Source organism: Aldersonia sp. NBC_00410, from assembly GCF_026342035.1.
GTDB lineage: Bacteria > Actinomycetota > Actinomycetes > Mycobacteriales > Mycobacteriaceae > Aldersonia.
The window spans coordinates 115,343-230,685 of sequence record NZ_JAPENM010000003.1 but is presented as its reverse complement, the minus strand read 5'-3'; the positions used below and the strand labels follow the sequence as shown (position 1 = coordinate 230,685).

Sequence of the window (115,343 nt, the reverse complement as noted above, 5' to 3'; positions counted from 1 at the left end):
AACCGACAACCGGATGACGCTGACCTGCCCGTTCCACGGCTGGACGTTCCGCAACGACGGCACGCTGCTCAAGGTGAAAGACCCCGACGGCGCCGGCTACCCGGACACCTTCGACGTCAACGGGTCACACAACCTGACCAAGGTCGCCCGTTTCGAAAACTACCGCGGCTTCCTGTTCGGCAGCCTCAACCCCGACGTCACCACCCTCGCCGAGCACCTCGGCGACACCACCAAGATCATCGACATGCTCGTCGACCAGTCGCCCGAGGGCCTGGAGGTATTGCGCGGATCATCGAGCTACACCTACGACGGCAACTGGAAAGTGCAGGCCGAGAACGGCGCCGACGGCTACCACGTCACCGCGACGCACTGGAACTACGCGGCAACCACGTCCCGGCGCGGCACCGGTGAGTCGAAGAACGAAACCAAGGCGCTCGACGCGGGCGGCTGGGGCAAGTCGGGCGGGGGCTACTGGTCCTACCCGAACGGCCACCTCTGCCTGTGGACCTGGGCGGCCAACCCACAGGACCGTCCACTCTTCGACAAACTCGACCTGCTCAAGGAAAAGTTTGGCGACGCCAAGGGCGACTTCATGGTGCGCGGCTCGCGCAACCTGTGCCTCTACCCGAATGTCTATCTGATGGACCAGTTTTCGACGCAGATCCGGCACTTTCGCCCGATCGCACCGGACAAGACCGAAGTCACCATCTACTGCATCGCACCCAAAGGCGAAAGCGATACGGCACGCGCACACCGGATCCGGCAGTACGAGGACTTCTTCAACGCCTCCGGCATGGCCACACCCGACGACCTGGAGGAATTCCGGTCCTGCCAGTTGACCTTCCGGGCCGAGGCCGCGCCCTGGAACGACATGAGCCGCGGCGCGCAGCACTGGCTGTCCGGGCCGGACGAGGTCGCCGAGTCCCTCGATATGCACGGCGTGATCTCGGCCGGTGTCAAGAACGAGGACGAGGGGCTGTACCCGGTCCAGCACGGGTACTGGCTCGAGACCATGCAACACGCACTGGCCAGCGAAGAAAGCGCCGCCGGCGCAGAGGCAAGGAGCTGAACCGATGACCACCGCACAGCCCACCACGCCCGGCTCGGCCGATACCGTCGGCGGCAAGCTCATCACCCAGAACGTGATCGAGCAGTTTCTCTACCGCGAGGCCCGCTATCTCGACGATCGTGAATTCGAGAAATGGCTCGAGTGTTACGCCGACGACGTCGTCTACTGGATGCCGTCCTGGGACGACAACGACCGCCTCGTCGAGGATCCGCAGCGCGACATCTCGCTGATCTACTACGCCAACAAGGGTGGACTCGAGGACCGGGTGTTCCGTATCCGTACCGAACGCTCTTCGGCGACATCGCTACCCGAGCCCCGGACCAGCCACAACATCGCCAACGTCGAAGTGATCGAGCGCCGCGGCGACATCGTGGATATCCGGTTCAACTGGCACACCATGTATTTCCGCTACAAGACCATCGACCCGTATTACGGGACCTCGTTCTACACCATCGACTTCGCCGGTGACCAGCCGCTGATCCGGCGCAAGACGGTGGTCCTGAAGAACGACTACATCCACCACGTGGTGGATATCTACCACATCTGAGCGGGTGCCACATGACCATCACACACGATTTCGATATCCGTGAAAGCGACTCTGTTAAAACATCTTCCGATGAATCGAGTGGTGCTGCGCCGACGCACCAGATCGCGCTCGGCTTCGAGGACGGCGTCACCCGCTTCATCACCTGTCGTGAGGATCAGACCGTCGCCGACGCGTCCTATCGGCAGCGCATCAACATTCCGCTGGACTGCCGCGACGGTGCCTGCGGCACCTGCAAGGCGTTGTGCGAATCGGGCAGCTTCGACGGCGGCACCTACATCGAGGACGCGCTGTCCGACGACGAGGCCGCGTCCGGATACGTGCTGCCGTGTTCGATGAAGCCGCGTTCGGACCTCGTCCTGCAGATCGCGAGCACATCCGATATCGCCAAGACGCAGGCTGCCACCTGCACCGCCACCATCGTCGAATTGCAGCGCTTGTCCTCGACCACTGTCTCGCTCACGGTGGAGATTCCGAACCGGTCCGAATTGGCTTTCCTGCCCGGCCAGTACGTGAACATCGCGGTGCCCGGCACGGACGTCACCCGTTCGTACTCGTTCAGCAACGCACCCGACGAGCCGCAGCTGTCCTTCCTCGTCAAGCTGACCGAGGGCGGCGCGATGTCGACGTATCTGACCGAGCGCGCGGCGGTCGGCGACACGCTCGAGTTCACCGGTCCGCACGGCTCGTTCTTCCTGCGCGAGGCGGTCCGGCCGATCCTGTTGCTGGCCGGCGGAACGGGGCTCGCACCGATCCTGTCGATTCTGGGCAAGCTGCGCGCCGACGGGATCCGCCGCAAGGTCCATCTCATCTACGGCGTCAGCACCGACGAAGACCTGGTCGGCATCGACCGGATCGAAGAGATCGGCGCCGACCTGCCCGGATTCACCTGGAACCACTGCGTTTCCGACCCGGCGAGCACCGCGGCCAACAAGGGCTACGTGATGAGCCTGCTCGAACCCGGGCAGCTCTACGACGGCGATGTCGCGATCTACCTGTGCGGCCCACCGCCGATGGTGGAGGCCGTCCGCAAGCACGTCGGTGATGCCGGGATCGAACCGGTCGGGTTCTACTACGAGAAATTCGCGCTCGCCGCCGCTCCCGGCAAGCCGGAGCCGACCGAGGTCCCGCCCGCCGCGGACGCCACTCGGGTCCCGGCAGCACAAGCCCCGCCCGCCGAGGCTCCACCTGCCGTGGCCGTCGCCGACGACACCGCGCGGCTCATCGCCGGGCAGCACCTCTGGCCGGTGGACCCGGCGACGGCCGACCTGCCTGCCCGCGCCGTGCTCGACGACGACCTCGAATTGGTGTTCTCCCCCGCCCGGTCCATCGCCGGGCAGGAGCTGTTCGCGGCGGTCGCAGAACCAGCCGCGCCGGAACCCCGCGAGCCGGAAACGACCTCCACGATCGGCTCGCAGGGCTATCAGATCGGCGAGGAGCATCCGGCGATCCACGAGTCCGACGCCCTCTTCGAGGCACGCGCCGCGCTCGAACTCGGCGCGCTGGAGTTGACGCTCGGTCGGCTCAGCACCAGGCAGCTGGCCGGCTACCGACTGCTCGCGGACGCGACGGTCCCCTATGTCGACGGCGACCGCTTCGTCGACGCGGTCGAATACACCGAGACCAACGCCGCTTTCCACGACTATCTGTTCACCCTGACCGGCAACGACCATCTGCTCGAGGCGTACAAGGCGCTCGGGGTGAAGGGTCGCATGACCGATGTGCTGCGCAACGCGACGTGGTGCCATCCGCTGTGCGCCCAGGACCACGTGGACATCGTCACGGCGTTCGAGGCCGGTGACCGCACCGCCGCCCGCGCACTGATCGCCGCGCACGCCGACCGCTCGAAGCAAACCATGCGCCGGGCGATGGCCGATGCGGCGCAAGCGCGGCGACCGATGTTCGTGACGCCGGGCCGGTTCGCCGGCAAGGTCGTCGTCGTCACCGGCGCCGCCCAGGGTATCGGCGAGCGGGCGGCTCGACGGATCAGCGCCGAAGGTGGCCGGCTGGTGCTGGTCGACCGGTCGGATCTGGTGCGCGACTTGTCTTCCGAGCTGGGTGTCGGCGGCCCGGACGCGATCGCCGTGACGGCTGATCTCGAAACCTACAACGGCGCCACGGATGTGGTGCGCGAAGCGTTGTCGAAGTTCGGCCGGATCGACGTGCTGATCAACAACGTCGGTGGCGCGATCAACTTCAAACCGTTCACCGAGTTCACCGACGACCAGATCCGTGCGGAGATCGACCGTTCGCTGATGACCACGCTCTACGCCTGCCGGGCGGCGTTGCCGTCGATGGTGGAACGCGGCGCGGGCGTCATCGTCAACGTCTCGTCCGCCGCCACCCGCGGCATCCACCGGATTCCGTATTCGGCGGCGAAGGGCGGCATCAACGCGATCACCGCGTCGCTCGCCGTCGAGTACGCCGACGCCGGTATCCGGGTGGTCGCGACCGCACCCGGCGGCACCGAGGCGCCCCCACGCCGGATATCCCGTGGCACCCCGGCGCCGGCGAACGAGACCGAACAAGCGTGGTTCCAGGCGCATATCGACCAAACCATCGACTCGTCACTGCTGAAGCGCTACGGCACCCTGGACGAACAGGCCGCCGCGATCTGCTTCCTCGCCTCCGACGAGGCATCCTACATCACCGGGAGCGTCTTGCCGGTGGCCGGCGGCGATCCGGGCTGACGGGTCGATCTCCCGCCCTACCATGAGACGGGTGATCCGCGCGGCAGAGTGTGTGGGACGCGACGCCGAACTGGCCGCGCTCGCGCAGCACTGTGCGGCAGTCACCGACACGGGCGCTGCGTTCGTCATCGTCAGCGGCGACGCGGGGATCGGCAAGAGCGCGGTGGTGCACGCGCTGCTCGAATCGCACCGCAGCCGATACGGGAAGCCGAACGCGATGTGGGCGCGGGCTTTCGAGTGGGAGTCCGACCACGCCGGGGCGGTGCTGACGCAGCTGCTGCAGGGCGAGGTTGGGATCTCCGACGCCGAGGAGACGATCGCTGCTCGGGTGCCGGCCACCGATCCGCTGCTGCTCGTCGTGGACGATGCCGAGTTTGCCGACGACGCCACCCTCCGCGTGCTGATCGGACTCGTCGCGCGCCGGCGGGCGCTGCCGGTGCTGGTGGTGCTCGCCACGCGGACCGGACGCGCTCGCACGGATGTCCCCGCCGTAGCCGAGCTGCGCCTACGCGGCCTCGACACGACCGCGGTGGCGCAACTCGCGCACCACCATGGCCGGGCGCTGCACCCGGCCATGGCCGAACGGCTCGCCGCGCACACCGACGGAAACCCGGCCGCCGTCGTTGCCCTGCTCGACGAACTGCCCGCATCGGTGTGGTCGAACCCGGCGGCCGAACTGACCGCGCCGGCGTACGTCGTTGCCGACGTCCGGGATCGCCTCGACGGTGCCACGCCGGACGCCCGCGCGCTCATCGAGGCGCTCGCCATCCTCGACCAGGATGCGCCCGCCGCACTCATCGAACTGTCCGGTGTCGACGATCTTTTCGCCGCCATCGATCAGGCCGTCGACACGGGAATCGTGGTGCGGCCGGAGGCGGTGTCGCCCGCCGAGGTGCGACCCCGGCTGCGCAATCCAGTGGCGCGGGCGGCGGTGATCGGTCTGATGGGCGTGGCCGCGGCCGGCGCGGCGCACCGGCGCGCGGCCGATATCGTTGTCGACCCGGCACATCGGCTGCATCACCTCGTCGCCGCGACCTCGGCGGACGATCCAGCCCTCGCCGACGAACTCGACCGGCTGGCCCGCGCCCGCGGCGCCGACGGCGAGTGGAGCGAGGCCGCCCGGCTGTTCCGGCAGGCGAGCCGGCTCACGCCTGAAGTGTTGCTGCGCGACGAGCGGCTGACCCGGTCGGTGGACGCCTTGCTCGCCGCCGGGGACTGTGTCGGCGCGGGCGCGCTCGTTCCCGCCATCGAGAGCCTGCGCGAAACACCTTTGCGCAACGCCACTCTTGCCTATCTCGCGATTCTGCGTGGCCGCGCCGCCGAGGCCGGGCTCCGGCTCGACCGCGCGTGGGGCATCGTCAACGTGGAGCGGGATCCGGAGACCGCCGCGCTGATCGCGCAGCGCCTGGTGCTGCACTCCCTGGTCCGCTGCGACGGTGATGTGTTGGTGCACTGGGCCGACCGCGCCGTGGAGTTGGCCGGTTCCAGTTCACCCGCCGGGGTCGAGGCCGCCGCGATCCGTGGCCTGGGCGTGGCCTGGTCGGGACATCCGCGGGAGGCGTCGCGGACGTACGAGACGCTATCCGAGCGGGTCGGGCACGGCGCCCAGGCGCAGCGGTTCACCATGGGCCGCGGCTGGCTCGAACTCGGACTCGACGAGATCGATGCCGCACGAGCCAATTTGGAAGCCGCGATGTCGATGGCGCAGCTGGGCGGATCGGACCGGATCACGCTCTGGGCGTTGGCATGGTTGGCGCGGGTGCAGTTCGTGACCGGGGAATGGGATCGGGCGCTGCAAACGGCGGGCCAGGCGCTCGCTTTGGCCGGCAGACGCGGCATCACGATCGGCACACCGCTATTGGAATGGACGGTTGCACAGGTGCATACGCTGCGCGGCGATTGGACCGCGGCCGAGCGCGCGGTGCGCAGCGCGGACGCCGCGGGTGCCGACTACGCGATCATGGCGATCCCGGCGATGCTGGCCAAGGCGCAACTCGCCGAAGCCTCCGCCGATTACGCGAAGGTGGCCAGGACGCTCACCCCGCTGACCCGGATGGCCGAGCGCACACCGGGATTGGTCGAACCGGGATTCTGGCCGTGGGTGGATGTGCTCGCCAATGCGCTGGTGATCGAGGGGCGACTCGACGACGCCGACGAATTGCTGCGGCCACACGAGCAGCGGGCCGCCGAGCGCGAGCACCGGTCGGCACAAGCTCGCCTTGGCTACGCCAGGGGCCGGTTGCTCGGTGCGGCAGGCGACATTCCCGGTGCCCGCGAGAGTTTCGATGCCGCCATCGAGCTACTGGAAGGGCTGCCATTGCGCTACGACCTGGCCCGGATCAACTTTGCCTATGGGCAGACGTTGCGGCGTGCCGGTAAGCGCCGCGCGGCGGACGAGGTCATCGGCACCGCCCGCGAGCTGTATCTCTCGCTCGGGGCAACCACCTACGTGCAGCGCTGCGAACGCGAACTCAAGGCAGGCGGCATGCACACCCCGCGCGGCAGCAGTGACGACGTGGAACTGACACCCCAGGAGGAGGCTGTCGCCGTGTTGGTGGCCAACGGCATGTCCAACCGCGAGGTAGCCGCTGAGCTCTTCATCTCACCGAAGACCGTGCAGTACCACCTGACCCGGATCTATGCCAAGCTCGGGTTGCGATCGCGGTCGGAACTCGCCGCGGCGCGCCGCTGAGCCTCGCGGCGCCGATCGATCAGGGGTGCACCGGTTTTCGCTTCGACATCGGCGAAATCAACCTCGGGCGCGAGCTCGAGCACATCGAAGCCGGTGCCGTTGACATCGAAGACACCCAGATCGGTGATCACCCGCTGCACCACCGACTTGCCGGTGAGCGGCAGCGTGCACTCGGCGACGAGCTTCGGCTCGCCGCGCTTGTTGGCGTGCTCCATCAGCACAATCACGCTGGCCGCACCGTTCACCAGATCCATTGCGCCGCCGATGCCTTTGACCATGGCACCGGGCACCATCCAGTTCGCCAGGTCGCCGTTGCCCGCGACCTGCATACCGCCGAGGACCGCGACATCGACGTGGCCGCCGCGGATCATCGCGAAACTTGTTGCCGAATCGAAGAACGACGCCCCCGGCAGTACCGAGACGGTCTGCTTGCCCGCGTTGATCAGGTCGGGATCGACCTCGTCGTCGTAGGGGTAGGGTCCCACGCCGAGGATGCCGTTCTCGGCGTGCAGCGTGATGCCGGAGTCGGCCGTCAGGTAATCCGGGATCAGGGTGGGCAATCCGATGCCCAGGTTCACATAATCCCCGGCTCGCAGTTCCAGCGCCGCCCGCGCGGCCATCTCGTTCCGTGTCCAGCTCATGGTGGGGCTCCCTCTACTGGTGTGCGAGTTGTTCGGGACGCGCCCGTACGGTGCGCTGTTCGATTTCCTTGCGGGCGGCCTGCTCCGGGGTGAGCCCGACGATGCTCTTGACGAAGATGCCCGAGAGGTGGATCTCGTCGGGGGCCAATTCGCCGACCTCCACGACCTTCTCGGCCTCGACGATGGTCATCCGACCCGACATCGCCGCCGGTGGGTTGAAATTCTGTGCGGCGGCATGGAACTTGCAATTGCCCGCCTTGTCCACGACCGCTGCCCGGATCAGCGCGAAGTCGGTGACGATCGCCTCCTCGAGCACCATCTCCTTGCCGAAGAAGCGGCGGACCTCCTTCGGCGGTGAGGCGAGCGCGACGGTCCCGTCGGAGTTGTACCGCCATGGCAACCCACCCTCTGCGACCACCGTGCCCACTCCGGTAGGTGTGTAGAACGCACCGATGCCGCTGCCACCGGCGCGAAGTCGTTCGGCGAGCGTGCCCTGCGGGGTGAGCTCCACGGTCACCTCGCCGGCCAGAAACTGGCGGCCGAATTCCTTGTTCTCGCCGATGTAGGAGGCAATGACCTTGCGAATCTTGCGGGCCTCCAACAGCAGTCCGAGGCCGGCACCGTCGACACCGCAGTTGTTGGAGACGATGGTGAGATCACCGGCGCCCTGCTCGAGCAGCGCTTCGATGAGGAACCACGGGATACCGGCGAGACCGAATCCGCCGACCGCGAGGCTTGCGCCATCCGGGATCGCCGCCACCGCCGCGGCGGGCGAGGCGACGAGTTTGTCGACAGTCATTGCTGCTCCAGGTGAGTGCGGATCGCGGGGGTGATCGTCTGTGGCTGTTCGGCATTGGCCAGATGCCCGGAGTGCGGAACGACGAGCAGCCGGCCATTGACCACCGTGTCGGCGATCTCGGCGAGTTTTGCCGGCGGTGTCGCCACGTCGTCGGCGCCGGCGATCGCGAGCGTCGGCGCCTTGATGGTCGGCAGGTCGGGGCGCAGGTCCATGTCGGCGATCACAGCGCAGCACGAGGCGTATCCCTCCGGCGGTGTGGCGGCGACCATCTGTTCGTAGTACCGCTTACGATCCGGCTGTGCGGCAAGGTATTCCGCGGTGAACCAGCGCCCGACGACCGCTTCGGCGACCGCGGAGGTGCCGTGCGCGCGGACCGTGTCGGCCCGGTCGGTCCAGGCCGAAGACGGCGGCAACTGCGCACCCGTGCACAGCAGGACCATGCGGTTCACCCGGTGCGGATAGCAGGCGGCGGCCCGCATCGCCGTCATGCCGCCAAGCGAGAGACCAACGAGATGTGCGGACTCGATGCCGAGCCGGTCGAGCAGGGCGATCAGGTCGTCGGCGAGATCGTCGATCGAGTACGGGCCCGTCGGTACCGGCGACGCGCCGTGGCCGCGGGTGTCGTAGCGGACGACACGGAAACGTTCCTCCAGCGCTTCGAGCTGCGCGTCCCACATCCGGTGCGTCGAGCCGAGCGAATTGGACAGCACGACAACGGGTCCGTCGGCGCGGCCGGTGACGACCGCCGCGACGTCGACCGCGCTCATCGCACCGCCTCGAAGACCGCGGCGAGGCCCTGACCGCCGCCGATGCACATCGTCTCCAGCACGTATCGCGCATCACGGCGGCGCGCTTCGTAGGCTGCGGTCGCGAGGATGCGCGCACCGGTCGCACCGATCGGATGGCCGAGCGAGATGCCGGAACCATTGGGGTTAAGTCGATCATCGGCGGCGTCGAGTTTCCACTCGGCGAGCACCGCGAGCACCTGTGCTGCGAACGCCTCATTCAGCTCGATCAGGTCGATGTCGTCGAGCGTGAGTCCCGCGCGTTCGAGCGCCGCGGCCGTGGAGCCCACCGGCCCGAGTCCCATCGTGGCCGGGTCGCAACCCGATACGGCCCAGGAGCGCAGGGCCAGCAGCGGCGTCAGGCCGCGCCGCTCCGCCTCGTCGAGCGTGGTGACCACGCACATTGCCGCGCCGTCGTTCTGCCCTGAGGCGTTACCCGCAGTGACCGTCGCTTCCGGATCGAGTTTCTGCCGAACCGGCCGCAGCCCGTTCAGCTTGGCCAGGGTGAGGTCGGCGCGCGGATGTTCGTCGCGATCCACGGTGACATCGGGGCGTCCGCGCCGGCCGGGCACGGTCACCGGGACGAGTTCGTCGGCGAAGCGACCGGCCTCCTGGGCCGCGAGGGCGCGCCGATGCGATTCCAGCGCGAGTTCGTCCTGTTCGGCGCGGCTGATTCCGTAGCGGACGCGCAGGTTTTCGGCGGTCTCGATCATCCCGCCGGTGACCGGATGCGACGCACCGCCCGCAGTGGCCCGCGCTCGGTCCAGGCGGTCCATCAGTTCGATGCCACCCTGCTTCACCCCGGTGCGCAGCCCGAGGGCGTAGTGCTCGACGTTGGACATCGAGTCCGCGCCGCCTGCGATGACGAGCCGCGCGCCGCCCGTCGCGACGGCGGCGGCACCGATGAGCACCGCCTGCAACCCGGAGCCGCAGCGGCGGTCCACCTGCATGCCGGGCACGCCGGTACCGAGACCGGCATCGAGGGCGGCGATCCGGCCGAGCGCCGGCGATTCCCCGCTCGGGTAGCCCTGGCCGAGGATCACGTCGTCGACGTCGCCCTCGCGCAGGCCGGTGCGGTCGACGAGTTCGCGCAGCAGCGCGGTGGCGAGATCGGTGACCGTCAGCGATGCGAGCGCTCCCCCCATGCGCCCGACGGGGGTGCGCAGCGGTGTGCAGATGACAACAGGCGCGGAGGTGGTCATGCCTCCACGATATGAATGTGCAGCGATATTGAGAAGTATCCATTTGCCGCCTATTGATATGTACGTAATATCAATCCGCATGGAGCTCAGGCATCTGCGGTACTTCCGCGCGGTCGCCGAGGAACTTCATTTCGGCCGCGCCGCGGAGCGGCTGCACATTGCCCAGCCGCCGCTCTCCCAGCAGATTCGGCAGCTCGAGGGCGAACTTGGCATCGCCCTGCTCACCCGATCCACGCGACGAGTCGAGCTGACCCCTGCCGGCGAGGCCTATCTGTCGCGGACGGTGGCCATTCTCGACGCGGTGGATGCGGCCGGTGAGCAGGCACAGCGGATCGCCGAGGGACGACGTGGCCACCTCGCCATCGGGTGCGTCGGGTCGGCGACCTACTCGCTGCTGCCGACGCTCGTCCGCGCGCTGCGCGACGAGCTGCCCGACCTCGACGTGAGCGTGCGCGGCGAGATGCTCGCACCCGCACAGGTCGCGGCGCTCCGGTCCGGCGAGATCGGCCTTGCGCTGCTTCGACCGCCGCTGGCAACGACGGACCTGCGGATCGAATCGCTACGCCGGGACCGGCTGATCGTCGCGCTCCCCGACGGGCACCCCGGCGCCGCGGGGAAGACGATCGATATTGCCGCGCTGCGCGAGGCCGACTTCATTTCCTATGCGGGCCACGGTAGATCGGTGATGAACGGCGTGCTCGCCTCGGTATGCTCCCGCGCCGGTTTCGTCCCGCAGGTGCGCCACGAAGTCGAGGAAACCTCCACACTCGTCACGCTGGTCGCCGCCGGGCTCGGCGTCGCCGTGGTACCGGAACCCACCGCATCGCTCGGGATCGCGGGTGTGACCTACCTGCCGCTGCGCGGCGACACCCTGGACGTGGAGTTGGCCGCGGCATCGTTGGCCGCCGACGCTGCACCCGTCATCGAGCCGGTGCTCGACGTGCTGCGCCGGGTCGCGCGATCGGACGCCGACTGACCACCGTGCTCACTGCGCGGCAGCCGTCTCGGCAAGTGGCGCAACGGCTGCCGCGAACGCATCGAGCACCGCTGCGACCGCGAGCCGACGCTCGGCATGCGGGCGGGTGGCGAGCTCGTAGACCCGGCCGGCCCGCACGTCGGCCAGCGGAAGCACCACCAGTCGCGAGTCGGTGACCGCCCAGCGCGGCATCAGCGCGACCCCGCGGTTCGCCGCAACCAGACTCTCGATGACGCGGAAGTCATTGAGTCGTTGGGTGATCCGCGGCTGTACGCCGGTCACCGTGGCGATCGACAGCAGCACGTCGTCCACCGGGAACCCGCCGCGCACGCTGATCCAGTCCTCGTCGGCCAGTTCGGCAGGATGCACGGCCGCGTTGCCTGCGAGGCGATGCTGCGCGCCGACCACGACGTCGATCGGTTCGCGCAACAGGGTGCGCACCACGACGCGCGGATCGGGCCGTAACGGCGTGCGATCGTCGCGATGGGTGAGCACGACGTCGTAATCCGCGAGCAATTGCGACACCGCGGTGGGTGGGAGATCCTCATCGCTGGCCTGCACGCGTACCCGTGTTCCGTCGAGTGCGGACCGGTCCAGCGCGGCGAGCACATCGGGCAGCAGCAGAGCGGCCCCCGAGGGGAACAACGCGATGCGAACGACCCCGTGCGGGGCGTCGCGGTACAGCGCCATCTCCGCGTCGGCGCGGTCGAGCGCGGCCAGCACCTCGTCGGCACGCAGCACCAGCGCACGACCCGCGTCGGTGAGCCGGACCCGCCGCCCGTCGGGTTCGAGCAGTGCGACTCCGGCTTCCTTGGCGAGCACCTTGAGTTGCTGCGATACCGCCGAGGGTGTCATCGCCAGCGCCGATGCCGTCGCGGCGACCGTGCCGCGATCGGCGAGTTCATGCAGGACACGAAGCCGCTGAAGGTCGAACATTAAGTAATGCTACATATCGTGTGCAAAATTATTCGATTGTGCTCATCAATGAAGTGCCCGCACGATTGGCGGCGTGACCACTCGAGACCGGAACCTCGCCCTGCTCGTCGTGCTGCTCTGGGGACTGAATTTCCTGGCCATCCGCGCCGGGCTCGATCAGTTCCCCCCGTTCTTCTTCGCGGCACTGCGGTTTCTGGTCATCGCGATCCCGGTGGTCATCTTCGTGCCGCGCCCGCAGGTGCCGATGCGCTGGCTGATCCTCTACGGCGCGGGCTTCGGCGTCCTGCAGTTCGGGTTCCTGTTCGGCGCCATGAACGCGGGGATGCCGACCGGACTCGCCTCGCTCGTGCTGCAATCCTCGGCGCCGTTCACGGTGGCACTCGGGGCACTGCTGCTCGGCGAGCGGATCACCCCGACGCAACTGCTCGGTCTCGCCGTGGCCATCGCGGGCATGGCACTGATCGGCTGGGACCGTGCCGAGCACGCGACCCTGCTTCCCGTCGCGCTGACCCTGCTCGGCGGACTGGGCTGGGCGTTCGGCAACATCGGCTCCCGCCTGGCCGCCGCACCCAATCCGCTGCACCTCACGCTGTGGATGACCGTCGTGGCACCGCTGCCCATGCTCGCGCTCTCCGCCTCGACAGAGGGTCCGACCACCGGATGGCGCGCGCTCGCCGACGCGTTCGGGCCACACGGGTGGCCGGCGCTCGTCGGCCTGGCCTACATCGTGGTGTTCGGCACGATCGCGGGTTCGGGGATCTGGTGCGCACTGCTGAGCCGCTATCCTACCGGTCGGGTGGCGCCGTACTCGCTGCTCGTCCCGGTGGTCGGGATTACGGTGTCATGGCTGGTGCTGCACGAGAAGCCCAGTGTGACAACCATTCTTGGCGGTCTCGTCGTCATCGTCGGCGCGGCCGCGGCGACCGGGGTCCGGCTAATCCCCGCCCATCAGCAGCTCGAGCCGGTCGACGCCGATCTGCGTGAGATCGAATTCCTCGCTCGCGAACATGCGGTTCAGACGAATGAGCGGCATCGCCAGTAGCAATGTTGCCGTGAGGTCGTGAAAGTGCATGTTGCGCAACCGATACCCCATGCGCTCGGCGTAGCGGTCCAGGGTCTCGTCGCGACTCGGCGTCCCCGGTGTCGGCGCACGATCCGGGAACGGGCTGCTCACCCAGTCGGTGAGAAACATCCACGCCAGATCGCCGCCGGGGTCGCCGAGATAGGCGACCTCCCAGTCCAGCGCGGCCACCGGGGCGAGGTCGGCCGAGTACAGGACGTTCGACATTCGGCTGTCGCCCCAGCACACCGTCACCCGTTCGGGCACATAGAGATTACGTCGCAGCCAGTCGATCGCCCGGCCGAACGCGGGCGGCAGCGCTGCGCCGTCGCTTGCCCACGTGACTCCGTATTCCAGAAAGTTGACGAGACGCTCGGGCGGCGTCGTGCCGAACGCGCCGAGGTCGAGGAAGCCGAGCCGGTAGGCCGCCGGATCGAGCGCGTGCAGCGTGGTGACCAGGTCGACGCAGCCGTTCCACAGCGTGGCCCGGCCGGCCTCGTCGGCGTCGGCGAAGATCCCGGCCTGATGGTAGGGCGGCACGTCACTGACGCAGACGATGTCCTCGATGCGGCGCATCACGAAGTAGGGCGTGCCGAGCGGGGCCGGGTCGGTGTCGATCCAGAGCACCTCCGGCACCGGCATCGGCGAGGGCGCCAACCGTTGCATCGTGAGGAACTGGCGGCGCAGGTCGAAGTCCGGCAGCACGGCATGCTCGGGTGGCCGTCGAAACACCAGTGGCAGAGTTGTCGATCCGTCCGGGCCGGCAATACCCTCGACGTCGAAGAGGAATGTCTCGGTCGAGAACCCTTGCGGCGCAGGACGCCAGGCGGCGATCCGGGCGCTCTGGGCGCCGGGGATCCGGGTGCGTACGATCGGCTCCAGCGCAGCCGGCAGATCTGCGACAGCTACTCGACCGACGGCGGGCGGCACCTCGCTCACCACCCCGTGTAGCCGTAGCGCGGATATGCGCCCATGAACACCATTTCGACCAGGCCATGCCCCACCTTGCCGTCCATCCGCACCTCGCACAGGGTCTCGCTGAGGAAGGACACCGGCCGGATCGCGTCGAGATCGGTGGTGTCGATGCCGAATCCGTCGAGAAATGTCGGTCCGCGCCAGTAGCCGGAGGCGTAGCCGTTGAACTCTTGATACCCGGCCAGTCCCGGCCAGAAATCACAGAGCGGTGTGACCTCGATGGTGCTGCGGCTACGGTCGCCGCGCAGGATCGTAAAGCTGCCGCCGCTGATCACGCGCTGCTCGGCGCGGAATTTCAGGTCGTGCTCCACGTCGATGATCGTGCCGTGCGCGCGACCGGTGTCCGTGGGGTAGAGCAACTCGCCCTCGAATTGCCAACGCTCACCGTTGCTGTGCTCGCGCTGCGCGAAATGCACCAGTTCGTCGTCGAATTCGAAGATGCCCATGTAGTAGAGAACGCCGTCCGGTATCTCGGACGGCTGCATCTCGGTGCCCTCGGGCAGGCTCCCGCCGCCCGGACCGTTGCGGATACCCCAGGAGTGATCCCTACCGAACCACCAACGGTCCGAATCGATTTCGATGCGTTCGCCGTCGATCTCGAGCCAGCCCTCGAGCACCCCATTCTGATAGAACCGGCGTGCGTCCTCACTGACCCGGCCGCGGCTGCGATGGAACGCCGGGGTCTGCTCGTAAGTGGGGAACCGGCCGCGTAGCCGCAGGTCCAAGCTCAGTCCCTGCTCGTTCGGTTCGAGGACGGCGCGTACGGTCTGCAGCGGCTCCTCGATGGAGTAGGTGTACGGGCCCACCGTATAGGCGCCGAGCGGTCCGGCGGACGCGTCGAGTTCGGTCGACATCCGTACCACCCTGGTCGCACCGCTGCGTTTGGTGACCATGACGTAGGCATCCATCACGTTGCGGTTCGGGAACCGGGCGAGTCCGGTCATCACGTTGATCTCGCCGGACTTGTCGAAGCCGTACATGACGATGCGCTCGACCCAACGCAGATCGCTCTGCGACACGTGGTCGAACGTCGTCGGTAGCTGGTGGCTGAGCAATTCGTCGTGGGGTGTGAGCATACTTTCGTTATATGGTGAAACGTAACTAAAGGCAAGAGTTGTGAGAGGTTGATTGCCGTGACCACAACGGCGAGCCCGATCGGCCGGCCTCGCGACCCCGCGAAGGACGCCGCCGTGCTCGCCGCCGCTCGTGAGCTCCTGGTCGAGGCCGGTTTCGCGGGAACGACGGTGGTTGCCGTCGCCCGCCGTGCGCGGGTCGGGGCCCCGACGATCTATCGCCGCTGGGCAACCAGGGAAGCCCTCATCGAGGACGCCGCATTCGGTCATCCGCAGCCGGCGGCCATGCCCGAGCCGACCGGTGACCTGCATAACGACCTGCTTGGCTGGACGCGGGCGTTCCTCGGCTGGCTGGCCGATCCGGTCACCCGGGCTGCCCTGCCCGGCTTGCTCGCCGCCTATCACCGCGACGACGAGCTCTACGAACGCCTGGTGCTGCGGTCCGAGCAGGACGTGCGAGCGCTGCTCACGGGCGTACTCGCGCGTGCCCTACCCGGCCTCGCGCCGCCCGAACTCCAGCGCCGCTCAACCGCCGTCTTCGACTTCCTCGTCGCCTCCACCGCCGTCCGCGCCATGACCCGTGGACTCACCGACGCCGAAAGCTATTGTGCAACAACGACTCGGTCGCTGACAGTGCTGGCCGTGGGGGCGTGGGACTGACGCAGGTCACGGCGGATCGTCCCCGGAATCTCCGACGAGAATCTCGCTGGGGTGGTGGAACCTGTTGATACGTGGGCGTTGTCGCGGATCCACGTGGCACGGCGGGGTCCACGCGGTCCTGCCGCGGCGGCTCTCGTGGGAATGCCACCGGTCTGCGCCTGGGCCGGCGAGTTTGTGGTGTTCGGGGCAGACGAGGGTTAGGTTGTCGATGTCGGTCGCGCCACCGTGTGCCCATTCGCGGACGTGGTGGGCCTCGGCCAGGTAGCCCGGCACGTTGCAGCCGGGGAACGAGCAACCGACGTCGCGGGCGTGCAGCACGATCCGCTGATCCGGCGATGCGATCCGCTTGGACCGCGCCAGGTGCACCATGCGGCCCTCGACATCGAAGGCCACCAGATAGTGAAAAGCGTGGGCGGCCATGCGGATCAGATCCCGAATCGGGACCATCGATCCGCCCGCCGTCGCGGCCGGCCCGGCAAGATCGGTCAGCTCACCCAAAGTCGTCGAGACGATCGCAGTGACCGGCAGTCCGCGATGCTGACCCAGTTCACCGGACGCCAGGAGGGCGCGGCACATGGCCTTCAGGGCGTCGTGCTGCCGCTGCCCCATCGAGCGGGTATCACGCTTGGCGTCATCCTCGTTCGGCTCACCGTCGACCACTGGCGACGCGTCCGCCGGATTGCACATCCCGGGCGCTGCGAGTTTGGCCAGGATCGGTTCCAGGTACGCCCGCGTCTCCGGATCGATCCACCCCGTCAGGTTGCTCATCAGATCCGCGCCCTGCTTGCCCAGCCAGATCCCGCGCTTGCGGGCGCGATCCTCGTCGGAGAACTCCCCATCCGGGTTCAGGTAGGCCGCGAGCCGCTCGGCGACCTTCTTCAACTCGTCGGGTCGCATCGTGGCGGCGAACGCGGCGAGCTGGGCTTCGGCCTGCTCCCTCGTTCCCGCATCGACCGCCACCGGCAGGTGTTGCAGAAACGACCGGATCACCTGCACATGCCCGTCACCGAGCACGCCCTCCCGTACGGCGGCGGCAGTGGCGGGTAGCTCCGGTTCCAGCGGCTCGCCGGTGAAGGAGGACCGAGTCGCGAGCTGTTCAGCAGTATTGAACCGCCGCTTCGCCTCAGTCCGGTTGATCCGCAACGCATCCGCCACCACCTGATGCGAATGCTCGCCACCGAAATCGTCGGGGATTCGCTGCTCCCGCAAGCGGCACAGCACCTCGTGGCCCACACCCGACTGCTTTCGGGCCACCGACTCCAGCCGCCGTAGCACCTCCAGCAGCTCCGGACTCGACATGGCCCCGAAGTCCAGATCCGAAGCGGCGGACACCGCAGAATCGAGCGCGTCCAGCACGCCTGCGGTAGCCACCCCTGAATGCATGTTCAAACGCTATCGCGGCCCACCGACAAACTTCGGTCCTCGTTTAGCCGTTCGACGACCGAGCCACCGAAGTAGGCTCAAGCAGAGGAGCCGATGCCGTGGACTGGTTCTCCGACCCCGGATACTGGCCGAGCCGCTGGGTGTTCCAGCGCGGGCTCGGCCTGGTGTACCTGGTCGCCTTCCTCACTGCGGCAAACCAATTCCGCGCGCTGATCGGCGAGCACGGACTCACTCCGGCGCCGCGATTCCTGCGCGGCCGCACGTTGCGGCAGGTGCCCAGCCTATTCACGCTGCGCTATTCCGACCGGCGTTTCGCGATCGTGGCGTGGTTCGGCGTCGCGCTGTCGCTCGGTGCGCTCGTCGGTCTGTGGGATCGGCTCCCGCTACCCGTCTGTATGGCGATGTGGGCGCTGCTGTGGGTGCTGTATCTGTCCATCGTCAACATCGGGCAGATCTGGTACGGCTTCGGCTGGGAGTCCCTGCTCCTCGAAGTCGGTTTCCTGGCAATATTTCTCGGGCCCGCCGCCACCGAGCCGCCGGTGCTGGTGTTGTGGCTGCTGCGTTGGGTGCTGTTCCGCGTCGAGTTCGGTGCCGGCCTGATCAAGATCCGCGGCGACCCGTGCTGGCGCAATCTGACCTGCCTGTATTACCACCACGAAACCCAGCCGATGCCGAATCCGCTCAGCTGGTATTTCCACCATCTGCCCAAGCCGCTGCACCGGGTCGAGGCGGCGGGCAACCATGTCGTGCAACTCGTCGTGCCGTTCGGTCTGTTCGCGCCGCAACCGGTGGCCGGTGTCGCCGCGGCGCTGATGGTGGCGACCCAACTGTGGCTGTGCGTGAGCGGAAACTTCGCGTGGCTCAACGCAATCACCATCGTGCTCGGCTTGTCGGTGATCCCGGGTTCCTGGTATGCAGCCCTACCCGTGTCCGCGCCGGACCTCGGCGCGCCGCCGCACTGGTTCATCGCACTGACCGTCGCGCTCACCGCGTTCGTCGCGGTGCTCAGCTACCGACCCGTGCGCAACCTGCTGTCGTCACATCAGGCGATGAACGCCAGTTTCGACAAGCTGCACCTGGTCAACACCTACGGCGCGTTCGGCCGGGTCACTCGCACCCGATTCGAGGTGGTGATCGAGGGCTGCTACGACGGCACGCACGGCACCGAACCGGAGTGGAAACAGTACCCGTTCAAGGGAAAACCTGTCGACCCGCAGCGCCGGCCGCGCCAGTTCGCGCCCTATCACCTGCGCCTGGACTGGCTGATGTGGTTCGCCGCCCTGTCACCGGAGTATGCGCGGGGCTGGCTGCCGATCCTGGCGGACCGGCTGCTCGATAACGACAAGACCACGCTGAAACTATTGCGTGGCAACCCGTTTCCGGGCCGGCCGCCCGACCGGGTCCGCGCCGTGCTCTACGAGTACCACTTCACGGACCGGGCCGAGCGCCGCCGCACCGGCGCGTGGTGGACCCGCGAACGCATCGGGATCTACCTGATGCCGCGGCGCGCATCTAGGTGAGTGGGGTCGACTCGCTCGGCCCCTGCCGGTACCTCGTCATCGTGAGCCGCTGTTCGTGGTCGTTGTATTCCGGGATCGGCAGCGGGAACCAGTAACTGCCGTCCAGCCACATCTGACCCATCAGCGGCAGCGGCTGCTGTCCGATGTCGATTCCCTTGCCCGCCGGTGGGTTCCGGAACGCACCGACGTTCTGCCCGTCGACGAAGAAGTCGACGTACTCATCGCCGAGCTTCACCGCGTAGGCGTGGTCGCCGGCCAGCAGTGCCGGATCGAGCAGCTTGACTTGCGGATACAACTGACCGGCGCGCTTGACCATGAGGAAGAACCCACGCGGCAACTCGGTGCCGAGCACATTGAAGATCGGGCGGGTCAGTTCGCTGGCCGCACCGACGAGGCCGTGCGAGCCGTTGTACATGAACCAGGCGACCTCGAGTGAAACCGGGTCGATGGTGCGATTGGAAATGCCCCAGCCGGCAGTGCCGTTGTGCCCGACCATATCCGGCGCGCCCTTGATGTCGTAGGTCATCGTCATGCCGGGTACGAAACCGGGTTTCGGCAGAATCTCCGCGTTGTTGTACGGGAAGAGCCCGTCCACTGTCGGCGGATTGATCTGGGTGACCCCGCCCGGTCCGTACTGCGTGGTCGAGTAGCCGACGTTCGTATTGCACCAGTCACCCGACCGCGGCGCCGCGAAGTCCTCGTCCATCGCGCGCGGCGGCTGCGCGTCACCGGTGCCGATGTACCCGGCGAACGCATGCAGGTTGAGCACCGCACAGTTCGGCAGGCCGTCGTCGACGCCGGGTATCTGAATATTCGGGTCCGCGCCGGCGACGCCTACCGATGTCGATGCCGCGATGACGAGCGCCGCGAACCCGCTCCCGATCGCTGTTGCCCGCTTGGATTTCATCGAACCTCCCGTTGGTTTCATGGCCCCGTTCGATATCCCCGGTCGCGCAATAAGTTAGTCATGATTCTCATGCCGAGTTCATAGACAGAGGTGTCTATCAGGACCGCTGGTCCATAAGTTACGTCACGATGTGGTCAATCGGCCCAGCATGCGAAGCGCTAGCGAACCACCTGCATGGCCCGCGAGACCTTGCTCACACGCACGCGCGCCTCCGGTTCGACACCTGCCCGAAGCGGATGACAGACTCGCCGGGTGCAGTGGCGTGCAAACGGCGGATATCCGACGCGGACCGAGGCGATCACCCGGCGGGGCCGGATCGCGCTGCGCGCGGCGAAGGCCGCATCGTGGGCATCGCAAAAAGCCGGGCGCGGCAAGGGGTCGATGATCGGAGGCCTGATCGCGCTCAAGATCGATCCGACGCTGATGAGCCAGCTCGGTCGGGGGCGCCGCACCGTGCTGATCACGGGCACCAACGGCAAATCGACCACCACCCGAATGACCGCGGCCGCGCTGGCCACACTCGGCCCGGTGGCGACCCAGGCCGACGGCGCCAACATGGATGCCGGCATCGTCGCGGCGCTCAGCGTGCATCCCGAGGCCGACCTCGCGGCCATCGAGGTCGACGAGCTGCATCTGCCGCATGTGTCCGACGCCGTTGCGCCCGAGTCGATCGTGTTGCTCAACCTCAGCCGCGATCAGCTCGATCGAGTCGGTGAAATCAACATGATCGAGCGCAGGCTGCGCGCCGGCCTGGCACGGCACCCCGATGCCGTCGTCGTGGCGAACTGCGACGACGTGCTGATGACCTCGGCTGCCTACGACTCGACCAACGTCGTGTGGGTGGCGGCGGGGAGCGGCTGGGGGTTGGACGCGACGAGTTGCCCGCGCAGCGGCGAGCCGATCGCCTGGGAGAACCGCACCGACGAACACGGCACCGCATACCAGCACTGGTACAGCACCGGCACCGACTTCGCCCGGCCGACGCCGCACTGGTGGGTGGACGAGGAGACCCTGTACGGCCCCGAGGGATTGGTCCTCCCGATGAAACTGACGCTGCCGGGCAGAGCGAATCGGGGCAACGCGGCGCAGGCCGTCGCCGCCGCCGTCGCACTCGGCGCCGACCCCGGCGCGGCAGTCGCTGCCGCATCAACTGTCGACGAGGTCGCCGGCCGCTACCGCACCACGCAGGTCGGTCCGCACTCGATTCGTATGCTGCTGGCCAAGAACCCCGCCGGCTGGCAGGAAGCGCTGTCGATGATCGATCCCACCGTCGACGGCCTTGTGATCGCGGTGAACGGGCAGGTGCCCGACGGTGAGGATCTGTCCTGGCTGTGGGATGTGCGCTTCGAGCATTTCGAGGGCGTGCAGGTGGTCGCGGCGGGCGAACGCGGCACCGACCTCGGCGTGCGGCTCACCTACGCGGGCGTCGAACACACGCTCGTCAAGGATCCGGTGCGCGCGATTGCCACCTGCCCGCCCGGCCGCGTCGAGGTGCTGGCCAACTACACCGCCTTCCGAGATCTCAACCGCGCGTTGGAGACCGGCGCCGGCTGACCGCTACGGCAGCGCGTCGAGATCGGTGCGGACGAGCATGACGTTGTAGCCCTCCCACAACGACAGCGTGAAATAGAGCCAGTTGCCCGCCGATGCCGGATGAATGAACGGCGCATAGAAGGCACCCGGCAGGTCCACTGCGTTGAACAGCACCTTGTCGCGCGTCCACGGACCCTGCGGTGCGTCGGCGGACCACAGTTCGACCTGTGCGGTGGGTTCATTCCTGAACAGCGCGACGTACTTGTTCAGATATGGACTCCACGACGCGGACATTTCCCCGACCGGCGCTCCGATCACATCGACCGCGTTGCCGGCGCCGACGACCCAATCCGACCCGTTCCAGTACCGATACGCACCGAGGTCGCGGATCTGGGTCTCGGGAACGCGCGAGACGCGCGGGGCACCGAAACGACCGTTGGGGGTGCCAAAGCCGTAAACGAACCCGTCCTTGCGCAGATAGGCCTGCAGCTGGAAGTTGTCATTACCAGGGGCGATCTGCTGGAAGCCGGTCAGCGCGCCAACGGGCACGTTGACGCGGACGGTGGCGGGGTCGGTCGTCCATGTCTCACCGTTGTCGATCGAGTAGGCGATTGCGGAAAAGTTCGTCGTCCAGTGCCCGGGAGCGCCCCACTCCCGCACGGAGGTGTAGCTGATGTATTGCGTGTCTCCGACCGCGATACCAGCGGTCGGAATCACCGTGACCTCGAACGGCGCAAATCCGAGGCTGGCGACGATCTGTCGCGCGAAATCAGGGCGCTGCGCGGACACCGGACTGCCGCCGATGGGGTTGCCATACTGTGGATTCGGGATGTCGATCCCGTCGGAGAGTTCGACGTCGGCGCTACGCAACAGCACATTGCTGCGCCATTCGCCGCCGGGCGCGACGCAGTTACCGACGGTGTCCCCGAACGCCATGAGAATTTGGTGCTGTGCGCCGCTCGCTCCGTTATCCCACGAGATGCCTAGATCGGTGCCGGTGATCCCGAACCGTTCCGCCGTGTTGTTCGGACTGGCCGGGCCGGTGACCCAAGCCACCGTCTCGGTAGCACCGCGCAGCACGGGTAGCGGGCCTTGATCGTTCGGGTTCGGGTTCGAGTGGTTGGAACTCCCGAACGAGCCGGCACTGCCGGGCAACCAATTGACCGAATCCGCACTCAGCCCGCTACCGCTGTATCCGCTGCCGCTGGATCCAATCGAGCTACCGCTGGATCCACTGTCGTTGGATCCACTGCTGTTTGACCCACTGCCACTTCTACTGCCATTGGATCCGCTGCCATTGCCGCTGTCGCTGGATCCACCGCTACCCCAACCATTGCTGCCACTGCCGGCAGGACAACCGCCTTGCGCAACCGCGTGCGACGCGAGCGGCACCGCGCCCGCGCAAACAACGAGAATCACCATTCCCCCGCGCACCAGCGAACTCATCGCGCCCATGTGAAGCACAGTAATGCGCTTTCGAGCAATCCGTGAGCAATCGGGTTTCGACTAGCGCAACGCATCCAGGTCCGTGCGCACCAGCATCACGTTGTAGTCGGACCAGCGCGACAAGGTGAAGTACAGCCAGTTGCCGTCGGACCAGGGGTGAATGAACGGCGCGTAGAAACCGCCGAGCATCTGCGCACCGTTGAACAGGACCCGCCCGAAGCTCCACGGTCCCTCGGGCGCCGACGAGGTCCACATCTCGACCTGTGCGGCCGGTTCGTTGACGAACAACGCGACGTAGCGCCCGAGGTACTGGCTCCACGCCGCCGACATCTCACTCACCGGTGCGCCGATGACGTCGACGGCGTTGAGCACGTCCGGCACCCACGCCGAACCGTTCCAGTATGTGTAGGCGTTGAGGTCGAGTATCTGCGCCTCCGGCACGCGCGAGACGCGCGCGGCACCGAATCTGCCGTTCGGCGTGCCGAATCCGTAGACGAACCCGTCACGACGCAGATACGCCTGCATCTGGAAATTCTCATTGCCCGGCGAGGTCTGTTGGAATGCGGCAAGCACGTCCAACGGTTCATTCACCCGGATGGTGCCGGGCTCGGTTGTCCACGTCTCGCCGTTGTCGGGCGACGTTGCAATCGCAGAGAAGTTGGTTGTCCACCGGCCGGGTGTATCCCAGGTTCGGACCGACATGTAGTTGATGTACTGCGTGGTGCCCACCGAAACTCCGGCGGTCGGGATGATGGTGGTCTCGGGGTACAGGTTGAGGCTCGCGATGATCTGGCGGGAGAAGTTCGGCCGGTCCGCCTCGACCGGGCTACCGGCATAAGGGTTTCCGTACTGCGGGTCGAGAATGTCGATGCCGTCGGCGAGATTCTCATCGGTGCTGCGCAGCAGCACATTGTTGCGCCACTCCTGCGTCTCGGTACCGCAATCGCCGAAGCTGTCGCCGAAGGCGAGCAGGACTTGCCGCTGCGCGCCCACACCGCCGTTGTCCCAGGCGATCCCGAGGTCGGTCCCCGAGATGCCGAATCGGGTGTCGGTGTGATTCGGGCTGCGCGGGCCGGTCACCCATTCGATCGTCTGAGTGTTTCCATTCAGGACGGGCAGCGGACCTTGATCCCTGGCCTGCCCGCGCCCGTGTCCCGGCGCGCCCGCCGAGCCAGCCGACCCGGTGCTGAGGTCCGATCCGGAGCCGATGTCGGTGCTGCCGCTCGATCCTGCGCTGAGCCCGCTGCCGGACGACCCGGAACTACCGGAACCCGCCGCGCATGGCTGTGCCTGGGCGGGACCCGCAAGGGGAATCGCGAGGCCGCCGACGAGGGCGAGAATCGACAGGGTCGTCACCAGCGTGCGTTGCGGCATGGTCGGCTACCTCCGTAGCGAGTCAGCCGGGCTTGGAAAGGACGGCGACCCCAAAGTCACAGATTAGGGTCTGCGAACGCCGCCGATCACCGATACGGTCTCGATTCCGTCACGAGTCGCGGCCCGTCGTAGACTCGCCGAATGCTTCGCGAGGGTGCGCATGTCTGAGTCCACGTTCCGGATCGGGCTCGTGTTGCCCGACGTGATGGGCACCTACGGCGACGGCGGCAACGCACTCGTGCTGCGCCAACGCATGCGGATGCGCGGCTACGACGCCGAGATCGTGGAGATCACCCTGAACGATCCGGTCCCCGATTCGCTCGACATCTACACCCTCGGCGGCGCGGAGGACTACGCCCAGCGCCTCGCCACCCGGCACCTGCAGCGGTATCCCGGCCTACAGCGGGCGGCAGAACGCGGTGCGCCGGTGCTGGCCATCTGTGCGGCGATCCAGGTGCTCGGGCACTGGTACGAGACCTCGGCGGGCGAACGCGTGGACGGCGTGTCGATGTTCGACGTGACCACTGCGCCGCAGGCCACCCGCTCGATCGGCGAGGTGCTCACCACCCCGCTGCTCGACGGCTTGAGCTCGCCGCTCACCGGGTTCGAAAATCACCGGGGCGGAACGACTCTCGGACCGGATGCGAGCGCACTGGGTCGTGTTTCCCGCGGTGTCGGCAACGGTGTCGGCGACGGGCATGAGGGCGTTGTGCAGGGCTCGGTCATCGGCACGTACATGCACGGCCCCGCGCTGGCGCGCAACCCGGAACTCGCCGATCTCCTGCTGGCCCGCGCCGTCGGCATCGAGGAACTCGCGCCCCTCGAGATCGCCGAGGTGGCCCAGCTGCGCACCGAACGTATCGGACGAAAGTAGCTGCGCAACAGGTTATTTTCCGTTACGCAGCTACTCGCCGGATCAACCTACACGGTGAATTCTTCGGCGATCCCCGCCGCCTGGGTCGCGGTGATCACCTCGTGCACGAACCGCATCTTCTCCAGGACCGGCTCGGGGAGGACGAACGGGTAGAGGTCGTGGTGGCCCATCGACCGATTCACCATGTTCAGCGACCAGGACAGCGGCAGCCACAGCTCGATGATCTTGTCGAAGCCCGCCGGGCCCGGTGCCGGCCGGTCGAAGGTCGCACCCGCGGGCGCGAGACCGAAAGCTGCTGCAGTGTCGAGGGTGTCGCGGATATGCAGATAGTGCGCGAACGTCTCGGCCCAGTCCTCGGCGGCGTGCATGGTGGCATACGAGGAGACATACTTCTCCTCCCAGCCCTCCGGGGCACCTTCGCTGTAATGCCGGTCGAGCGCGTCCTGATAGCTGGCGTCGGGATCGCCGAACAGCTGCTCGAAGCGGGCGCGATTCCCGTCCGAGTCGATCAGCACCGTGAAGTAGTAGTGACCGACCTCATGGCGGAAATGCCCGAGCAGCGTCCGGTACGGCTCGGCCATCGACACCCGCAACTGTTCGCGGTGCACGTCGTCGCCCTCGGCGAGGTCGAGGGTGATGACACCGTCCGCGTGCCCGGTGATCACGTTCTCGTCCCGGCTGGACAGCAGGTCGAACGCCAGCCCCGTCTCGGGGTCCTGCTCGCGGTCGACGATGGGCAACCCGAGTTCGACGAGTTCGAGCACGAGGCGCCGCTTGGCCGCCTCCGCGTCGGCGAAGGCAGGGAGCGCTTTGGCGTCGTCGTCGCTCGGCCGCGTCGTGGTCAGCCGGCACGACGCGCACAGGCCTTCCTCGTCGTCGGCGGCGATCAGCCAGTTGCAGCGTGCGACATGCAGGTTGTCGCACAGCCGGAACTTCTCCGCATCCACCTCACCGGTGATGCCTGCCGGCGCATTCGGGTCTGCCGGTTTGCCGATCACGACCAGCGTCTTCTCGGCCAAACTGAAGCCGAGTTGGCTGCCGCACTTGAGGCAAACCGAGTTCTCGAACGAAAGCTCCTGACCACAGTTGGAGCAGGTGAAGTCGCGCACTGGTATCCGATCTCCTGGTGACGAACCGAGCATTCTCGGGCATGGATTCGCCGACCTACTACCCGATCGGCGACTCGATTACACCTTCGGTCGGCAATCCCGGTGGCAACGGTGCGACGTCGACGGACACCGCGATTCCGGCCTCGGTCGAATCTGTGTAGATGATTCCGCGCAAAGGTGGAACGTCAGCATAGTCCCGCCCCCACGCGACCGTCACATACCGTTCGTCGACGAACTGATCGTTGGTCGGGTCGAATGCGAGCCAATGGTCGTTCGGCGCCCAGACCCGTGCCCAGGCGTGCGTCGCGTCCACGCCGACCATCCGCTCACGCCCGGGCGGCGGGTCCGTTGCGAGATACCCCGAAACGTACTGGCCCGCCAGGCCGACCGAACGCACACAGGCGAGCGCGAGGCGCGCGAAGTCCTGGCACACGCCTTCCTTTGCGGCGAAAACGTCGGCGACCTTGGTGGACACCGTGGTGGAGCCGGACCGGTAGGTGAAGTCGGCGTAGATCCGCGAGCACAATTCACCTATCGCCGCACCGAGCGGACGGCCCGGGGTGAACGACTCGGCGGCGTATTCGGCGACCGCAGAAGTAATCTCGGGTGGTTCGAGGTCGAGCGCGAACTCCGCGGCCAGCGGCCCGTGTGTGCGGGACGGGCGCGCGCTCTCCCACGGCACCGCGGCCGCTCCCTCGGAGTACCAGCCGGGCTCGGGTGGGTCGACCTCGACGATCGACTCCCCGGTGACCACCAGCCGCTCGTGCTCGGACAGGACGTGGAAGTAGGAGTCGATATTGCCGTACACGTCGGTGCCCGACGACTGATCCTCCGGTTCCGGATCGACGACGACGCGATGCGAGACGCACCGCTGATGCGCCAGGTCACGCGGGGTGAGGTAGCCGCGGCCGAAGGACCCGGTGACGACGCTGGAGTACGAGTAGACGGTGCGATGCTCGATGCGATATCGCCGGGCCGCGGTCATGGCACCAATCTCGCGGGTCCGGCGCCCCACAGCGGCTGGATACCACCCGGCAGCAACAGCCTGGTCTCGGTGAACGCGTCCGACAGGCCGCGCAATGCCGCGTCCATCGCATCGAGCAGGCCGACCAGTTCGGCGCGCTCACCCGCGTCGTCGACGATTTCCAGGTCGGCCGGGTCGACACGCCGCAGCCTCGCGAGCGCCTCGTCCACGAGCCGCTCCGCACGCGGCGATCCCTCGGTATCCGGAAGTGCCCGAAGGTTTCTGCGCAACATGTCGAGTTGATAGACCAATGACCGCGGGTTGCCGTCGTCGAACAGCAGTAGCTGCGCCACCGCGGCAATCCGGGTGCTGCCCTTACTGCGGCGACGGAAGATCACCGCGGATTCGCTTGCCACAAGTACTGCCTCGGTCACGATCGCCTCCGCGTCCGGCGGCAGCGGATGGGCCAGGGTCGCCCGCACCAACGCCGCGAGCTGCAGGCCGCGTTCGATGCGCTTGCCGATATCGGTGACGTGCCAACCGGTGTCGTGCACCATCGACTCGGCACTCAGCCCCGAGAGCGCGAGCATTCCGGCGAGTACCGCCGAGTGCACATTCGCCATTCTCGCGTCGTCCGACGCGCCCGACTGCTCGAACTCCGACAGCGCACGCTCGACCGAGCCGAGCACCATCCAGGTATCCGACGACAGCTGATCGCGCACGGCTCGTGCGGAATAGCCAAGATGGTCGATGGATTCGGCCAGCGATCCCGGCACCTGCTCGTCCACCGTGAGCGCCCGCAGCTGCACACCTGCCGCTGCGAACGGATCCTGCTGGGCGGCCGGGTCGGTCCGGGTGAGCGCACCGAGCAGCACGGGCACGCATTCGTGTCCGTCGAGCCAGGGGCTGAACCGGAAGTCCTGGAACCGTTCCCGCGTCGCGATGAGCAACCGCGCGGTGTCTTCGGCCCGTTCGGCGTAGCGCCCCATCCAATATAGGTCGGCCAGCACACGTGGCGAGCTGAGCACGTCGACCTCGGGTGCTCGGAACGCAGGCAGCTCGGCCTCGCGCAGGACGGGCGCGCGCACCGGCTCGGTCCGTGCCGCAACCTCGCCGACCCGGATCCAGACATCTTTGGCCGCAAAGCTTTCCGCCACGATCGCGCTGGGGCTGCGACGCATCACCCGGCCGAGCCCGCCGACCATTGCGGTGTAGCCGGCGCCCTGCGCGATAGTGAACGTGCGGAACTCCGCCGGTGCGGCGTCGAACGGCGCCACCTCGGATGCGGCGGGGCTCAACGCGTACTGAATCGGCTCCTGGCCAACCCATTTCCAGCCCTGCGCTTCGATCCGGGCGGCAAGTTCGGCGCGCTGCGCCGCGTTGAGCGTTCGGCCGTCGATCACCGTCCCCCCGGTGGTCGGCTTGATGACCAGATTGGGCAATTCGACGAGCAGGTGCGAACGCTGCGCCGGATCACCGCCCCAGTACGACTGGACGCTGTCCAGCTGCAGCTCCTCGTCCAGCAGTGCCTTGGACAGCTCTGGCAACAGCCCTTGCAGCGCAGGGTTTTCCAGCACTCCACTGCCGAGCGTATTTACCACACTGACCGCACCGCGACGCAGCACCTCGACAAGCCCGACGATGCCGAGATGCGAGTCGGGACGCAGGTCGAGCGGATCGACGAATTCGGCATCCACGCGCCGCAGCACGACATGGACCCGTTCGAGTCTGCCCAGCGCCCGCATCCACAGCTTGCCCTCGCGCACCACGAGGTCGTCGCTTTCGACCAGCGGGAAGCCGAGCACCGATGCGAGATGAGCCTGATCGAACGCTGTCTCGGAATGTGTGCCCGGACTGAGCACGACGACGGTCGGATGCTCGACCTGTTCGGATGCGGACTCGATCAGCGCCGAACGCAACGCACGGACGAACGCCGTCAACGGCCGCGGCGCGGCGTGTTCGAAGACCTCGGGAATCGCGCGGGCCATCACCCGGCGGTCGGCGAGTGCGTAACCGGCACCGGAGGGCGCCTGCGTCCAGTCCGCGCTCACCCGGAAGCGGCCGTCCGGCCACCGACTGACATCGCAGGCATGCATGAACAACTTACATCGCTCGGGGAGCGGAACACCATGCGCCGCACGGACATATCCGGGATGTCCGAACACCAGCTCCGGCGGGATCAGACCGCGCCGCACCGAATCCATCGGCCCGTACAGGTCGCCGAGCACCGCGTCGAGCAACCGGGAACGCTGCAGCAGCCCCGCTTCGAGAACGTCCCAGTCCTCGGCGGAGAGCAACATCGGCACCGGATCGAGCCGCCACACCACCGGCGCGGCCGGGGCGCCCGGCGGCGCCTGCATCACCGGGTTGTAGGTGATGCCGTCGTTGTCGACCAACCTGGCGACGTGCTCGATCAGCCGGACCATCCCGGGGCCGCCGCCCCCGACGAGTTGGTCGGACAGGTCGCGCCACACCGGGCGCACGCCACCGTCCGGATCGATCAGCTCGTCGTACGGGCGCGGACTCGCCAGGTTCGCCGGATCGAACAGCGCCGACTGCGCGGACGCGGCCAGGTAGCCGTTGAGCAGGTCGTTGCGCCGCGGGGCCTCAGTGCGTGGCGGTACCGCCGCGGGCACCGAAAGGCCGGTCGCTTCCTGTGTCACGGATGCGCCCTCCTTTCGATTCCGTCATGGTCGGCAGGTATTCGGTGTCCATGGATTGTCCCCCACAGCTGCGATTGCCCCTCAGCGGCTCAGCACCGTCCGCACCCGGCGGAGGTCGAGCAGTCCGGGAGCGCCGATATCGGCACCCTGGCGCGCCGCCCGCTCGCGCAGGTCGGCGAGATCCACTACGCCGGGTGTGTGTCCGGCTGCCTCGAACCGCCGGTTGCGCCGCGACTCGGCCTCCACTGCGTTCACCGGAGGATTCTCGTGCGCCAGACCACCCGGGTGGCTGATGTGATAGGTGCAGCCGCCGCGCGAAAGTCCGCTCGTCGCCTCGACCAGGTCGAAGGTGAGCGGTCCGTCCACGGTGATGGTCGGGTGCAGCGCACTCGGCGGTTGCCAGGCCCGGAACCGCACCCCGGCGACCTGGATATCCGGGTTGTCGGTGGCCATCATCGGCACCGGATATCCGTTGCAGGTCAACACATACCGGCCGCGATCGGCACCGACCAGGCGCACCTGCAAGCGCTCCACCGACGAGTCGACGTAGCGTGCGGTGCCGGTACCGGTGGACTCCTCACCGAGGGTGTTCCACGGCTCGATCGCGCCGCGCAACTCGATTTCCACGTCATCGAACACCGCGGTGCCGACCCGGGGAAAGCGGAACTCGGTGAACGGGTCCAGCCACGCGGTGTCGAACTCGATGTCGTACTCGCGCAGGTCCTCGGCAACGCGCGCAATGTCGTTGATGATGAAGTGCGGCAACAGGTATCGCCCGTGCAGATTCGCGCCGTGCCGGATCAGCGGAGCCTTCAGCGGCTCCTCCCAGAACCGGGTGACGAGGCCGCGGACGAGCAGCGACTGCACCATCGCCATCTGGAAGTGCGGCGGCATCTCGAAGCCACGCAGCTCGAGCAGGCCGAGTCGGCCGCGGGCCGAATCCGGGCTGTAGAGCTTGTCTATGCAGAACTCGGCGCGGTGGGTGTTGCCGGTGATATCGGTGAGCAGATGCCGCAGCGCACGGTCCACCACCCAGGGCCGGCCCTCCTCGCCGCGGGGGCACTGCCGCAGGATCTCGGCGAACGCGACCTCGAGTTCGTAGAGCGAGGACTCCCGTCCCTCGTCCACCCGGGGTGCCTGCGACGTGGTGCCGATGAACCGCCCGGAAAACAGGTAGGACAGCGCCGGATGGCGCTGCCAGTAGGTGAGCATCGACACCAGCAGGTCCGGCCGGCGCAGCATCGGGGACTGTGCCGGGGTGCGCCCGCCCAGCGTGATGTGGTTACCGCCGCCGGTGCCCAGATGCGATCCGTCGACGTCGAACGACTCGGTGGACAGCCGCGACAGCCGCGCCTGCTCGTACAGCGTGGTGAGCAGATCGGCCTGTTCGGCGAACGTCTCGGTCGGCTGGACGTTCACCTCGATCACGCCGGGATCCGGTGTGATGGTGAGGCTTTCCAGCCGCTCGTCGTGCGGCGGGCCGTAGCCCTCGATCACCACCGGTTGGCCGACCGCGGCCGCCGCGTCCTCGACCCGGCCGACGATATCGAGGAAGTCCGCGGCATTCTCGATCGGCGGCAGGAACACGTAGAGCAGGCCGTCGCGAACCTCGGCCACCAGCGCGGTGACCTCGGCTTGCTCGGGGGGCGTAACGACCGCCGCCTCATCCCGCGGGGCCCAAACGAACTGATGCTTCGGTTCGATCGGATCCGCGGGAATCGCGGACGGCGGCTGCTGCCATGAGATCGCGCCGAGCGGCAGGCGCAGACCCGCCGGGGAATCGCCTTCCAGCAGCACGATTCGGCCGCGCCGCAGCCGCCAGTCGGAGCTGGCCCAGCCGGTCTCATCCGGCGTGCGATGCAGCGGAAGCAGATAGCCGTTCGGCTCGTTGACCGTCGCCTCGAGCCGAGCGAGCAATGCGGCACGCGTCGCGGTGGAATCGGCGCCCGGTTCGAGATCGTCACTCTCCTCGACCGGCGGGCCGTCCGGCTGTCGGACCGTCGCGGCGAGCCGGGCCAGCGGGTCCTCGAAGAACGGCCGCACCTGCGTGTCGGGCAGCGCGAGCTCGTCCGCGATATGCGCGATGAGCGCCTTGGCGGTCTCGTGGTCGGGCGAACCGTAGTCGGCGTCCGGATTCCACGGGTCGGCGAGCAGCTCCGGATCGGACCAGATCGACTCGCCGTCCGTGCGCCAGAGCAATCCGATCTGCCAACGCGGCAACGGTTCTCCCGGATACCACTTGCCCTGACTGCGCTGCACCAGGCCGGTCGGGGCGTAAATCTTCTTGAGCCGCGCGGCGAGGTCGCTGGCCAGCTCGCGCTTGTGCGGGCCGTCCGCGGCGGTGGTCCACTCCGGGTCGGTCAGGTTGTCGATCGAAACGAAGGTCGGTTCGCCGCCCATCGTCAGCCGGATATCCGCCTCCGCCATGCGCTCGTCGAGCCGCGCGCCCAGCGCGGTGACCTTGTCCCACTGCTGCTCCGTGTAGGGCAACGTGACGCGGGGATCCTCGTGGATACGCCGGACGACGTTCTCGTAATCCAGCGTCGACTTGCATTTGCCGGTCGCCCCGGTGATCGGCGCCGCCGAGGCGGGCGTCGGTGTCGCTGAGAGCGGAATGTGGCCCTCACCGGCGAACAGACCCGACGTCGGGTCGAGACCGACCCAGCCCGCACCGGGTAGGAAAACCTCGGTCCACGCGTGCAGATCGGTGAAATCGGCGGCCGGGCCGGACGGGCCACCGTCGAGTGCCGGAACGTCGGAGGTGAGCTGGATCAGGTAACCGGAGACGAAGCGGGCCGCCAGGCCGAGCTGACGCAGGACCGACACCAGCAGCCAGGACGAGTCGCGGCACGACCCGACCGCCGTGCGCAGCGTGTGATCCGGCGACTGCACACCCGGCTCCATGCGCAGCGAGTAGGTGATGTCGGTGCGCAGCTTGTCGTTGAGCTTGACCAGGAAATCGATGGTGCGCGTCGCGTCGGGAAAGTTCGCCCAGCCGGTCTCGGTTCGGTCGCCGGCGAACTCCTTGACCCAGCGCTGCGCCAGCGCGCCCGGCCCCGACCCCTCGCCGTCCTCGTCGACCTGGGCCAGGTACGGCGCGAGCTCGGCCCGCAGATCGGTCGGGTACTCGAAGCCGATGTGTTCGGCCCACTCCTCGATGAAGAAGTCGAACGGGTTGATCACGGCCATGTCGGCGATCAGGCCGACGGTGATCTCGAGCTTGTCGGTGCGCTCCGGAAAGACCAGGCGCGCCAGGTAATTGCCGAAGGCGTCCTGCTGCCAGTTGATGAAGTGATCGGCCGGCTCGACCTTCAAGGAATAGGCATCGATCTTGGTGCGCGAATGGGCGGCCGGTCGCAGCCGCACCACGTGCGGATGCACCTCGACGAGGCGGTCGAAGTAATACGTCGTGCGGTGTTCGAGTGCAACCTTGATGGCCATTCGAAAATCACACCACAGCTGGGTCCCGCCCGCACCGTCGGAGCGTGCGCACGGGCTGTGAGACTTCCCTCCGGGGGGGTGGCCTGCTAGGTGCGAGCGGCCTCCTGGCTGTCGGCTGTGGGGTGCTGCGGCTCGATGTCATGTCGCTTGATCAACAGAACGATGGCGAGCACCGGGTAGACCAGGACGGGCGCGAGGGACCCGGGGTAGACCGCCTGGTCGAGCAGAATTGCCGAACCGCTGAGCAAAGCGAAGTCGAAGAGCCCGTGCAGTACGGAGTTGAGTACGTTGCTGCCCGAGACCCGCCGAGTGAGATAGAAGAAATACCCCGCGAGGCTGACGATGATCGCCTGCGGTACGGCGGAAAGACCATGCGAGAAGACGTTCGACATGTGCACCACGCCGAAAACGAGGCTCGACCACAGTGCGACCCGCCCCTCGCTCAGGCCGTGGCTGCGCAACATCGTCACGCCGATGCCGCGGAACATGCCCTCCTCGCCCCAGCCGACAAATTGAGTGGCGACCAGGAGGGTGACGACGAACAGCCAGCCCTGCTCCCCGAGTGCGCCGTAATCGATGCCGACCAGGATCGCGACGAGCAGAACACCGGGCACCACCCACAACCAACGGTTGACCGGCCGCTCCTCCACGAATACCTGCCGCCACCAGCCCAGCCGAGCGATAACACCGTAGGTGAACACCAGGGCGAGCCCGATCGGGATCAGCATCGCGAAGATCACTGCGCGGGTGGTGAAAATGTCGTCCTCGTCGCTCCAGCGCTCGATCAGGATGCCGCCGAGCTGGATGATCACCAGGTAGGCGATGACGATCCCGGCAAAAGCGAGGTAGGACAGGCTGCTGCGGCCCGACGTGGGCGGCGTCGTCCCGGCGTTCTCGGTGCTCACCGCGTCAGACTAGGACAGTCCTACATAGCGCGGCGGCCGGACAGCGCGCGGCCGAGCGTCAGCTCGTCGGCGAACTCGAGATCCCCGCCCATCGGCAGCCCGGACGCCAACCTGGTGACCGCGAGGCCCGGGAAATCGCGCAACATCCGCACCAGGTAGGTCGCGGTCGCCTCACCCTCGGTGTTCGGATCGGTGGCGATGATCACCTCGGCGACGCGGACTCCGTCGTCCTCTTCGCCGATCCGCGCCAACAGTTCTCGTATCCGCAACTGGTCGGGTCCGATGCCACTGAGCGGATCGAGCGCGCCGCCGAGGACGTGGTACCGACCGCGGAATTCGCGGGTGCGCTCGATTGCCTGCACGTCCCTGGGCTCCTCGACGACGCAGATCATGGTCCGGTCGCGGCGCGGGTCCGAGCAGATTCGGCACCGTTCGTGGTCGGCGACGGTGCCGCAGACGACGCAGAACTGCACGCCGTCGCGCACCCGCTGCAACGCCGCCGACAACCGGTCCAGATCGGGCGGCTCGACGGAAAGCAGATGGAAGGCGATACGTTGCGCGCTCTTGGGACCGATGCCGGGCAGCTTGCCGAGTTCGTCGATCAGATCCTGAACCGGACCCTCGTACACGTGTGCGCGGGCCTAGAAGTCCGGCAGACCCGGCAGCGAACCGCCGAGGCCACCGGCAAGCGGCCCGAGCCGGCTGCTCGCGATCTGCTGCGCCTTGGCCGAGGCGTCGGTGAACGCACCGATGACCAGGTCCTGCAATGTCTCGACGTCGTCGGGATCGACGACCTTGGGGTCGATCGACAGCGAGACGATCTCACCGCTGCCCTTCACCGTCGCGGTGACCAGCCCGCCACCGGCCTGTCCGGTGACCTCGGTGGACGCGATCTCGGCCTGCGCCGCCATCAACTGCTGCTGCATCTGCTGCGCTTGCGCAAGGATCTGCTGCATGTCGGGCTGCTGTCCGGGTTGCACTTACGAGTCCTCTCCTCGGTTACAGCCAGCGTAGCCGCCGGGGCTGAACGCACATTCTGCGCCGTTCGGTACGGAAATCCGTCGATACGCGCCGAGAATGTGCACGGAGGCCAATCCCAACCGAACGAGGAGCAGCCATGCCGCTACGCATCGGCCAAGTCACCTTCGACTGCACCGGCGACGCTTCGACGCTGGCCCGGTTCTGGTCCGACCTGCTCGAGCTCCCGGTCGATCAGGAGCCGCAGGCGAGCGAGTTCTTCGCCAGTGTCGGCCGCGGCGCGGGCGCACAGCCGGCGCTGTTCTTCATCCGGGTACCGGACAAGACGCCGGGAAAGAACGTCGTCCACCTCGACTTGGTCGCGCCGGACCGGGCCGAGCAAGTCCAGCGGGCGATCGGGCTCGGCGCCGAGCCGGTCGCCGACTTCGACGAGTACGGCGCCACCTGGACCACGCTGCGCGATCCGGAGGGCAATCTCTTCGATATCGGCGGTTAGTGCGTCAGCTCAGTTCCTTCTTCAGGTTCGCCAGCACCTCGGCCTGAATCTTCTTCAGACCGAGCGGCGCGAAGATGCCCTCGAAGATCCCGCCGATGCCGCCTGCCCCGGTCCATTCGGTTTTGGTGGTGACTGTGGACCCGGACCCGCTCGGCGCGACGGAGTACGTGGTGACCATCGACGAGTTGAGGTCGCGTTCGGTCACTGTGTTGTTCGCCACCGTGACGGTCGCCTCGACGTTGCGCGAGCGCTTCTCGGTCGCCTGCAGCGTCCAATGCGCGACGGTGCCGTCGCCCTTGCCGCCGGACACCACCCGATAGTCGCGGTAGTGCGCGGACAGGATGCGCGGCCGCACGTCCTGGTAGTCGGACAGCGCCGTGAGCACGCGTTCCGGTGCAGCGTCGATGGTCGCCGTGCTGCTTGCGCTGACCTGTCCCACGAAAAACCCCGTTCGTCGATGTGCGTGTGCTCGCCCCCATCCTGCCTTTGCGGCCGATCGGCACAGGAACGGCCCGCCCCACCCAGCAACAAGTTGATTAGCCGCAGTAATCTCCTTGCCATGTCGCTTTCTCGCTCGCTCGAACCACCGACTAGCGATAGCGTCAGCACTGTGGCAATCACGGCGAACAACCGCACCGGTCGGGCCGCGAGCGCGCTGGAGTCCGGCTGGGCGGCTCATCGCGCCGGGGTCGAGCGGCTACTCGCGAGCTATCGCGCCATCCCCACCGATGCCAATGTGCGCCTGGCCAAGAAGACCTCGAACCTGTTCCGCGCGCGGGCGAAGAACACCGCCCCCGGACTCGACGTCTCCGGCCTGGAGCGGGTGATCGAGGTGGACCCGGCCACCAAAACCGCCGACGTCGCGGGCATGACCACCTACGAGAACCTGGTCGCCGCAACCCTTCCCTACGGCCTTGCGCCGCTGGTGGTGCCGCAACTCAAGACGATCACCCTCGGCGGCGCGGTGACCGGACTCGGCATCGAGTCCACCTCGTTCCGCAATGGGCTGCCGCACGAGTCGGTGCTCGAGATCGACATCCTCACCGGCGCCGGTGAAATCATCACCGCGACTCCGGACAACGAAAACGCCGATCTCTTCCGCGGCTTCCCCAATTCCTACGGCACGCTCGGGTATTCGACGCGGCTGAAGATCGAACTCGAGACCGTGCAGCCGTATGTCGACTTGCGCCACGTCCGGTTTCATGACCTGCACGAACTCGAGCGGGCGATCGAGCGCATCGTGGTCGACCGCAGCCACGACGGCGAGCCGGTGGATTACCTCGATGGCGTGGTATTCGATGCGGGCGAAAGCTATCTCGTGCTCGGCCGGCAGACCGACGAGCCGGGACCGGTGAGTGACTACACCGGAATGAACATCTTCTACCAGTCGATTCGGCACACCGGCCCGGCGACCAAACGCGATCGCCTGACCATCCACGACTACCTGTGGCGCTGGGACACCGACTGGTTCTGGTGCTCGCGCGCGTTCGGCACGCAGAATCCGCGGATCCGCCGGTTCTGGCCGAAGCGCTACCTGCGCAGCAGCTTCTACTGGAAACTCATCGCGCTCGATCACAAGTACGGCATCGCCGACCGGATCGAGGCACGCAAGGGCAACCCCCCGCGCGAACGGGTGGTGCAGGACATCGAAGTGCCTGCCGATCGCACGGCCGAGTTTCTCGAGTGGTTCCTGGCCGAGATACCGATCGAGCCGATCTGGCTGTGTCCCTTGCGGTTGCGCGAGCCGGGGCCGATCGGCGCGGACAGCGACCGCAGGTGGCCGCTCTACCCCTTGGAGCCGAACCGAACCTACGTCAACGTTGGATTCTGGTCGTCGGTGCCGACCATTTCAGGTCAACCCGACGGCGCGGCCAACCGGGCGATCGAACGCAAGGTGAGCGAACTCGATGGCCACAAGTCGCTGTACTCGGATTCGTACTACGACCGGGGGGAATTCGCCGAACTGTACGGCGGCGACCGGTACCCTGAGCTGAAGCAACGCTTCGACCCCAACCAAAGATTACTCGATCTGTATTCGAAGGCGGTGCAACGGAAATGACCACGTTCAAAACACATCCCGACACCACGGCGAAGCTGAGCATTGCCGACGTCGTGCAGACCGTTGTCGAAGGGCCCCTCCCACTACGGGTCAACGCCTACGACGGCAGCACGGTCGGACCCCTGGATTCGGCGTTCGCGCTCGACATCGTCGATCCGCGCGGAATCAACTACTTGGCAACCGCACCCGGCGATCTGGGCATGGCACGTGCGTACGTCGCGGGTGACATGAAGGCCAGCGGCGTCCACCCGGGCGATCCGTACGAGATCTTGAAAGTGCTGCAGGATCTGAAGTTCCGCCGTCCGGCGGCACGGGAGCTCGCCGCGATCACGCGCGCACTCGGCTGGGAGCGGCTGCGGCCGATCGCGCCGCCGCCGCAGGAGACGCTGCCGCGCTGGCGTCGGATCGCGGAAGGCCTGCGGCACTCGAAGACTCGCGATGCCGAGGTGATCCATCACCATTACGACGTCTCGAACACCTTCTACGAGTACGTGCTCGGCCCGTCGATGGCCTACACCTGCGCCGCCTACGGCGACGAGAACTGGACCCTCGAGCAGGCGCAGGAGAACAAGTACCGCCTGGTCTTCGACAAGCTGCGCTTGAAAGAGGGCGATCGGTTGCTCGACATCGGTTGCGGCTGGGGCTCGATGGTGCGTTACGCGGCCCGCCGCGGCGTGAAGGTGATCGGTGCGACGCTCTCCAAGCAGCAAGCCGAGTGGGCGCAGAAGGCGATCGCGGAGGAAGGACTCTCCGATCTGGCCGAAGTCCGGCACTCCGACTATCGCGACGTGGCCGAAACCGGCTTCGATGCGGTGTCCTCGATCGGACTGACCGAGCACATCGGTGTGCAGAACTACCCGGCATACTTCGGATTCATCTCCTCGAAACTGCGCGACGGCGGCCTTTTCCTCAACCACTGCATCACCAGGCCGGACAACACTCGCAGCTCTCGTGCGGGCGGCTTCATCGACCGCTACGTCTTCCCGGACGGCGAGCTGATCGGGTCCGGGCGCATCATCACCGACATTCAGAACGTCGGACTCGAGGTGCGGCACGAGGAGAATCTCCGCGAGCACTACGCGCTCACGCTTGCCGAGTGGTGCACGAACCTGGTCGACAACTGGGACGCCTGCGTCGCCGAGGTCGGCGAGGGCACCGCGAAGGTCTGGGGCCTGTACATGGCTGGGTCCCGGCTCGGCTTCGAGCGCAACGTCGTTCAACTGCATCAGGTGCTCGGCGTGAAGCTCGACGCGAACGGCGCGGCGAACCTGCCCCTGCGGCCCTGGTGGGACGCGTAGCGGACCACCGTTAGACGCGGTGGGACGCGTAGCGGACCACCGTTAGACGCGGTGGGACGCGTAGCGGACCACCGTTAGACGCGGTGGGACGCGTAGTTAGTGCTGCGTGGCCCGCTGGGCAAGGATCGCGGGCCCCATCCAGCGCCGCAGGTAGCGACGTAATTCACTGGCCTCCCGCGGAGGGTTGCCCGGGGAGATGAACAGCGACTGCATCGTGCGCAGCACGTATTCGACGAGGTCCAGCAACGCCGCGTCGTCATAGCCGTACCGGGGCCAATCCACGTCGAACCGGTTGATCATCGTCATTCCGAATGCTCGCGCCTCGTCGGATACCAAGCTGTCGGGGTGAACACCGGCGTCGGTGCCGATAAGCAATATCCCGAGGTGGGGTGTACGCCGCACGTCGGCCAGGGTGAACAGCACGCCCTCGACCATCGCCTCGACCGGATCGTCCAATCCGTGCACGTGCTGGGCGAGCCGATCGAGAAATCCGTCCACCGAGGCCAGCGCGGCGGCCGTCATGAGCGCATCCGCGCTGGGGAAGTACCGGTACACCGTCTGACGGATGACGCCGAGCGAATCCGCGACGTCGGCAATGCTGATCGCGGTGCCGGTTCGGGCGATCACATCCACTGCGGCGTCGACGATCCGCGCGACCGCCTCGTCATCACTGGCCGGCGGACTGCCACCCCACCCACGCCTGCGTGCCATTCCCGCCTTTGGCTCGAACGATCCGATGCGCATCCGCGCTCCAGGAGTAATCATACATCTGACGCGCGATGTGTATGATCACCGCAACGTGGCGGCGCTCACTGTGAGCGCCGCCACCGCAGCAGCCCTGTCCCAGGAAAGCCCGAGGTAATCCAGCCGTGACCGACCTAATCGTCCGAAAGATGCGCTTCGCGTTCGCGGAAACCGACGTTCCGTTCAATTGGAACGAGCAGAACCCGGCCTTTTCCTCGATGGCCAACGCGGTGTCGTTCCTTGCGATCGGTTTCGAGAAGATGATCGTGCAGTTGATCAAGGAGGCGATGCCCCTGATCACCGATCCCACGATCGCCGAGGAAGCCGACGCTTTCGTCCGCCAGGAGGGGCAGCACTCGACGGCCCACCGGCAGCACGTCAAGGGCCTGATCAGGCGGTACCCCGGGCTGCAGGAGACGCTCGACGAGGTGCTCGGCATGTTCGACGACCTCACCGCGAACAAGCCGATCGAGTACCGGCTCGCCTACACCGCCGATCTCGAGGCCACCTTCACTCCGGTGTTCAAGCTGATGCTCGACCACGACTCGACGCTGTTTCGTCCCGGCGACGACCGGGTCGCGTCGCTGTTCCTCTGGCACTTCGTCGAGGAGATCGAGCATCGCAGCTCCGCGCTGGTCATCTTCCGTTCCATGGTCGACAACGAGCTGTACCGGATGCGCATGGCGCCTTCGATCTTCAAGCACGTGATGGACACGATCCGGATTGCCTGCGCCGGATTCAACAAGCACGTGCCGCTCGAGGAACGCGCCGTCGACTCACTGTCGATGTTCGCCAAGCACCGCAACAAGCAGAAGCTGCGCAAGCTGATCCCGGGCCTGCGTTACGAGGACTTCGGCCCGATGCCGCGCGCCTTCGACGATCTGCCGCTCGGCGAGCAGCTCGTCGCGCTAGGGGGCGTTGTGCGCAGCCAGATGCCCAAGCACAATCCCGGCCACGAGAAGCTCCCGGCACTTGCCGACAAGTGGTTCCGCAAGTACGACGAGGGCTACGACGTGACCCGCTGGTATACCGCGGACCGGAAAGAGGTGGTCTGATGTCGGACCTGTGTGCGACCACTTTCGAGCAGCTCGCCACGCGGCTCGGCTTTTCGTGCGAGGAAGCCGGCGGCATCGTCGAGTTCCGCAACCCGTTCGGCCTGGAGAATTGGACCCTTCCGGTCCTCGAGCTGACGATCGTCGTCGGCGCGGTGCTCGCACTGGTCTACGCAATCCTGCGGCTGCGCCGGTACGGCGACCCGACCAACCTCGTGGTGTGGTTCGGCGCCACGGCATACCTGTTCATCATCGAACCGCCGCTGTACTTCCCGGCCCAGTTCGGCATCGATGAACACGTCGACACGATGTTCGCGCACAACGTCTTCACCGTTGACTTCATGTGGGGACGACTGCCGCTCTACATCGTCGCGATCTATCCCTTCATGGCGACGATCGCGTTCGAAATCGTGCGCATGCTCGGGGTTTTCCGCCTCCGGTACGGCGTCATCGTCGGTGCGATGGCCGTCGGCTTCGTGCACCACGCGTTCTACGAGATCTTCGACCACCTCGGGCCGCAGCTGCGGTGGTGGGAGTGGTCGATCGACAACTCCATGAATCAGCCGATGTTCGATTCCGTTCCGCTGCCGAGCGTGGTGGTGTTCGCCGCGCTGTGGCCGATGTCGCTGGCGCTGTGCGTGCAGTGGTTCGTCGGTCGGCACGTCGACGCAGGTCGCCGTTTCAGCGGGTTCGAACTGGTGGGGCGCACCATCGTGATCGGCGTGCTGGCGTCGGTGGGCACCTTCCTGCTGCCCATTCCCGCAACGGTTCTCGGCGCGAATAGCGACACGGTCCGTGGCTTCCTCTATGCCGCAGAGCTGATCGTCGTGTCGGTCGTCGCAGTCTGGGCCCTCGTCGCGCAGTGGCGGCGGCAGCGCAGCGACGCGACCGCGCCGCGGTATACGAACCGATTCGTGCAGATCTACGCGATCATCTACCTGGCGGTGTTCGTGCTGCTCTGGGCGACCGCACTGCCCGACTTCCTCGACGCCACGGACGGCGCAACCGACAACGGCGACCCGATCGGCAGTCCCTGGTACACGCTGGCCTGCTTCGTGATTGCCATCCTGTGCGTCGTTGCCACTTTCACGATTCCGCGGGAGGAGCGTGCCGACCGCACTCCTCCCGCGTCCCGCGAGGAGCACCTGGCTCCGCGCTGATCGCTGTCCGCCGAGAAGTTTCGGCCGGTAGCCCGCTCTACGACACGCCCACCGGCGGTCCGTTCTCGGATCCCGGTGGGCGTCTTGCGTTACGGTGGCGGCGAACAACAACTTCACATCCTCACGGGGGCTCGCACCAGCGGGCTGAGAGGACGGCTAGCTCATCGAGAGCGGCAGGGCCGTCGACCGTATGAACCTGACCGGGTAATGCCGGCGTAGGGAGCGAGAATCATGAGCAGTGTTGCAATCGACCGTGCCACCGTCACGTCGGGTCCGATCTCCGGAAGCCGCAAGGTGTATCTCGACGTGGACGGTCTGGCCGTGCCCACCCGGCGCATCGACCTGACCAACGGTGACCATTTCGACGTCTACGACACGTCCGGTCCGTATACCGACCCGCACGCGATCATCGACCTTTCCACCGGGCTACCGAAGCACCGCGACACCTGGGCCCGGCCCGAACCGATCGACGGTGCCGCGACCCAACTCGCCTGGGCGCGTGCCGGTTTCCGCACGCCGGAGATGCGCTATTGCGCTGCACGTGAGGGCTGCACACCCGAATTCGTCCGTGCCGAGGTGGCGGCCGGCCGGGCCGTGATTCCGGCCAATCACCGGCACCCGGAGATCGAGCCGATGATCATCGGGGCGGCGTTCACGGTGAAGGTCAACGCGAATATCGGCAATTCCGCGGTGCGCAGTTCGATCACCGACGAGGTCGAGAAGATGGTTTGGGCGACCAGGTGGGGCGCCGATACGATCATGGACCTGTCCACCGGTCGCGATATTCACACCACGCGCGAATGGATTCTGCGCAACTCGCCGGTCCCGGTGGGCACGGTGCCGATCTATCAGGCGCTGGAGAAGGTGAACGGCGACCCGGTGCGATTGAGCTGGGAGTTGTACCGCGACACCGTGATCGAGCAGTGCGAGCAGGGTGTCGACTACCTGACCGTGCATGCCGGGGTGCTGCGCGAGTACATCGCGCTCACCGCGAATCGGGTCACCGGCATCGTCTCCCGCGGCGGGTCCATCATGGCCGCATGGTGCCTCGCGCACAAGCGAGAGTCCTTCCTGTACAAGCACTTCGACGAACTCTGCGAGATCCTGCGTCGCTACGATGTGACGTTCTCGCTCGGCGACGGACTACGGCCGGGTTCGATCGCAGACGCGAACGATGCCGCGCAATTCGCCGAGCTGCGCACGCTCGGAGAGCTCACCCGGATCGCGAAATCGTATGGTGTGCAGGTGATGATCGAGGGGCCCGGGCACGTCCCGATGCACAAGATCGCCGAGAACGTCGCGCTCGAACGGGAACTCTGCGAAGAGGCACCGTTCTACACCCTCGGTCCGCTGGCCACCGATATCGCCCCGGCCTACGACCACATCACCTCCGCGATCGGGGCGGCGATCATCGCGCAGGCCGGCACCGCGATGCTCTGCTATGTCACGCCGAAGGAGCACCTCGGCCTGCCCGATCGCGACGACGTGAAGGTCGGCGTCATCGCCTACAAGATCGCCGCACACGCGGCCGATCTGGCCAAGGGCCACCCGCACGCACAGGAACGCGACGACGCACTGTCCACGGCGCGCTTCGAGTTCCGTTGGGAGGACCAGTTCAACCTCGCGCTCGATCCCGACACGGCGCGCAGCTTCCACGACGAGACGCTGCCCGCGGAACCGGCGAAGAATGCGCACTTCTGCTCGATGTGCGGACCCAAGTTCTGCTCGATGCGGATCTCCGCGGATGTGCGTGCGCTCGCCGAACGTGATGGCCACGTGCACCTGCCGATCGTGGCCGATCGAGAAACTTCCGCCGGCGATGTCGAGAACTCGTGAGCGGCTTCGTCCCCGGTCCGAACGCGACCAGAATGGGTCGCACCACCACCGAGGAGAACACGATGGCCAAGTACTTGCTGCTCAAGCACTACCGCGGCGCCCCGGCTGCGGTCAACGACGTGCCCATGGACCAGTGGACGCCCGAGGAGATCTCGGACCACATGCAGTACATGAATGATTTTGCGGCCCGGCTGGAGAGCACCGGCGAACTCGTCGACGGTCAGGCGCTCGCCCCCGAGGGGACTTTCGTCCGATACGACGGAGAGGGTCGCCCGCCCGTCACCGACGGCCCGTTCGCCGAGACCAAGGACCTCATCGCGGGCTGGATGGCAATCGACGTCGACAGTTATGCGCGCGCCATCGAGCTGGCCGGGGAGCTGTCGGCCGCCCCGGGGGCGGGCGGGAAGCCGATCCACGAGTGGCTCGAGGTTCGTCCGTTCCTGACCGAGCCGCCCACGATCACCGAGTGAACACAGCCGGAGTGAACGAGCTCCTGCTCCGGAGCCTCACGCCGAATGTGCTCGGGATCCTCGTCCGCCGCGGAGCAGACTTCGCGGCGGCCGAGGATGCCGTACAGGACGCGCTGGTCGAGGCGGTTCGGGTTTGGCGCGACGACCCGCCGCGAGACCCGAAGGGCTGGTTGGTCACGGTGGCGTGGCGCAAGTTCGTCGACGCAACGCGGGCGGACGCGGCCCGGCGCCGGCGTGAGGACCGCGCGGACGAGGAGCCGGTGCCGGGACCCGCGCCCGATGCCGACGACACGCTCGCGCTCTACTTCCTGTGTGCCCACCCGTCGTTGACGCCGGCCTCCGCGGTTGCGCTCACGCTGCGCGCCGTCGGCGGACTGACCACCCGGCAGATCGCGGCGGCTTACCTGGTGCCCGAAGCGACCATGGCGCAACGCATCAGCCGCGCCAAGCGCACCGTCTCCGGCGTGCGGTTCGACCAGCCGGGCGACGTGGCCACCGTGTTGCGGGTGCTCTACCTGGTCTTCAACGAGGGCTATTCGGGCGACGTCGATCTCGCCGCCGAGGCCATCCGGCTCACCAGGCAACTCGCGGACGCGATCGACCATCCCGAGGTGGCGGGGCTGCTCGCACTCATGCTGCTGCACCACGCTCGGCGCGCCGCCCGGACCGCGCCCGACGGCAGTCTGGTGCCGCTCGCCGAGCAGGACCGCGACCGGTGGGACACCGAGTCGATCGCCGAGGGCGTCGAGATCCTGCAGGCGGCGCTGGCCCTCGATCGACTCGGCGAATTCCAGGCTCAGGCCGCCATCGCGGCTTTGCACGCCGACGCTCCGACCGCCGCGGACACCGACTGGGTGCAGATCGTCGAGTGGTACGACGAGTTGGTCCGGATCACCGACAGTCCCATTGCTCGGCTCAACCGCGCCGTCGCGGTGGGCGAGGCCGACGGCGCCAGGGCCGGTCTGGCCGCCCTCGCCGAACTCGACGATTCCCTGCCCCGCTATGCGGCGGTCGCGGCGTACCTGCACGAGCGCGACGGCGACCCCGCGACGGCAGCACACCTGTACGCCGAGGCGGCGTACAAGGCAGCCAACCTCGCCGAGCGCGACCACCTGAACCGACAAGCCGCCCGGCTCAACGCCATGCGGCGGTAACCCGACGAAGCGATTTGTCCGAAATGTCAGAGTGCGATGCAGACCGTCGACAAAGGCGGCATTCATAGCCGAAATGCTCGAGTTCAACGACTGGGTCGCAGCGAACGCGACCCACACCGAACCACCAATGACGTTGCTGGACACCACGAGCCGTTCGCCGGTCGACACCGCGGCGCTGGTCTCCGCCTGGGTGCGCGAAAGACTATGAGCGACAACGAAGAGGCCGTGGACCCGAAGGTCCACGGCCTCTTCGTCACTGGCGCGTGATTACTTCTTCAGCGATGCCGGCGGGGTGAACCGCTTGCCGTACTTGGCAGCGAGCTCCTCGGCGCGGGCCACGAAGGCCTGCTGTCCACCCGGGTAGCCGACGATGTACTGGTGCACACCACCGGTCCAGGCCGGGAAGCCGATGCCGAAGATCGAGCCGATGTTGGCGTCGGCGGTGGTCGTGAGAACGCCCTCGTCGAAGCACTTCTGGGTCTCGATCGCCTCGGCGAACAGCATCCGGTCGATCAGATCCTGGAACGGCACCTCCAGCTCACGGCTGGTCTTGAAGGTGTCGCGCAGACCCTCCCACAGACCGTCGCGCTTGCCGTCGACGTAGTCGTAGAAGCCGGCGCCGTTCAGGCGACCGGAGCGGTTCGCCTCAATCATCTTGTCGATGACGTCGAAGGACGGGTGCGGCTCGTCGCCGAGGGTCACATCGCCGGCCGCGGCTGCCGCCACGGTCTCCTTGCGGATCTTCTGCATCAGGTTGAGGTTCAACTCATCCGACAGCTGCAGTGGTGCGGCGGGGTAGCCCGCGTGCAGACCGGCCTGCTCGATGGTCTGCGGCTCGATGCCCTCGGCCAGCATGCCGATGGCCTCGTTGACGAACGTGCCGATGACACGCGAGGTGAAGAAGCCACGGCTGTCGTTGACGACGATCGGGGTTTTCTTGATCGCGAGGGTGTAGTCGAACACCCGGGCCAGCGCCTCGTCGGAGGTCTTCTCGCCCCGGATGATCTCGACCAGCGGCATCTTGTCGACCGGCGAGAAGAAGTGGATGCCGATGAAGTCCTCTTCGCGCTTCACACCGGCGGCGAGGCCGGTGATCGGCAGGGTCGAGGTGTTCGAGCCGAGCAGCGCGTCGGGATCGACGATGTCCTCGATCTCCTGGAAGACCTTGTGCTTGAGCTCGGTGCTCTCGAACACGGCCTCGATCACGAAGTCGACGCCCTTGAAGTCGGCCGCATCCGCGGACGGCGTGATCCGGTCCAGCAGCGCCTTGGACTTCTCCTCGGTGGTCTTGCCACGCGAGAGCGCCTTGGCCTCGATCTTCTCCGAGTAGTTCTTGCCGCGCTCGGCGGCCTCGAGCGTGACGTCCTTGAGCACGACCTCGTAGCCGGCCTTGGCCGAGACGTAGGCGATGCCCGCGCCCATCATGCCCGCGCCGAGCACGCCGACCTTGCGGATCTCACGCTTGGCGATGCCGTCCGGACGCGAACCACCGTTGTTGATGGTCTGCAGGTCGAAGAAGAACGCCTGGATCATGTTCTTCGCGACCGGGCCGGTGAGCAGGTGCACGAAGTAGCGCGACTCGATCAGCGACGCGTTGTCGATGTCGACCTGCGCGCCCTCGACCGCGGCGGCCATGATGGCCCGCGGCGCAGGCATGTTGGCGCCCTTGAGCTGCTTGCGCAGGTTGCCCGGAACGGCAGGCAGGTTCGCGGCGAACGCCGGGGTAGCCGGGGTGCCGCCGGGGATCTTGAAGCCCTTCTTGTCCCAGGGCTGCACGCCGCCCTCGGGGTTGGCCTTGATCCACGCCTTCGCGGCAGGGACCAGCTCGTCGACCGAACCGACGAGCTCGTCGACCAGGCCGATCTCCTTGGCCTTGGCCGGCTTGTTGCGCTGGCCCTGCAGCAGCACCTGCAGCAGCGCGCTCTGGATGCCGAGCATGCGCACGGTGCGGATCACGCCGCCGCCGGCAGGCAGCAGGCCGAGGGTCGCCTCGGGCAGGCCGATCAGCGAACCCGGAACGTCGGCCGCGATGCGATGGTGACACGCGAGCGCGATCTCCAGGCCGCCACCGAGCGCCGCACCGTTGATGGCGGCGACAACCGGCTTGCCGAGCGTCTCGAGCTGGCGCAGCGCGCCCTTGATCTCGGTGAGCTCGTCCATCAGGGCCTGGCCGTCTTCGGGGCCGACCTGCATCATGTTCTTCAGGTCGCCGCCGGCGAAGAAGGTCTTCTTCGCCGAGGTGAGCACGACACCGGTGATGTCGTCCTTCTCGGCCACGAGCCGAGCGACCGTCCCGGTCATCGACTTCTTGTACAGCTCGTTCATGGTGTTGGCGCCCTGGTTCGGGTCGTCCATCGTCAGCGTGACGATGCCGTCCGCGTCCCGCTCCCAACCGATCATGTTGTCAGTCACTGCTCAATGTCTCCTGTATGAAAATCAGTGGTCGGGAGTGGTTAGACGCGCTCGATGATGGTGGCAACACCCATGCCGCCGCCGACGCACAGCGTCAGCAGGGCGTAGCGGCCGTTGCGACGCTCGAGCTCGTCGACCATGGTGCCGGTGATCATCGCGCCGGTGGCGCCGAGCGGGTGACCCATCGCGATCGCGCCGCCGTTGACGTTGAGCTTCTCGTCCGGGATGTTGAGATCCTTCTGGAACTTCAGCACGACCGACGCGAACGCCTCGTTCAGCTCGAACAGGTCGATGTCGTCGACGGTCAGGCCGGCGCGATCGAGGACCTTCTTGGTGGCCGGCGTCGGGCCGGTCAGCATGATCGTCGAGTCGGCGCCGCTGGTGGCGGTCGCGACGACGCGCGCACGCGGGGTCAGACCCGAAGCCTTGCCCGCTTCCTCGGTGCCGACGAGCAGCAGGGCCGCGCCGTCGACGATGCCCGAGCTGTTGCCGCCGTGGTGGACGTGGTTGATCTTCTCCACGTAGTGGAACTTCTGCAGCGCCACCGCGTCGAAGCCGCCCATTTCGCCGACCATCGAGAACGACGGCTGCAGCTTGGCCAGATCCTCGAGCGTGGTGCCCGGGCGCATGTGCTCGTCATGGTCGAGCACGGTCAGTCCGTTGATGTCCTTGACCGGAACGACCGACTTCGCGAAGTAGCCGCCCGACCACGCCGCCGCCGCTTTCTCCTGTGAACGCACCGCGTAGGCGTCGACGTCCTCACGGGAGAAGCCCTCGATGGTGGCGATCAGGTCGGCGCCGACGCCCTGCGGGACGAAGTAGGTGTCGTAGCTGGTGGCGGGATCGAGCGCCCACGGGCCACCGTCGCTGCCCATCGGCACGCGCGACATCGACTCGACGCCGCCGGCGATGATCAGGTCGTCGAAGCCGGAGCGGACCTTCTGCGCGGCCATGTTCACGGCCTCGAGGCCGGAGGCGCAGAAGCGGTTGATCTGCACGCCGCCGACGGTGTCGGGCAGGCCGGCCGCGGTCACCGCGACGCGGGCCATATCGGCGCCCTGGTCACCAACCGGGCCAACGATGCCCAGGATGACGTCGGAGAGCCGGTCCTCGTCGAGGTCGGGGAAACGGTTGCGCAGCTCGCCGATCAGGCCGGTGACCAGATCGATCGGCTTCACCGAGTGCAGCGAACCCGTCTTCTTGCCGCGCCCGCGGGGCGTACGAATCGCCTCGTAGATGAACGCCTCTGTCGTCACTGTGACGTCTCCTTCTTCCGTACTGCTCGGTGCCGCGGCACCGCTGGTGGTTACCTGTGCGGCAGTGCCGCGGTCTTCGCTGTGCGGCCAAGCCGCTCGTCGCATCCGGTCGGTCGACCGTGGATTGCAGCCACCCGCGACCCACGTGACACACGACGAGAACGACGGCCGCCGCTCCCCGCCCTGCTACCACACAAGGAGCAGCTGAAGGTAAGGGTTGTCGACCTGTCTCCCCGACGCGGCAAGTGCGAATCGCGGTTAACTTTGGCGAGTTTACACCGCACCCATCGCAGTCCGCCCAACCTGGTCGAAACGCCGGCGCACGACACGCCGCGGGAAATCGTCAGGCGCCGTCGATGCGGCGGGCGCCGAGCTCGTTGCTGAGCAACTCGATGGCCACCTCATCCGGGTCCCGCCGTTCCTCGGCGCGGACGGGCTGAGCCGCTTCGGCGAGCATCTCCGCTTCCTCGTCGGGAGTGCTCGGCAGTGGCGGACCGTCGAGATGCTCCTGCGGCGGCTGGTACGCGACATCGGACGGTTCTTCGTCCGAGTCGTGCGGCGGCTCGGCGGGGAGCGGCCAGTCCTCCGCGGCATCGCGCGCCGGCTCGGCGGGCCGCTCGGCTTTCGTCCGGCTCGGCCGCGAAAACTTCGGCAGACCAGCGGGTTTCGCGTTCGCGGCCGGGCGGGCGGGGGCGCTGCGCGCGGCGGCGTTGGTCGCCCCGGTCTCGCAGCGCACGTCCCATTCCACGCCGAACAGGTCGCGCAGGGCGTCCTTGATCACTTCGGCATTGCGCGGTTCGACGAGTCGCTTCGACAGCGGGCCCGACTCGTGCCGCAGCACGATCGCGCCGCCGGTGACGGCCGCGATTGTCGCGCCGGACAGCATCACCTCGACGGTGCGGCTGCGTTCGCGCACCTTGACCAGCACTTCCGACCACACCGCGCGCACCGCGGCGGCATCGGGCTCGCCCGGGCGACTCGCGGCGGCGGGTTCGGATATCGGCTCGGGCGCAGGTTCGGACTCGGGCTCGGGCTCGGGCACGGACTCCGCCGCGGGAGGCTCTGCGGCAACGGTCGGTTCCGGCGCGGGTTCCGGCTGCGGCGAGGGCGCTGGCTCGGGCTCGGGGGCCGGCGTCGGGTCCGGACTGGGCCTGGTCGGGGCGGGTTCGGGCGTGGGTTGCGGGGTCGGCGGTGGCGTCGGCGGTGCGGTCGGCGCCGGGTCCGGGGTCGTCGGAGCCGGCTCGGTCGCCGTCTCCGCTTTGACCCGCGACGGCCGGAACTCCCGGCGGCCGGCGGTCTCGGGCGCTTCGTCCGCTGTATTGGGCGCTGCCGCACCGGCGGCGGATTCCGTGGTGGGTCTGCTCACTTCCAACCGCCGCTCGATGCGCTCGATGCGCTGGAGTGCGGCGGACTCGGCGTCGGATACCGACGGCAGCAGCATGCGCGCGCAGACCACCTCGAGCAGCAGTCGTGGCGCGGTCGCCCCGCGCATTTCGCCGAGCCCCTCGTGCACCAGCTCCGCGTAGCGGGCCAGCGTTGCCGGGCCGATGCGCTCGGCTTCGGCCAGCATCCGCTCGAGCTGATCGCCGGGGGCATCGACGAGTCCACGCTCGCCGGCGTCGGGGACCGCGCGCAACAGAATCAGGTCGCGCAGCCGGTCGAGCAGGTCGACGGCGAACCGGCGCGGATCGTGCCCCGCCTCCATGACCTTGTCGACGGTGCCGAACAGCGCGGCTCCATCGTCGGCGGCGAGCGCATCGACCGCTTCGTCGATCAGCGCAACGTCGGTGACGCCGAGCAACGCGAGCGCCCGCCGATAGGTGACGCCGTCGTTCCCGGCACCGGCGAGCAGCTGATCGAGCACGCTGAGCGAATCGCGAGGCGAACCGCCGCCCGCGCGAATGACCAGCGGGTACACCGCCGGTTCGACGGTGACCGACTCCTGCGCGCAGATCTTCTCCAGCAGCCCGCGCATGGTGCTCGGCGGCAGCAGCCGGAACGGGTAGTGGTGGGTGCGCGACCGGATCGTCGGCAGCACCTTCTCCGGCTCCGTCGTCGCGAACACGAAGATCAGGTGCTCCGGCGGTTCCTCGACGATCTTGAGCAGCGCGTTGAAACCTGCCGTGGTGACCATGTGCGCCTCATCCACGATGAACACCCGGTAGCGCGACTCGGCGGGCGCGTAGAACGCCCGGTCGCGCAGTTCCCTGGTGTCATCGACGCCACCATGACTGGCCGCGTCGAGTTCGATCACGTCGAGATTGCCCGGTCCGCCCGGGCCGAGCGCGACGCACGACCCGCAGACGCCGCACGGTGTCGACGTCGGTCCCTCGACGCAGTTCAGCGAGCGAGCGAGGATGCGCGCCGATGAGGTCTTGCCACAGCCACGCGGGCCGGAGAACAGATAGGCATGGTTGATCCGCCCGGCGTCGAGCGCAATGCTCAACGGCTCGGTCACATGCTCCTGGCCGACCACCTCGGCGAACGTTGCCGGTCGGTACTTCCGGTACAGCGCCACGCGCCGAGCGTACCGGCGGGCGGGGACAGTCGACCCTGCGGAGTTCTGGACGCCGACCCCGGCCGCCGGCGGTATGGGTTTGTCGCGTCGAAACACTGGCGCAGCAGGCGATCACGGGGGTGTTCCGCCGCTGAGTTAACTGCGTTACGCTAACGCCACTAACCGTAGAGGGGGGCCTTGCGATGCTGGACAGGATTGCCAGTTTCGTCATCGCGCGACCACGCAAAGTGCTGGTCACGGCGTTCACGATCGCCATCCTGGCCGGGCTGTTCGGGGCCACCGCGATCAGCCATATGAAAGCGGGCGGATTCACCACGGCCGACTCCGAGTCCGGCCGGGCGAGCGAAGTGCTCGACCAGGACTTCGGCGGCGCGGAACCCAACCTGGTGCTGCTCGTCGATGCCCGCGACGGAGTGGACAGTCCGGAGGCCAAGGCCGCGGGCGCCCGGCTCGTCGACACCCTGTCCAGCGCCGAGGGTGTCGCATCCGTGCAGTCGTACTGGACCGCGCCGCCGGATCTGGCCGGCGCGTTCCGCAGCCGGACCGCGCACAGCGCGCTGATCACCGCCAATGTCGACGGCGACGACACGAGTGCGCCCAAGCGTGCCGCCGAACTCGCCGACGACCTGACCGGCACCACCGACGGGATCACTGTGCGTGCGGGCGGGCAAACGATGGCTTACCACGACATCAACGCGCAGGTCACCAAGGACCTCGCCGTCGCCGAAGCAGTCGCCATTCCGATCTCGGCGATCGTGCTGATCCTCGTCTTCGGCAGCCTCGTCGCGGCCTTGCTGCCGCTCGGCATCGGGATCTTCGCGATCCTCACCACGCTTGCGATCCTGCGCACCCTCACCCTGGTCACCGACGTCTCGATCTACGCGCTGAACATGACGACCGCGCTCGGCCTCGCGCTCGCGATCGACTACAGCCTGTTCATGGTGAGCCGGTTCCGCGAGGAACTCGACGCAGGCCGCGAGGTCGCCGACGCCGTGCGCCGCACCGTGCAGACCGCGGGCCGGACCGTGCTCTACTCGGCCCTCGTCGTCGCGCTGTCGATGTCCGCGCTGATCGTCTTCCCGCTCTACTTCCTGAAATCTTTCGCGTATTCGGGACTGGCCGTGGTGGCTGCCGCGGCACTCGCCGCGCTCATCGTGGTACCGGCGTGCCTGATGACGCTCGGCCATCGGGTTAATTCGCTGGACCTGCGCGAACCGTTCCGCCGGCTACTGCGCATGCCGCCGCGCCAGGTGGTGCCGCCGCAGGAGAGCCGGTGGTACCGCGGGGTGAGCGCAGTGATGCGGCACGCGGCACCGGTCGCGATCGCGGTGACCATGTTCCTGCTGCTGCTCGGCGCACCGTTCCTGTCGGCACAGTTCGGCTATCCCGACGAGCGGGTGGTCCCCGCGGCGGTGGCGGAGAGCCGCGCGGTCGGCGACTCGTTGCGGCAGAACTTCGAACTCGACACCGGCGGCTCCTCGATCGCGGTGCTGCCCGGCTACACCGGTGGCCAGGGCCCGATCGGCGATTACGCGGCCGAGCTGTCCCAAGTTCCCGGCGTGGACGCGGTGACGTCGAGCGCGGGCACCTACGTCGAAGGGTCGCGGGTCGCGTCGCCGCTACCGAACATGCTCAACGACTCCGGCGCGTACCTCCGGATCACCGGCCAATCCGACCCGTTCGCCAAGGCGGGGGCACGCCATCTCGAAGCAGTGCGTGCGGTGCCAAGCCCGGGCGAGGTGCTGTTCACCGGGCCCGCCGCCGTCAATCACGACTCGCTCGACGTGCTCGCTGGGCGACTCCCGCTGGCGCTCGGGCTGATCGTGGTATCGACACTGGTCGTGCTGTTCCTGTTCACCGGCAGCGTGGTGTTGCCGGTCAAGGCGATCGTGCTCAACACGCTGTCGCTGTCCGCCGCGTTCGGCGCGATGGTGTGGATCTTCCAGGAGGGCCATTTCTCCGATCAGCTCGGCTTCACACCCACCGGCTATCTGTCACCGACCATGCCGCTGCTGATGTTCTGTCTGGCGTTCGGCATGTCGATGGACTACGAGGTCTTCCTGCTCTCCCGTATCCGCGAGGAATGGCTGATGTCGGGCCGCACCGCCGCGGACAACACGCGCGCGGTGGCGATGGGTGTGGCACGGACCGGCCGGATCTTCACGGCGGCAGCGGTTCTGATGGCTATCGTGTTCATTGCCATGACCACTGCACAGGTCTCGTTCATGAAGATGTTCGGCTTGGGATTGGCGCTGACGGTGTTGACCGATGCCACCCTCATCCGCACGTGCCTCGCGCCCGCCCTGATGAAGATGATGGGCCGGGCGAATTGGTGGGCACCGAAACCCCTCGCCGCGCTGCACGCCCGTATCGGGCTGCACGAACACGACGAACCGGCGCCGGCGACCGACGAACCCGCACCGCGCTTACCGGCGCATCAGGGAGCTTCATGAGCGCAGCACGACAGCGCGCCCCACGCGGCTCCGGCGATCAACTGCGCGGGGAGATTCTCGACGCCACCATGGCTCTGCTCGCTCGGACCGGTCACGCGGACGATGTTTCGATCCGCGCGATCTCCGAAACGGTCGGTGTGAGTGCACCCTCGATCTACCGGCACTTCGCGGACAAGGACGCGTTGATCGAGGCCGCGGTGGTGCAGGTGATGACCGACCTCGACGAGGTCATGCAGGCCGCAGTGGCGGGCATCGACGCTCCGCTCGAACGGCTGCGCACGCAGGGCCTGGCCTACGTGCGGTTCGCCCGCGAACATCCCGAGCACTACCGGCTCGCCACGATGGAATGCGGCGACCGGGCCGGCGAGGTCGACAAGGTGCTCGGCAGTGCTGCCTTCACCCATTTCCTGGCCACCGTCCGGGACTGCATGGACAGCGGCGTGTTCGCCGAGGCCGACCCGATTCCGGTGGCGATGCAGATGTGGGCGGCCGCGCACGGCATCGCGTCACTGCTGATCGCCAAACCGTATCTGCCGTGGGGCGATCCCGATCTGGCTGCGGACAAGGTGCTCAAATCGGCATGCTCGGGCCACATCGTCGGCGACCTGCTCGGCCACGACGCCAGCCCCGACGAACTGCTGACCTGGCTGCACGAGCAGCGACGCATGACCCGGTGAGCCGGCTCGAACCACGACCTCGCGCCGTCGCAGGCAACCGGCTCCACCCCCGGTAGGAGATCAAGTACCGCCCTGGGCACGACGTGCTGGGACCGCCCATCTTTGTAGCGTCTAACCAAGGAGGACAACGCCGGGCAAGGGCGGTGCTCCCAGGTGAGTTGGCAGCGTCACGCCAGCGCCGCCGACCGATCATCGAGGGGGGCCGCGATGCTGGACCGTATTGCCTATTTCGTGATTGCGCGACCGCGAGCAGTGTTGGTCGCCGCGTTGTTGATTGCGGTGTCGAGCGGACTGCTCGGCGCCACCGCGCTGGCCCACATGAAGGCCGGTGGATTCATCGCCAACGATTCGGAGTCCGGCCGGGCGAGCGCACTGCTGGCAGAAAAGTTCGGTGGTGCCGAACCCAACTTCATCCTGCTCGTCGACGCGCCGGACGGCGTGGACAGCCCCGCGGCCCGCGCTACGGGCGCACGAATCATCGAATCACTGCGGTCCACTTCCGATGTCGATTCCGTGCAGTCGTACTGGACCATGCCCCCCGATCTGGCCGCCGCATTCCGCAGCCGCACCGCGCACAGCGCCCTGATCACCGCGCACATCGACGGCGACGACACGGCCGCACCCGCGCGGGCCGCCGAACTCGCCGACGAAGTCGCCGGCACGAGCGACGGGATAACCGTGCGCGCCAGCGGGATTGCGATCGGTTACCACGAGATCAACGGACAAGTCACGAAGGATCTTGCGATCGCCGAAGGGGTCGCCATCCCGATCTCGGCGATCGTGCTCATCCTCGTGTTCGGCAGTGTCATCGCGGCGATGCTGCCGCTGGCCATCGGCATCTTCGCGATCCTGAGCACACTCGCGATTCTGCGCTTCTACACCATGATCACCGACGTGTCGATCTACGCGCTGAACATGACCACGGCACTCGGCTTCGCGCTTGCTATCGACTACAGCCTGTTCATGGTGAGCCGATTCCGCGAGGAACTCGCTGCCGGGCGCGAGGTGCCGGATGCGGTCGTGCGTACCGTGCAGACCGCCGGCCGCACCGTGTTGTACTCGGCAATCGTTGTCGCGCTGTCGATGTCGGCGCTGATCGTCTTTCCGCTGTACTTCCTCAAGTCCTTCGCCTACGCCGGCCTCGCGGTGGTCGCCGCGGCCGCGCTCGCCGCGCTGATACTGGTGCCTGCGTGCCTGATGCTGCTCGGCCACCGGGTGAACTCGTTCGACCTGCGCGAGCCGCTGCGCCGTTTGTTCCGCATGCAGCCGAGCCGGGTCGTCCCGCCGGAGGAAAGCCGCTGGTACAGCGCGGTCAATGCAGTGATGCGCCGCGCCGCGCCGGTCGCCATCGCGGCGACCATCTTCCTGCTGTTCCTCGGCGCACCGTTCCTTTCCGCGAAGTTCAGCTACCCCGACGATCGCGTGGTACCCGCCGCCGTGTCGGAAACCCGCGCGGTCGGCGACTCGCTACGGCAGAACTTCGACATAAATACGGGCGGTGCGGCAATTGCGGTGCTGCCCGGTTACGCGGCCGGGCCGGGCCCGCTCGGCGACTACGCGGCGGAGCTGTCCCGCGTGCCCGGCGTGTTGGCGGTGTCATCGAGCGTGGGCACCTACACGGCGGGTGCCCGGGTGGCGTCCGCGCTGCCGGAGATGGCCAACGAGTCCGGCACGTATCTACGGATCATCAGTGATGCGAGCGCGTACTCCGCCACCGCTGCGCGCCAACTCCACGCGGCGCGGGCCGTGCCGGCGCCCGGCGAGGTGATGTTCACCGGTCCCGCTGCCGCCAACAATGATTCGCTCGACGCGCTCGGTGGACGGCTGCCTCTCGCCCTCGCGCTGATCGTCGCCTCGACGCTCATTGTGCTGTTCCTGTTCACCGGCAGTGTGATTCTGCCGATCAAGGCGGTCGTCCTCAACACGCTGTCGCTGTCGGCAGGCTTCGGCGCGATGGTGTGGATCTTCCAGGAAGGCCACTTCTCCGACCCGCTCGGATTCACCCCGACCGGCTATCTCTCTCCGACCATGCCGCTGCTGATGTTCTGCCTGGCCTTCGGGATGTCGATGGACTACGAGGTGTTCCTGCTGTCCCGGATCCGCGAAGACTGGCTACAGTCGGGCCGCACCACCGCCGACAACACGCATGCGGTCGCGATGGGCATCGCCAGAACCGGCCGGATCTTCACTGCCGCAGCGATGTTGATGTCGATCTCCTTCATTGCGTTGGCAACGGCGCAGGTGTCGTTCATGAAGATGTTCGGCATCGTCCTCGCGATCACCCTCGTCGTCGACGCGACACTGATCCGTGCCGGCCTCGCCCCGGCGCTGATGCGCATGATGGGGCCGGCGAACTGGTGGGCGCCAAAGCCGCTGGCAAGGTTGCACGACAGGTTCGGCTTGCACGAGCACGACGCGCCCGCGCCACGTTCGTCCGCACCCGCCGAGGCCGTACCGGTCCACTAGGAGCACCGAGGAAGGCAGCACGAGGCGGTCCAGCGCAGTCCCCGGGATCGGCCGTGCGGCGGCCGCGTAGAAAGTACGTGTGACTCACGACACCACGCCGTGCGCCGGGGGCGGCATGACGATCAGCGATCAGGTCGCCCGGCACGCCCGCAAGATCCCCGAGGCGGTCGCGCTGCGCTTCCCCAACGCCGAGGCTCGCTCCGCAGGCTCCGCTCGGGCCGGCACCGAGCGCTCGTACCGCGAGCTCGACGCCAGGGTGAGCCGCCTCGCCCACGCCATGCTCGACCGCGGCATCGGCGTCGGTGACCGGGTCGCCGTGCTCGCCCACAACGGGCTCGAAGTTATCGAGACCTATCTCGCCTGCGCCCGCATCGGCGCGATCTGTGCGCCACTGAATTTCCGCTCGGTCGCGACCGAGGTCGCCTACATGCTCACCAACTGCGGTGCGCGGCTGCTCATCCTCGACGCGCAGCTAACCGACTCGGCCCGCGACGCGGCACCCTCGGCACCGGCGCTGCTCGGTGGCCTGGTTTTCGGCGGACCGGTGGCCGGGCTGCCCGCCGGGTTCGAAGCCTACGAGGACGCGCTCGCGGCGGCGTCCGCCGAGCCGGTCGCCGTGGTGGTGGACGAGCACGCGCCAGCGTTCATCATGTACACCTCGGGCACGACGGGCCGGCCCAAGGGCGCCGTGCTCTCGCACTACAACCTGTTCGTGCAGACCACCAGCCGGATCGCGCATGTCGGTCTGCCGACGGACTGCCGCACCTGGCTGGCCGGCACCCCGTTGTTCCATATCGCGGGTGTGTCCGCCTTCCTGCCTGCGTTTCTCACCGGCGGCCGGGTCGTGGTGGCCCGCTCCGGCGCATTCGACCCGGCGGAAACTGTGGATCTGCTTGCCCAGGAACGGATTTCGTCGTGCTTCTTCGTCCCCTCACAATGGCAGGCGATCTGCTCGGTGCCCGGTCTCGCCGATCGCGATCTGTCGGCGCTGAAGATGATCGCCTGGGGTGCGGCGCCCGCGTCGACGACGCTGCTGCGCAAACTGCTTGCCGCCTTCCCGCAGGCGCAGCTGAGCACCTCCTTCGGCCAGACCGAGTGCAGCCCGATCACCACCGTGCTGCGCGGCGAGGACGCCGCCCGCAAGATCGGCTCGATCGGCACACCGCTGCTCAATGTCGAGGTGCGCGTCGTCGACGCCGAGATGAACGACGTGCCGCGCGGCGAGGTCGGCGAGATCGTCTACCGCGGCCCGTCGGTGATGAGCGGCTACTGGAACAACCCCGCCGAGACCGCAGCGGCCTTCGCCGGCGGCTGGTTCCACTCCGGTGATCTCGTCCGCGAGGACGAGGACGGCTACTTCTACATCGTGGACCGGCTCAAGGACATGATCATCTCCGGCGGGGAGAACGTGTACTGCGCGGAGGTGGAGGACGTCCTTGCCGGCCACCCCAAGATTGCCGACGTGGCCGTGGTGGGGGTGCCGGACGAGCGGTGGGGCGAGGTGCCGCATGCCGTCGTCGTCCCGATCCACGCCGCCGATCCGCCCACCGACACCGACATCGAACAGTGGTGCCGCGCGCGGTTGGCCGCCTTCAAGTGTCCACGCCGGCTCACCGTGCTGCCCGAGCTGCCGCGCAACGCGAGCGGCAAGGTGCGCAAGAACGAGCTGCGGGCCGAACTGGCAGGGTGAACCCGTGCCGATAACGTGAGCCGCATGGAGTCGTTCTACGTCCGAGATCCGGCCGACCCGGACCGCTACGAATCGACCGAACTGACTCGGGGCCCGTGGTCACCGGATGCCCAGCACGCCGGACCGCCGTCGGCCTTGATCGCGCATGCGATCGAACGTTGCGAGCCGCGCGAGGGATTTCAGGTCGGCCGGATCGCGGTGGAGATCCTCGGTCCGATCCCGCTCGCACCGCTCACCGTGACCACTCGGGTCGCGCGGCCGGGCCGCAGTGTGGAGTTGCTCGAGGCCGAGGTGCGCGCCGACCGCGGACCGGTGCTGCGGGCCAATGCCTGGCGCTTCCGCCGCGCCGATCCGCCGCTCGAAATCGACGATGCGGTGCGGCCGACCGGCACCATGCCCGGACCCGAGCAGGGCGTCGAGTCGGAGTTCCCCTCGCTGCAACCGGTCGGCTTCCACACCGGCATCGATTACCGGTTCGTCCGCGGCACATTTCTCGAGGCCGGTCCGGCGACCTGCTGGATTCGGCTGCGCCATCCCATCGTGGCGGGCACGACGCCGAGCCCGTGGGAGCGCGCCATGGCCGCAAGCGATTCCGGCAATGGGGTGAGCTCCACGATGGACTGGCAGAACTATCTGTTCATCAACACCGATCTCACGGTGTCGCTGCATCGGCTGCCCGAGGGCGAGTGGATCTGCCTGGACGCGGTGACCTCGCCGCAGCCGCACGGGATCGGATTGACCGAGACAGCGCTCTACGACGAAGCCGGACCGATAGGGCGCGCGATGCAGACGTTGCTGCTCGGCCGCCGCTGAGGCGCTGTCGGCGAACGAACTCCCCGTAACGTTGGCGGTTCCGTGCTGCCGCCGGGTCGGGGGTCTGGCGGCAACACGGAACCATTCACGATTTCGCCGCAGCCCCCGCCGGTGTTACACGTCGGCACAAATAGCGTGGAACCGGTTGCTGGGACCTGGCCCCGGGTCCAGACTCGTGGGGTGACTGCCATGCAGCTGGGAATGGTCGGGCTTGGTCGGATGGGCGCGAATATCGTCCGGCGGATCGTGAAGGACGGCCACACGGCCGTCGTCTTCGACACCAATCCCGCTGCCGTCGAGGAGGTCGCCGCCGAGGGCGCGGGCGCGGTGCTCGGTACGAATACCCTCGCCGATTTTGTCGCCGCGCTCGACAAGCCGCGGGTCGCGTGGGTGATGATCCCGGCGGGCATCACCACACGGGTGATCAACGAGCTGGCCGAGTTGCTCGAACCCGGCGACATCGTCATCGACGGCGGCAACAGCCGCTACCACGAGGACATTGCACGGGCGAAAGCGCTCTCGCCCAAGGGACTGCATTACATCGACATCGGCACGTCGGGCGGGGTCTTCGGCCTGGACCGCGGCTTCTGTCTGATGGTCGGCGGTGAGCACGAACAGGTCGCCCATATCGAGCCGTTGCTGCAATCGATCGCACCCGGTGTCGACGCCGCCGAACGCACCCCCGGCCGCACCGGCGAACCGTCCCCGGCCGAGCAGGGCTATCTGCATTGCGGCCCGGCCGGCGCCGGTCACTTCGTGAAAATGGTGCACAACGGCATCGAGTACGGCGCGATGGCCGCCTACGCCGAGGGCCTCAACATTTTGCACAAGGCGAATATCGGCTCGCGGTCGCCGAGTGAATTCTCCGCCGAGGAGACCCCGCTCGACCAGCCCGAGCTCTACCAGTACGACATCGACATCCCCGAGGTGACCGAAGTGTGGCGACGCGGCTCGGTGGTCGCCTCGTGGCTCCTCGATCTCACCGCGGCGTCACTGTTCGCCGACCCCACCCTCGAGGCGATGGGCGGGCGGGTGTCCGATTCCGGTGAGGGTCGGTGGACGGTCGACGCCGCGCTCGACGAGGGCGTGCCGGTGCCCGTACTGTCCACCGCGCTCTACCAACGGTTCTCGTCTCGTGGCGAAGCGCTCTACGCGGACAAGGTGCTCTCCGCGATGCGCAAGGCGTTCGGCGGGCACAGTGAGCTACCGAAGAAGTAGGGAGCTACCGAAGAAGTAGCGCTACGTCGGAGCGTTCCGGCTACGCCGAACCGCTCAGGTGCCCCGGCGTCCGCGACGGCTGTTGTCGTAGGCGGCCTCGCGCACGATCCGCAGCCATTCCGGTTGCAGCCGGACGTCGTCGTGTGTGTTGAGGATCGGATCGAATGGCGGTGCTTCGTCGTCATCGGTGCTGATTACGGTGTCGAGTCGCACTTTCGCCAGGTCTGCGAAACCTTCGGCGCCGGCCGCCTGCCGCAGGTGCACGACGAGCGGTCGCTCGGCGATCTCGGCTTCGAGGCTCGCAAGTGAAAAGTCCCGGGACGACGAGGCAAGTTCGGCTTGTAGCCGCCAGGATCGTCCCTGATAAGCCAACGGCATCAATGTCGAGAATCGTGCGCGCGCCCATGACACCGAGGGGAGTACTGCGCATCGCGCGATCGGATTGGTGCCGGATGTCGCGAGCAGGATGTCCCAACGTTCTGGTTGCGAAAGCCGGATCGCGATTCCGCCGACGTCCGGCAGTCCACCCGGCGTCCCGATTCCCTTGGACAAACGCACCCGGACCGGGCCGGACTCGATCGGCACACCGAATGCCGGGTCGGCAATGCGCTCGATCCGTCCACTGGCGAGAAATCCGTTGGGGTGAAACACCCTGGCGTGGCGCAGCGCCGCACCGATCCGGAAGGGCCAGCCGAGCGCGCGAGTTGCAATATCGGTCATGTGCGGCGGCTACCCCGCGCGACTATGCCGAAACGCGCGGCACGCGAGGCTGGTCCTGGCTCGGTCGACGCCGGCGCGACGTAGCGTGACGACCATGAACGCCACCACTGACGGAACGGGTTTCTCCGCCGACGAGAAGGCCGCGATGAAGCAGCGCGCCGAGGAGTTGCGCACGACCAAAGGCCTCAAGGGTGCGGCGAAACAGGCCCGCGAACTCGAGGCGTGCATCGACGCGATCGACGCACTCGAGGGAATCGACAGCGAGGTCGCAACGACCTTCCATCGGCTCGTCGCCGAGGAGGCACCCGATCTGCGACCGAAGACGATGTACGGGTTCCCCTCTTACGCGAACGCCGACGGCAAGGTCGTCATGTTCGTGCAGCCTAAATCCAAGTTCGACACGAGGTATCCGACCGTCAACTTCGACGAGCACGCCAACCTCGACGACGGCGACATGTGGCCGACTTCGTTCGCCGTCGTCGCCTTGACGGATGCGGTGGAGAAGAGGCTGCGCGCGCTGGTGAAACAGGCCGTGTCCTGACCGATCCTGCGTCGCGGTTGTGCTCGGGTTCGGCGTGACTACTCTCGCGTCACTCTCGGCCGAGCGAGACCCACGTCGGGTCCGCCGTCCGTGCACCAACCGTGATCGCGGCGAGTTCGTCGAGACGAGCCACCTGGTCGGCGGTCAGGTCGAGGTTCAGCGCGCCCGCGTTCTCGGTGACTCGCGGCGCGTACCGGGTCCCGGGGATGGGCACGACCGGCAACGAGAACTCCCGGCCCTTGGCGTAGAGCCAGGCGAGCACGACCTGCGCCGGCGTCCCGTCGGTCTCGGCGGCAATATCCTCGACCACCGCGAGCACCTTCGCGTTACCCGGCAGTGCGTCGGGCGCGAAGCGCGGAAACCGGCGTCGCAGGTCGTTTTCACCGATTTGGCCCGGTTCGAACGTGCCGGTGAGGAACCCTCGGCCGACGGGTGAGTACGGCACGAAGCCGATGCCCAGTTCCGCGGCGGTCGGGACGACGGCCCGCTCCACATCGCGGCTCCACACGCTCCATTCGCTCTGGATCGCGGCAATCGGGTGGACGGCATGCGCGCGCCGCAGCTCGTCGCCGGTGGCCTCCGAAAGTCCGATGTGGCCCACCTTGCCCGCGCTCACCTGTTCGGCGATCGCCCCGACCGTCTCCTCGATCGGGACGTTCGGATCCACCCGGTGCAGGTAGTACAGGTCGACGTGGTCGACACCGAGCCGCTCCAGGGAGGCGTCCAGGAATCCCGCGACGTGCTCGGGGCGGCCGTCGATGCCGCGCTGTCCCGCCGCGATATTGCCGACGAGGCCGAACTTGGTGGCCAACTGCACTTCGTCGCGCCGGGTGCGCAGCACCTCGCCGACGGCACGCTCACTCGCACCCTCGCCGTACACGTTGGCGGTATCGATGAAGGTGACGCCGATATCGATCGAATGATGGAGTGTGGCAAGGGCCTCCGCCGGGTCGACGGGTCCATATGCCGGAGCGACCGACATGGCGCCGTAGCCCTGGGCGCTGACGACGAGACCGGGGGCGAGTGCAGTGGTGGGGACAGTCATGCATCGCATCCTGCCCCGGAATTCGCGAAGGGCGCACGATGTGCGATCACCCTGATTGCAAAGCCGTGCGTCCGTCGGAGGCGCGTGGAGCCGGAGGTTCAGCGCGCGCCGACTACCAATACCCCGGTGGCGCCGTAGGCGGGGCCGGTTGCCTGCGCGGTGCAACTGCTGACCACCACGTAGAGGCCGGTGGGCACGTTGGCGAACGTCCCGGTCACAGTGCCGTCCTTATCCGCAATCACCAACGGGTGAAAAGCAACAAAGGAGCCCGACTCGAGCAGGGCTGTGATCAGCCCGAACGGATTGCCTGCGAGCAAATCGGCGATCGACCCCCCGATGATCGGGGCGGCCGTCACGGCATTTACCAGTCCGGTTTGGCAGCTACCGGGAAAGACACCGAGGTACCCCGGCACGCCCGTCGCGGTGTACCGCACAGAATTCCCCTGTGCCTCCGCCTTGTGGCCGATCCCGTTCGAGAACCCGACGCCGGGCAAAACGGGTTGCGCAGGGGCGGGGGCAGCCGCCGCGATTGCCGGCGCCGCAAGCAGTACGGTCACCGAAGCCACAGCGGCGGTGACGCATCGGATGAACAGGTTTCGTCGCATCAGCATGTCTCCTATCGGGACGGCGGTTTTACCCGTCGGGACCCGGCGCGACGCCGATTCGGCCCATGCCTCGGACGCTAGTCAATGGATATGCGCCGCATGGCCGATTCGCGATTTCCAGCGTACTGCGCAGTGCGTGCGACGTGTGCGCCTAGCGCTCCAGGATCGCGGTGACGCCCTGCCCACCCGCGGCGCAGATGGAGATCAGCGCCCGGCCGGACCCCTTCTCGGCGAGCAGCTTTGCGGTCGAGGCGACGATGCGGGCGCCGGTCGCGGCGAACGGATGACCGGCCGCGAGCGAGGAACCGTTGACGTTGAGCTTGCTGCGATCGATGCTGCCGAGCGCGGCGTCGAGGCCGAGCCGCTCCTTGCAGTAGGTGTCGCTCTCCCAGGCCTGCAGGGTGGCGAGCACCACCGAGGCGAAGGCCTCGTGAATCTCGTAGAAATCGAAGTCCGCCAACGTGAGTCCGTTGCGCGCGAGCAGCCGCGGCACCGCGTAGGTGGGCGCCATCAGCAGGCCGTCCGGACCGTGCACGTAATCCACGGCGGCGGTCTCGGAGTCGACGAGATGGGCGAGCACCGGCAGCTTGCGCTCGGCGGCCCATTCGTCGGTGGCCAGCAGCGCGGCCGACGCGCCGTCGGTGAGCGGGGTCGAGTTGCCCGCGGTCATGGTCGCGTCGCCGAGCTGCACACCGAAGGCCGGCTTCAGTTTGGCCAGTTTCTCCACCGACGAGTCGGGACGCAGGTTGTCGTCGCGGGTGAGGCCGAGGAATGGAGTCACCAGATCGTCGAAAAAGCCGCGGTCGTAGGCGGCAGCCATGTTGCGGTGACTGGCGGCGGCGAGTTCGTCCTGGTCCTCGCGGCGAACGCCGAATTCCTTGGCCGTGATCGCGGCATGGTCGCCCATCGACAGGCCGGTGCGCGGCTCCCCGTTGCGTGGAATCTCGAGCCCGATCATGCCCGGACGAACGTTGCCGAGCAGCTTGACCCGGGCACCCGCGGTCTTCGCGCGGTTGAGCGAGAGCAGGAACTCGCGCAACTCGTCGTTGACACCGATCGGCGCGTCGGAGGTGGTGTCCACCCCGCCGCCGATGCCGGCCTCGATGCGGCCCGCGGCGATCGCATCGCCGACGGCAATGATCGACTGCAGGCCGGTGCCGCAGGCCTGCTGCAGGTCGTAGGCGGGCGTGTACGGGCTGAGCGCGCTACCGAGCACGCACTCCCGCATGAGGTTGAAATCGCGGCTGTGCTTGAGAACCGCGCCCCCGACAACCTGACCGAGCCGCTCACCTTGCAGGTTGAAGCGACTGACCAGGCCATCGAGCGCGGCGGTGAACATATCCTGATTGGAGGCGCGCGCATACGCCTTGTCGGACCGGGCGAATGGGATCCGGTTCCCGCCAAGGACGGCGACTGGTCGCAACTGCCGGTCGACACCCCTCGACTCGACTGACTCGGTGCTGGCCGCTGTGCTCGTCACGCGCATCTCCCTGACTCAGGTGGTCTGCTCGACATCCAACTTACTCCAGAGTAAGTTGTTTGTCGAACCCGGCGTGTGTCAACGCTGCGGTAATCGACCAATCCCCAAGACGACCCGAGAAGGTAGTGAAAGTGGCATCCAGCAAGGGAGCTCCGGACCTCTACTCGTCATTCCTGTCCACGACACCGGGCGCGTTCATCGCGGACAAGGCCGGGCTGCCCAAACCGGAGGATCTGCGCCGGTACAAGGCCGGTGAGCCGCCGCTTCCCGGCCCGATCCTGCTCGGTGGCGCCGGCCGGCTCGTCGAGCCGATCCGCGAACAGCTCGCGGACTACACCTTCGCCGGACCCGACGACACCAAGTTCGGTGCGCTGGTCTTCGACGCGACCGCCCTCGCGAGTGCGGAAGAGCTTGCGGCGCTGTACGAATTCTTCCAGCCGGCGATGCGCAGCCTGACCGCCTGCGCGCGCATCGTCGTGCTCGGCACCACCCCCGAGGAAACCGGCAGCGTCGACGCGCACATCGCCCAGCGCGCACTCGAGGGCTTCACCCGTAGCCTCGGCAAGGAGGTCAAGCGCGGCACCACGGTGCAGCTGGTCTACGTCTCGGCGACCGCCACGCCGGCCGCGACCGGAGTCGAGTCGACGCTGCGCTTCCTGCTCTCGGCCAAGTCCGCCTTCGTTTCCGGTCAGGTGATCCAGGTCGGCGGCGACGATTCGACCGCGCCGGAGAACTGGGACCGCCCGCTCGACGGCAAGGTCGCAGTGGTCACCGGCGCCGCGCGCGGTATCGGCGCGACGATTGCCGAGGTGCTCGCCCGGGACGGCGCGCACGTCATCTGCGCCGATATTCCGGCTGCCGGGGAGGCGCTGTCGGAGACCGCGAACAAGGTCGGCGGCACGTCGCTGGCCCTCGACGTCACCGCGGACGACGCCGCGGAAAAGCTCGCCGCACACCTGCTCGAGCGGCACGGCGGCGCGGACATCATCGTCAACAACGCCGGCATCACCCGCGACAAGCTGCTCGCGAATATGGACGACGCACGCTGGAACGCGGTGCTGAACGTCAACCTCATCGCACCTCGGAAGATCGTCGAGTCGCTGATCGCCAAGGGCGCGCTCAAGGAGGGCGGCCGGGTGATCGACGTGTCCTCCATCGCGGGCATCGCCGGCAACCGCGGGCAAACGAACTACGGCACCTCCAAGGCGGGTGTCATCGGCCTCGTACACGCGAGCGCGGCGGCCTACGCGGACAAGCACATCACCGTCAACGCGGTCGCCCCCGGTTTCATCGAGACCGCGATGACGGCCGCCATCCCGTTCGCCACCCGTGAGGCCGGCCGCCGGATGAGCTCGCTGCTGCAGGGCGGGCAGACCGTCGACGTCGCGGAGACCGTCGCCTACTTCGCCGGCCCGGCTTCGAACGCGGTCACCGGACAGGTGCTGCGGGTGTGCGGCCAGAGTCTGCTGGGGGCCTGATGACAACCGAGGTACTCGATCTCGACGAGACGCCGCGCACCCGCGATCTGTACCTGCGCGCCGTGCTCGGTGCGCTGCCGGTGCCACTGCTGTCCGACCGCAGCGACGCTATCCCGGACCGCCGGGTGGAGTTGTCCGGGCTGCACGTCGATCCGGACAACCTCGCCGCCTACGCGAAGGCGACCGGGCTGCGGTTCGGCGACACCCTGCCGCTCACCTACCCGTTCACGCTCACCTTCCCGGCCGTCATGCGACTGGTCGTGGCGCGCGACTTCCCGTTCGTCGCGGTCGGTGCGGTGCACGCGGAGAACCTGATCGAGCAGCGGCGGCCCATCTCGGTGAGCGAGCCGCTCGACATCGCGGCATACGTGCAGAACCTGCGCGAACACCCGAAGGGGCTGCTCGTGGACGCGATCAGCGAGATCAGCGTCGGGCGCGAACTGGTGTGGCGGCAGGTGACGACGTTCCTGCATCAGCAGAAGACGTCGTTGTCCGGCGGTCCGAAGCCGGAGCCGAAGCCGGACGAGGTGCCGCCCCCGCCGACCCGCACGATACGGGTGGATCAGCGCACCATCGGCAAGTACGCCGCGGTGTCCGGCGACCGCAACCCGATCCACATCTCCACGCTCGGCGCCAAGGCCTTCGGATTCCCGCGTCCGATCGCGCACGGCATGTGGAGTGCTGCGGCGATCCTCGGCCTGGTCGAGGGCCGGATTCCGGACGCGGCCACCTACCAGGTGAAGTTCGGGAAACCGGTGCTGCTGCCGTCTACCGTCAACGCCTACGCGGACCGCACCGGCCAGGGCTGGGATCTGTCGCTCAAGCACCCGAAGAAGGGCTACCCGCACCTCACGGCCACGCTGAGCTGAGCGCTAACGCCGCGGGCGGCGACCGATTCCTCTCTGCCGCCCGTGGCGTGCTCAGTCCCGCTTCTTGCCCGCCAGACCGCGCCAGGCCAGGGTCTCCAGCAGATCGGCGGCCTCCTCGGCCCCGATCTCTCCTTCGACCAGTCGGTCCGCCACGGCCTCGCCCGCACCGATCAGCGCCACGGCCATGATCGAGAAGTTGGTGCCCGGATCGGGGTTCTTGGTGCTGTTTTCGAGCAGCTTGGCGGTCATCTCGATCATCCGCTCACGCGCGCTCGCCACCTGGGCGACGAACCTCTGCTGGGCGATCGCCTGCCGGTACAGCACCTGCCAGGACCGCCGGTTCTCGTCGACGAAATGCAGGAACGAGACCAGCGCGACGCGGACCTGCTCACGCGGGGTCAGCTTGGGATCGCCGGCGGGCGTGATCGCCTCGAGAAACCGCAAGCCCTCGCGATTGATGCACGCGGCGAACAGTTCGTCCTTGGAGCCGTAATAGAGGTACAGCATCGGCTTGGAGATCTTCGCTTCTGCGGCGATGGCGTCCATCGACGCGTCGTGAAAGCCGTTGCGGGAGAAGATCTCGACCGCCGCATCCAACATTTGTTGCTCTCGCACGGCACGGGGCAACCGCTTCGTTCCACCGGCCATGCGTCCTCCATAACAGCTGCTCCAGCGAATCTTACTCTAGAGTAAGATCGATTGCTCGTCCCCGAAATCGGTATCACAGGTTATGGATAAGCGCCCAATGCCGCTTCGGGCGACACCGGTCGATCAGCACGTGAGCGCGCCCTTGTACCGCGCCACCCGCAGCACGGACTGATCCACCCGAGCCTCGGGTAGCCGCCCCTGAGTGACCGCGCCGTCGAGCCGGTCGAGCACCGCGGGCACCTCATCGGTGGTGATCCACAGCGCGTTGTCCGCGCCGGCCTCGAGCGCCGCCTCGACCGCGTCGGGAATCGACATGCGGCTCGTGATCGCCGCCATCCCGCCGAGGTCGTCGGTGAAGATCACCCCGTCGAACGGTGGCGCGTTGTAGTCCGCACCGGTGCGGAGCAGGTTCATCGCCGCGGGCGAGATGCTCGCGGGGACCCCGGGCGCGGTCAGACCGGGCACATCGAGGTGACCGACCATCACACCCGCGCCGGAACCGACCAGATTGCGGAACGGCACCAGATCCGTGGTCTGCAACTGATCGAGCGGCGGCGTGCTCACCGCGCCGGTGTGCGAATCCCCCGAGCCGGAACCGTGCCCGGGGAAATGCTTGATCACCGCGCCGAGCCCGCCGTCGTGCAGACCCTGGATCACCGCGTCGCCGTACTGCGTCACCACGTTGGGGTCGTCCGAATACGACCGGTCACCGATCACCGAATCATCGGGCTGACTGCTCACGTCCACATCCGGTGCGAAGTCGACGGTGATGCCGAGTTCCTTCATCTTCCGAGCCCGTTCGGCGGTGAACTCGCGCACCTGCTGCGGCGACATGGCGTCGGGCAACTCACGCGCCGCGGGGGCCGAACCGATCAGATTCGCGACCCGCGAGACCCGGCCGCCCTCCTCGTCGATGGTGACCATCACCGGGATGTTGGCGGCGCCCTGCACCTGCCCCACTCCGCCGGCGGTGAGCAACGACTGATCCGTCCAGCCGCCGATGAAGATCCCGCCGACCTGGCTGTCGCGCACGACGCTCACCGCATCCGCGGTGCCGGTGACTCCGACGGTGAGCAGCTGGCCCAATTTCTGACGCGGAGTCAACCGGGCGAGAAACGCCTGGCCACAGGGATCGGCCGCGGCCGCCTGGGTCGCCGGCAACGACGGCTCGGCACTCGCCGTCGTCTCGGCCGGACCAGCCGACGGCGCTGGCGTCACCGGTGTGGACGTCGCCACCGTCGAGGATCCCGAGCACGCCGTCATCACGGTCGCCAGCGCCACGACGACACCAAAACCCACCCACCGCATAACCGACGACGCTACCTGCCCGCGGGTAGGCTCGATGCCAACCGACCAGGCGGCGAGAACCCAGGAGGTTCGCGATGCCCTGCGATGTGATGCTCATCGCCTACGACGGTTCCGACCATGCGAAGCGGGCCATCGAATACGCGGGCAGATTCCTGGCCGCGAACAAGGCTGTCGTGTTGACGGCGTGGGAACCAATGGTTCGCCAGGCCGCACGGATGTCCGGGCTCTCCGGGGTGATGCAGCCGGACTGGGTGCCCGACGAGGACATCGACGACATCGCCTACACCGATGCCCGCGCGATCAACGACGAAGGCCTGCAGCTGGCCAAGGCCGCCGGGCTCAACGCCGAACCACGCACCGCCGAGTGCACCTCCACGATCTGGACCACCATCGTGGAATGCGCCGACGAACTCGACGTCGATCTGATCGTCGCCGGCACCCGCGGCTCCACCGGCATCCGGGCGCTGCTGCACAGCAGCGTCGCCGACGCGGTGCTCAAGCACTGCCACCGCCCGGTCTTCCTGGTGCCACCGATCACAGCGAAGGCCACACAGCCCGGCTGATCGATATCGTCGGTCCGTGATGGACGGTTTCCTGTTCGCCCGCGCGGGCACGCTGCTGCGCACCAGCGGCACCCGCACGCGATTCACCGACGCGGACACCGCCGCCACCGCGATTCGCAGTGGCGCGGTGCCGCTGCTCGTCGGTGCCCTGCCGTTCGATCCGGCGCGGCCCGCCGCGTTCACCGTCCCGCAGACCTGGACGCGCGGCCCCGGCCCGGTTCTCGCCGATCCGTTGCCCGCCCTGCCCGCCGCGCGCGTGGCCCACGAGACGCCGAGCCGCGCCGAACACATCGCGCGGGTGCGCAAGCTGCTCGAACTGCTGGAAGCCGACGACCTGCGCAAGGTGGTCGCCGCCCGCTCGGTACAGCTCGTCGCCGATGCCCCGATCGATCCGGCGCTGCTGCTCGCGCACCTGCTCGCCACCCACCCGACGGCGAACGGCTTCGCGGTGAACCTGCCGGCCACGACGCTCGTCGGCGCGAGCCCGGAACTGCTCGTCGCCCGCCGCGGCGCCTCCGTTTCGCTGCGCCCGATGGCCGGAACCGCGCCGCGACACGCCAACCCGGCCACCGACCGCGCCACCGCAGAGGAACTGCTCGGCTCGGCGAAGAACCTCGCCGAACACGCCTTCGTCATCGAGTGGATCCGCGAGCGGCTCGCACCGCTGTGCACCGAGCTGGACATCCCCGCCACACCGGAACTCGTCGGCACCCCCGAGGTGTGGCATCTCGCCACGCCCGTCCACGGCGTGCTGCGCGACCCGGCGACCACCGCGCTCGACCTGGCGATCCGGCTACACCCCACGCCCGCGGTGTGCGGCACACCGACCGACGCCGCGCTGGCGACGATCCTCGAACTCGAGGAGGAGCGCGGGTTCTACGGCGGCACCGTCGGGTGGTGCGACGAACGCGGCGACGGCGAGTGGATCGTCGCCATCCGGTGTGCCGAATTGGCTGGTGACGGGCGTTCGGCGACGGCGTGGGCGGGCGGCGGGATCGTGATCGGATCCGACCCGCAGGCCGAGCTCGACGAGACGACATCGAAGTTGCGCACCCTGCTCGGTGCGCTTGGTGCCGCGGCCCTGGTGATACCTTGACCCGGACAACTCGCACGTCGAAGGAGCCTCCGCGATGAACTTTCTGGTCCCCGGGCTCGTCAGCGCCCTCGTCGGCGCTGTCCTCGGTGTCGGCGTCATCATCGGCGTGACGTCCGCGGCGGAACAGAATTCGCGTCCCGACGTCGATCGCAGCGGCAACGCGGGTTCCTCGCTGCTCAACCAGGTTGAGTACGGCAGCCGCTGAATCGCGTGCTCCTGAAGAGCAGAGCCATTCCTCGCTGACAGCGTCTCTTACACCGCCACCGTCGGTCGAACCACTCGGCCGACGGTGGTTCTTCGTCGCGGCCCTCGTCGCGCTCGTGCTGGCCTTCCTGCAGTCGCCGGGCAAGATCGTCGCCGACACCAAGTTCGATCTCACCGAGGACCCGTTGGGCTTCCTCGGCCGCGCCGCGCATCTGTGGAACAGCCAGGCCCCGCTCGGCCAGGTGCAGAACCAGGCCTACGGCTACTTCTTCCCGCACGGCTCGTTCTTCGCGCTCGGTCAGCTGCTCTCGATCCCACCGTGGATCACCCAGCGGGTGTGGTGGGCGCTGCTCCTGCTCGCCGGATTCTGGGGCATCGTGCGGCTCGCGGAGGCGCTGGGCATCGGCAACCGCAGCTCCCGCGTCATCGCCGCGATCGCGTTCGCCCTCTCCCCCCGCGTGCTGACCACACTCGGCTCGATCTCCTCCGAGACGCTGCCGATGATGCTCGCCCCCTGGGTGTTGCTGCCGGTGGTGCGCGCGCTCGCCGACAACCCCGGCGCCAACCCGCGCAAGCTGCGGGTGCTCGCCGCCCAGTCGGCGGTCGCGGTCGCGCTGATGGGCGCGGTCAACGCGGTCGCGACCGTGTTCGCGGTGGCGCCCGCGGTGCTGTGGTTGCTTTCGATGCACCCGAACCGGCGCTGGTGGCGGTTCACCGCATGGTGGATTCCCGCACTGCTGCTCGCCACGCTGTGGTGGATCGTGCCGCTGCTGCTGCTCGGCAGGGTCAGTCCACCGTTCCTCGACTTCATCGAGTCGGCCGGAATCACCACGCAGTGGACTTCGCTGGGCGAAGTGCTGCGCGGCACCACGAGTTGGACCCCGTTCGTCTCGCCGGAGCGGGTGGCGGGCGCACTGCTGGTCACCCAGTCCGGTGCAGTGATCGCGACCGGTGTCGTCGCCGCGGCGGGCATGGCCGGGCTGGCATTGCGGTCGAACCCGGCGCGTGGCCGGCTGGCGCTGATCCTGTTCGTCGGCCTGGCCGGAATCACCGCGGGCTATGTCGGCGAGCTGTCCTCGCCGATCGCCGAAACGGTGCGCATGTTCCTGGACTCCGGTGGCGCCCCGCTGCGCAACGTGCACAAGCTCGAGCCGCTGATCCGGTTGCCGCTCGTACTCGGACTCGCGCATCTGCTCACTCGCGTTCCGCTGCCCGGTTCGGTGCCGGGCCCGCTGTGGCGACGGGCGTTCGCGCACCCCGAGCACAACCCGATGGTCGCCGTGACCGGGCTGATCCTGGTTGCGCTCACCCTCGCGACCGCCGTCGCATGGACCGGTCGGCTGGCACCGCGCGGCGCCTACGACGCCGTACCGGACCACTGGCACGAGGCCGCGGACTGGCTCGGCACACACGCCACCACCGACGCGTCCGAGCACACCGACAGCTCTGCGCTGGCCGACCGCGCGCTCGTCGTGCCGGGGGCGCCGTTCGCCATCCAGGTGTGGGGCATGACCCGAGACGAACCGCTGCAGGCGTTGGCCGACACGCCGTGGGCGGTCCGCGACGCCGTGCCGCTGACCCCGCCGGGCGCGATTCGTGCCATGGACTCGGTGCAGCGACTCATCGCCGACGGCCACCCGTCGGCCGGGCTCGGGGGCACCCTGCGCGGGCAGGGCATCGGCTATGTCGTCGTGCGCAACGACCTCGATCCGGACACCTCGCGCTCGACCCGGCCGGTGCTCGTGCACCAGGCGCTCGAGGGTTCCCCCGGTCTCACCAAGGTCGCCGAGTTCGGCGACGAGATCGGGCCGCGCAAGGTCGAGGGCCTGACCGTGGACGGCGATCTGCAACCCGGCTATCCGGCGATCGAGATCTACCGCGTCGAGCCGCTGAGTCCGGGCGGATCGAGCGAGCCGTATCTCACGGATGCCGCAGCCCTGCCGGTCGTCGCCGGCGGACCCGAAGCCCTGTTGCGCCGCAATAGCTCCGGTGCGGCCGGCCCGGTTTTGCTCGCCGCCGACGCCGAGCGCGCCGGATTGCCGGTCGACACCGTGACCGTCACCGATACCCCGGTCGATCGCGAGACCGACTTCGGGCAGGTCGACAACCACAGTTCCGCGATCCGGACGGCCGGCGATCCGCGCCGCACCCGCAACCGGGTGCCCGACTACCCGGTCGACGGAACCCAACCGGTGCGCGGCGAATGGTCCGGCGCGGCGGTGACCACGTCGAGCTCCGCAGCCGATGCCACTCAGCTCGGCGGGAGCGCACCGGGCAGCGGCGCGCCCGCAGCCGTCGACGGTGACGACGACACCGCCTGGTTCAGCAACGCCCTCGAAAGCGCAGTCGGCCAGTGGATGCAACTCGATCTGGACCACCCGATCCGCGGTGGCCTGCTGCATCTGACGGTCAGCCCGGCGGCCATCGGCGCACCCGTGAAATGGGTCGAAGTGCAGACCGCGCGGGGCAGCACCGCGGCGCGGATCGGCGAACCGGGCACGCCGCTGACCATCGCGCTGCCGCCCGGCGAGACCTCGTGGGTGCGGATCGTCGCGACGCAAACCGAGGACGGTTCGGTCGGTTTCCAGTTCGGCATCAGCGAGGTGTCCCTCGATGACTACTCGGCGCCCGACACCCCCGTGCCGGTCGAGATTCGGCACCGCACGGTGCTGCCGCCGACCCCGCCCGGCGCGGACGTTCGCGGCTGGGATCTCGGTCAGGAACTGCCCGGCCGCACCGGATGCGTGGACGCGCCCGATCGCGTGCGCTGCTCGAACGCGCTGACGGTGCCGCCCGAGCAGCCCAACACTTTCCAGCGCACGCTCTCGGTCCCGGCGGCCGCGACCGTCGCACCGAGCCTGACCGTGCGGTCGCGGCCCGGCCCCGAACTCGACGCCCTGCTCCTCGAGCCGGGCCGTCCCGTCGCCCATGGGAAGTCGGACTCCGCGGATCCGCGCGGGTCCGCGCTCGCGGCCACGGACGGCGATCCGCGCACCACATGGACCGCGTCGCAGGAGACGATCCGCGAACCGGCCGGGCCGAAGCCGACGCTGACCATCGACCTGCCCGGCCCGCAATTGGTCACCGGGCTGCAGATCGCGTCGAGTCTGGGCGCACTGCCGGCGGCACCCACCAGCGTCGCGGTGAACCTCGGCGACGGACCCCAGGTGCGCGAAGTCGGTAATGGAACACAGGTGCGCGAAGTCGGTAATGGAACACAGGTGCGCGAAGTGGGTGACGAGCCGATCGCGCTGCATCCACGGGTCACCGATCGCGTCGAGCTGAGCATCCAGAGCTGGGATCGGGCGTTCGACCTCGCCGGCATCGGCTTCCTGCAGCCGATGCCGCCCGGGCTCGCCGAGGTGGCGATCCTCGGCGCCGATGGTCAACCGATCGGCGGCGGAAGCGATCCCGATCGCCTGATCACCGTCGACTGCGCCGACGGCCCTGAACTCTCGGTCGGCGGACAGCCGATCCAGACCTCGGTGACCGCGACTGCGGAGCAGTTACGTTCCGGTGCAACGCTTTTCGCGCAACCCTGCGCTGCCGACGGAACGGCGCCGCTGCCCGTCGGCCAGCAGGATGTGACGGTGCGCCCTGGCGGCGCTTTCTTTGTCGACGCGCTGCGGCTCGACGATGTCACCGCGCCACCCGTAACCGTGGCCACGACGACTCCGGTCGGCGAATCGATCACCGAGTGGACCGAGAGCCACCGTTCGATCGACGTCACGGCCAACCCGAACGAGCGCGTGCTCGTGGTGCCGGAGAGCACGAACCCCGGCTGGCACGCCCGCACGTCGGACGGCACGGAGCTGACTCCGATCGTGGTGAACGGTTGGCAACAGGGCTGGATCGTCCCCGCGGGCACGAGCGGACCGATCTCGCTCGACTACCCGCTCGACCGCTGGTACCGCATCGGCATCTTCGGCGGCCTCGCCCTGCTACTCGTCCTGTTCACGCTCGCCCTGTGGCGCCGCAAGGCCGGCACCTCACCAAGCGCGGCACCGCACCCGTGGCGCAGCACGCTGCTCGCCGCGGCAGGCGTCCTCGCCACCGCCACCGTCATCGCCGGACCCGTCGGCACCGCAGTCGCGGCGACCGGCCTGGCCGGTGCGGCACTGGCACTGCGCCGCTGGGGTGCGCGCGTCACCGCGCTCGGCCTCGCGGCGGTCGCCGGCGGCGGCACGATCGCGGCCACCGCGTTGCTGTCGCGCGGGCCGTGGCGCTCCGCCGACGGCTACCTGGGGCATTCGTTGTGGGTTCAGCTGCCGGCGTTGCTCGCGGTCGTCGCGGTTGGGGTCGCGGCACTGCCGCTGACGCCGCGGTTCGCGCGATTACTCCGCCGACGCTCCCACTCCCGCAGCGCGCGGCGCACCGGCTCCTCCACGAGCGAATAGCTCGCCGCCGCCACGGGCAGGGTGAGCAGCACGGTGGCGATCAGCACGAACACGAAGCGCCCCTGGAACGGCGCGATGCCGAACGTCGGAAACACCACCGCGAGCACGGCCAGATGCCAGATGAAGATCCCGTAGGACCACCGGCCGAGCGCCAGCGAGATCGGGTGGGTGAGGATGCGGTGCTGTCTGGTCGCTCCGCGGGCTCCGCTCCTGCGCCGACCGGTACCGAGGACCAGCGGCGCAAGCAACGCGAAGCCGAGGATCGCGCCGAGCGCAATCTTCGTCGCGTACTGCCACGGCTCGGGACGCACCAGACCTTCCGGCCCGGCGAGTTCGGTGGTCGCCAACCCGAACGCAACGATCGCCACCAGGCCCATCACGATCCGGCGATCCGCCAGCCGGCGCATCCGTGGGACCTCGACGACGACCAACTCGGCGAGCACCATGCCCGCCGCGAACCATGGAAAGTACCCGGGCAGCCAGTTGTCGGAGTGGATCGCGTTCGGCGTCGGGATCGGCAGAAACGCCCAGCCGAGCGACAGCACCGCGGCCCCGAGCAGGACCGGCAGCCGCCACCGCGCCCGCGCGCCGCGCAGCCCGAGCAGCGCGAAGGCGATCACCGGCAGCAATAGATAGAACGCGAACTCGACGGACAGGCTCCACATCTGGGTGAGCCCGTCGGTGAGTGTCAGCGGCACGAACACCTGCACGAGTCCGAGATTGGCCAGCCACAGCCGGAATCCGCTGCCCGCCTGCGGCAGGAACAGCAGCACCGCGCACACCGCCACCCAGTACGCCGGCAGGATTCGCGCCGCGCGGTGCAGCAGGTAGCGCCCGGTCGTCGGGGCGGCCGCGCCACCCCGCGCCGCGGCGGCGTGCGGGCGCCACAGCAGGAACCCGGACAGGGCGAAGAACACCGCAACCGCAAGATCGAACCGGCTCCAGACCCGTCCGAGCACCGGCGTCGAGGCGGCCGCGGTCTGGAATGCGACGTGGGTGACCACCACGCCGAGCGCCGCGTAGCCGCGCATCCCCTCGAGGGCAGGCACGAACGCCCGCGGCGACGGGCCGGCCAGCGCAGACGCCTGCTCCGAATCGGCGGTGCGGGTGACGGTCATCGCGCTCAAGTGTGCCTGGTTACCGGCACTGCCGTTTACACCTGTCGCGGAGCGACGACGCGCCGGGACCGGACCTCGGCCAACCGGACCCGGGCCGACGGCTGTTAGTGTCTGCCACGATCAGCTGTCCAATTTGGGCCGTTGGCGGTCGGACCGTGTCTGTCCGGCGGGCAAACGATGCGAGGTTGAGGAGATTCGATGGCGGAGCGATCGAATTCGGGACGGACGCTGGCCTACATACTCGTCGGGCTCGGCGCGTTCTTGATCGTCGGCGCACTGATGCTGCCCACCTACACGGTGAGCCAGCTGGCCAAGACACCGCTCGACCTCGAGATCACCACGGTGGCCACGACACCGGACGAGGGCGGCGAGGTGCTGAACTCGGCCACGCTGACGTCGGGCCCCGGCCGCGCGCAGGTCGACAAGGGCGTGCCGATGGTGTCGCAGCGCTTCCTCACCGTCGAGGAGCCATCGGACGCGGACAAGATGACGATTCAGGCCGGCACCACGCTGCGCCGCACCGACAAGCAGGGCGACACCGGCCTGCTCACCGCATCGGTGGACCGGGTGACCGTCGATCGCAAGACCGGCATGCCGGTCGAGGATCCGGTCGGTTCGATCCAGATCGAGGGCACCAAGCCGGCCGAAGAGGTCGCACACGACGGTCTGCAGTACCGCTTCCCGTTCGACACCGAGCAGAAGACCTACCCGTACTTCGACATCAATGCACGCGAGTCGTTCGACATCGACTTCGTCGAGGAGACGGAGATCAACGGCCAGAAGGTGTACCACTTCCATCAGAAGATCGACCCGGTCGATCTGTCGAAGGTGGTCGCTTCGCCGACCAACAAGCTCACCCTGCCCGCCGCGAAGTGGGGCGTCGTGGGCGGCAGCACCCCGGTGACGATGACCCGCTGGTACAGCAACGAGCGCGATCTGTGGATCGAGCCGGTGACGGGCGTCATCGTCAAGGGCCAGGAGAAGCCCGTTCAGTTCTACGCGCGCAGCGGCGACAAGCCCGAGCTGACCGTACTGAACACGAATCTGACCTTCGACGAGAACACCGTCGAGTCGCAGCTGGAGAAGGCGAAGGACGGCATCGACAAGATCTCGCTGTTCGGCCGCATCCTGCCGATCGTGTTCGGCATCCTCGGCGTGATCGCGCTGGTGATCGGGATCGTGCTCGGTGTGCGTCGCGGCAAGGGTCCGAAGGATCCCGCCGAGACCGGCGGTCCCACCGACCCGGCGGACTCCACGGCTACCACCCCTGAGCCCGGCCACGACTGGACCACGGACAGGACCGAGGAGATCCCGGTCCACCGCGACGACCGGATCTGAGGCGAATTACGCAGGCAGTGAATGCCCGGGCGGGTGCTTCGGCTCGTAGAGCAGGACGGCACCCGCACCGGGCACTTCCAGTTTGGTGAGGCGGCCCCACCGCTGCTCGTCGATCCCGCCGCTGAACCGCGCGCCCTTGGCGGCCAGATCGCGGATCGTCGCGTCCAAGTCGTCGCACATGAACGAGATCTCGTGTTGCGGACCGCTGCTCCCCGCGGGGTGCAGAGCCAGCTCGCTCGGTCCGGACCGGAAGATCAACCAGCCGCCCCCGGCGTCGACATGCGGCCAGCCGAGCACGTCGCGGAAGAAGTCCCGCGCCGCGTCGGGGTCGTCGGCGTAGAGCAGCGCATGCATCGCGGTGATCATGCTCTCGACGGTAACCGCAGCTCCCGCCGCCTGGCTTCGAAAAGCTCAACCGACCACGCAGCGACGGCGGCGATCGCGGCACCGGAAGCGGCGACCGCGATGAGTTCACCAATGGAGCCCGCCACGACGAGGATCAGCGCGATCTCCACGGCGAGCACCACCCAGGCGATCGCGGCGACCACGGTCCGTTCGGTCGCGATCGTGACGAGCAGCGCGCCCTGCAGCACCGCGAGAAACGCGCCGTCCGCTGCGAACGCCCACAGCATCCCCTGAATGGGCGCGTAGTCGTCGCCGACGATCAACGGCACCAGCGGGGACGCCAGCGCGACCGCGCCGACGGTGAGCACGCCGAGGCCGACGAGCACGGACAGGGTCAGCCGCATCGCGCCGGTCAATTGCTGCGGGTTGGCCATCCGCGGATACAGCACCATCCCGACCGCCTGCGGCAGCCAGAACGCGACCTTGGTCGCGACCGCGCCGAGCGCGTACAGACTCGCATCGTCGGAATCGAGCACGACGCGGGACAGGATGAGATCGACCGAGGTGAGCGCGATCAGCACGAGCTGCACCTGCGAGGCGCGCAGCACGGCGACCACCCCGGGCGCCGCTACGTCCGTGCGCGCACGCGGTTCGCCGGACCGGCCGGCCAGCCGCGACGCCACGAACGTCGCGACCGCGAAACCGACGGCAGAGGCAGCGAGCGCCGCGGCGGGTCCGCCGCCGAGCCCGAGCACGAGCACGGCGGGGGCCGCGCGGGCGACACCGGTCAGCGCCAGCACGAAAGCCAGTTCGCCGAACCGATTCTCGCCCTGCAGCCGGCCCTGTTCGCCGGAGAGCAGCACGAGCAGCGGTGCGGTGATCAGCGCCGCGACCGCCGCGTCGAGACCGACCTGCAACGCCCACACCACGATCGGCACGGCGGCGACCGCCACCACGGCCACGATCGCGGCGCAGCGCAGTTCGAGCGCCCGCAGCCGGTCGAGCGGCGCACCGCGCACCACATCACGCGCGATCACCGTCTGCAGCGCCAGGCCCGGCACCGCGAGCAGCAACTGCAGGCCGATCAGACTGGCGAACTCGCTGTACCCGTCGAGTCCGAGCCAGCGGCTGGCCGGGACGTGCATCAGATAGCTGGCGATGTTGGCGATCATCGCTCCCGCGGTGACGAGCCCCATCCCGGCGAAAGCGGACGGGACGGCGCGGGTTCTCACCGGGCCATGATCGCATCGACCACCCCGCATTAGGGTGAACGCCCATGAACACCGCGCGGTGGCGCATGGTCGCTGCCGCGACGTGGCGCAAAGTCGCTGCCGCGACGGGGCGCAATGTCGCTGCCACGGCGCCGGCATACAGCCTGGCCCTGGCGGCGCTCGTGTTTGGCCCGCTGTTCGGCTCCGGTTGTCTGCTGCTGCGCGACGCGGTCAGCACGCCGCGTTCCTACCTCACCGATTCGGCGCTCGGCCTCGGCGATGCGGCGCCGCGGGCCGTTCCGCAGGACGCACTGCTCGCTGTGCTCTCTCCGGTGATCGGCGGCTGCCTCGCGGTGAAGGTGATCCTGCTGCTGGCGCTGTGGCTCGCCGGCTGGGGCGCGGCGCGAATGGTGGGCGCGGTGCTGCCCGCGCTGGGCACCGGCGCCACCTTGGTAGCCGCGACGGTGGCGATCTGGAACCCGTATGTCGCCGAACGGTTGTTGCAGGGCCACTGGAGTCTGCTGGCCGGCTACGCGGCGCTGCCGTGGACGGTGGTCGCGGCGCTGCGCGTGCGCCGCCGCGCGGGGTGGCAGGCGTGGGCTGCGCTCGCGCTGTGCCTGACTGCCGCCGCGCTCACCCCGACGGGCGCCCTGCTCGCCGCGGTGACCGCCGCGGCCATCGTCGGAATCCGCGGCCTGCCCGGGCTACTGATCCTCACCGTGCTGGCGTCCACGCCGTGGCTGGTTGCCGCTGCGCTGTCCGGGGCCGGCGCCGAATCCGACCCGGCCGGTGTGGCGGCGTTCGCGGCACGGGCCGAGCCGGGTCTCGGCACGCTCGCCGGCCTGGCCGGCCTCGGTGGAATCTGGAATGCCGACGCCGTGCCGGGCAGCCGAACGAGCCTGTTCGCCGTGGTGGCGACGCTGGTCCTGCTGGTCGTCGTCGCGGTCGGGGTGCCGGTGTTGTGGCGGCGCCGCGTCGACCCGGTGGTCCGCGGGCTCGGTGTGCTCACCGTTGCCGCCGTGTTGTTGCCCGCGCTCGCTGCGACGCCGCCGGGAATGGAGTTCATGCGCTGGGCGGTCGAGCACGTCCCGGGCTGGGGGCTGCTGCGCGATACCCAGAAGTGGGTGGCCCTTGCCATGCCGGGTTACGCCCTGTCGGCGGCCGCGGGCTGCGCGTGGCTGGGTGCCCGCTTCCGCAACGCCGTTGTCCCCGCGCTGGTGTCGATCGTGGCGCTGATCGCGGTGCTGCCCGATCTGGCGTGGGGCGTCGGCGGCGCACTTCGTCCAGTGCACTACCCCGGGTCCTGGCACACCGTGGCCGGCATCGTCGAGCGCTCGAATGACGACACCGATGTCGCGGCGTTGCCGGCCGGCATGTTCCGCATCTTCCCGTGGTCCGGTTCGGCGCCGGTGCTCGATCCGTCGCCGCGAATCCTGCCGCGCGATGTGTTGCAGACCGGGCAATTGCCGGTACGCGGGGCGGTGGTTGCCGGCGAGGGCAGCCGCGCAAGCGAGGTCGAGGCGGCGCTGCTCGCCGGGGACTCGCCGCGACGGCTGGCCGAACTCGGGGTGGGCTGGGTGCTCGAGCAGCACACGTCGGTCGGTCCGGTCGGCGAGTCGCACCGGACCCTCGCCGAGCTCGAACAGGTCTACCGCGACGACGAACTCACGCTCTACCGCGTGCCCGGTGCCGCCGAAGACCGGGCGGAGCACCGATGGCTCGCCGTATTCGCCCATCTGGTGTGGGCGGTGCTGCTAGCCGGCAGCGCGTTGCTGCTGCTCGTCGAGATGATCCGCCGACGCCGCGCCGGCCGGTCCAACACCAACCAGTCCTGACACGTACTCGCCGCGCACGGTGGCGTCGAGCACCTCGCGCACCCCGGCGGCGCACTGGGTCCAGGAGAATTCACGCGAGCGGATCCGCGCCTTCTCACCGAGTTGGACGCGCATGTCCGCGTCGCCGAGCAGTTCCCCGACCGCGTCGGTCAAGGTCGGCACATCGTCGACGAGCAGGCCGGTGACGCCGTCGATGATCGAGTCGGTCAGCCCGCGCGAGCTGCGGTAGCCGACCGTCGGTACCCCGTGCTGCGCGGCCTCGATGACGGCCAGCCCCCAGCCCTCCTTGCGGGACGGCAGCACATGCACCCAGGCGCGGGCGAGCAGTTCGTGCTTGCGTTCCTCGGACACATGACCGTGGAAGGTCACGTCGCGTTCGATGCCGAGTTCGCGGGCCCGCTCGGCGAGGTTGTCGGCCCACCAGCCGCCGCCAACCACGTCCAGATGCAGGCCCCGATGCTGCCCGCGCAGCACGGCGACGGCCGCGAGCGCGTCCTCGATCTGCTTGTGCGGCACGAGCCGGGACAGCACGACGATGCTCGGATGCCCGGTGCGCGCCTCCGGCACCCCTGCCTGGACCTCGGCGGGGACGGGCTCGGCGCCGTTGCGCACGACCGCGATCCGATGCCGGTCGACGCCGAGCGCGGCGAGTTCCTCGGCCGAGGGCAGCGAAACGGTGAGGTACTGATTACGCCGATGCGCGCGCGGGGACAGCACCGATTCGAGCCACCAGCCGAACCTGCCGACGAGCCGGCCCGCGACCGGCCACTGTTCCCGATGGCCGTGGTGCACGAGCAGGGTGACCGGCGCGTGCGCGGCGAACGTGGCGAAGAACGGGATGCCGTTCTGCGTGTCGATGACGGCGTCGGGCGCGATGTCGCGCAGCGGCCCGAGCCCGAGCCGGCCGAGCGCGATCGCGGCCAGTGCTCGCGGGTAGACGGAGAACCGGCCACCGCCACGGCTGATCCGCACCCCGTCCATCGTTTCCCGGCGCGGCGCACCGGGGTAGCGAGCGGTGCGCAACGTGACCCGGACCCCCCTCGCCGCGAGCTGCGCGCCGACCTGTTGCAGGTACCGCTCGCTGCCGCCGCCCTGCGGGTGCCCGGTGTCGCGCCAGCACAACAGCAGCACTTCGCGCACGCCTGGCCTCTTTCGAACTGGAGAAATCGTCCGGCCCAGGGTAGCGACTGCGCCGAGCGCGCAGGGCAGCGGCACGCCACCCCGCTAGGGTGGCTTGCCGTGCCTGCCTCGAGCGTGACCGCCAAATTCCGGCGCCGGGCGACGCTGCGCCGCTCGGTAGCGTTGCTGCGCACCTTCCCGCACGAGCAGACCGATCCCGCCCTGTTCTACGGCTCGCTGGCCAAGGACACCGCCGCGATGATCGCCGATCTGTATACCGATGCCACCGGCCGAGACCTGACCGGCAGCACCGTTCTCGACGTCGGCGGCGGCCCCGGCTACTTCGCCGACGAGTTCGCGCTCCTCGGTGCGCGGTATGTGCCGGTCGAGCCCGATGCCGGCGAGATGCACGCGGCCGGACTTGCGATGCCCGGCTCGGTGCGCGGATCGGGCACGGCGCTGCCGTTCCGCGACGATGCGGTGGACGTCTGCTTCTCCTCGAACGTCGCCGAGCACATCGCCGACCCGTGGATGATGGCGGCGGAGATGCTGCGCGTCACCCGCCCGGGCGGGTTGATGGTGTTCTCCTACACGGTGTGGCTCGGCCCGTTCGGCGGCCACGAGACCGGGCCATGGCACTACCTCGGCGGCGAGCGCGCCGCCTGTCGCTATCGGCGCAAGAACGGGCACGAACCGAAGAACAGATTCGGCGTGTCGCTTTTCCCGATCCGCGCATCCGACGGTTTGGGCTGGGCGCGGCGCACCTCGGCCGATCCGCGAGTCCCGGCGCAACTGCTCGCCGCGTTCCCGCGCTATCACCCGCGCTGGGCCTGGTGGATCACCCGGGTGCCGGGACTACGCGAGTTCGGCGTCAGCAATCTCGTGCTCGTCTTGCACCGCACGGACCGAAGCCACGCCAGAATGGATGAATGACCGCGTTCGCGATCGATATCGGTGCCACCAAGATCGCCGCCTGCCGCGTCGGCCCGGACGGCATGCCGTCGGAGCCGCAAACGGTTCCGACCCCTGCCGTCGGGGTGTGGCAGGCCTGCGTCGACCTGCTCGATTCGGTTGTGGGCGGCGACCCGGTCGAGGCGATCGGCATCTCTACGGCGGGTCCGCTGGACGGCGAAACCGCAGGTCCGATCAACATCCCCGAGTGGGCGCCCGGATTCGGGCTCGGTGACGCCGCCCGCGAGCGGTACCCGGACGCGCGGGTCGAGGTGGTGCTGGACGGCGCGTGTGCTGCGCTCGGCGAATACGCGTTCGGAGCCGGGCGCGGTGCGACGGATCTGCTCGGCATGATCGTGTCCTCGGGGGTCGGCGGCGGGATCATCCGCAGCGGCACGGTGATGGGCGGGCGCACCGGCAATGCCGGCCATATCGGGCACATCCCGGTCCCGGACAGCGCCGACGTCTGCGCATGCGGCGGTATCGGCTGCCTGGAGGCGGTGGCGAGCGGCCCGTCGTCTGTGCGCTGGGCCCGGGCGAACGGCTGGACCGGCGACACCGGCATCGAACTCGCGCGTGCGGCCAAGTCCGGCGACGAGATCGCGCTCGCGGCGATGGCCCGCGCCGGAACGGCGCTGGGTACGGCAATCGCAGGGGCCGCCGCCCTGCTCGACATCGACCTGGTCGTGATCGGCGGGGGCTTCGCGTTGTCCGGCGGCCCGCTGTGGGATCCGCTGGAGACGGCGCTGCGCCGCCACGCGGGGCTGCGCTACCTGCGCGATCTCGACGTGGTGCCCGCGTTGCTCGGCTCGGGCGCCAGCCTTGCCGGCGGGGCAGCTCTCGTTGGCGATGGTTACCGGCGCTGGCCGATCTGAAACGCAACCCCCTTTGCCGAGTCCCCCTCTTTCTGTAACGTGTTCTAAAACCGGCGGCGACGCCGCTCGTGTCGATAGCTCACGCGAGAGAGATGGAGATATGAAGGATTTCGACAAGCTTTACATCGGCGGCAAGTGGACCGAACCCGCGACGGACACCGTTCTCGACGTCTACTCGCCTGCGACGGGTGAGCGGGTCGGCCGCACCCCGGTCGCCGCGCCCGCCGATATCGATGCCGCGGTCGCTGCCGCGCGCACCGCTTTCGAGTCCGGACCGTGGGCCTCGACCACGCCCGCGCAGCGCGCCGAAATCATCGGCCGCGCCGCCAAACTCATCGAGGAGCGTGCCGCCGATATCGTCGAGGTGCTCGGCGCGGAAATGGGCGCCCCGGCCGCGGCCGCGGCCATGATGCAGCACACCCCCACCCTAGCCACCCTGAATTACTTTGCCGGCCTGGCAGATTCGTTCCCGTGGGAGGAGACCCGGCACGGCGCGTTCGGCGAGTCACGGGTCTACCGCGAGCCGGTCGGCGTGGTGGCCGCGGTCATCGCGTGGAACGTTCCACTGTTCCTGATGGCCAACAAGCTCGGGCCCGCGCTGCTCGCCGGTTGTACCGTCGTACTCAAGCCCGCCCCGGAAACCCCGCTGTGCTGCAACCTGATTGCCGACATCTTCACCGAGGCCGGCCTGCCCGAGGGCGTGCTCTCGGTGCTGCCCGGCGGCGCGGAGACCGGCGAGTACCTCGTGTCGCATCCAGACGTGGACAAGGTGACCTTCACCGGCAGCACCGCGGTCGGTAAGAAGATCGGCGAGATCGCGGCGCGCAACCTCAAGCGCTGCTCGCTCGAGCTCGGCGGCAAGTCGGCCGCGATTCTGCTCGAGGACATGGACATCGCGTCCACCATGCCGATGCTCGTCATGTCGGGAATCATGAACACCGGCCAGGCCTGCGTCGGCCAGACCCGGGTGCTGGCGCCGCGGTCGCGCTACGACGAGATCCTCGAGGCGATGGTCGCCACGGTCGGGTTCATGCCCGTGGGTCTGCCGGACGATCCCAACGCGCAGCTCGGACCGCTGATCAGCGAGAAGCAACGCGAGCGGGTCGAGGGGTACATCGCCAAGGGCAAGGAAGAGGGCGCCCGCCTGGTGCTCGGCGGCGGTCGCCCGGAAGGCCTGGACTCGGGCTGGTTCGTCGAGCCGACGATCTTCGCCGATGTGGACAACTCGATGACCATCGCGCGCGAAGAGATCTTCGGCCCGGTCATCTGCGTGATCCCCTACGACTCGCTGGACGAGGCCATCAAGATCGCCAACGATTCCGATTACGGCCTGGCGGGCTCGGTGTTCACCACCGATATCCCGAAGGGCATCGAGATCGCCAAGCAGATCCGCACCGGCACGTACGCGATCAACTGGTACGCCTTCGATCCGGGTTCGCCGTTCGGCGGCTACAAGAACTCCGGGATCGGCCGGGAGAACGGACCGGAGGGCGTCGACGCGTTCTGCGAGACCAAGTCGGTGCTGATGCCGCTGGGTTACTCGAGCTGAGCCGCTACTCCAGCTGAACCGCTCCACCGTTAACGCCGCGGTGCCCCACGCCCTTCGAATGTCGCCGTGGGCACCGCGGCGTTAACGTTTGCCCATGGCAGCCGAGGAGAGCACGTTCACGGTAGTGCTCGCGTTCGCCGCGAATGCCCTGATCGCCCTTGCCAAGACCGCTGCAGCGGCGATCACCGGATCGGCGTCGATGGTCGCGGAATCCGCGCACTCCTGGGCCGACACCGGCAACGAGGTGCTGCTGATCGTGGCCGACCGCAGATCGAAGCGCGAGCCGGACGCGACACATCCGCTCGGGTTCGGTCGGGAGGCCTACGTCTGGTCGATGTTCGCCGCGCTCGGCCTGTTCGCGGTCGGTGCCGGCGTTTCGATCACGCACGGCATTCAGGAACTGATCAATCCCGAACCGGCGAGCGATTTCGGGGTGGCCTACGTCGTGCTCGCGATTTCGTTTGTGCTGGAAGGAATTTCGTTCCGGCAGGCGACGAAGCAGCTGAAGGGCGAGGCGTCCCGAGCCGAGCGCGGCCTGCTCGAGCACACGCTGCAGACCTCCGACCCGACCACCCGCGCAGTGTTCGCCGAGGATTCCGGCGCGCTGATCGGTCTGGTGCTGGCCTTCATCGGCGTGGCAGCCCATCAGATCACCGGGTCGCCGGTGCCGGACGCGCTCGGCTCGATCGCGGTCGGCGTGCTGCTCGGCGTGATTGCGGTGGTGCTCATCGACCGCAACCGTCGCTTCCTGATCGGCGAGGAGGGCTCGCCGCAGCTACGGGCCGGCGCGCTGCAGATGCTGCTCGCGCAGCCGGAGGTCGAGCGCGTGACGTTCCTGCGGCTCGAATATCTCGGCCCGCGCAAGGTGTATCTGGCCGCGAACGTCGACCTGGTCGGCGATGCGGCCGAATCGCAGGTCGCCGAAGCGCTGCAGGCCGTGCGGCAGCGGGTGCAGGCCGATCCGCATGTCGTGCTTGCCGTGCTCGGCCTGTCCACGCGCGAGGATCCGAGCCTCACGGGGTAAGCAGGTTTCCGAACGGGTCGGCTCGGGGAACAACGCAGCCATGGTCGATCGTCAGCGTGTTGTCATAGTGGGGAGCGGTTTCGCCGGGTTCGAGTGCGCGCGCAAGCTCAGCCGGATTGTCGCCAAGGCCGGTCGCACCGACGTCGAGATCGTGCTCGTATCGCCGACCGACTACATGCTGTACACACCGCTGCTGCCGGATGTGGCGGGCGGGCTGATCGATCCGAGGTTTGTGGCGATCCCGCTGCTGAACGCGTTGCCGAAGGTACAGCTGCGGATCGGTGCGGTGACCGCGGTGGATTTGGACCGCCGGACCCTGCGGGTGGACGACGGCCACAGCGAGGACCGGGAGCTGTCCTGGGACCGACTGGTGCTCACGCCCGGTTCGGTGACTCGGCTGTTCGACATCCCTGGGCTCGCGGAGCACGCCAATGGCCTGAAGTCTGTCGCCGAGGCGTTGTACCTGCGCGAACAACTGCTGCGTCAGCTCGAACTCGCCGATCAGGAGGACGACGAGGCGGTCCGGCGGGCACGACGCACCGTGGTCGTCGTCGGCGCCTCCTACGCCGGCACGGAACTCGTCGCGCAGTTGAAGGCATTGGCCGACACCTACGCCGACCGCCGCGGCATCGACCCGCGCAAGTTCCGCTTCCTGTTGCTCGACACCGCGGATCAGGTGATGCCGGAGGTGGGTGAGCAACTCGGCGACAAGGTGCTCGAGGTGCTGCGCGGCCGCGGGATCGATATCCGGCTCGGCACGACGTTGAAGGAGCTGTCACCCGGGCGGGTGCTGCTCACCGATGGGACCGAGGTGGCCACGCACACCGTCGCCTGGGTGACCGGCGTCGAAGGCGCGCCGCTGCTGAAAACCCTTGGCCTGGAGTTGCAGAAGGGTCGGCTCGTCGTCGACGCGGACCTGTCGGTACCGGGGCGTCGGGACGTGTTCGCCGGCGGCGACGCGGCGGCGGTGCCGGACCTCACCAAGCCCGGGCAGATTACGCCGCCGACCGCGCAGCACGCGAGTCGGCAGGGAAAGGCATTGGCGCGCAACGTCGCGGCCAGCCTTGGGATCGGTGCAACGCGCGACTATCGGCATCGCGACATGGGCCTGGTCGTCGATCTCGGTCCCGGGTTCGCCGTGGCCAATCCGCTCGGCGTGCAACTGTCCGGCCGGTTCGCGAAGGCGGTGGCGCGCGGCTATCACGTGTTCGCCGTGCCGCGCGGCGTGAACCGGTGGGCGGTGTCGCTGGCCTACGCGACGAATCTGGTGACGCCACGTCCGCTCGCGCTGCTCGGGTTGGTGAGCCGCGAGGAGGCGGGTTTCGCGCGCAGCGAGGGCATCGATAGCTGAGCGCGACGCGGGTTATCCTGCTGAAATGCCTCGCTACGAGTACCGCTGCCGCACCTGCGGCTCCACGTTCGATCTGACCCGCCCGATGGCCGAGGCGTCGGCCCCGGCGGAGTGCCCGAGCGGCCACGACGACACCGTCAAGTTGCTGACCACGTTCAGCGTCGGCGGCTCGGGCGCCACGCCCGCCGTGGTGCAGGCGCCCGCCGGTGGTGGCGGCGGATGTTGCGGTGGGGGTTGCTGCGGCTGAAACGGCTATTCGCCGGATTGCCCAAGGACAAGCAGCGTGGCCAGGCTGGGCAGCACGGCGCTGCCCACCGCGCTGCCGACTGCCGCACTGCCGATGGCTGCCGGCACCAACGTTTCGAGCGGGTCATAGGACTGCACCCAGCTCCGGCAGTTTCGCGTGGCGAACACGTCGCCCTCACTGACGGCGACGTCGGCTCGACCGTGGGTCGACTCGTCCGACGTGATCCGGCCGTCGGCCGCGTAGACGGTCCAGTGGCACGCACCTGGGCCGGATGGGCCCTCGGTGCTGTAGGACCCCGGCCACATTTGTCCGGAGTCGTTGTTGCTCACGTTGTAGCGGCCATCGCCACCGACCTGCAAGGCGGGCGCCGCCGAAGAGAATCCGGCGCCGAGCAGCGTTGCGAGCCCCGTTCCGGCGACAATGACAGCAGCGTAGGCAACGGTTTTCATTCGGCCCTCTCAAAGTGGCTGTAGCACAATGAATATCGCCGACGTTGCAGTTTCGTTACGGAAAGTCACGAAAACGCAGGTGGGGCTCCGGCTCGATATGAGAGGGCGGGAAGTGGTAAGCGTGCCGCGCTACAGCCCGACCGGCAGAAGCAACAGAATGATCGCCGGGATCGCCACGCTGCCCGTCGCGGCGCTACCCACCGCCGCGCTGCCGACCGCCGCGAACGGCGCCCAGTCGGGGATCGGTAACGGCGGTGGGCTCGTGTTGAGCACCCATGCCTGGCAGTTCTTGGTGGTGAAAGCGTCGCCGTCTTGCAACTCGACCCGCGCGTGGGCCACCGTCGCGGCGTTGTCACGGACTGCGCCGCGCCGGTCGACAACCAGCCAGTTGCATGCGTTCGCGCCCGCGATCGGTCCACCGGTCTCGTAGCCGCCCACCGGCAACTGTCCCGGCGCCGTGCCGATCTGGTAGGTGCCATCGATGCCTATCACCGCCGGCGGAGGCGGCGGAGGCGGCGGGGGTGCCGGATCGGCAGTGGCAACGCCGGAGCCGGCGCCCAACGCAAGACCGAGGACCAACGCAAGACCAGCGCCTGCGGCGACCACCGTGCTGCGCGAGACGTGTTTCATGAAATCCCCTAGCCACCGAGCGAACCGAGTAACGGAAGAATAGCCGCGCCCGAGGACTTTCGTTACCCGGGCCATCCCGGCAGGCTACGGAGCGGTGGGAACTACGAGGCCGAGAAGCGCGCTACCGGAACCGCCGGCGGAACCGGTCAGGAGTTCGGTAGCGGTACCACCAGCGGAACCGCTGGCGCCATCGGTACCGCCCGCGGAACCGGTGGCGAAATCGGTGGCGGCACCACCAGCGGAACCGGTGACGAAAGCGAGCATGAAACTGTTCCCAGTCACCAGGGATGCAGTAATGACGGCTGCGATGCTGCTGCCGAGCAGGGCACTGCCGGTGCCGGCCAGACCAGCGCCCGCGATGATCATCGCCATCGTGTTGTCGGTCGAATCGGACGTGCGGAGCCAGGACTGGCAGTTTCGAGTATCGAGCAGCTCCCCCTCGACAAGCGCGATGCTGGTCGCACCGAACGCCTTTCCTTCGCTGCGGACGCCGCCGTCCGACGTCCGGATCGCCCACTCGCATGGAACGTCCTTGGCCACTGGCCCCTGAGTCTCGTAAGTCCCCGGGAGCATCTGGGCTGGGTCTGCCTGTCCGGCCACGTACGTTCCCGAACCACCCACCTCCGACAGCGGCACTGCTTGTGCCGCACCCGCGCCGATCAGGCCTGCCAACGTCGCCGCACATGTCACGACAGCGGTCCGCGCGAGGTTCGTCATATTCTCCCTTTTCACGCTCCGCCGGCCCCGACCAGTCCCGTGAGCCCAAAGTCACAGGGCGCCTTTTCAGATCGCCCATGCGGTATTCGAAGGGCGTGCCGAAGTCGTTACATCAAAGCCGTGCAACCGTTATCGATATTGGTGGATGCGGCCGAAAAGGCCCCCGGTCCAACTGGACCGGAGGCCTTTTCGGTTTTGCGGTGACCTAGGCGAGTCGCTGCTTGAGCGCTTCGAACTCGTCGCGCACGCCGGAGGGCAGCTTGTCGCCGACGAACTCGAACCACTCCTCGATGAGCGGAATTTCCTTCTTCCACTCCTCGACATCGACTTTCAGCGACTCGTTCACGTCGTTCGCGTCGACGTCGAGGCCCGCGAGGTCCATCTGCGCCGCGGTGGGCACGTTGCCGATCGGGGTCGCCTCGGCCTCGCCACGGCCCTCGATGCGATCGACGATCCACTCGAGCACGCGCGAGTTCTCACCGAAGCCCGGCCACAGGAAGCGGCCGTCCTCGCCACGACGGAACCAGTTGACGTAGAAGATCTTCGGCAGCTTCTGGGCGTCCGCATTCTTGCCGACGTTGATCCAGTGCCCGATGTAATCGCCGACGTGGTAGCCCATGAACGGGATCATCGCCATCGGGTCGCGGCGCACGGTGCCGACCTTGCCCTCGGCGGCGGCGGTCTGCTCGGACGAGAGTGTGGCGCCCATGAACACGCCGTGCTGCCAGTCGAACGACTCGGTCACCAGCGGGACGGTCGTCTTGCGGCGGCCGCCGAAAAGGATCGCCGAGATCGGCACGCCCTGCGGGTCATCCCACTCCGGCGCGAGGATCGGGCACTGCGACATCGGGGTGCAGTAACGGGAGTTGGGATGCGCGGCCTTGCCGTCGTTCTCCCGCGGCTCCCAGTCGTTGCCCTTCCAGTCGATGAGGTGATCGGGCTCGCCTTCCAGGCCCTCCCACCACACATCGTTGTCGTCGGTCAGCGCGACGTTGGTGTAGACGGTGTTGCCTTCCTGCATCGTCTTCATCGCGTTCGGGTTCGACGACCAGTTGGTGCCGGGCGCGACACCGAAGAAGCCGAACTCCGGGTTGACCGCATAGAGTCGGCCGTCCTTGCCGAAGCGCATCCACGCGATGTCGTCACCGAGGGTCTCGGCGCGCCAGCCCGGAATGGTCGGCTGGATCATCGCGAGGTTGGTCTTGCCGCAGGCCGACGGGAACGCCGCCGCGACGTAGTAGTTCTTGTTCTCCGGCGAGATCAGCTTGAGGATCAGCATGTGCTCGGCGAGCCAGCCCTCGTCGTGCGCCATTGCCGACGCGATCCGCAGCGAGTAGCACTTCTTGCCGAGCAGCGCGTTGCCGCCGTAGCCCGAGCCGTAGCTCCAGATTTCCCGGTCTTCCGGGAAGTGGGTGATGTACTTCGTGTCGTTGCACGGCCACGGCACATCGGCCTCGCCCTCGGCGAGCGGCGCGCCGAGCGAGTGCAACGCCTTCACGAACGGACGGTCGCTGCCGAGCACGTCGAGTGCCTTCTGGCCCATCCGGGTCATGACCCGCATCGAGGCGACGACGTACTCCGAGTCGGTGAGCTCGACGCCCAGCTTCGGATCGTCGGCGCCGAGCGGTCCCATGCAGAACGGGACGACGTACATCGTGCGGCCGCGCATGCTGCCGCGGTACAACTCGCTCATGGTGGCCCGCATCTCGGCGGGGTCCATCCAGTTGTTCGTCGGACCGGCGTCGGCCTCGTCGCGCGAGCAGATGTAGGTGCGGGATTCGACGCGGGCAACGTCGCTGGGGTCGGACAGCGCGAGGAAGGAGTTCGGCTTCTTCTTCTCGTCCAGCTTCTTGAATGTGCCTGCCTCGACCAACTGGGCGGTGAGGCGGTCCCACTCTTCGTCCGAGCCGTCGGCCCACACGACCCGCTCCGGCTGAGTCAGCTCGGCTACCTCGCGGACCCAGGCGATCAGTTCGCTGTGCTGAGTCGGCGGCTTACCGTCGGTTCCGCTGATACCCGGAATGGTCGCTGAGGTCATCGAACTCTCCTGGATGTGGGTTTGGCCCGAGTCGGATGTTGCGCCCCGTCGCAAAACGCGAGCACTACCCGCTGAGTGTTCCCCAAGGTTGATGTGGCTACTCGGTCGGGTTTCATCGTTGGGAGCATAACGATGTAACACGGGGTGAGTGCCATGTTTACTTTTCCACAGATTAACCCGTGTGGCGGGGGGCACGGAGTGTCGGGTCGTGTCCGATTCCTCACATATCCCCAGCAATTGGCCCCTGGTGAGGGGTCGGCAGCTATTCGCCGACCCTACCGTGACTGATCTCCGTCCACCCTGCCGAGCCGTCGCTGCCGACCTCGTACTGCCACGACGCGAACTCCCCCGATCCGTCGACAACGGTCAGTTCGTCCACGGTGCCGTCGAGGTCGGTGTCGGTGCCGATAACGATCGAATCGCCGCTGGTGAGCGTCGCCGTATCGGCGACGCCGTCACCGTCGAGATCCACGGTCGGGTGGTGCAGATCGACCGGGCCGAGATCACCGAGACCCGAGGCGGCGTCGACGTCGGTCAGGTCGGGCAGCGAGAACGCGTCGGACGTGGCCATCGTGGCTCCTCGAACAATTCGGATACAGGTGCAGTCGGGTGCTCTGCTCGTGGCGGACATACTTCGCCTTGATGCTATTGACGCACCGCGTCGTGATTCGGTTCCCCCTCCACTCCCGAAATCCCCGCTCCCAGAATCCTCAGGCCCTCTTCGACCGCGGCCAGATCCCGCCGGCACGACGCGATCCGCCCCGGACGCTGGGCGCCGAGCCGGCGGATCTCCGCGTCGACCGCCTCGATTTCACGGTCCACCTGCGCGATCCGGGCCGCGGCCGCGCGGACGATGCGCTCCGCGATCACGGCCTCCGCCTCGACGAGCGCGCTGACCATCCGCTGCTCGAGTTGCGCCTTCACCTCGACCAACGCCTCCGCCGCCCATTGCCGCAGCTGCGCCCGATCGGCCAGCTGAGTTCGCGAACGGGTGAACCACCAGGCGGCGCCGCCGCCGAGCACCAGCGTCAGCGGGACCGTCGCGGCATCGAGCGCGGGGATCATGGCCAGCGGCGAGACCGCGAGCCGGCCCAACCCGACGCCGGCCGAGGCGCCGAGCGCGACGGTGAGCCGGTTCTCGACCGTATGCCTACCCCGCGGCGGCGGCGGACCGACGTGCGGCGGATCGCCGCCCGGTCCACGCAGGCCGTCCACGCCTGCGTCGGGCACCCGGCGCGCCAGCTGGTCGATCCGGGCACGCGTCCACGCGTCGAGCCGCCCGGTCAGTTCGGCCACGGCAACGTCGAGATACCCGGGTATCTCGTGCAGTTCGCCGGGTTGCGCCTCGTCGACGCGGATACGCGCATTCGTATTCAATGCACGGACCTGCGCGCCGACCTCGTGCACAACGTCCACCCGCGCAAGCTGCACCTGACTGCGCAGTGCCGCGGACGCCTCCGCCCGCCCGCCGTCACGACCGGCGATCAGGCGAGCCCGGTGCGTCCGGGACACTGTGACGTCGTCACCATCACGCAGCGCGCGCGTCATGTCGCGGATCCGATCCGCGGTTTCCTCGGCTGCCGAGACGGTCCGCTCGACCCGCCACTGCGTTCGGGCCCGCACCGGATCGGGCAGCGACTCGGTCAGTACCCGCGCCAGTTCGCCGATCCCCGACGCGGCGAGCACCCGGGCGCGCGCGTCCGGATCGGGGAGGGCGCGCCCCACCGCGGCCAGTCGAGCGGACACCGGCACGATGACCGGCGCCCGGCCGAGCACGTCGCGCAGCACCGTGGCGTCCCGCTCCCGCACCGCTGCCCAGTCCTGGTGTGCATCGATCTTGTTCAGCGCGAACACCAGACGGCAGTCGTGTACTCGCGCCTCGTCGAGCAGGCGCAGGTCGTCGGCGGTGAGCGGGGCCGCCGAATCGAACACGGCGAGCGCCAGCCCGGATTGCGCGGCCGGACCGGAGAGGTCGAGACCCGGCGCGTGGGCGGTCAGTTCGGTGACGAGCGCCGACTTGCCCGCCGCGTGCGGTCCGATCACCGCGATCCGGCGCGGCTCCCACGCGGCATCGGCAATGGCGGTGACCCGCGCCCAGCCCTCGGGGTTCCACCGGGCGAGCACGTCGGTGAAGTCCGCTTCGGGCGGCTGCTGTTCAGCTGCGTTCATCGGCACTCACCCGCAAGCGCCTTGCGGCCCCGAACAATTCGCTGCGCCGCCCGCCGTACCGCCGGATCCGGGTCCGGCGCCGAACCGGCCGACTCGGCAAGGCCGGCGGCCAGGCCGATCCGCGCCGCGACCGGGCCGTCGAGGAAACGCTCGACCTCCGCTCCGGCGAGCGGAAATTCCGGTGTCGCGCGAGCGCCGATCCGCTCGATCTCGTCGAGCACCCGCCCGCCGCGCACGTCGCGTGCCCGATCGGCGAGTTCGGTGAGCGCCGCCGTAACGCCGTCGATGCCCGATGCCCGGCGCAGCAGGTCGTGCAGGCCGTGTTCGTCGAGATCGGAATTCGCGGCCAGTGCATCGAGCGCGGCCCGGATCGCCGCCAACGGCCAGCGGTCGAGCAGCGCCTGCCGAGCCTTCGCAGGGACGGGCACATCCGCTGTGCGAAACAGTTCGGACGACAGGGTCAGGGTGGGGTCACCCGAGCCGGCGAGGCCGCGAAACGCCGCGACCTCGTTCCTGTCGAACGGGTGCTGCACCGCGACGGCGAGCGAGGCGATCATGCCGACGGTGTCCAGACCGGTCTTCGCCGCGAGCGTCGCGCAGTACTCCTGCGGATCCGCGTCGAGCGCGTCGACCTTGTTCACGACAAGCAACGTCGACCGCGCGGGCAGCCCCGCCAGCGCGGTTTCGTCGGCGGGCCGCACCGGCGCCAGCACCAGATAAACGGTGAGGTCGGCGGTGTTCTCGCCCTCGTCCGGCAGGCCGAGCGCCGCCACGGCCGTCGTCTTTCCCACCCCGGACCGGCCGAGCACCCGCACCTGCACGGGCGAGCGCCACCGGGTTAGGACGGCGGTCAGCGCGTCGGCCACCCGCTGCGCGCCGGATCGACGCACCGCCCCGATCAGACGCTCGAGCTCTGCGAATTCCGGCACCACGGCCACCCCCCTGACCCGCGATTCTCGCAGAACCGGCGGCACCGGTCGTGGCGCGCTCTTGACCTCGACCGCGCTTCAGGTTGGAAGCTGACGGCATGGAAGCCGTTGTGGTTCGCGAATTCGGTCCCGCCGAGAACATGCACCTCGAGCGGGTGCCCGACCCGGTACCCCCGCCGGGATCCGTCCGGATCGCCGTCGCGGCGGCCGGTGTCCACGTCGTGGACACCCGGGTTCGTGCGGGACGACAGCTCGGCCCGTTCCCACTTCCCGAACTGCCCTACATCCCGGGACGCGAGGTGGTCGGCACCGTCGAGTCGGTTGGGGCGCCGGCCGACGAGCACCTGCTCGGCGCCGAGGTCGCGGTATCGCTCGGCAATGCCAACGGTGGCTATGCCCCGCTCGCGATCACGCCCGCAGCCGCGCTGCATCTCGTCGACCCCACGCTGGACCCGGCCACCGCGGCGACGATGGTTGGGACCGGCCGTACCGCGCTCGGATTGCTCGACGCCGCGGCCCTGACCGGCGATGACACGGTGCTGGTTACGGCGGCGGCGGGCGGTGTCGGGTCGCTGCTGGTCCAGCTCGCGCATCGGGCGGGGGTTCCGGTCGTCGCCGTTGCCGGCGGTCCGGCGAAGGCCGAGATCGCGCTGGGACTCGGCGCCACCCTCGCCGTGGACTACCTCGACGCCGACTGGCCGTCCTGCGTCCGGGCGGCCGGACTGCGGCCGACGGTGCTCTTCGATGCCGTCGGCGGACGGTTCGGCGACGCCGCCATCGACCTGCTCGAGCGCGGTGGCCGCGTCGTTGCGTTCGGGGATGTCGCCGGAAGCATCGACACCACCGACGCCCAGCTCGCCGATCGCGATATCACCAGGGCAATCGGAGTGGGTCCGGGGAGCAAATTCACACCCGAGAACATTCGGCGATGGGCGGCGCAGGCACTCGCCATGGCGGCCGCCGGCGAGCTCACCGCGACGACCACCCGTTTTTCGCTGGCGGATGCCGCGAACGCGCACGCACGGTTGGAGTCGAGGACGACGATCGGCAAGGTCGTGCTCGACGTGGCCTGATTACTGCATCGAAAGGTCGATCGCGTATCACAGCTCTACTTTTGTCCCATCCGTTACACACCCACGATCATGCGTGACAATGGACGGGTGAATGACGCTGAACAGGTCTCCCCCGAAGCCCGGGAGCACAACGCCCGGCTTTACCCGAGGGTGACGAGCTTTCGCTCTCGTAGGGGCGCCCTGACAGCAACCCAGCAGGAAGCCTGGGACCGCACCTGGCCGGAGATCGGCACGGATGTCGGCGACGATCGGCTCGACACCGACACCTGGTTCGGCCGCACCGCCCCGCTCGTTCTCGAGATCGGCTGCGGGACCGGCACGGCGACCGCGGACATGGCCGTCGCCGAGCCGGACACCAACCTCATCGGCGTCGAGGTCTATCGCCCGGGCCTCGCCCAACTGGTGCAGCGGATCGAACGCGACGAGATCACCAACATCCGGCTCGTCCGCGGCGACGCCGTCGAGGTCCTCGAACACATGCTCGCGCCCGAGTCGCTGACCGGCGTGCGGGTGTTCTTTCCGGACCCATGGCCCAAGGCTCGCCACCACAAGCGTCGGCTGCTGCAGCCGGCGACCGTCGCGCTGATCGCGGACCGGCTCGTGCCCGGCGGCGTGCTGCACGTCGCGACCGACCATGCCGAATACGCCGAATACATCGCCGAGGTCGGCGATGCCGACCCACACCTGACCGCGCTGGACTGGGACTCCCCGATCAACCACGAACGCCCGGTAACCAAGTTCGAAGGAAAGGCCCAGCGAGCAGGCAGCGTTGTCACCGAGCTGATTTGGGGGAAGATCAAATCATGAGCGGAACCGTTGCGCTGCCCGATTCCGACGGAGCGGAGCCCGCGGAGCGACCCAACAGCACCGGAGCGGAGCCTGCGGAGCGACCCACCGGCACCGGAGCGGGGTCCGCGGAGCGACCCAAAAGCACCGTCGAGCCGGACGGGGCCGTCGCACTCGGCAGCAACCCAATCGTGCCGGGTCGGGTGCTGCTCATCTGGGACGCGCCGAATCTCGACATGGGCCTGGGCGCGATCCTCGGCGGTCGTCCCACCGCTGCCTATCGTCCGCGCTTCGACGCGCTCGGCCGTTGGCTGCTCGGGCGCACCGCCGAACTGTCCGTCGGCAGCAGCCGCACCGTCGAGGCCGAAGCGACCGTGTTCACCAACATCGCTTCGGGCAGCGCGGATGTCGTTCGACCCTGGGTCGAGGCGCTGCGCAACGTCGGTTTCGCGGTGTTCGCCAAGCCGAAAATCGACGAGGACAGCGACGTCGATTCCGACATGCTCGCGCATATCGCGTTGCGCGCCGGGCAGGGATTGAGCGGTCTCGTCGTCGCGTCCGCCGACGGCCAGGCGTTCCGCGAACCGCTGGAGGACATCGCCGCCCGCGGGGTCGCCGTCCAGGTGATCGGGTTCCGCGAGCACGCCAGCTGGGCGGTCACCTCGCAGACCCTCGATTTCATCGACCTCGAAGACATTCCCGGGGTGTTCCGGGAACCGCTACCCCGCGTCAGCCTCGACTCACTGCCCGACGAAGGTGCGTGGCTGCAGCCGTTCCGGCCGCTTGCCGCGCTGCTCACCGGCCGTTCGGGCCAGGGAGTCGGCTAGTGTTCGATCGCTGGGGAAGGTTCGTCTACCGGCTCCGATTCGGCGTCATCGGGGTGATGGTGTGCGGGTTGCTCGCGCTCGGCGCCTACGGGCTCGGGCTCGAGAAGCACCTGAGCCAAAGCGGCTGGGACGACCCGGGATCCGAGTCGGCGCAGGCCGCGCGACTCGCCGACGAGACCTACGGCCGCGACCACACCGCGGACGTCATCGCGCTGTACACCGCGCCCGAAGGCAAGACCGTCGACGACCCGCAGTTCAGTGCCGCGATCGTCGACAACCTGAACAGCCTGCCGCGTGACCATCCCGATCAGATCCTCGGCATCAACTACTCCTACTGGAAGACCGAGACCGGTCAGCAGGCGCCGCTCGCGGACAAGACGAAGGAACACGCGTTCGCCTCGATCGGGATCAAGGGTGACAACGACACCGAGCTCACCGAGAACTTCCGTGAAGTTCGCGATGCCTTCTATATCGAAGGCATCGACGTGCAGGTCAACGTGCAGCTCGCCGGGCTGCAGCCGGTGGCAGGCACGCTGAACGACACGATGGCCCAAGACGTCCGGCGCATGGAACTGCTCGCCATTCCGGCGGTGGCCGTGCTGCTCTTCTTCGTCTTCGGCGGCATGGTCGCCGCGGCCCTGCCGCTGATCGTCGGCGGGCTCACCGTTGTCGGCGCGTGGGGCGTCGTCCGGCTCATCACGAACTTCACCGAGGTCAATGCCTTCGTCTCACCCGTGGTGTCGTTGATCGGTCTCGGTCTGGCCATCGACTACGGCCTGTTCATCGTCAGCAGATTCCGCGAGGAGATCGCCGAGGGCTATTCCACCGGCGAAGCCGTGCGGAGGTCGGTGATGACCGCCGGCCGCACCGTCGTGTTCTCGGCGACCATGATCGTCGCCAGTATCGGCGGCCTGCTGATCTTCCCGCAGGGCTTCCTGAAATCGGTCGCGTACGGCGCGATCGCCACGGTCAGCCTCGCCGCGCTCACCGCGGTGACGGTGCTGCCCGCGATCCTTTCCATCCTCGGACCGCGCATCGACATGCTCGGCTTCAAATGGCTGCGCAAGACGAGGACCGCCGACGAGATCGAGAACAGCTTCTGGGGCCGGCTGACGCGCTGGGTGATGAAGCATCCGCTTCGGGTCGCGATCCCCATCGTCGTCGGGCTGTTGCTGCTCGTCATCCCCGTCAAGGACATCACCTTCGGTGGCATCAACGAGCGCTACCTGCCGCCGGACAACCCGACCCGACTCGCGCAGGAAGAATTCGATCAACTCTTCCCGCTGCGCGGCACCGAGCCGATCAAGCTGGTCATCAGCACCGAGAACTCGCGTTCGGTCGGCCAGATCCGGCAGGAGGCCAATCAGGCGCCCGGACTCGCCTCGGACTTCCAGCTGCCCGGCACCCAGACCAAGGACAACGTCTGGGTGCTCACCGGCACGTTGGAGCAGCGCAACAACGCGCAACCGACGATCGACTATCTGCGCTCGATCGACGTCCCCGACGACGCGCAATTGCTCGTCGGCGGCACACCCGCGATCGAACGCGACAGCATCGACGCATTGCTGAACCGAATGCCGTTGATGGTGGGGCTCGTGTTGCTGGTGACGACGATGCTGATGTTCTTGACGTTCGGGTCCCTGGTACTGCCGATCAAGGCCGCGCTGATGAGTGCACTCGGTCTCGGCGCCACGCTCGGCATCCTGACCTGGATCTTCGTCGACGGGAACGGTGCCTCGCAACTGAACTTCACACCCGAACCGATCATGGCGCCGGTGCTGGTGCTCATCATTGCAATCATCTACGGCCTCTCCACTGACTACGAGGTGTTCCTGCTCTCCCGCATGGTCGAGGCCAGAACGGCGGGAGCCAGCACCACCGAGGCGATCCGGATCGGTACCGCGCACACCGGACGAATCATCACCGCGGCCGCCCTCATCCTGATCGTGGTCACCGGCGCGTTCGGCTTCTCCGAACTGGTGATGATGCAGTACATCGCCTACGGCATGATCGCCGCGCTCATCATCGACGCCACCCTCATCCGGATGTTCCTCGTGCCGGCGGTGATGAAGCTGCTCGGCGACGACTGCTGGTGGGCACCGGCATGGATGAAACGCATCCAGCAACGCATCGGCCTGGCCGAGCCGATCCTCGACTCCGGGCACCTGCCCGAGCACGTCCCCGACCTAGCCAAGGTGGGCGCCCAGGTCGGTGCCCAAGCCGAACGCGACGAGTCCGACGCACAGACCGGCGAAGACACCCATGAGCCGCCGACTGCCTCGCCCAAGCGAGGCACCGAGGCTCCAACCACCGGGGACATCTACAGCGGCAGTTTCGCGTCCCTACCGCCGGCCCGCGAGGACATCGAGAGCTGGATCGCGGAGTTCCCGACGGAGCCGCAGCACAACGGTTCACCCGATGAGCAATCCGAGCACGACGCCGAATCCGACACCAACGGCGACAATTCCGACGACAACGGGCGGCATCACCTGAACCCGAAGAGTGTGAGCGTCAGCGATCTGTTGCGGCGGCGCGGGCAGCGGTAGGGCTCAACGCCGGCCTCGTCGGGCAGAGCATGGAACGGCACTGATCGGCACCTTCCTCGGCCAAGGCATTGATCGGCGCCACGCGCGGTTCACGGATGCGCCTCGAGCGGGCCTCGACTACGTCGCGGTAGCCGTTCCTCCCGAGCGTTCCCAGGTCAGGTCACGTCCCGATCGACGGTCTCGTCCGTTGCCTGCGCCACTGCCGTTTCGGTTGTGACCGGCACCGACTCGCTCGGCGTGCGTCGGATGAATCCACCGATACCGCGGCCGACCTTCCCCGCAGCCGAGCCGACCCCGAGGGCAGCCATGCCGACGCCCCGCCCGGCGATCGAGCCGGCATGCACCACCCGTCCTCCGACTTCGGACATCGCGTCCCTGACGGTGGGCTTGTCGTGATCGACCCAGCCGCCCACTTGGCTTCGCCGCGCTTCGGCAAAGCGATCGAGATCCTCACGAAGGCTTGCGACGTCGTGCTTGAGATTGTGTGCCGACTGCCAGCGGAATCCATCGAGGCGATTCATTTGCGAATAGGTCGAAAGCACCTCGCGCGAGGTCCGTAGAAGCGCACCATCTTGTTCGAAATTTCGCTTCAGCAGGGCACGCGCGTCGGCCATCACCTTCGACATGTGCTGCGGCTGTTCCGATTCAACACGGGCAAATCGAAGACGCTGCCACAAGTACAGCGATTCCTGAGCGACCACGAGCAGGTGGAGGCTTTCGCCCAGACTCCTGTCGCCAACTGCGCGGTGCAGGTAATCGGCGCGAACTTGCACCGGCTTCGACGCATCGAACCCCTCGAGCGTCTTGGTCACGTATGCCCGCAGCCGCTCGACATCGACCTCCAGCGCCGGACCCAACGACGCGACCGAATCCCAGTCCGCATTCGGCAAGACACCGCTGTCCACGAGATTGTCGACGAGGCGGCGAACAGTCCCATACCGACCGACTACATCTCCGACTCGGTTGGCCTCGGCGAGCACGACCAGCTTGTCGACTTTCGCCTCAACTCGAGCAATCGACTCGTTCACCTCGGCGAGTGCCGTCATCAAGGCCGCTTGGACGGCCATCATTTGGACGGAGAGCGCAGCCTGCGGCCCGAGCGCGACAGGTTTCCATTGCAGTTGCTGGCGGAACGCTCCGGCTTTGTCGGTGACCATCATGCGATTGAACCCGTTGGTACCGGGAACTACGCGGAACTTCCGCAACGCAGTCAGGCTGTCAGGTGACAGCTGCACAAACTGACCATACTGGAGCGCGGTCGCCCAAACGCCGACGGCGCCGGCACCGGTTTTCGTGACACCCGCCTTCGACATCCCGGTGACAGCAATCGCGTCACCTGCAACTTTTCGCAATTCAGCGATATAGCTGCGAACCAGTTCGGGATCTCCCCCGACGATCAGCCCCTCAGACTCCATTGCGACATCGAGCTCTGCCGAATTGCCCGCGAGCGGCGTGAGCTCACCGCTGCCACTCTTGTCCATGAAATCCCTGCCGGTTGCTGAATATTTGCTGACAAGTGTAGCGCTGAACGCGACAAGCACAGTCACGCTCAACGCCCTGCCTTTCCCCAGCCGCCCATCATGCCGCGCAGCGCCGTGCCGAACGGGTGCTTCGCGGTGACCGAGCCGAACCGCACCCGGCCGCGCACGAGAACGTGCAGGGGGCCGATCGGCGGGCCGGTGCGCACCTTATTGGTGGCGCTTGCGCCGATGAGATCGAGGCCGTTGAGGTCCACGGTCGCCTCGCCGGGGACGACGAGAGTCACGCTGCTGCAGAAGTCGTCTACGACGATCTCCACGACCTGGGTCCGCATGATCGCTTCGGTAAAATCCAGGGTGACGCTGGACAGCCGGCTGTTGAGGTACAGCCGCGGCGCGACATGCCAGGGGCCCTTGCGGGTGACGGTGGACATGCGGCCGCGGATCAGGTCGCCGGAGGCAGAACTCACCGGGGGCTGAGGTGCGCCGTAGCGCGGATTCCCTACCGCCGACGAATCCGTCGGAGTCGCTGCGCGTTCGGCTTGCTCCGCTCGATCACTGGTGTACTGCAGACCGGGCAGGTCCAGTAGGACCGCATTGAGTTCGCCGCGTGTCTTCGCCGCAAGCGCGGTGTCCATCCGCTCGGTGAACTCACCGAGCGAGAGCATCCCGTGCCCCACCGCACGCTGCAGCAACTGGCCGACGTGCTCGCGCTCGGCGTCGGACACCCGAAATTCCCTCGCGTCCATGCCTTCAGGATAAGGGCGTCGCCGGAGGTGGCGCCTGACCACGTTGTTTCGGGTCGTCTGGCGCAATCGGGAAGACCGCCTCGCCTGCGCTATCGGCCGCGAGCTTCGCTACCTCTTGCTCCGGGCGCTCGGCCAGCAACGACCGAACCGCGGTATTGAGCATCGCGACGAGCGGTACGGCAACCAGCGCCCCCGGGATACCGGCCAGCACGAGCCCGACCGTGATCGACAGGACGACAGCGAGCGGGTGGACCCGCACCGCACGGCCGAGCAGCAGTGGCTGCAAGACGTGTCCTTCGAGCTGCATGACGCCGATGATGATGCCCAGCGTGATCAGGGCCGTGATCACGCCCTTGGTCACCAGTGCGATGAAGACCGCGATGAATCCGGTGGCGAAGGCACCAATGATCGGGATGAACGCACCGATGAAGATGAGCGATGCCAACGGCAGCGCGAGTGGGACGCCGAGGATCGCGAGGCCGGTACCGATGCAGATGGCGTCGACCGCCGCGACCACTACCGTCGCCCGGACGAATCCGATGAGTGTGCCGAACCCGAGGCTGCCGGCCACGCGCACCCGATCGCGGGTCTGGCTCGGGACGATCCGGGTGATGAATTCCCAGATCTGCCGCCCGCCGTAGAGGAAGAAGATCAGAGTGAACAGGGCGAGCAGCGCGCCGGTGGCCAGTTCGCCGATCACGGTGGCCGTCGTGAGCGCGCCGCTGGTCAGCTCCTGCTGATTCGACTGCACCGCCCCCACGATCGAATCGCCGGCGCGATGAATCTGGTCGTCGCTCAGCTTCAGCGGACCGGTGGTCAGCCAGTCCTGGATGTCGCCGACGCTCTTGGTGATCTGGTCGGTCAGTTCGGGCAGGCCGCTGATGAACTGCTCCACCACGAAGGTGAGCACGCCACCGACGATGCCGAGTGTGCCGACGATCGCGATGATCACCGCGAGGATGCGCGCCACGCCGTGTCTGGACATCCAGTCGACGAGCGGCACGAGCAGCGCGGCCACCATCAGCGCGATCGCGACCGGGATGATCACTGTCGCGAGCTTCTGTAAAGCAAGTGCGAGACATGTCACCAAGGCGAAGATCACCAGCAGCCGCCAGGACCACTCGGCCGTGACCCGGACCAGCGGATGCACCGAATCCGCTGGCGAGCGGCGTGCCTCGCCCGCGCCCGGCGCCTCCTCGCTCATTCGGGCGAGCCTATCCCCAACCGGCTGCTCGAGACGGAGGTTGACGGTGCGGACCGCTAAATTGGTCAGCGTGTCGGCGCCCCTAGAAGCGGTCAAACAGACCATCCAAACGCGCTGGCCGATCTACATGGCGTCGATGCTGCTCGTCAACGGTTTCGGCGCCGTGCTGTCCTACGCGTTCATCCGCTACGGCCTGCCGATTCCACGGACGTCGGCCTTCATCGCATACCGCGGCACGAACATGCTGGTGTTCGTCCTCGTGCTCGCCTGTGGCGGCCTGATCAGCCTCGCAGTTTCGGCGTGGATGCTGAAACCCGTCGTGCGCTGGCAGCTGCGCGGCGGCGCACCGACCAAGCAGGAGCAGATGGCGGCGCTGCACGCGCCGCTGCGGCAGGCGATCGTGCACCTCGTGCTGTGGGCCGTCGGTGGCGCGATCATCTCCGCTCAGATCATCGCGATCGAACCGGAACTCGGCGCGGCCGTCGTCATCACGGTCGCGATGGCCGCCACGATCGTGTTCGGCTTCTCCTACATGCTCGGCGAACGCATTCTGCGCCCGGTCGCGGCGAGCGCGCTCGCATCGGGTGATTTCGACCGCACCCTCACCCCCGGCGTCGGCACCAGGATGGCGTTGACCTGGGGCCTCGGCACGCTCGCTCCCACCACCGGCATCGTGCTGTTGTGCGTCACGCAGCTGTCCACCGAGCTGCAGTTCTCCACCAACTCGCTGGCGATCGCGATCCTGCTGCTGTGTGGGCTCGTCGTGATGCAGGCCTTCGCGCTGTCGATGCTCACCGCGTCCAGCATTTCCGACCCGGTCCAGCAGCTGTCCAAAGCGATCGAGGCCGTGCAGAGCGGCCAGGACGACGTGCAGGTCGAGGTGTTCGACGGCAGCGAGATCGGCCGTCTGCAGGTCGGCTTCAACCGGATGATGGAGGAGTCCTCGGAACGCCGTGCGCTGCAGGAACTGTTCGGTCGCCACGTCGGCGAGGATGTCGCCCGGCGCGCGCTGCAGTACGGCACCGAACTCGGCGGCGAGACCCGATTCGTCGCGGTGCTGTTCGTCGATCTGGTCGGATCCACCGCCACCGCGGCCGAACGTCCCCCGAGCGAGGTCGTCAGCCTGCTCAACGAGTTCTTCCGGGTGGTGGTCGAGGTCATCGACGAGCACAACGGGTTCATCAACAAGTTCATGGGCGACGCCGCGCTGGCGATTTTCGGCGCACCGCTGGACCGGCCGGATGCGCCGACCGCCGCACTGGGCGCGGCCAGGGATCTGCGCGAACGGCTCGACCAGGTCAGCGAGCTGGATATGGGTATCGGCGTGTCGGCGGGCCTGGTCGTCGCGGGCAACATCGGCGCCGCGAACCGGTTCGAGTACACCGTCATCGGCGATCCGGTGAACGAGGCGTCCCGGCTCACCGAGCTCGCCAAGCTGCGGCCCAGCCGCGTACTGGCGTCGAGCAGCGCGCTCTACTTCGCCGACGAAGAAGAGCAGCAGCGGTGGGAAGTGGGCGAAGAGGTGCAGCTGCGCGGGCGTCGTCGCAAGACTCAACTGGCCTGGCCCATCGCCGGTACGCAATGACATAACCCTCGTTGGTTACGCTGGCTTCGTGGAAGAGCGCGAAACGGAGTCGTCGCCGACGACCCGTTCTCGTCAGCGGAGTCGCCACTGGTGGGTCAAGTGGGTCGCCGGTGTCGCGCTGTTGGCGCTGCTGATCGGCGAAGGCGTATACCTCTGGCCGCGCCTGCACGAGTCCTGGCGCGCGCTCACCGAGATTCACTGGGGCTGGCTCACGTTGTGCGTCGTCGCGCAGGCCGTTTCGCTCAGTTCCTACGGCCGGATGCAGAAGCAGTTGCTGCACGCCGGCGGTGTCGACATCACTCAGCGCAAGTCGGACTCGGTGATCTACGCGAGCACGGCAATGGCCGTGACGCTGCCCGCGGGCCAAGTCTTCTCCACCGCATTCAGCTACCGCGCGTTCCGGCGGTGGGGCGCGAGCCCGATCGTCTCCTCCTGGGAATTGGCCATTTCCGGCGTAATCGCGGCGGTCGGACTGGCGCTGATCGGCGTCGGCGGCGCCCTGCTGGTCGGCGGCTCGGTGAACCCGGTGACCCTGATCGCCTCGCTGGCCGCGGCGGTCGCGCTGATCTGGGCCGGGCATTACGCGTCGAACAACCCGAAGTCGCTCGAGGCGGCCGCGCGATGGGGCCTGGGACGGTACAACCGGCTGCGCAAACGCGACCGGAGCGAGGGCTTGGACAAGGTGCGCGACGTCATCGCGCAGCTCGAGTCGGTCGACCTCGGCACCCGCGACGGGATATTGACGGTGATCTGGGCCTTCGGTCATCGCGGCGCGGACCTCGCCTGCCTGGCTGCCGCGTGCTACGCCGTCGGCGCGGATCCGCGGCTGTCCGGCCTGTTGATCACCTACGCCGTCGGTAAGGCAGTGGCCACGATTCCGTTCGCGCCCGGCGGTCTCGTCCTGGTCGACGCCACCCTGGTCGCAACACTGACCTCGACGGCCGGACTCACCGCACCGCAGGCCATCGCGTCGGCGTTCGTCTACCGCGGCGTCAGTTTCATCCTTGTCGCGATCGTCGGCTGGATTGTGTTCTTCGTCCTGTACCGGCGCGGTCAGCACGAGACTCTGGAGTTCGACCTAGAAATCGAACAGGCCGAAGCCCGGGAACTGCGCCAGCAGTCCGAAGGCTGATCGAATCCCGGTCGATCGCCCGGACTTCCTGATAGACATTAGCTGTCTGCACTATGAAGTACGTCACATCGGAGATGAGTCGATGTCGGCTCGGACGACCATCGCGCGGATCGCGGCCGCGGCATTCACTTTCGGGCTTGGGGCGGCAGTCCTGTCTGCTCCTGCCGTCGACGCGGCTCCACCGGCAGGCAATACGGTGTGGCTCTGCCATCCCGCGATCGCGGACGACCCCTGCGATCTCCCGCAAGACACCACAGACCTGAGTACCGGACTCGTCTCCGCACCGCCGGCAGTCGCAGAAGCGGACAAGCCGGTGGACTGTTTCTACATCTATCCGACATCCAGTGATCAGGTGGCGCTAAATGCCGATCGGACTGCCCAGCCCGCGGTGCAGTCGATCGCGAGCGTCCAGGCCGCCCGATTCAACAGCCAGTGCCGGATGTTCGCACCGGTCTACCGCCAGTGGACCGTCCCCTTGATCGCGGCAGTCTTCGTCGATCCCGGGATTGCGCAGGTTGCCTATTCCGATGTGCTGGCCGCATGGAACGACTATCTCGCACACGACAACGACGGCCGCGGCGTCATCTTCATCGGGCATTCGCAGGGCACGGTGATGCTGCGCAAGCTGATTCGCGAACAGATCGATCCGAACCCCGAGTTGCGCAACCGCATGGTCGGGGGATTCCTGATGGGCGGCAATGTGTTGACTGCCCGTGGCAGCGACATCGGCGGCGACTTCGCGAATATTCCGGTGTGCACTCGTCAGGGGCAGAACGGCTGCGTGGTGGCGTACTCCACGACCCAAACCGATCCGGCGTTGTCGCTGTTCGGCAACAGTCAACTCGATCTGTGGTCCCGCCTCATCGGCCTGCCATCCGGCCCCGCGTTCGAGGTGGCGTGCACCGACCCCGCCGCGCTCAGCGGCGATCACCGCCCGGTCGGCCTGACCGTGCCGAGCGCGCCGTTCGCCGTCGGTGCACTCTCCGCAATGCTGGACTACACCGTCTTCCCGAAGGGCTCACCTCGATCGGCGTCCACCTGGACCACCAGCAGCGAACGGGCGACCGGTAGCTGCGTGGACAAGAACGGGTACCGCTTCTACCAGTTCCGCGGGATCGGACCGGACGCGCAACTGGTGAACGAGATACCGCTGCTCAACGCGCATGTGGTCGACATCAATCTCGGCCTCGACCGCTTGGTCAACATTGCCGGACAGCAGGCGCGGAGCTGGCTCGCGGGCAGGTAACCGGCACGTGACCGGCATCACTGGATGCAGGGAATGAACCACCCGGAGAAGTCGTTACCTTGAGTAGTTGAACTTAAAACTAGACCCGGAGGCCTTCATGACCAGCACCGCAACCATTCCCGCCCTCGCCGCAGGTACCTGGACGATCGATGCGAGCCACTCGTCCGTCGGTTTCTCCGTGCGCCACCTGATGGTGAGCAAGGTCCGGGGCCGCTTCACCGAGTTCGGCGGCAAGATCGTGATCGCCGAGGACGGCAGCGCCACCGCAGAGGCCGAGATCGACGTCGCCTCCATCACCACCGACAACGCCCAGCGCGACGCGCACCTCAAGGCTGCGGACTTCTTCCACGCCGAGGAGTTCCCGAAGGCCACCTTCAAGTCCACCGGATTCCGCGTCGTGAACGGTGACTTCATCGTCGACGGCGAGTTCACCCTGCGCGGCAACACCCGTCCGGTCGAGCTCGAGGTCGAGTACATCGGCACCAACCCGGGCATGGGCCACGGCCCGGTCGCCGGCTTCGAAGCCAAGACCGTCATCAACCGCAAGGACTTCGGGCTCAGCCTGGACATGCCGCTCGAGGGTGGCGGCACCGTGGTCGGCGACAAGATCACCCTGGTCCTCGAGGTCGAGGTCGCCCAGCAGGTCTAATTTCGCCCCCCAACCTGGGTTCGTGCGACTCCCACCCGTTGTCGCCGCTCCCTTGCTCGGCACCCGCGCACCGTTTGGCACAACCAAACCTGCGCGGGTGCCGTTTACTATCCGGCGAACCCCGGTCCGCGACCTGCGGCTACAGTCGGGCCGCGTGAAGAACTTCCGCATCGCAGCTGTCCTCGACATCGTGCTGGTCGTGGTGTTCTGCGCGATCGGCCGGCGCAGCCACGACGAAGCCAACGCGATTGCCGGGCTGGCCAGTACTGCGTGGCCGTTTCTCGGCGGACTCGCCATCGGCTGGCTCATTGCCACCCGGTTCCGCAGCGCACCGCTGTCCGTCTACCCGTTCGGTGTCACGGTCTGGCTCGCCACCGTGATCGGCGGAATGCTGCTGCGGGTGATCGGCGGTCAGGGCACCGCCTTCAGCTTCATCGTCGTCGCCACGATCGTGCTCGCGGTGTTCCTGCTCGGCTGGCGCGCCATCGCCGCCCTCGTGTTGCGGAACCGCAAAGTCGGTCGAACAACCCGACGCTGACCAGTCGCCGGTGGCAGAGTTGACACCATGACCGAGCTGCCCCCGCTCGCGGACATGGACACCAGGAACGCCGGACGCGACACCCGGTTTTTCGGACAGCCGCTCCCCCTGGCCAATCTGTTCGGCGTCGAGATGTGGGAGCGCTTCTCGTTCTACGGGATGCAGGGCATCCTCATCTACTACCTCTACTATTCCGCCGCCGAGGGCGGGCTCGGGATCGACAAGGCGGACGCCACCAGCATCGTCGGCGCGTACGGCGGCACCGTCTACCTCTCCACGATCCTGGGGGCCTGGATCGCCGACCGGCTGATCGGCTCGGAACGCACGCTGTTCTACAGCGCGGTGGTCATCATGTTCGGCCATATCGCGCTCGCGGTCTTCCCCGGCATGCTCGGCGTCGGCATCGGGCTGGTGATGGTCGCGTTCGGTAGCGGCGGGCTGAAGGCGAATGCGACGTCGATGGTCGGCGAGCTCTACGACGCCGACGACGAGCGCCGCGATGCCGGCTTCTCGCTGTTCTATATGGGCATCAACATCGGCGCCTTCGTCGGGCCGCTGCTCACCGGCCTCGCGCAGGACAAGATCGGCTTCCATGCGGGGTTCGCACTCGCCGCGATCGGCATGGCAATCGGACTCACGCAGTACACGATTTTCCGCAGTCAACTCCGCGATGTCGGCAAGGTGCCGCCCAATCCGCTGCCGGCGAACCAGCGGGTGCGGTGGGTTGTCATCGGCGTGCTTGCGATCGTCGTCGTAGCGGCACTCGCCCTGTTCGACGTCCTGACCGCGGGCAACCTGTCCGACGTCGTGGTCGGTGTCACCGTCGCCGCGGCCATCCTCTACTTCCTGCTCATCTTGAGCAGTCGCAACATCACCTCGGTCGAGCGCAGCCGGGTGGTTGCGTTCATCCCGATGTTCATCGCGAGCGCGGCGTTCTGGTCGCTGTTCCAGCAGCAGTTCACCACCGTCGCCGAGTACTCCGACAAGCGACTCGATCGCAACCTGTTCGGTTGGGAATTCCCCGCCTCGTGGGTGCAGTCGATCAACCCGGTGTTCATCATCATCTTCGCCGGCGTCTTCGCCTGGATCTGGCAGGAACTCGGCCCGCGCCAACCCAGTTCGCCGATCAAGTTCGCGTGCGGCACCTTCATCATGGGCCTGGCGTTTCTGGCCTTCATCCCGTTCGCCGGTGGCGGCCCGAACAGCACCTCGCTCCTCGCGCTCGCGGGCATCCTGTTGTTGTTCACCTTCGCCGAGTTGTTCCTGTCCCCGGTCGGGCTGTCGCTGGCCACCAAGCTGGCGCCGGAGAAATTCCACACCCAGATGGTGGCGCTGTTCTTCCTCTCGGTGGCGCTGGGCAGTTCGATGGCGGGGTCGCTGGCCGGCCACTACAACCCCGAAAACGAGGTGCCGTACTTCCTCTGGGTCGGGCTCGCCTCGATCGCCGTTTCGGTGGTGATCGTGGCGATGACTCCGTGGATCAAACGGATGATGGCCGGCGTGCACTAGCGCGGAGCCTGCGGAGCGCTCATCGAGCACTAGCGCGGAGCCTGCGGAGCGCTCATCGAGCACTAGCGCGGAGCCTGCGGAGCGCTCATTGGGCGCTAGCCCGCGAGGGCAGGCTACTGGGCGGACGGGTGGTCGTAGGCGCGCAGCATCCGTGCGGCCATCTTCACCGCCATGTCGGAGCCGTCGGCGTCCTGGACGTACACCGCGAACGCCATGTCACCGCGCTGCCCGACGACCCACCGGTCGTTACCGCTGGCAGCGGGGAAACCGACGACATCGGCGTAGCCGCGTAGGGCGGTGAAATCCGGGCTCGCCACGCCGCCGCGCAGCATTGTGCGCAGCCGTTCGGTGACATCCGGGCGGATCGGCCCGAGTTGCGCCTGCGTCGTGGCCGGCTGACCCATCGCGATCATCGGCACCGGCGTCGACCCGCGCGCGACCGACGCGGCAACGAGCGCCATGCCGAACGGGCTGACCTGCGCCTCGTCTACCTTGTTCGCGTCCCGGCGCACCTGCTCCATGCCCTGGCCGGCGTGCGGCAGCCGGCCGGTGGTCTCCTCCAGCCCGGGAATGCTGAAATCGACGCCGAGGCCGAGGGTGGCCGCCGCCGCGGCCAGGTCTTCGGCAGAAACATCCTCTGGTGCCACGCCCTTCATTACGGCGGCGGCATTGCGCACCAGCTCGAGGTTCTCCCCGGCCGGAAACAGCCCGGTGAACGCGATCGGGCCGATGTCGGTGGCCTGGCTGTTCTGCGCGACCGCGACGACCGCTCCGCTCGACGGCTGGATCGCCACAATCGCCGCCGGCGTGCCGACGCTGACCGCCGCGTCCTCGGCAGCGAGCTGCAGCCGGGTGTCGAGGGTGGAGGTGATGTCCGGCCCCGGTGGCCCCTGGTAACCGGCCATTTGCGCGGGCGGCGCACCGTCCGACTGCGAGACCTGCACGGCCCACCCGGCGGTTGCGTCCCGGTTCGCCTGCCAGACGTTGCGCAGCGGATCGAGCATCGGTGAGACGACCCTGCGGTCGACCGTGATCAGCCTCGGCTGCTTCTCCAGCACCACACCGGGAATCGGCGCCATATCCGGCTCGAGGATCTCGAAGTCGGCGTCGCGCAGGTTGACCGCGGTGATCGACTTGCCCTGCTCGGCGGCGAGGTCTGCCAACAGGCTCTGGCCGGTGATCAGCGGCGCGACCGGCTCGATGGCCTTGGCCAACGCATTGGTCGAGGCGACCGGGTCGGGCATGCGGGCCGGATCGAGCTTGACCGCGTTGATGGTCTGCTCCGTCATCAGTGGTCCGCCACCGATGTCGCGCACCACCGGCGGCGGCGCGTCGGTGCGCACCAGATTGGCGGCACGATCGCCGCCGAGCCCGGGCATCACCGCGGCCGGATCCCAGGACACCCGCCAGCCCACCGCCAGCTTGTGCACGCTGCCCTGCGTGCTGTAGTTCCACTCCTTGCCCTCGCCGAAGTGCCAATTCACCGCCATCGTGAAGAAGCCGGACTCCGAGTCGAGCGGAATGTATTGGGTGACCTTGTAATCGACGGACTCGGCGTGCATCCCGTCGAAAACCTGACCGAGCGTGTGGCTCGCGGCGTTCGGATAGGACGTCATCCCACCCGCGGCTTGTGCGTCCCCGTCATCGAGCGCGGAGGCGAACTTGTCGACGAGCGATTCCGGCTCGCTCTCCTGCGTGGCACACGACGCAAGCGTGACGCTCAACGCGGCAACAGCGCCGACGACTCCGATGGAACGCAAGCGACGGCAGCGGGACCCCTGGTAACCCATGCCGACAATCTCCATCTTTGTCGCGGTTACGACAAGCACGCCGATCCTACGATGCAGTTACGATATCGCCACGGTTGCCCCGATATCCAATGCGCGAGTGGCGGGTACGGCATTTCACCGGGATGGTACGCGGATCCGGTCGCGGCGGCTTTATCTGTACGACACACTGCTGTGCCCTGCTCGGCAGCCGTGCGCCGTGGTTACCGGGGCGCGCGGAGGAAGCTCCCGGCCGCGGCGAGCGCGGGTGCCGAGGATCCGGCGTCCGAGACGAACACCGCGAACGCCAGGTCGTCCTGGATCCCGACGAACCAGCCGTGCGCGTGCGTGTTGTCGCCGAACTCCGCGGTGCCGGTCTTGCCGATCAGTCCGGGCACGTCGTTGAGGACGGTGGCGGTACCGGCCGAAACCGTCTCCCGCATCATGGTTCTCAGCTGATCCGCGACACCGGCCGGCAGGGTCGGCGGGGTCCGGTCCGCGACCCCGGGTGCGCCGGCGATCATCGTCGGAGCGGGCGCCGACCCGTGCGCGATGGACGCCGCCACCAGCGCCATCCCGAACGGCGACGCCGTCACCTGGCCCTGCCCGATGCCGGCCTCCACCCGGGCCGCGGGAGTGTCGGCGCGCGGCACCGCCCCGGTGACGGTGGTGAGTCCCGGCGTCACGTAGTCGATGCCGAGACCGAGCTGGGCGGCGGTGTTGGTGAGTGCGTCCGGATCGAGGCCGACCGCGAGCCGGGCGAGCGTGGTGTTGCAGGACCGCGCGAACGCCGTGTGGAACGGCACCGCGCCGAGGTCGAAGCTCTCGTCGTTGGGGATCTGGCGTCCCTCGATATTCGCGGTCCCCGGGCACGGCAGGACGGTGTCCGGGTTGACAGTTCCGTTCTCCAGCGCCGCGGCGGCGGTGACCGTCTTGAAGGTCGACCCCGGTGGGTAGAGGCCGGTCAACGCGATCGGACCCTGCCGATCGGCCGAGTCGTTCTGGGCGATCGCGAGCACGTTGCCGGTCGATGGCTGCAGCGCGACGATCGCGGCGGGTTGGGCGATCGGAGCCAGCGCCGCCTCGGCCGACCGCTGCAGGGTCGGGTCGAGGGTGGTGTTGATGTCGTCGGTGCGCTGCGGCTCGGGTCCGACGAGCTTGCGGACCGACCCGTCTTCGCTCACTGCCTGCACGGTCCACCCCGCGGCGGCGGCGTTGGCCTCCTGCCAGCTGTCCGCGACGCCGTTCAGCGTCGGCGCGGACAGCGTCTTGTCCACAGTGAGCAGGCGGGTCTGTTTGGCCAGTGTCACGCCGGGCAGCGCGGTGAGCGACGGTTCGAGCGGGGTGAGGTCGGCCTCGCGCAGCGTGATCGCGGTGACCGGCTTGCCCTGCGCGCCGGCCAGTTCCCCCTGCAACGACTCGGCCGTCACCCCGACGGGGGCGAGCGCCGCGGCGACCGCGGTGGTGTCCGCACTCGGATCGACCTGCACGAGCGTGACCACCTGCTGGGTCATCAACGCACCGCCGTTGCGGTCGAACACCTGGGCCGGTGCCGGGTAGACGGGTGTGAACTGCAGCGTTTCCTGTGCGGTCAGCCCGGGGGCGATCAGGGCCGGGTCCCAGTGGATGAGCCAGTCCTGATCGGGCTGCGACGCCTTGCCGTCGGTGCGGTAGCTCCATTGCTTCCCGCCGGCGAGGTTCCACTGTGCGTCGAGCGCGAATTCACCGTCGCTGCCGTCCCGGGACGATTCGGCGACGGTGAACGTGCCGTCGGTGCCGAGCGAATCGAACATTTGCTGCAGCGCGGCCGACGCCGCGGGCGGGTTGTCGGTCAGCGCGGCGGCAGCCGAGACGTCGTCGCTGTTCACCGCGTCGACGTACTGCTGGGCGACGGTGTCGGGCTGGTCCGGGCCGAACAGGCCGCATGCGGAAGTGAGGACGGCAACGACGGAGAGGGTCACGGGCAGGGCGAGGACACGACTGGCGTTGGGCATCCACTCGATCATGCATGAACGATCACCGGCCGCGCCGCACGGACACTCACGGCGCCACCCACCCCTTCCGTCGAGGTGTAATGTTGTAATCACCGTTACATCGACACGAGGAGGCCGCCATGCGGCATCAACAACGCGGACGCGGATTCGGACGACCGGGCGGCTGGCAGCAGGCCGACGTGCCCGACGCGAGCGACGCCACCGACTGGTTCGCCGGCCGGCTCCCGGCGGAGTGGTTCACCGGCGCCGTGAGCGTCGAGGTGGACCGCGAGGAGATCGTCGTGGTCGGCGAACTCGCCAAACCCGGTGACGCCGACACCGCCGAGCCGGAACCCGCCGCCACCGCACAGGGCCGCGTCGCGCGGTTCCGGGAGACCACCCGCACCCAACGGATGCAGATTGCCGACGAGGCCGAGGCACGCTACGCCCGCAAGGTCGCCT

General features: G+C 68.0%; 94 protein-coding genes, 2 pseudogenes and 1 riboswitch (2 of these 97 running past the window's edge). Of the genes and pseudogenes, 51 read left to right on the top strand and 45 right to left on the bottom strand.

Features of this window, described 5'->3' with window-relative positions; all coding sequences use genetic code 11:
• The 4 genes in view from benA to OG921_RS07975 are tightly spaced (at most 22 nt apart) and all read left to right on the top strand, a layout consistent with a single transcriptional unit that may run on beyond the window.
• Positions 1–1,069: the 3' portion of a benzoate 1,2-dioxygenase large subunit gene (benA, locus tag OG921_RS07990; RefSeq protein ID WP_266111845.1), read on the top strand. It extends 338 nt beyond the left edge of the window; the window shows 1,069 of its 1,407 coding nt (coding positions 339–1,407); its start codon lies off the left edge, out of view; it ends in the stop codon at positions 1,067–1,069.
• 4 nt (positions 1,070–1,073) lie between these two features.
• A complete protein-coding gene (gene benB, locus OG921_RS07985) occupies positions 1,074–1,616 on the top strand; it encodes a benzoate 1,2-dioxygenase small subunit (protein ID WP_266111844.1) in 543 nt (180 codons plus the stop codon).
• Between the two features lie 11 nt (positions 1,617–1,627).
• The gene (benC, locus tag OG921_RS07980; protein ID WP_266111843.1) at positions 1,628–4,303 is read left to right on the top strand and encodes a benzoate 1,2-dioxygenase electron transfer component BenC; all 2,676 of its coding nucleotides are present in this window, start codon (positions 1,628–1,630) and stop codon (positions 4,301–4,303) included.
• Positions 4,304–4,325: 22 nt separating this feature from the next.
• Positions 4,326–6,995 carry a LuxR family transcriptional regulator gene (locus OG921_RS07975; protein WP_266111842.1) on the top strand — a complete coding sequence of 890 codons (2,670 nt, stop codon included), beginning with the start codon at positions 4,326–4,328 and terminating at the stop codon, positions 6,993–6,995.
• On the opposite strand, the gene OG921_RS07970 is transcribed toward OG921_RS07975, so the two are convergent.
• From OG921_RS07970 to OG921_RS07955, 4 genes are read right to left on the bottom strand one after another with little or no spacing between them, the layout of a single operon-like run.
• Positions 6,941–7,636: a 3-oxoacid CoA-transferase subunit B gene (locus tag OG921_RS07970; RefSeq protein ID WP_266111841.1), complete on the bottom strand. Its 696-nt coding sequence runs from the start codon at positions 7,634–7,636 to the stop codon at positions 6,941–6,943. The two genes, OG921_RS07975 and OG921_RS07970, sit on opposite strands and share 55 nt — an antisense overlap.
• Before the next feature lie 13 nt (positions 7,637–7,649).
• Complete coding sequence (locus OG921_RS07965) at positions 7,650–8,435, bottom strand: CoA transferase subunit A (RefSeq protein ID WP_266111840.1); 786 nt, start codon at positions 8,433–8,435, stop codon at positions 7,650–7,652.
• Positions 8,432–9,202, bottom strand: a complete 771-nt coding sequence (gene pcaD / locus OG921_RS07960) for a 3-oxoadipate enol-lactonase (RefSeq protein WP_266111839.1) — start codon at positions 9,200–9,202, stop codon at positions 8,432–8,434. Before pcaD ends, OG921_RS07965 begins: the two co-directional genes overlap by 4 nt.
• Positions 9,199–10,422: an acetyl-CoA C-acetyltransferase gene (locus tag OG921_RS07955; RefSeq protein ID WP_266111838.1), complete on the bottom strand. Its 1,224-nt coding sequence runs from the start codon at positions 10,420–10,422 to the stop codon at positions 9,199–9,201. Before OG921_RS07955 ends, pcaD begins: the two co-directional genes overlap by 4 nt.
• A gap of 79 nt (positions 10,423–10,501) precedes the next feature.
• Here OG921_RS07955 and OG921_RS07950 point away from each other — a divergent pair, with 79 nt between their 5' ends.
• Complete coding sequence (locus tag OG921_RS07950; RefSeq protein WP_266111837.1) at positions 10,502–11,398, top strand: LysR substrate-binding domain-containing protein; 897 nt, start codon at positions 10,502–10,504, stop codon at positions 11,396–11,398.
• 9 nt (positions 11,399–11,407) lie between these two features.
• Here the strand turns inward: OG921_RS07950 and OG921_RS07945 are convergent, their stop codons facing one another.
• The gene (locus OG921_RS07945) at positions 11,408–12,334 is read right to left on the bottom strand and encodes a LysR family transcriptional regulator (RefSeq protein ID WP_266111836.1); all 927 of its coding nucleotides are present in this window, start codon (positions 12,332–12,334) and stop codon (positions 11,408–11,410) included.
• Positions 12,335–12,407: 73 nt separating this feature from the next.
• On the opposite strand from OG921_RS07945, the gene OG921_RS07940 reads away from it, so the two are divergent.
• Entirely contained in the window at positions 12,408–13,376 is a 969-nt protein-coding gene (locus tag OG921_RS07940) for an EamA family transporter (RefSeq protein WP_266111835.1), read from the top strand.
• On the opposite strand, the gene OG921_RS07935 is transcribed toward OG921_RS07940, so the two are convergent.
• Both OG921_RS07935 and OG921_RS07930 read right to left on the bottom strand, forming a co-directional pair.
• The gene (locus OG921_RS07935) at positions 13,269–14,333 is read right to left on the bottom strand and encodes a phosphotransferase family protein (RefSeq protein ID WP_266111834.1); all 1,065 of its coding nucleotides are present in this window, start codon (positions 14,331–14,333) and stop codon (positions 13,269–13,271) included. The two genes, OG921_RS07940 and OG921_RS07935, sit on opposite strands and share 108 nt — an antisense overlap.
• Complete coding sequence (locus OG921_RS07930) at positions 14,330–15,445, bottom strand: hypothetical protein (RefSeq protein WP_266111833.1); 1,116 nt, start codon at positions 15,443–15,445, stop codon at positions 14,330–14,332. The genes OG921_RS07935 and OG921_RS07930 overlap by 4 nt, the downstream gene beginning before the upstream one ends.
• A 57-nt stretch (positions 15,446–15,502) precedes the next feature.
• Between OG921_RS07930 and OG921_RS07925 the strand changes: the two genes are divergently transcribed.
• Complete coding sequence (locus OG921_RS07925) at positions 15,503–16,102, top strand: TetR-like C-terminal domain-containing protein (RefSeq protein WP_266111832.1); 600 nt, start codon at positions 15,503–15,505, stop codon at positions 16,100–16,102.
• A 6-nt stretch (positions 16,103–16,108) separates the two neighbouring features.
• Here the strand turns inward: OG921_RS07925 and OG921_RS07920 are convergent, their stop codons facing one another.
• Positions 16,109–17,485 (bottom strand): HNH endonuclease signature motif containing protein, encoded by a 1,377-nt coding sequence (locus tag OG921_RS07920; RefSeq protein WP_266111831.1) that lies wholly within the window; start codon positions 17,483–17,485, stop codon positions 16,109–16,111.
• Between the two features lie 98 nt (positions 17,486–17,583).
• Between OG921_RS07920 and OG921_RS07915 the strand changes: the two genes are divergently transcribed.
• Entirely contained in the window at positions 17,584–19,005 is a 1,422-nt protein-coding gene (locus OG921_RS07915; protein ID WP_266111830.1) for a lipase maturation factor family protein, read from the top strand.
• Here the strand turns inward: OG921_RS07915 and OG921_RS07910 are convergent.
• Positions 18,998–19,912, bottom strand: coding sequence for a hypothetical protein (locus OG921_RS07910; protein WP_266111829.1), 915 nt, complete (start codon positions 19,910–19,912; stop codon positions 18,998–19,000). The genes OG921_RS07915 and OG921_RS07910 overlap by 8 nt on opposite strands.
• Positions 19,913–20,164: 252 nt before the next feature.
• On the opposite strand from OG921_RS07910, the gene OG921_RS07905 reads away from it, so the two are divergent.
• Positions 20,165–21,466, top strand: a complete 1,302-nt coding sequence (locus tag OG921_RS07905; RefSeq protein WP_266111828.1) for a Mur ligase family protein — start codon at positions 20,165–20,167, stop codon at positions 21,464–21,466.
• A gap of 3 nt (positions 21,467–21,469) precedes the next feature.
• On the opposite strand, the gene OG921_RS07900 is transcribed toward OG921_RS07905, so the two are convergent.
• Both OG921_RS07900 and OG921_RS07895 read right to left on the bottom strand, forming a co-directional pair.
• Positions 21,470–22,600, bottom strand: a complete 1,131-nt coding sequence (locus OG921_RS07900) for a DUF4185 domain-containing protein (RefSeq protein ID WP_266111827.1) — start codon at positions 22,598–22,600, stop codon at positions 21,470–21,472.
• 351 nt (positions 22,601–22,951) lie between these two features.
• Positions 22,952–24,265 (bottom strand): DUF4185 domain-containing protein, encoded by a 1,314-nt coding sequence (locus OG921_RS07895; protein WP_266111826.1) that lies wholly within the window; start codon positions 24,263–24,265, stop codon positions 22,952–22,954.
• Positions 24,266–24,425: 160 nt separating this feature from the next.
• On the opposite strand from OG921_RS07895, the gene OG921_RS07890 reads away from it, so the two are divergent.
• Complete coding sequence (locus tag OG921_RS07890) at positions 24,426–25,139, top strand: type 1 glutamine amidotransferase (protein WP_266111825.1); 714 nt, start codon at positions 24,426–24,428, stop codon at positions 25,137–25,139.
• Between the two features lie 47 nt (positions 25,140–25,186).
• Here OG921_RS07890 and OG921_RS07885 read toward each other — a convergent pair whose 3' ends face one another.
• The 7 genes from OG921_RS07885 to OG921_RS07855 form a co-directional block, all read right to left on the bottom strand.
• Positions 25,187–26,248: a putative zinc-binding metallopeptidase gene (locus OG921_RS07885; RefSeq protein WP_266111824.1), complete on the bottom strand. Its 1,062-nt coding sequence runs from the start codon at positions 26,246–26,248 to the stop codon at positions 25,187–25,189.
• A gap of 58 nt (positions 26,249–26,306) precedes the next feature.
• The gene (locus OG921_RS07880) at positions 26,307–27,233 is read right to left on the bottom strand and encodes a transglutaminase family protein (RefSeq protein ID WP_266111823.1); all 927 of its coding nucleotides are present in this window, start codon (positions 27,231–27,233) and stop codon (positions 26,307–26,309) included.
• Positions 27,230–29,800, bottom strand: coding sequence for a circularly permuted type 2 ATP-grasp protein (locus OG921_RS07875; protein WP_266112278.1), 2,571 nt, complete (start codon positions 29,798–29,800; stop codon positions 27,230–27,232). The genes OG921_RS07880 and OG921_RS07875 overlap by 4 nt, the downstream gene beginning before the upstream one ends.
• Positions 29,801–29,956: 156 nt before the next feature.
• Positions 29,957–33,316 (bottom strand): DUF2126 domain-containing protein, encoded by a 3,360-nt coding sequence (locus OG921_RS07870; protein ID WP_266111822.1) that lies wholly within the window; start codon positions 33,314–33,316, stop codon positions 29,957–29,959.
• 86 nt (positions 33,317–33,402) lie between these two features.
• Positions 33,403–34,221, bottom strand: coding sequence for a CPBP family intramembrane glutamic endopeptidase (locus OG921_RS07865; protein ID WP_266111821.1), 819 nt, complete (start codon positions 34,219–34,221; stop codon positions 33,403–33,405).
• A gap of 20 nt (positions 34,222–34,241) precedes the next feature.
• The gene (gene recR / locus OG921_RS07860; protein ID WP_266111820.1) at positions 34,242–34,850 is read right to left on the bottom strand and encodes a recombination mediator RecR; all 609 of its coding nucleotides are present in this window, start codon (positions 34,848–34,850) and stop codon (positions 34,242–34,244) included.
• A 12-nt stretch (positions 34,851–34,862) separates the two neighbouring features.
• A complete protein-coding gene (locus OG921_RS07855; RefSeq protein WP_323182727.1) occupies positions 34,863–35,177 on the bottom strand; it encodes a YbaB/EbfC family nucleoid-associated protein in 315 nt (104 codons plus the stop codon).
• A 161-nt stretch (positions 35,178–35,338) separates the two neighbouring features.
• On the opposite strand from OG921_RS07855, the gene OG921_RS07850 reads away from it, so the two are divergent.
• Positions 35,339–35,695: a VOC family protein gene (locus OG921_RS07850; RefSeq protein WP_266111818.1), complete on the top strand. Its 357-nt coding sequence runs from the start codon at positions 35,339–35,341 to the stop codon at positions 35,693–35,695.
• 4 nt (positions 35,696–35,699) lie between these two features.
• On the opposite strand, the gene OG921_RS07845 is transcribed toward OG921_RS07850, so the two are convergent.
• Positions 35,700–36,134 (bottom strand): SRPBCC family protein, encoded by a 435-nt coding sequence (locus OG921_RS07845; RefSeq protein WP_266111817.1) that lies wholly within the window; start codon positions 36,132–36,134, stop codon positions 35,700–35,702.
• A 177-nt stretch (positions 36,135–36,311) separates the two neighbouring features.
• On the opposite strand from OG921_RS07845, the gene OG921_RS07840 reads away from it, so the two are divergent.
• Positions 36,312–37,754: an FAD-binding oxidoreductase gene (locus tag OG921_RS07840; RefSeq protein ID WP_266112277.1), complete on the top strand. Its 1,443-nt coding sequence runs from the start codon at positions 36,312–36,314 to the stop codon at positions 37,752–37,754.
• Positions 37,751–39,052, top strand: a complete 1,302-nt coding sequence (locus OG921_RS07835) for a class I SAM-dependent methyltransferase (protein WP_266111816.1) — start codon at positions 37,751–37,753, stop codon at positions 39,050–39,052. The genes OG921_RS07840 and OG921_RS07835 overlap by 4 nt, the downstream gene beginning before the upstream one ends.
• A gap of 96 nt (positions 39,053–39,148) precedes the next feature.
• Here OG921_RS07835 and OG921_RS07830 read toward each other — a convergent pair whose 3' ends face one another.
• Positions 39,149–39,763: a TetR/AcrR family transcriptional regulator gene (locus OG921_RS07830; protein WP_266112276.1), complete on the bottom strand. Its 615-nt coding sequence runs from the start codon at positions 39,761–39,763 to the stop codon at positions 39,149–39,151.
• Between the two features lie 158 nt (positions 39,764–39,921).
• Here OG921_RS07830 and OG921_RS07825 point away from each other — a divergent pair, with 158 nt between their 5' ends.
• From OG921_RS07825 to OG921_RS07800, 6 genes and pseudogenes are all read left to right on the top strand, one after another.
• Entirely contained in the window at positions 39,922–40,851 is a 930-nt protein-coding gene (locus OG921_RS07825; protein WP_266111815.1) for a metal-dependent hydrolase, read from the top strand.
• Entirely contained in the window at positions 40,851–42,008 is a 1,158-nt protein-coding gene (locus tag OG921_RS07820) for a hypothetical protein (RefSeq protein ID WP_266111814.1), read from the top strand. The genes OG921_RS07825 and OG921_RS07820 overlap by 1 nt, the downstream gene beginning before the upstream one ends.
• A 113-nt stretch (positions 42,009–42,121) precedes the next feature.
• Positions 42,122–42,247: riboswitch (TPP riboswitch) on the top strand.
• Positions 42,240–43,760: pseudogene (gene thiC / locus OG921_RS07815) on the top strand (phosphomethylpyrimidine synthase ThiC); the annotation flags it as partial. It overlaps the preceding riboswitch by 8 nt.
• A 146-nt stretch (positions 43,761–43,906) precedes the next feature.
• The gene (locus OG921_RS07810) at positions 43,907–44,314 is read left to right on the top strand and encodes a YciI family protein (RefSeq protein ID WP_266112275.1); all 408 of its coding nucleotides are present in this window, start codon (positions 43,907–43,909) and stop codon (positions 44,312–44,314) included.
• An 11-nt stretch (positions 44,315–44,325) separates the two neighbouring features.
• Positions 44,326–45,468, top strand: a complete 1,143-nt coding sequence (locus OG921_RS07805) for an RNA polymerase sigma factor (RefSeq protein ID WP_266112274.1) — start codon at positions 44,326–44,328, stop codon at positions 45,466–45,468.
• A gap of 73 nt (positions 45,469–45,541) precedes the next feature.
• Positions 45,542–45,676, top strand: a complete 135-nt coding sequence (locus OG921_RS07800; RefSeq protein WP_266111813.1) for a hypothetical protein — start codon at positions 45,542–45,544, stop codon at positions 45,674–45,676.
• 59 nt (positions 45,677–45,735) lie between these two features.
• Here OG921_RS07800 and OG921_RS07795 read toward each other — a convergent pair whose 3' ends face one another.
• The 3 genes from OG921_RS07795 to OG921_RS07785 form a co-directional block, all read right to left on the bottom strand.
• Positions 45,736–47,868: a 3-hydroxyacyl-CoA dehydrogenase NAD-binding domain-containing protein gene (locus OG921_RS07795; RefSeq protein ID WP_323182726.1), complete on the bottom strand. Its 2,133-nt coding sequence runs from the start codon at positions 47,866–47,868 to the stop codon at positions 45,736–45,738.
• A 53-nt stretch (positions 47,869–47,921) separates the two neighbouring features.
• Positions 47,922–49,136: an acetyl-CoA C-acetyltransferase gene (locus OG921_RS07790; protein ID WP_266111811.1), complete on the bottom strand. Its 1,215-nt coding sequence runs from the start codon at positions 49,134–49,136 to the stop codon at positions 47,922–47,924.
• A gap of 343 nt (positions 49,137–49,479) precedes the next feature.
• Positions 49,480–51,654 (bottom strand): DNA polymerase III subunits gamma/tau, encoded by a 2,175-nt coding sequence (locus tag OG921_RS07785; RefSeq protein WP_266111810.1) that lies wholly within the window; start codon positions 51,652–51,654, stop codon positions 49,480–49,482.
• 182 nt (positions 51,655–51,836) lie between these two features.
• Between OG921_RS07785 and OG921_RS07780 the strand changes: the two genes are divergently transcribed.
• The 6 genes from OG921_RS07780 to gnd all read left to right on the top strand — a co-directional run bounded on the left by OG921_RS07780 (position 51,837) and on the right by gnd (position 60,971).
• On the top strand, positions 51,837–54,107 hold the full coding sequence (locus OG921_RS07780; protein WP_266111809.1) for an MMPL family transporter: 2,271 nt from the start codon (positions 51,837–51,839) through the stop codon (positions 54,105–54,107).
• Positions 54,104–54,784, top strand: coding sequence for a TetR/AcrR family transcriptional regulator (locus tag OG921_RS07775; RefSeq protein ID WP_266111808.1), 681 nt, complete (start codon positions 54,104–54,106; stop codon positions 54,782–54,784). Before OG921_RS07780 ends, OG921_RS07775 begins: the two co-directional genes overlap by 4 nt.
• 207 nt (positions 54,785–54,991) lie before the next feature.
• Positions 54,992–57,250 (top strand): MMPL family transporter, encoded by a 2,259-nt coding sequence (locus OG921_RS07770; protein ID WP_266111807.1) that lies wholly within the window; start codon positions 54,992–54,994, stop codon positions 57,248–57,250.
• 79 nt (positions 57,251–57,329) lie between these two features.
• Positions 57,330–58,940 carry a long-chain-fatty-acid--CoA ligase gene (locus OG921_RS07765; protein ID WP_323182713.1) on the top strand — a complete coding sequence of 537 codons (1,611 nt, stop codon included), beginning with the start codon at positions 57,330–57,332 and terminating at the stop codon, positions 58,938–58,940.
• Between the two features lie 24 nt (positions 58,941–58,964).
• On the top strand, positions 58,965–59,753 hold the full coding sequence (locus OG921_RS07760; RefSeq protein ID WP_266111806.1) for a thioesterase family protein: 789 nt from the start codon (positions 58,965–58,967) through the stop codon (positions 59,751–59,753).
• 189 nt (positions 59,754–59,942) lie between these two features.
• Positions 59,943–60,971 (top strand): phosphogluconate dehydrogenase (NAD(+)-dependent, decarboxylating), encoded by a 1,029-nt coding sequence (gnd, locus tag OG921_RS07755; protein WP_266112272.1) that lies wholly within the window; start codon positions 59,943–59,945, stop codon positions 60,969–60,971.
• 54 nt (positions 60,972–61,025) lie between these two features.
• Here the strand turns inward: gnd and OG921_RS07750 are convergent, their stop codons facing one another.
• Entirely contained in the window at positions 61,026–61,691 is a 666-nt protein-coding gene (locus OG921_RS07750; RefSeq protein ID WP_266111805.1) for a phosphodiesterase, read from the bottom strand.
• A gap of 94 nt (positions 61,692–61,785) precedes the next feature.
• Between OG921_RS07750 and OG921_RS07745 the strand changes: the two genes are divergently transcribed.
• Entirely contained in the window at positions 61,786–62,232 is a 447-nt protein-coding gene (locus OG921_RS07745) for a hypothetical protein (RefSeq protein WP_266111804.1), read from the top strand.
• Positions 62,233–62,281: 49 nt separating this feature from the next.
• Here OG921_RS07745 and OG921_RS07740 read toward each other — a convergent pair whose 3' ends face one another.
• From OG921_RS07740 to OG921_RS07730, 3 genes are all read right to left on the bottom strand, one after another.
• Positions 62,282–63,277, bottom strand: coding sequence for an aldo/keto reductase (locus tag OG921_RS07740; protein WP_266111803.1), 996 nt, complete (start codon positions 63,275–63,277; stop codon positions 62,282–62,284).
• Between the two features lie 98 nt (positions 63,278–63,375).
• Positions 63,376–63,882, bottom strand: coding sequence for a hypothetical protein (locus OG921_RS07735; RefSeq protein WP_266111802.1), 507 nt, complete (start codon positions 63,880–63,882; stop codon positions 63,376–63,378).
• A 151-nt stretch (positions 63,883–64,033) separates the two neighbouring features.
• Positions 64,034–65,368: an acetyl-CoA C-acetyltransferase gene (locus OG921_RS07730; RefSeq protein ID WP_266111801.1), complete on the bottom strand. Its 1,335-nt coding sequence runs from the start codon at positions 65,366–65,368 to the stop codon at positions 64,034–64,036.
• Between the two features lie 125 nt (positions 65,369–65,493).
• Between OG921_RS07730 and OG921_RS07725 the strand changes: the two genes are divergently transcribed.
• On the top strand, positions 65,494–66,840 hold the full coding sequence (locus OG921_RS07725; protein ID WP_266111800.1) for a 3-oxoacyl-ACP reductase: 1,347 nt from the start codon (positions 65,494–65,496) through the stop codon (positions 66,838–66,840).
• Positions 66,840–67,709 (top strand): MaoC/PaaZ C-terminal domain-containing protein, encoded by an 870-nt coding sequence (locus tag OG921_RS07720; protein WP_266111799.1) that lies wholly within the window; start codon positions 66,840–66,842, stop codon positions 67,707–67,709. Before OG921_RS07725 ends, OG921_RS07720 begins: the two co-directional genes overlap by 1 nt.
• A gap of 51 nt (positions 67,710–67,760) precedes the next feature.
• Here OG921_RS07720 and OG921_RS07715 read toward each other — a convergent pair whose 3' ends face one another.
• Both OG921_RS07715 and OG921_RS07710 read right to left on the bottom strand, forming a co-directional pair.
• Positions 67,761–68,357: a TetR/AcrR family transcriptional regulator gene (locus OG921_RS07715; RefSeq protein ID WP_266111798.1), complete on the bottom strand. Its 597-nt coding sequence runs from the start codon at positions 68,355–68,357 to the stop codon at positions 67,761–67,763.
• A gap of 123 nt (positions 68,358–68,480) precedes the next feature.
• Complete coding sequence (locus OG921_RS07710) at positions 68,481–69,665, bottom strand: glycoside hydrolase family 3 N-terminal domain-containing protein (RefSeq protein WP_266111797.1); 1,185 nt, start codon at positions 69,663–69,665, stop codon at positions 68,481–68,483.
• 74 nt (positions 69,666–69,739) lie between these two features.
• Here OG921_RS07710 and OG921_RS07705 point away from each other — a divergent pair, with 74 nt between their 5' ends.
• From OG921_RS07705 to OG921_RS07690, 4 genes and pseudogenes are all read left to right on the top strand, one after another.
• On the top strand, positions 69,740–70,228 hold the full coding sequence (locus tag OG921_RS07705) for a universal stress protein (protein WP_266111796.1): 489 nt from the start codon (positions 69,740–69,742) through the stop codon (positions 70,226–70,228).
• Between the two features lie 19 nt (positions 70,229–70,247).
• A complete protein-coding gene (locus OG921_RS07700) occupies positions 70,248–71,324 on the top strand; it encodes an isochorismate synthase MenF (protein ID WP_266112271.1) in 1,077 nt (358 codons plus the stop codon).
• A 34-nt stretch (positions 71,325–71,358) separates the two neighbouring features.
• Positions 71,359–71,529 (top strand): DUF2613 domain-containing protein, encoded by a 171-nt coding sequence (locus OG921_RS07695; RefSeq protein WP_266111795.1) that lies wholly within the window; start codon positions 71,359–71,361, stop codon positions 71,527–71,529.
• A gap of 115 nt (positions 71,530–71,644) precedes the next feature.
• A pseudogene (locus tag OG921_RS07690) lies at positions 71,645–73,678 on the top strand (DUF3367 domain-containing protein); the annotation flags it as partial.
• 2,111 nt (positions 73,679–75,789) lie between these two features.
• Here the strand turns inward: OG921_RS07690 and OG921_RS07685 are convergent.
• Positions 75,790–77,043, bottom strand: a complete 1,254-nt coding sequence (locus OG921_RS07685; RefSeq protein ID WP_266111794.1) for an acyltransferase — start codon at positions 77,041–77,043, stop codon at positions 75,790–75,792.
• A 198-nt stretch (positions 77,044–77,241) separates the two neighbouring features.
• Between OG921_RS07685 and OG921_RS07680 the strand changes: the two genes are divergently transcribed.
• A complete protein-coding gene (locus tag OG921_RS07680; RefSeq protein ID WP_266111793.1) occupies positions 77,242–78,381 on the top strand; it encodes a DUF3068 domain-containing protein in 1,140 nt (379 codons plus the stop codon).
• Between the two features lie 6 nt (positions 78,382–78,387).
• Here OG921_RS07680 and OG921_RS07675 read toward each other — a convergent pair whose 3' ends face one another.
• A complete protein-coding gene (locus OG921_RS07675) occupies positions 78,388–78,747 on the bottom strand; it encodes a VOC family protein (RefSeq protein ID WP_266111792.1) in 360 nt (119 codons plus the stop codon).
• Complete coding sequence (locus OG921_RS07670; RefSeq protein ID WP_266112270.1) at positions 78,744–79,922, bottom strand: polysaccharide biosynthesis protein; 1,179 nt, start codon at positions 79,920–79,922, stop codon at positions 78,744–78,746. Before OG921_RS07670 ends, OG921_RS07675 begins: the two co-directional genes overlap by 4 nt.
• A gap of 80 nt (positions 79,923–80,002) precedes the next feature.
• Between OG921_RS07670 and OG921_RS07665 the strand changes: the two genes are divergently transcribed.
• Positions 80,003–81,772 (top strand): hypothetical protein, encoded by a 1,770-nt coding sequence (locus OG921_RS07665; RefSeq protein ID WP_266111791.1) that lies wholly within the window; start codon positions 80,003–80,005, stop codon positions 81,770–81,772.
• Here OG921_RS07665 and OG921_RS07660 read toward each other — a convergent pair.
• Positions 81,692–82,912 (bottom strand): glycosyltransferase family 4 protein, encoded by a 1,221-nt coding sequence (locus tag OG921_RS07660; RefSeq protein WP_266111790.1) that lies wholly within the window; start codon positions 82,910–82,912, stop codon positions 81,692–81,694. The genes OG921_RS07665 and OG921_RS07660 overlap by 81 nt on opposite strands.
• Before the next feature lie 99 nt (positions 82,913–83,011).
• Between OG921_RS07660 and OG921_RS07655 the strand changes: the two genes are divergently transcribed.
• From OG921_RS07655 to OG921_RS07630, 6 genes are all read left to right on the top strand, one after another.
• On the top strand, positions 83,012–83,824 hold the full coding sequence (locus tag OG921_RS07655; protein WP_266111789.1) for a class I SAM-dependent methyltransferase: 813 nt from the start codon (positions 83,012–83,014) through the stop codon (positions 83,822–83,824).
• Entirely contained in the window at positions 83,821–84,717 is an 897-nt protein-coding gene (locus OG921_RS07650) for an ROK family protein (protein ID WP_266111788.1), read from the top strand. The genes OG921_RS07655 and OG921_RS07650 overlap by 4 nt, the downstream gene beginning before the upstream one ends.
• Positions 84,718–84,817: 100 nt before the next feature.
• Positions 84,818–86,266, top strand: a complete 1,449-nt coding sequence (locus OG921_RS07645) for an aldehyde dehydrogenase (protein WP_266111787.1) — start codon at positions 84,818–84,820, stop codon at positions 86,264–86,266.
• Between the two features lie 94 nt (positions 86,267–86,360).
• Positions 86,361–87,290, top strand: coding sequence for a cation diffusion facilitator family transporter (locus tag OG921_RS07640; RefSeq protein ID WP_266111786.1), 930 nt, complete (start codon positions 86,361–86,363; stop codon positions 87,288–87,290).
• A gap of 40 nt (positions 87,291–87,330) precedes the next feature.
• Positions 87,331–88,641: an NAD(P)/FAD-dependent oxidoreductase gene (locus tag OG921_RS07635; RefSeq protein ID WP_266111785.1), complete on the top strand. Its 1,311-nt coding sequence runs from the start codon at positions 87,331–87,333 to the stop codon at positions 88,639–88,641.
• Between the two features lie 25 nt (positions 88,642–88,666).
• Positions 88,667–88,888: a zinc ribbon domain-containing protein gene (locus tag OG921_RS07630; RefSeq protein ID WP_266111784.1), complete on the top strand. Its 222-nt coding sequence runs from the start codon at positions 88,667–88,669 to the stop codon at positions 88,886–88,888.
• 5 nt (positions 88,889–88,893) lie between these two features.
• Here OG921_RS07630 and OG921_RS07625 read toward each other — a convergent pair whose 3' ends face one another.
• The 7 genes from OG921_RS07625 to OG921_RS07595 all read right to left on the bottom strand — a co-directional run bounded on the left by OG921_RS07625 (position 88,894) and on the right by OG921_RS07595 (position 95,820).
• Positions 88,894–89,337 carry a hypothetical protein gene (locus OG921_RS07625; protein WP_266111783.1) on the bottom strand — a complete coding sequence of 148 codons (444 nt, stop codon included), beginning with the start codon at positions 89,335–89,337 and terminating at the stop codon, positions 88,894–88,896.
• Between the two features lie 129 nt (positions 89,338–89,466).
• Positions 89,467–89,967 (bottom strand): hypothetical protein, encoded by a 501-nt coding sequence (locus OG921_RS07620; RefSeq protein ID WP_266111782.1) that lies wholly within the window; start codon positions 89,965–89,967, stop codon positions 89,467–89,469.
• Positions 89,968–90,051: 84 nt separating this feature from the next.
• Positions 90,052–90,684, bottom strand: a complete 633-nt coding sequence (locus OG921_RS07615) for a hypothetical protein (RefSeq protein ID WP_266111781.1) — start codon at positions 90,682–90,684, stop codon at positions 90,052–90,054.
• A gap of 205 nt (positions 90,685–90,889) precedes the next feature.
• Entirely contained in the window at positions 90,890–92,722 is a 1,833-nt protein-coding gene (locus tag OG921_RS07610; protein ID WP_266111780.1) for a phosphoenolpyruvate carboxykinase (GTP), read from the bottom strand.
• Between the two features lie 262 nt (positions 92,723–92,984).
• Positions 92,985–93,293: a DUF6802 family protein gene (locus OG921_RS07605; protein ID WP_266111779.1), complete on the bottom strand. Its 309-nt coding sequence runs from the start codon at positions 93,291–93,293 to the stop codon at positions 92,985–92,987.
• Positions 93,294–93,367: 74 nt separating this feature from the next.
• On the bottom strand, positions 93,368–94,891 hold the full coding sequence (locus tag OG921_RS07600; RefSeq protein ID WP_266111778.1) for a hypothetical protein: 1,524 nt from the start codon (positions 94,889–94,891) through the stop codon (positions 93,368–93,370).
• Complete coding sequence (locus OG921_RS07595) at positions 94,888–95,820, bottom strand: hypothetical protein (RefSeq protein ID WP_266111777.1); 933 nt, start codon at positions 95,818–95,820, stop codon at positions 94,888–94,890. The genes OG921_RS07600 and OG921_RS07595 overlap by 4 nt, the downstream gene beginning before the upstream one ends.
• A gap of 98 nt (positions 95,821–95,918) precedes the next feature.
• On the opposite strand from OG921_RS07595, the gene OG921_RS07590 reads away from it, so the two are divergent.
• Genes OG921_RS07590 through OG921_RS07575 form a run of 4 tightly spaced genes read left to right on the top strand, consistent with a single transcriptional unit; the run spans position 95,919 to position 101,052 of the window.
• Positions 95,919–96,893, top strand: a complete 975-nt coding sequence (locus OG921_RS07590) for a zinc-binding dehydrogenase (protein ID WP_266111776.1) — start codon at positions 95,919–95,921, stop codon at positions 96,891–96,893.
• A gap of 48 nt (positions 96,894–96,941) precedes the next feature.
• Positions 96,942–97,700, top strand: a complete 759-nt coding sequence (gene trmB / locus OG921_RS07585; protein WP_266112269.1) for a tRNA (guanosine(46)-N7)-methyltransferase TrmB — start codon at positions 96,942–96,944, stop codon at positions 97,698–97,700.
• Complete coding sequence (locus OG921_RS07580; RefSeq protein ID WP_266111775.1) at positions 97,697–98,506, top strand: NYN domain-containing protein; 810 nt, start codon at positions 97,697–97,699, stop codon at positions 98,504–98,506. Before trmB ends, OG921_RS07580 begins: the two co-directional genes overlap by 4 nt.
• Positions 98,506–101,052: an MMPL family transporter gene (locus OG921_RS07575; RefSeq protein WP_266111774.1), complete on the top strand. Its 2,547-nt coding sequence runs from the start codon at positions 98,506–98,508 to the stop codon at positions 101,050–101,052. The genes OG921_RS07580 and OG921_RS07575 overlap by 1 nt, the downstream gene beginning before the upstream one ends.
• Before the next feature lie 155 nt (positions 101,053–101,207).
• Here the strand turns inward: OG921_RS07575 and OG921_RS07570 are convergent, their stop codons facing one another.
• From OG921_RS07570 to OG921_RS07560, 3 genes are read right to left on the bottom strand one after another with little or no spacing between them, the layout of a single operon-like run.
• Positions 101,208–102,599 (bottom strand): hypothetical protein, encoded by a 1,392-nt coding sequence (locus OG921_RS07570; RefSeq protein WP_266111773.1) that lies wholly within the window; start codon positions 102,597–102,599, stop codon positions 101,208–101,210.
• Positions 102,600–102,601: 2 nt separating this feature from the next.
• Positions 102,602–103,279 (bottom strand): DUF1707 domain-containing protein, encoded by a 678-nt coding sequence (locus OG921_RS07565; RefSeq protein ID WP_266111772.1) that lies wholly within the window; start codon positions 103,277–103,279, stop codon positions 102,602–102,604.
• 4 nt (positions 103,280–103,283) lie between these two features.
• Positions 103,284–104,483, bottom strand: a complete 1,200-nt coding sequence (locus tag OG921_RS07560; RefSeq protein WP_266111771.1) for an AI-2E family transporter — start codon at positions 104,481–104,483, stop codon at positions 103,284–103,286.
• Positions 104,484–104,610: 127 nt separating this feature from the next.
• Here OG921_RS07560 and OG921_RS07555 point away from each other — a divergent pair, with 127 nt between their 5' ends.
• From OG921_RS07555 to OG921_RS07530, 6 genes are all read left to right on the top strand, one after another.
• Complete coding sequence (locus OG921_RS07555; RefSeq protein WP_266112268.1) at positions 104,611–106,068, top strand: adenylate/guanylate cyclase domain-containing protein; 1,458 nt, start codon at positions 104,611–104,613, stop codon at positions 106,066–106,068.
• 28 nt (positions 106,069–106,096) lie between these two features.
• Positions 106,097–107,200, top strand: coding sequence for a YbhN family protein (locus OG921_RS07550; protein WP_266111770.1), 1,104 nt, complete (start codon positions 106,097–106,099; stop codon positions 107,198–107,200).
• Between the two features lie 82 nt (positions 107,201–107,282).
• Complete coding sequence (locus tag OG921_RS07545) at positions 107,283–108,446, top strand: DUF3089 domain-containing protein (RefSeq protein WP_266111769.1); 1,164 nt, start codon at positions 107,283–107,285, stop codon at positions 108,444–108,446.
• Positions 108,447–108,543: 97 nt separating this feature from the next.
• Complete coding sequence (locus tag OG921_RS07540) at positions 108,544–109,095, top strand: YceI family protein (protein WP_266111768.1); 552 nt, start codon at positions 108,544–108,546, stop codon at positions 109,093–109,095.
• A 154-nt stretch (positions 109,096–109,249) separates the two neighbouring features.
• Positions 109,250–109,633, top strand: coding sequence for a DUF3054 domain-containing protein (locus OG921_RS07535; RefSeq protein ID WP_266111767.1), 384 nt, complete (start codon positions 109,250–109,252; stop codon positions 109,631–109,633).
• Positions 109,634–109,660: 27 nt separating this feature from the next.
• Positions 109,661–111,142: a peptide MFS transporter gene (locus OG921_RS07530; RefSeq protein WP_266111766.1), complete on the top strand. Its 1,482-nt coding sequence runs from the start codon at positions 109,661–109,663 to the stop codon at positions 111,140–111,142.
• A gap of 113 nt (positions 111,143–111,255) precedes the next feature.
• Here OG921_RS07530 and OG921_RS07525 read toward each other — a convergent pair whose 3' ends face one another.
• Both OG921_RS07525 and OG921_RS07520 read right to left on the bottom strand, forming a co-directional pair.
• On the bottom strand, positions 111,256–112,971 hold the full coding sequence (locus OG921_RS07525; RefSeq protein WP_323182712.1) for an NTF2-like N-terminal transpeptidase domain-containing protein: 1,716 nt from the start codon (positions 112,969–112,971) through the stop codon (positions 111,256–111,258).
• A gap of 161 nt (positions 112,972–113,132) precedes the next feature.
• Entirely contained in the window at positions 113,133–114,902 is a 1,770-nt protein-coding gene (locus OG921_RS07520; protein WP_266111765.1) for a penicillin-binding transpeptidase domain-containing protein, read from the bottom strand.
• 119 nt (positions 114,903–115,021) lie between these two features.
• Here OG921_RS07520 and OG921_RS07515 point away from each other — a divergent pair, with 119 nt between their 5' ends.
• On the top strand, positions 115,022–115,343 hold the 5' portion of the coding sequence (locus OG921_RS07515) for a hypothetical protein (RefSeq protein ID WP_266111764.1). The gene runs 248 nt beyond the window's last position; 322 of the gene's 570 nt are visible here — the first part of the coding sequence; the start codon lies at positions 115,022–115,024; its stop codon lies off the right edge, out of view.

Excerpts from the sequence above, each read along its gene's own strand:
- benB (WP_266111844.1), top strand. The coding sequence starts at position 1,074 with ATGACCACCGCACAGCCCACCACGCCCGGCTCGGCCGATACCGTCGGC.
- benC (WP_266111843.1), top strand. The coding sequence starts at position 1,628 with ATGACCATCACACACGATTTCGATATCCGTGAAAGCGACTCTGTTAAA.
- OG921_RS07975 (WP_266111842.1), top strand. The coding sequence starts at position 4,326 with ATGAGACGGGTGATCCGCGCGGCAGAGTGTGTGGGACGCGACGCCGAA.
- OG921_RS07970 (WP_266111841.1), bottom strand. The coding sequence starts at position 7,636 with ATGAGCTGGACACGGAACGAGATGGCCGCGCGGGCGGCGCTGGAACTG.
- OG921_RS07965 (WP_266111840.1), bottom strand. The coding sequence starts at position 8,435 with ATGACTGTCGACAAACTCGTCGCCTCGCCCGCCGCGGCGGTGGCGGCG.
- pcaD (WP_266111839.1), bottom strand. The coding sequence starts at position 9,202 with ATGAGCGCGGTCGACGTCGCGGCGGTCGTCACCGGCCGCGCCGACGGA.
- OG921_RS07955 (WP_266111838.1), bottom strand. The coding sequence starts at position 10,422 with ATGACCACCTCCGCGCCTGTTGTCATCTGCACACCGCTGCGCACCCCC.
- OG921_RS07950 (WP_266111837.1), top strand. The coding sequence starts at position 10,502 with ATGGAGCTCAGGCATCTGCGGTACTTCCGCGCGGTCGCCGAGGAACTT.
- OG921_RS07945 (WP_266111836.1), bottom strand. The coding sequence starts at position 12,334 with ATGTTCGACCTTCAGCGGCTTCGTGTCCTGCATGAACTCGCCGATCGC.
- OG921_RS07930 (WP_266111833.1), bottom strand. The coding sequence starts at position 15,445 with ATGCTCACACCCCACGACGAATTGCTCAGCCACCAGCTACCGACGACG.
- OG921_RS07920 (WP_266111831.1), bottom strand. The coding sequence starts at position 17,485 with ATGCATTCAGGGGTGGCTACCGCAGGCGTGCTGGACGCGCTCGATTCT.
- OG921_RS07910 (WP_266111829.1), bottom strand. The coding sequence starts at position 19,912 with ATGAAATCCAAGCGGGCAACAGCGATCGGGAGCGGGTTCGCGGCGCTC.
- OG921_RS07895 (WP_266111826.1), bottom strand. The coding sequence starts at position 24,265 with ATGCCGCAACGCACGCTGGTGACGACCCTGTCGATTCTCGCCCTCGTC.
- OG921_RS07890 (WP_266111825.1), top strand. The coding sequence starts at position 24,426 with ATGTCTGAGTCCACGTTCCGGATCGGGCTCGTGTTGCCCGACGTGATG.
- OG921_RS07880 (WP_266111823.1), bottom strand. The coding sequence starts at position 27,233 with ATGACCGCGGCCCGGCGATATCGCATCGAGCATCGCACCGTCTACTCG.
- OG921_RS07870 (WP_266111822.1), bottom strand. The coding sequence starts at position 33,316 with ATGGCCATCAAGGTTGCACTCGAACACCGCACGACGTATTACTTCGAC.
- OG921_RS07855 (WP_323182727.1), bottom strand. The coding sequence starts at position 35,177 with ATGCAGCAGATCCTTGCGCAAGCGCAGCAGATGCAGCAGCAGTTGATG.
- OG921_RS07850 (WP_266111818.1), top strand. The coding sequence starts at position 35,339 with ATGCCGCTACGCATCGGCCAAGTCACCTTCGACTGCACCGGCGACGCT.
- OG921_RS07835 (WP_266111816.1), top strand. The coding sequence starts at position 37,751 with ATGACCACGTTCAAAACACATCCCGACACCACGGCGAAGCTGAGCATT.
- OG921_RS07830 (WP_266112276.1), bottom strand. The coding sequence starts at position 39,763 with ATGGCACGCAGGCGTGGGTGGGGTGGCAGTCCGCCGGCCAGTGATGAC.
- OG921_RS07820 (WP_266111814.1), top strand. The coding sequence starts at position 40,851 with ATGTCGGACCTGTGTGCGACCACTTTCGAGCAGCTCGCCACGCGGCTC.
- OG921_RS07810 (WP_266112275.1), top strand. The coding sequence starts at position 43,907 with ATGGCCAAGTACTTGCTGCTCAAGCACTACCGCGGCGCCCCGGCTGCG.
- OG921_RS07800 (WP_266111813.1), top strand. The coding sequence starts at position 45,542 with ATGCTCGAGTTCAACGACTGGGTCGCAGCGAACGCGACCCACACCGAA.
- OG921_RS07795 (WP_323182726.1), bottom strand. The coding sequence starts at position 47,868 with ATGATCGGTTGGGAGCGGGACGCGGACGGCATCGTCACGCTGACGATG.
- OG921_RS07780 (WP_266111809.1), top strand. The coding sequence starts at position 51,837 with ATGCTGGACAGGATTGCCAGTTTCGTCATCGCGCGACCACGCAAAGTG.
- OG921_RS07775 (WP_266111808.1), top strand. The coding sequence starts at position 54,104 with ATGAGCGCAGCACGACAGCGCGCCCCACGCGGCTCCGGCGATCAACTG.
- OG921_RS07770 (WP_266111807.1), top strand. The coding sequence starts at position 54,992 with ATGCTGGACCGTATTGCCTATTTCGTGATTGCGCGACCGCGAGCAGTG.
- OG921_RS07760 (WP_266111806.1), top strand. The coding sequence starts at position 58,965 with ATGGAGTCGTTCTACGTCCGAGATCCGGCCGACCCGGACCGCTACGAA.
- gnd (WP_266112272.1), top strand. The coding sequence starts at position 59,943 with ATGCAGCTGGGAATGGTCGGGCTTGGTCGGATGGGCGCGAATATCGTC.
- OG921_RS07750 (WP_266111805.1), bottom strand. The coding sequence starts at position 61,691 with ATGACCGATATTGCAACTCGCGCGCTCGGCTGGCCCTTCCGGATCGGT.
- OG921_RS07745 (WP_266111804.1), top strand. The coding sequence starts at position 61,786 with ATGAACGCCACCACTGACGGAACGGGTTTCTCCGCCGACGAGAAGGCC.
- OG921_RS07740 (WP_266111803.1), bottom strand. The coding sequence starts at position 63,277 with ATGACTGTCCCCACCACTGCACTCGCCCCCGGTCTCGTCGTCAGCGCC.
- OG921_RS07735 (WP_266111802.1), bottom strand. The coding sequence starts at position 63,882 with ATGCGACGAAACCTGTTCATCCGATGCGTCACCGCCGCTGTGGCTTCG.
- OG921_RS07730 (WP_266111801.1), bottom strand. The coding sequence starts at position 65,368 with ATGCGCGTGACGAGCACAGCGGCCAGCACCGAGTCAGTCGAGTCGAGG.
- OG921_RS07720 (WP_266111799.1), top strand. The coding sequence starts at position 66,840 with ATGACAACCGAGGTACTCGATCTCGACGAGACGCCGCGCACCCGCGAT.
- OG921_RS07715 (WP_266111798.1), bottom strand. The coding sequence starts at position 68,357 with ATGGCCGGTGGAACGAAGCGGTTGCCCCGTGCCGTGCGAGAGCAACAA.
- OG921_RS07710 (WP_266111797.1), bottom strand. The coding sequence starts at position 69,665 with ATGCGGTGGGTGGGTTTTGGTGTCGTCGTGGCGCTGGCGACCGTGATG.
- OG921_RS07705 (WP_266111796.1), top strand. The coding sequence starts at position 69,740 with ATGCCCTGCGATGTGATGCTCATCGCCTACGACGGTTCCGACCATGCG.
- OG921_RS07700 (WP_266112271.1), top strand. The coding sequence starts at position 70,248 with ATGGACGGTTTCCTGTTCGCCCGCGCGGGCACGCTGCTGCGCACCAGC.
- OG921_RS07695 (WP_266111795.1), top strand. The coding sequence starts at position 71,359 with ATGAACTTTCTGGTCCCCGGGCTCGTCAGCGCCCTCGTCGGCGCTGTC.
- OG921_RS07685 (WP_266111794.1), bottom strand. The coding sequence starts at position 77,043 with ATGACCGTCACCCGCACCGCCGATTCGGAGCAGGCGTCTGCGCTGGCC.
- OG921_RS07680 (WP_266111793.1), top strand. The coding sequence starts at position 77,242 with ATGGCGGAGCGATCGAATTCGGGACGGACGCTGGCCTACATACTCGTC.
- OG921_RS07675 (WP_266111792.1), bottom strand. The coding sequence starts at position 78,747 with ATGATCACCGCGATGCATGCGCTGCTCTACGCCGACGACCCCGACGCG.
- OG921_RS07670 (WP_266112270.1), bottom strand. The coding sequence starts at position 79,922 with ATGGGGCTCGTCACCGCGGGAGCGATGATCGCCAACATCGCCAGCTAT.
- OG921_RS07665 (WP_266111791.1), top strand. The coding sequence starts at position 80,003 with ATGAACACCGCGCGGTGGCGCATGGTCGCTGCCGCGACGTGGCGCAAA.
- OG921_RS07650 (WP_266111788.1), top strand. The coding sequence starts at position 83,821 with ATGACCGCGTTCGCGATCGATATCGGTGCCACCAAGATCGCCGCCTGC.
- OG921_RS07645 (WP_266111787.1), top strand. The coding sequence starts at position 84,818 with ATGAAGGATTTCGACAAGCTTTACATCGGCGGCAAGTGGACCGAACCC.
- OG921_RS07640 (WP_266111786.1), top strand. The coding sequence starts at position 86,361 with ATGGCAGCCGAGGAGAGCACGTTCACGGTAGTGCTCGCGTTCGCCGCG.
- OG921_RS07635 (WP_266111785.1), top strand. The coding sequence starts at position 87,331 with ATGGTCGATCGTCAGCGTGTTGTCATAGTGGGGAGCGGTTTCGCCGGG.
- OG921_RS07630 (WP_266111784.1), top strand. The coding sequence starts at position 88,667 with ATGCCTCGCTACGAGTACCGCTGCCGCACCTGCGGCTCCACGTTCGAT.
- OG921_RS07625 (WP_266111783.1), bottom strand. The coding sequence starts at position 89,337 with ATGAAAACCGTTGCCTACGCTGCTGTCATTGTCGCCGGAACGGGGCTC.
- OG921_RS07620 (WP_266111782.1), bottom strand. The coding sequence starts at position 89,967 with ATGAAACACGTCTCGCGCAGCACGGTGGTCGCCGCAGGCGCTGGTCTT.
- OG921_RS07615 (WP_266111781.1), bottom strand. The coding sequence starts at position 90,684 with ATGACGAACCTCGCGCGGACCGCTGTCGTGACATGTGCGGCGACGTTG.
- OG921_RS07610 (WP_266111780.1), bottom strand. The coding sequence starts at position 92,722 with ATGACCTCAGCGACCATTCCGGGTATCAGCGGAACCGACGGTAAGCCG.
- OG921_RS07605 (WP_266111779.1), bottom strand. The coding sequence starts at position 93,293 with ATGGCCACGTCCGACGCGTTCTCGCTGCCCGACCTGACCGACGTCGAC.
- OG921_RS07600 (WP_266111778.1), bottom strand. The coding sequence starts at position 94,891 with ATGAACGCAGCTGAACAGCAGCCGCCCGAAGCGGACTTCACCGACGTG.
- OG921_RS07590 (WP_266111776.1), top strand. The coding sequence starts at position 95,919 with ATGGAAGCCGTTGTGGTTCGCGAATTCGGTCCCGCCGAGAACATGCAC.
- OG921_RS07580 (WP_266111775.1), top strand. The coding sequence starts at position 97,697 with ATGAGCGGAACCGTTGCGCTGCCCGATTCCGACGGAGCGGAGCCCGCG.
- OG921_RS07565 (WP_266111772.1), bottom strand. The coding sequence starts at position 103,279 with ATGGACGCGAGGGAATTTCGGGTGTCCGACGCCGAGCGCGAGCACGTC.
- OG921_RS07560 (WP_266111771.1), bottom strand. The coding sequence starts at position 104,483 with ATGAGCGAGGAGGCGCCGGGCGCGGGCGAGGCACGCCGCTCGCCAGCG.
- OG921_RS07555 (WP_266112268.1), top strand. The coding sequence starts at position 104,611 with ATGGCGTCGATGCTGCTCGTCAACGGTTTCGGCGCCGTGCTGTCCTAC.
- OG921_RS07545 (WP_266111769.1), top strand. The coding sequence starts at position 107,283 with ATGTCGGCTCGGACGACCATCGCGCGGATCGCGGCCGCGGCATTCACT.
- OG921_RS07540 (WP_266111768.1), top strand. The coding sequence starts at position 108,544 with ATGACCAGCACCGCAACCATTCCCGCCCTCGCCGCAGGTACCTGGACG.
- OG921_RS07530 (WP_266111766.1), top strand. The coding sequence starts at position 109,661 with ATGACCGAGCTGCCCCCGCTCGCGGACATGGACACCAGGAACGCCGGA.
- OG921_RS07520 (WP_266111765.1), bottom strand. The coding sequence starts at position 114,902 with ATGCCCAACGCCAGTCGTGTCCTCGCCCTGCCCGTGACCCTCTCCGTC.